The organism is Bradyrhizobium sp., assembly GCF_035935975.1.
GTDB lineage: Bacteria > Pseudomonadota > Alphaproteobacteria > Rhizobiales > Xanthobacteraceae > Bradyrhizobium.
The window spans coordinates 56,565-155,398 of record NZ_DASYWN010000053.1; the positions used below are offsets into that span (position 1 = coordinate 56,565).

The window sequence follows — 98,834 nt, forward strand, 5'->3', positions numbered from 1 at the left end:
CTGAGGATCGGTGAGCTAGCGCTCGCCGAAATCGGGCACCTCGGGCAGATAGTTCGAGCCTTCCGAGCCGAGAAAATCGAACATCGCCTGCGCCGGCGGCAGCAGCACCTTGTCGCTGCGGCGGATCACGTACCATTGCCGGACGATCGGCAGGCCCGCGACATCGAGCACGATGAGGCGGCCTTCGGCGAGCTCATGCGCCACCGTGTGGGCCGAGATGAAGGCGATGCCGAGGCCTGCGATCACCGCCTGCTTGATGGTCTCGTTGCTGCTCATCTCCATGCCGATGATCGGCTCGAGGTCCGACCTCTGGAACATCCCCTCCATCAGCGTCCGCGTGCCCGACCCGGGCTCGCGGGTGAGGAAGGTCTCGTGCACGAGATCGGTCAGGCTGAGACCGGAATCCTTCTCGAGCCAGTGTCCCTTGCGCGCGACGATGATGTGCGGATTGCGCCCGAGCTGACGCACGTCGACGCTGACATCGGCCGGCGGCCGACCCATCACCGCAAAGTCGAGCTCGTAGCCGTGCATGGCCTCGCGGATCTCCTCGCGATTGCCGATGGTCAGCTTGATCTCGATCTTCGGGTGCCGCTTCGAGAACGCCGCGATCGCATGCGGCACGAAATATTTCGCGGTCGACACCGCGCCGAGCTGCACCGTGCCGCCGGTCCGCCCCGCGAGCAGGTCGAGCGCGCCCTGGCAGTCCGTGATCGCGGCTTCGACGCGCTCGGCGAGCGCCAGGACCTCGCGGCCGGCCTCCGTCAGCAGCATGCCGTCGCCGGTCCGCTGCACCAAGGGCAGGCCGGCGAGGTCCTGAAGCTGGCGAAGCTGCTGCGTGACCGCCGGCTGCGTCAGCCCGAGATGGCCCGAGGCCGCGGTGACGCTGCCCTTGGCCGACAGCGCGGCAAGCGATCGCAACTGCCGGATCGTCAGATGCCGGAGCTGTGCAGCTGCATGGCCGGGGCCATTATAAGAAAATTCTTTGGCAACCATTATGAATAGAAATTTTCCTTATTAAGCCGCCCCTGTCAATCTCCTCGTGCTGGGACTGACCGCTCCGACCTCCAGAGGGGAGGGAACTGGATGCGGCACCCGCAAGGGGATGGACGCAGATGACCGGGCAACTCAGGCTGGACGACCACCTTCAACGGTATTCCGAGACGGCGCCGCATGCGCTGGCGGTTGCGGCCGCAGTCGATGCCATCGCATCGGCGGCGATCGAGATCGCCGACCTCATCGCGACAGGCGATCTCGCCGACGCCTCCGGCCTGACCACCGGTCGCAACAGCGACGGCGACGTCCAGCGCGATCTCGACGTCCAGGCCGATGCGATCCTGCGCCGCTGCCTGAGCAAGCTGCCGATCGCGGCGCTGGCGTCGGAGGAGATGCGCGAGCCGCAGATCGGCGACCGCGAAGGCCGTGTCTGCGTCGCGATCGATCCGCTCGACGGCTCGTCCAACATCGACATCAACATGACAGTCGGCACGATCTTTTCGATCCTGCCCGCGCCCGATGATCTCGCGCTGGCCTTCCATCAGCGCGGCTCGGCACAGCTCGCGGCCGGGTTTGTCACTTACGGACCGCAGACCTCGCTGGTGCTGACGCTTGGCGACGGCGTCGACATCTTCACGCTCGACCGTAAGTCAGGCTGCTTCCGCCTCGCGCGCAGCGGCGTTCAGATCGCCGAGGCGTGCGAGGAGTTCGCGATCAACGCCTCCAACCGCCGGCACTGGGATCCGCCGGTGCGCGCCTTCGTCGACGAATGCCTGGCCGGCGTCGAAGGACCCGCCAACCACGATTTCAACATGCGCTGGGTCGGCTCGCTGGTCGCGGAAGCCTATCGCATCCTGACCCGGGGTGGCGTGTTCCTCTATCCCTCCGACGCGCGCCCCGGCTATGGCGACGGCCGCCTGCGCCTCACCTATGAGGCGCATCCGATGGCAATGATCATCGAGCAGGCCGGCGGCTCGGCCTCGACCGGGCGCGAGCGCATCCTCGATCTCGCGGCACAGGGCCTGCATCAGCGCGTGCCGCTGATCATGGGCTCGAGCAACGAAGTGCGGCGGCTCGAGGAGCTGCATTGCGATCCACTGCTCGTCGCCAGCGTTTCCGCGCCGTTGTTCGCGCGGCGCGGCTTCTTCCGGCTCTGAGGGAGGCATCCGATGTCCAGGAAGCATCCGATCATCTCGATCACCGGCTCGTCCGGCGCCGGCACCACTTCGGTCAAGAAGACCTTCGAGCAGATCTTCTTCCGCGAGAAGGTCAACGCCGTCTACATCGAGGGCGACGCCTTCCATCGCTACGACCGTGCCGAGATGCGCACGCAGATGGCGCAGGAGGCCGAGCGCGGCAACAAGCATTTCAGCCATTTCAGCCCGGAGACCAATCTGTTCGAGGAGCTGGAACGGGCCTTCCGCGACTATGGCGAGACCGGCACGGCGACGACGCGGCACTATGTGCACGATGCGGAAGAATCCGCGCTGCATGGCGCGGCGCCCGGCACCTTCACCGAATGGGAGCGGCTGCCGGAGAATTCGGACCTGCTGTTCTACGAGGGACTGCACGGCGCTGTCGTCACCGACAAGGTGAACGTCGCACGCTATGCCGACCTCAAGATCGGCGTCGTGCCGGTGATCAATCTCGAATGGATCCAGAAGCTGCACCGCGACCGCAGCGCGCGCGGCTATTCGACCGAGGCCGTCACCGACACCATCCTGCGGCGGATGCCGGATTACATCCACTACATCTGCCCGCAATTCACCGAGACCGACATCAACTTCCAGCGCGTGCCGACGGTGGACACCTCCAATCCGTTTATCGCGCGCTGGATCCCGACGCCGGACGAATCGATGGTCGTGATCCGCTTCAAGAATCCGCGCGGCATCGACTTTCCCTATCTGCTCTCGATGCTGCCGCACAGCTGGATGTCGCGCGCGAATTCGATCGTGTGTCCCGGCGCGAAGCTCGATCTCGCCATGCAGCTCATCCTGACGCCGCTGATCATGCAGCTCATCGAGCGCAAGCGCAGCTTGAAGTGAAAAGGAGGATCCGATGAATATCTCGGTTCATGCCGAAGCCGACATCACGGCAGTCAGCCACAGCGATCTCGCCAATGCCGTCCGCTTCCTCGCGGTCGATGCCATCGAGACCTCGCAGTCCGGCCATCCCGGTCTGCCCATGGGCATGGCCGACGTCGCGACCGTGCTGTTCTCGCGCTTCCTCAAATTCGACTCCGCGCACCCGAACTGGCCGGATCGCGACCGCTTCGTGCTCTCGGCCGGCCATGGCTCGATGCTGCTCTATGCACTGCTGCACCTGACCGGCGGCGATGTCAGCCTCGACGACATCAAGGCGTTCCGGCAATGGGGCTCGAAGACGCCGGGTCATCCCGAATATGGCCACACCCCTGGTGTCGAGACCACGACCGGTCCGCTGGGGCAGGGCATCGCGACCGCGGCCGGCATGGCACTCGCCGAGCGCATGGCCAATGCGCGGCATGGCGACGGTCTCGTCGATCACTTCACCTATGTGATCGCGGGCGACGGCTGTCTGATGGAAGGCATCAGCCAGGAGGCGATCTCGCTCGCCGGGCATCTCCAACTCGGCCGCCTGATCGTGCTGTTCGACGACAACGGCATTTCCATCGATGGACCGACGTCGCTTGCGACCTCGGACGATCAACTCGCACGCTTCGCCGCCTCCGGCTGGTCGGTGCGCCGAGTCGACGGGCACGATCCCGAAGCCGTTGCGCAGGCGATCGCGGAAGAGCGCGAAGCCGCAAAGCCGTCGCTGATCGCCTGCCGCACCATCATCGGCTACGGCGCGCCGGACCGGCAAGGTACCGAGAAGGCGCATGGCGCGCCGCTCGGCACCGAGCAGACCGCGGCAGCGCGACGAGCGCTTGGCTGGGACTATCAGCCCTTCGTGGTGCCGATTCCCATCGCGAAGGCGTGGCGGATGATCGGGCAGCGCGGGCAGGTCGAGCGTCTCGCCTGGCTCGATCGCTATGAAGATGCGACGCCGGAGCAGCGGGAGCTCTTTATCGAGGGCAAGCCGGTTGCCCTGCCGAACGCCTATGCCCAGGCCTCGGCGAAATTGCGCGAGCGCTTTGCCACCGAGCGTCCGAAGCTTGCGACGCGGCAGGCCTCGCAGCAGGTGCTCGACGGCATCGCGGGGACCATTCCCGGCCTGGTCGGCGGCTCCGCGGACCTGACGCATTCGAACCTGACGCACGCCAAGGCGCAGGCCCCGGTCAAGAGTGGCGCGTTCGCCGGCGACTACATCCATTACGGTATCCGCGAGCACGGCATGGCGGCGGCGATGAACGGTCTCGCGCTGCATGGCGGCTTCATTCCCTATGGCGGCACGTTCCTCGCCTTCTCCGACTACAGCCGGCCGGCGATCCGCCTTGCGGCCCTGATGCGGCTGCGCGTCATTCACGTGATGACGCACGACTCCATCGGCCTTGGCGAAGATGGCCCGACGCATCAGCCGGTCGAGCATCTCGCGGCGCTGCGCGTCATTCCGAATCTGCTGGTGTTCCGCCCCGCAGATGCGGTCGAGACGCTGGAAGCCTGGGACTGTGCGCTCGAAGCGGAAGACCGGCCCTCCGTGCTGTGCCTGTCACGGCAGGCTCTGCCGACGTTCCGCAGCGATGTACGCGGCAAAAACCGCGTCGCGCGTGGCGCCTATCTGATCGTCTCGCCCGATGGCGGCCGTGACGTGACCTTGATGGCGACCGGCTCGGAAGTCTCGATCGCGCTGGAAGCCGCCCGCCTGCTTGCGACCGAGCATGTCCGTGCGGCCGTGGTTTCCGCGCCGTGCTTCGCGCTGTTCGAGGAGCAGCCGGACGACTATCGCGCGGCCGTTCTCGGCATCGCGCCGCGCGTCGGCATCGAGGCGGCGGTCGCCGGCGACTGGCATCGCTGGATCGGTAGCGATGGCGAATTCGTCGGCATGCGCGGCTTCGGCGCCTCGGCACCGGCGCCGGTGCTCTACCGCGAATTCGGCATCACGCCGCAAAGCATTGCGGAAGCCGCACGCCGGGCGATCGCCCGTGTTCGCAAGCCATAACAGGAGGATTCTTCGTGGCCCGTATCACCCTTCGCCAACTGCTCGATCACGCCGCCAGCCACGGCTACGCGGTGCCGGCGTTCAACATCAACAACATGGAGCAGGGCATCGCGATCATGCAGGCGGCGGCCGAGGTCGATGCGCCCGTCATCATCCAGGCCTCCCGCGGCGCGCGCAGCTATGCCGGCGATCTCATGCTGTCGCACATGATCGACGCGCTGGAGCGGACCTATCCGGACATTCCGCTCTGCATGCACCAGGACCACGGCAACGACGAGGCGACCTGTGCCTCCGCCATCGCCCATGGCTTCACCTCGGTGATGATGGATGGCTCGCTCAAGGCCGATGCCAAGACGGCCGCCGACTACGACTACAATGTCGCGATCACGCGCCGCGTCGTCGATCTCGCCCATTGGACCGGTGCCTCTGTCGAAGGCGAGCTCGGCGTGCTCGGCTCGCTCGAACACGGCGGCGGCGAGCAGGAGGACGGTCACGGCGTCGAGGGCAAGGTCAGCCACGACCAGCTTCTGACCGATCCCGACCAGGCGGTGGATTTCGTCCGCGCCACCAAGGTGGATGCGCTCGCGATAGCGATGGGCACCTCGCACGGCGCCTACAAGTTCAGCCGCAAGCCGGATGGCGACATCCTGGCGATGCGGGTGGTCGAGGAGATCCACCGCCGGCTGCCGAACACGCATCTCGTCATGCACGGCTCGTCCTCGGTGCCGCAGCCGCTGCAGGACATGTTCAACCAGTTCGGCGGCGAGATGCCCCAGACCTGGGGCGTGCCGGTGGAGGAGATCGTCCGCGGCATCAAGAGCGGTGTTCGCAAGGTCAACATCGATACCGACTGCCGCCTCGCGATGACCGCCGTGTTCCGGAAAGTAGCCGCGCAAACGCGTTCCGAATTCGACCCGCGCAAATTCCTCAAGCCCGCCATGGACGCGATGCGCGAGCTTTGCCGCGACCGTTTCGAGCAGTTCGGCACCGCGGGCCACGCCAGCAAGATCAAGGTCGTTCCCTTGAGCGAGATGGCGCGGCGTTACCGCGCCGGCGAGCTCGATCCGCGCATCGGCGCCCGCGAGCCGGTTGCCGCCTAATCATTCAGAGAGAGAGAAGAGCAGGAGAGAGCCATGAATGCACATGCAGGAACCGTCAGGGGCAAAGAACGCTATCGCTCGGGCGTGATGGAATACAAGCGCATGGGCTATTGGGAGCCCGAATACACGCCGAAGGACACCGATGTCATCGCGCTGTTCCGCGTGACACCGCAGGACGGCGTGGATCCGATCGAGGCCTCCGCCGCGGTCGCCGGCGAATCCTCGACCGCGACCTGGACGGTGGTGTGGACCGATCGCCTGACCGCCGCCGAAAAGTATCGCGCGAAGTGTTATCGCGTCGATCCGGTGCCGGGCACGCCGGGCTCGTATTTCGCCTACATCGCCTACGACCTCGACCTGTTCGAGCCCGGTTCAATCGCCAACCTTTCGGCCTCGATCATCGGCAACGTGTTCGGCTTCAAGCCGCTCAAGGCGCTGCGCCTGGAAGACATGCGCTTCCCTGTTGCCTATGTGAAGACGTTCCAGGGACCCGCGACCGGCATCGTGGTCGAGCGCGAACGGCTCGACAAGTTCGGCCGGCCGCTGCTGGGCGCCACCGTGAAGCCGAAGCTCGGGCTTTCGGGGCGCAACTACGGCCGCGTGGTCTACGAGGCACTGAAGGGCGGGCTCGACTTCACCAAGGACGACGAGAACATCAACTCGCAGCCCTTCATGCACTGGCGCGACCGCTTCCTCTATTGCATGGAGGCGGTGAACCGTGCGCAGGCGGCCTCGGGCGAGGTGAAGGGCACGTACCTGAACGTCACCGCGGGCACGATGGAGGACATGTACGAGCGCGCGGAGTTCGCCAAGGAGCTCGGCTCGTGCATCGTCATGATCGATCTCGTGATCGGCTACACCGCGATCCAGTCCATGGCCAAATGGGCGCGCCGCAACGACATGATCCTGCATCTGCACCGCGCCGGTCACTCGACCTATACGCGGCAGAAGAGCCACGGCGTGTCGTTCCGCGTCATCGCGAAGTGGATGCGGCTCGCGGGTGTCGACCACATCCATGCCGGCACGGTGGTCGGCAAGCTCGAAGGCGATCCCAACACCACGCGCGGCTATTACGACGTCTGCCGCGAGGAGTTCAATCCGACCAGGCTCGAGCACGGCATCTTCTTCGACCAGTCCTGGGCGAGCCTGAACAAGATGATGCCGGTCGCATCCGGCGGCATCCATGCCGGCCAGATGCATCAGCTGCTCGATCTGCTCGGCGAGGATGTCGTGCTGCAGTTCGGCGGCGGCACCATCGGCCATCCCATGGGCATTGCGGCCGGCGCGATCGCCAACCGCGTGGCGCTGGAGGCCATGATCCTCGCCCGCAACGAGGGCCGCGACTACGTCCACGAGGGTCCGGAGATCCTCGCCAAGGCGGCGCAGACCTGCACGCCGCTGAAGTCGGCGCTCGATGTCTGGAAGGACGTCACCTTCAACTATCAATCCACCGACACGCCGGACTTCGTGCCGACGGCGCTGGAAACCGTCTGAGGAGATTTGAGATGAAACTGACCCAGGGTTGCTTCTCGTTCCTGCCCGATCTGACCGACGACCAGATCACCAAGCAGGTGCAATACTGCCTCGCCAATGGCTGGGCGGTGAACATCGAGTTCACCGAGGATCCGCATCCCCGCAACACCTATTGGGAGATGTGGGGCCTGCCGATGTTCGATCTCCAGGACGCCGCCGGCGTCATGATGGAGCTCGCCGAATGCCGCCGGGTGTACGGCGACCGCTACATTCGCATCAGCGGCTTCGACGCCAGTCATGGTTGGGAATCGGTGCGGATCTCGTTCATCGTCAACCGTCCGCCGCAGGAAGCCGAGTTCGAACTGGTGCGGCAGGAGGTCGGCGGCCGCGCCATCCGCTACACCACCGTGCGCCGGCAGGTTGCGCACGCCTCGCCTTAAGCCGTTCTCCTCCGCGCGGAGCACTCCCTGCTCCGTTTCCTTGGCGGACCACTGCTTCGCCGCTCCCCCCGCGGCGAAGCTCTTTTCTTCGAGGTACCCATGCTGGATGTCCCGCACGCAACGACCACTGAAGCCGGCGAGACCAGCTTCGATCTCCGCAAGGAGGCCGAAGCGGCCGGGATCACCGACACGCTGCAGCAGCTCGAGCAGGAACTGATCGGGCTCAAGCCGGTGAAAAACCGCGTGCGCCAGATCGCGTCACTCCTCTTGATCGAGCGCATTCGCCAGCGTGTGGGCCTGGCCGCCACGCCGCCGACGCTGCACATGTCGTTCACCGGAAACCCCGGCACCGGCAAGACCACGGTGGCGCTGCGCATGGCCAAGATCCTGCATGGGCTCGGATTCGTGCGGCGCGGGCAGGTAATCTCGGTGACGCGTGACGATCTCGTCGGGCAATATATCGGCCACACCGCGCCGAAGACGAAAGAGATATTGAAGAAAGCGATGGGCGGCGTGCTCTTCATCGACGAGGCCTATTATTTGCACCGGCCCGACAACGAGCGCGACTACGGCCAGGAGGCGATCGAGATCCTGCTCCAGGTGATGGAGAACCAGCGCGAGGACCTCGTCGTGATCCTCGCCGGCTATGGCGAGCGCATGACGAAGTTCTTCGGCTCGAATCCCGGCTTCCGCTCGCGGATCGCCCATCACATCGAATTTCCCGATTATGCTGAAGCCGAGCTGCTCTTTATCGCCGAGCTGATGCTGAAGGAGCGCGGTTATCGCTTCTCGGCGGCGGCACGGGAAGCTTTCGAGAAATACGTCGCGCTGCGCCGGACCCAGCCGTTCTTCTCCAACGCGCGCTCGATCCGCAACGCGGTCGACCGCATCCGCCTGCGGCAGGCCGATCGGCTGGTGTCCGATCTCAACCGCATGCTCGATGTTGCGGACTTGGAGACGATCGACCCGGCGGACGTTCTGGCGAGCCGTGTCTTCACCGGCGGCGCCGATGCGCGGAGTGCAAAGTCATGACCAAGGAGATCATCATCGCGCCGTCGATCCTTGCGGCTGATTTCGCGCGGCTCGGCGAGGAGATCGCGGCTATTGACGCGGCCGGTGCCGACTGGATCCATTGCGACGTCATGGACGGGCACTTCGTCCCGAACATCAGCTTCGGCGCGGACGTCATCAAGGCGATCCGGCCGGTGACGTCGAAGATCTTCGACGTTCATCTGATGATCGCGCCGACCGATCTGTATCTTGAGGCGTTCGCAAAGGCAGGCGCGGATATCATCACCGTTCATGCTGAAGCGGGTCCGCATCTCGATCGCTCGCTCCAGGCAATCCGCGCACTCGGCAAGAAGGCCGGCGTCAGCCTGTGCCCGTCAACACCCGAGAGCGTGATCGAATATGTGCTCGATCGCCTCGACCTTATCTTGGTCATGACGGTCAATCCCGGCTTCGGCGGCCAGTCGTTCCTCGACTCCCAACTCGAGAAGATCAGGCGCATCCGCAGCATGATCGGCGAGCGGCCGATCCGGCTCGAGGTCGATGGTGGTGTCACGCGCGACAATGCCGCTGCTGTCGCCGCGGCGGGCGCCGATACGCTGGTCGCGGGATCGGCGGTGTTCCGCGGCAGGAGCAGCGCCGACTATGCCGCCAATATCGCGGCCATCCGCGTCGCTGCGGAGGCGGCGCGGGTTCCAAAACTGCAGGATAATTCCGTTCAGTCGATGCGGACCGGAGAGAGTGCCTCGATCCGGTAGACTACGGGTGACGCAGGTGATGCCGCCGTCGCAGTTGCGATTGTACCAAGGCGTGCCACATTTTTCCGGAGTTCTACGGAGGATGCTGCACAAACCGATCAAATAGTTTCAGGCCGGGGTAACCAACGCGCCTGAGACGAAAATTCGATTAACACCCACGCAATGCTAAGCGCCGCAATCTGCGGTTCAGGAACGCGAGAGAGCGTGGGAATGCTGATCCAGGATATCTGCAGGCATGAGGCCTGCACGCGGCGCGAGGCGAAGGCATGAGCATGCATCGCCTGTTCGCCGAGCAGCTTCGCTGCGCCACGGACGCGACCGGACAGGTCGACGTCGTCAAGCTGGGCGAGCTCGTCAGCGCGGCCTACGAGGCAAGCGATCGCGACCGGCAGCGCATGATCGATGCACGCGCGCATACGCATGATGAGGTCGCGCAGGATCTGCTGCGGACCCAGGAGTTCCTCGATACCGTCGTCGAGAACATTCCGATCGCCGTGTTCGCGAAGTGCGCGAAGGACTCGCGCTACATCCTGCTCAATCGCGCTGGAGAAGACTATTACGGCGTGCCGCGCGAGCAGATGCTCGGCAGGACGCCCGAGGAGATTTTCCCGGCTGACGTCGCCCGCATGGTCAACGAGCAGGACCGCCGGGTGGTCGCCAGCGGCATGCCGATGTTCCTCGAGGAGCACCTCCTCGAGGTCGGCGTCAAGGGCCACGACCGCGTCGTCAATTCGCGCAAGATGCTGATCACGGATGACGCCGGCGATCCGCAATATCTGGTCGGCGTGATCGAGGACGTCACCGAGCGCGTCAATACGCAGGAACGGATCAGCCATCTCGCCCATCATGATGCACTCACCGACCTTCCGAACCGCAGCGCCTTCAATGCGGCGCTGGATGAACGGCTGCAGCGCGCGCAGCAGGCGTCCACCAGCTTCGCGGTGCTCAGCCTCGATCTCGACCGCTTCAAGGAGGTCAACGACGTCTTCGGCCATCCCGTCGGCGACATGCTGATGCGGGCGGCGGCCGATCGCCTCGCCGCGGAAGCCGACGGCGCCTTCGTCGCCCGCATCGGCGGCGATGAGTTCATGATCCTGATGCCCGATGACGCGTGCCGCGAGGACGTGCTGGCGCTCGCAGAGCGCCTGGTCGAGGTGATCGGCAAGGAGCTCGAGGTCGACGACTATCTCTCCCAGGTCGGTGTCAGCGTCGGCATCGCCGTCTATCCCGATGACGGCGTCGATGCCGCGACGCTGCTCGCCAATGCCGATTCCGCGCTCTATCGCGCAAAGCGCGAGGGCAGGGGGCGAGTCCGCTTCTTCGAATCCGAGATGGACCAGGAGCTGCGCGACCGCAGGCTGCTGCATCACGATCTGCGCCATGCGCTGGAGCAGAACCAGCTTCTCGTCTACTTCCAGCCGCAGGCGCGGATGGACGGCGAGATCATCGGCTTCGAGGCACTGCTGCGCTGGAATCATCCGACGCGGGGCTTTGTGCCGCCGGACCAGTTCATTCCGCTCGCGGAGGAGAACGGGCTGATCGTCCAGATCGGCGAATGGGTGTTGCGCGAGGCCTGCCGCGAGGCGGCCTCCTGGCCGCGACCGTTGCAGGTCGCGGTCAATCTGTCGCCAGTCCAGTTCCAGGCCGGCGATCTCGAACGCACGATCCACCAGATCCTGCTGGAGACGGGGCTTGCGCCGACGCGGCTCGAGGTCGAGATCACCGAGGGCGTGCTGATCGGCGATTTCACCCGCGCGCTCAATCTGCTGCGGCGGCTGAAGGCACTCGGCATCCGCATCGCGATGGATGATTTCGGCACCGGCTATTCCTCGCTGTCCTATCTGCAGTCGTTCCCGTTCGACAAGATCAAGATCGATCGCAGCTTCATCTCCAATCTCGAGGCAACGCCGCAATCGGCCGAGATCGTCCGCGCGGTGCTGAGTCTTGCGCACGCGCTGAACATCCCGGTCGTCGCCGAAGGGGTGGAGACCGAGGCCCAGCGGGACTTCCTGGAACGCGAGGCCTGCGAGGAGATGCAGGGCTATCTCGTCGGCCAGCCCGACCTGATCGAGCGCTATCTTGATCTGGTCGGCGTTGCCGTGGAGCGGCGGCTCTACGCCTAGGTCTCCGGCCGGCCTGGTTCCACGTGCAGACCTGCGCGTTTGGAACTAAAGTGCGCACGCGCATTTCTCAAAAGTTAACTGCGATCAGCCCGGCTGTGCACGCAAAAAATGTTTTGCACAACCGCCATCGGCGTGACGTAAATCAGGGCAATAAGCCGTGTGAATGCGAGGGAGGGTCTCATGGAGAACGTACGTCGCTACCGTGCGCTGGCGTCCCTCTGTCGCCAGCAGGCGGCCTACCGGCCGCTGCAGAACTGGGAACTCCTCGGTCAGGCCGAGCATTTCGAACATTTGGCGGAAGTCGAACTCAAGGCGCATTTTGACGCGTGCAATGCGCAACGCGAAGAAGACGCCGTGGCCGCCGCGGCATGGGAGGCCCCCGCCGCGGCGTAAGCGGGTCTCGCCCAAAGGCGATCAAAGCAGGCCGCGGCTTTCGGCGCTGTCGAGCTCGTCCATGAGTGTCTTGTTTTCGTAGCGTGCGAGCGAGAGAACGTCCGCGAAGGCCGGCGAGGGCGCGCCGACCACGGCCCGTGCGCAGAGATCGCCGGCCGCACAGGCCGACATCGTTCCGTAACCCGACAGCGCAGCCGTCAGGAACACGCCCGGCGTCCTGGCCGCGCCGATCAGCGGCCAGTTTTCCTTCGTCATCGGATAGAAGCCGCCGTAATGGATCCGGTCGCGCGGCAGGGCGCCGAGATATTGCGCGAGCGCGGGCTGGAGCCGGCTGGCGGCGCGGAGCACGATTTCCGGAAAGTACGGATTGAGTTCGGGCTCGCGGGTGGGCTCGGACGGTTCCGAGTTGAACGCCCAGCCGAGCTTGATCCACTGGCCTTGGTCGCCGCCATCGGGGCGGCAATGGATGCTGCCCGGCATCGGCTCCAGCAACCGGGCCAGTTCCGGTGCTGCCGCCAACGCCTCGCGCTCTTCGGGGGACCAGGCCAGCGTCTGGCCGTCGAGGTCGATCGCGAAGGGCATCTTGCGGTCGACCGTCCGATTGCGGTCGACGAAGGCAATCTTCTGCTGAAGCACGTTGTGCATCGGCAGCTTCTCGCCATGCAGCACGGCGATGTGCGCCGCAAACGGACCCGCCGCATTGACGATGATGTCGGCCTTGATGCTCTGGCGCTCGCCGCCAGCGATGACGTCAACAATGAACCGGTCGGCCTTGGCGATGCCGACCACGCGCGCCTGCTGGAACTGCGCGCCCAGCGGCCGCATCGTCTCCAGCATGTACTGGCCGAGCTGCTGGCCGCTGATGTCGCCGGCCCGGCGGATATGAAGCGCGGTCGCGACCTCCTTGTCGAAGGCCGGATAATAGCGCTGGATCAGGTCGCGGCTGCGCAGCACATCGACGCCGTCGGGCGCGGTCTGCCAGTCCGCCGAGAGCGGCGGCGAATAGCTTTGGCTGGTGCCTTCATGCTGACGGATCAGCTTCGCGGCCGAGGCGCCGTAGCCGGCATGCAATTGCCGCAGCAGCTCGTCCGGCCGGTCGTCGCGCGTCACCAGCAGATAGCCGCGCCGCGTCATGTGGATGCGGTTGTCGGTGCGGCGTGCGATGTCCTCCATCAGATCGGCGCTGTGGTCGGTGAACGCCGCCATGGTCGGATGCGGCCACCAGTTGCGATAATTCTCGCCGGATTGTGCCGAGGTCAGCGCCATCGGCTGGCCTTCGTCGACGATCAACAGGCGCGAGCGCTTGTGCTCGACGGCGAGATAATAGGCCGTTGCGAGGCCGGCCATGCCGGCCCCAATGACCAGGATTTCGACGTCGTTCGTCTTCAAGCGTAGTCTCCTTTGGCTCCTGGCATGATCGGTTTCCCGATCAGTCGGTCCCGTCCCGCGATGCCTGGCGCTGGGCCGATCGCAGCGTCTTCTGCGTCTGCACGATGTGCTCGCGCAAAAGGCGCACGGCCTTCTCGACCTCACCGTCGCGGCAATGTTCGAGCAGCAGATAGTGCTCGCGCTGCGGCCGGTCCTTGCCGGTCGCGCGCGACACCAGGGCGCGGGTGAAGCGGCTGACGTGGCCGTAATTGGCCTCGATCATCGCCAGCAGGCGCGGGCTGTTGCAGGGCGCATAGAGCGCCTTGTGGAAGCGCCAGTTGAACGCGCCCCATTTTTCCGGATCGGGCTCGCCGTCATAGGAGCGCAGAATCGCTTTCGCGTCGTCGAGATCGATATCGCCCATCGCGGGGATGGCGAGGCGCAACGCGTGGCATTCGAGCGCGATGCGGATCTCGAGCAGCTCCACGACCTCGTCGATGGAGAGATCGGAGACGACGGCGCCGCGATTGGGCAGGAACGTCACGAAGCCTTCCGCCTCCAACTGCCGCAGCGCTTCCCTGACCGGAATGCGGCTGGTCCCGAACTTCTCGGCGAGTTCGTCCTGACGAAGCTGGATGCCGGGCGCCAGTTCGCCCGCGCTGATCGCGCGCCGCAGCGCCTCGCGAACGGCGTCGGGCGTCGAGCCGTGACTGCCGCTGCTGCGTTGCTTTGCCAATGCTCCCGATTTCATCCGGCATCCCGTCGCGGTTGGGTCAATGCAGATTGTATAAAATCAGTTTGTAGATTATGCAATGCCGTGTATAAAATCTCTCGAGATTGTATCCATTTTGGGACTAGGGCCATGAAGAGGATGTTGTATTCGCTCGTGTTTTTGGCGGCGGTTGCCGCAACTGCGCAGGCCCAAACGCCGGGCGGGACGCTGGCCAAGATCAAGGATGTCGGGGAGATCCGGCTCGGCCATCGCGACGTCTCGGTCCCGTTCTCCTATCTCGACGACAACCAGAAGCCGGTCGGCTTCGCGATGGACCTGTGCGCCCGGATCGTCGATGCGGTGAAGGACGAGCTGAAGCTCCCGGCGCTTCAGACCAGGCTGCAACCGATCCAGCTCAGCACGCAGATCCCGCTGATCGAGAACGGCACCATCGATATCGTCTGCGGTCCCGCCACCAACACGCTGGAGCGCCAGAAGGTGGTCGCGTTCAGCAACACCATTTTCGTGTCGAGCATTCGCGCCGTAGTCCGCAAAGACGCCCCGATCAAGACCTTCGAGGATTTGAAAGACAAGCCGGTCGCGCTGACCGCCGGCTCGACGTCGATCGCGCTGCTGCTGGCACGCAGCCAGGAGAAGAAGTTCGAGGTCAAGCAGGTCCTGTCGCCGGACCACGCCGCGTCGTTCCTCGCGCTCACGACTGGCCGCAGCGACGCTTTCGTCATGGACGACATCCTGCTCGCGGGACTCATCGCGGGCAGCCAGACACCGGACAATTGGCGGATTATCGACGACAGCCTGCGCACCGAGCCCTACGGGCTGATCATCCGCAAGGGCGATCCGGAGTTCAAGGCGCTGGTCGACAAGACGCTGGGTGCGATGATGAAGAACGGCCAGTTCGCAGAACTCTACGCGAAATGGTTCACGAAACCGATTCCGCCGAAGAATGTGAACCTGAACTTCCCGATGCCGGCGCCGCTCAAGGACGCGGTCGCCAATCCCAACGACAAGGGAGTTTGACCGGTCCGCGACCGGTCATCTCCCGATCAATGCGACATCAGCGTCGGGACCGTCATGGCCTCCAGCATCGCGAGAGTGACGCCGCCGAGCAGGCGTTCCTGCCAGCGCGAATGACCGTAGCCGCCCATGACCAGGACATCGAGGTTCTCGTCGGCTGCGAGCGACAGGATGGTCGGCTGAATATCGGCGCGCGCGGCCGACAGGCTGACGGTGCGGGTCGACAGTCCGCGCCGGCCGAGATGTCTTGCCAGATTGCTCGCGGACACCTCCTCCGGAACGGAATCGGCTTCGTTGATCGTGATGATCACGATCCCCTCGGCGCGTGCCAGGAAGGGAGCTGCGTCGCGCATCGCGCGGGCCGCGAGACGGCTGCCGTCCCAGCAGAGGCCGATCCGCTTGGCCTTGAAAGTGCCGCGGAAAGTGTGGGGCAGGAACAGCACCGGGCCGCCCGACTGAAACAGGATCTCGCCGGGCACGTCATTGTCGAACGAGGTTTGTGACGGATCGGGCTGCAGCACGATGCTGAGATCGTGCAGCCGCGCCATCTCGCCGAGCGAGACGGCTGCATCGACCGGGATCTCACCGAGCGGATGGCAGGTGCAGGAAATCCCGGCGCTCGTCGCTCCGCTCCTGAACACCTCGAGCGCCGCCTCGGCCCGTTCCAGCGCGCGCTCGCGTTCCATCTCGAACACGGCCGCAACGGCAGCACCGCCCTCCATGATGTAAGCTGCGCTGCTTGCGACATAGCCGACAGCGACCGCATCGATGTGCGCGTTGAGCTTGGCGGCGAGCGAGATCGAGCCGTCGATCAGGGCGCGTATCGGTCGCTCGGTCGGGATGTGGACGAGAATGTCTTTGTACATGGCGCGTCTCCGGTGGACATCATCCAGTGGCGGCAGTCTTTCACTGCGCAGAGGGCGCGCGTTGAGCTGTATCAAACGAGCAGCCGCGATTTTGAGCCGGGCCGCCGACACCTTTGCCAAGATTTAATCGGACGGACGGGACGCCGTAAGGTGACGGTCGCCATGTTGGGTGCAAGGCGACTTACCAACATGGACATTTCGACATGAACGACCGCGTCAATTCCGACCCCACGACCCGTAGGATCCTGAAGCCGCGCCGTCTGGCGCTGCTCGGCACCGTGGCCGCGCTTGGCGTGGCCGTGCTCGCTGCCTCGCCCGGCACTTCGCCGTTCGGCGTGGCCCACTTCATCGCGCCGGCCCAGGCCGCGGAATCAGCCGCGACGCCGCAGGGCTTCGGCGACCTCGTCAGCAAGGTCAAACCTGCTGTCATTTCCGTGCGGGTCAAGATCGACCAGGACAACGACAAGAGCGCGATGCTCCGACAGAACCGGATGGATCAGGACGAGGATTCGCAGTTCGACCAGTTCTCGCGGCAGTTCGGCTTCCGTGGCCCCGGCATGAACGGCATGCCGCGCCAGCGCCACCAGGTGATCACGGGTGAAGGCTCCGGCTTCTTCATCTCCGCCGACGGCTATGCCGTGACCAACAACCATGTCGTCGATCACGCCGAATCCGTGCAGGTCACGATGGATGACGGCACGATCTACACCGCGAAGGTGGTCGGCACCGATCCGAAGACCGATCTCGCGCTGATCAAGGTCGACGGCAAGAAGGACTTTCCGTTCGTGAAGTTCTCCGACCAGAAGCCGCGGATCGGCGACTGGGTGGTCGCGGTCGGTAATCCCTTCGGCCTCGGCGGCACCGTGACCGCCGGTATCGTCTCGGCCAGCGGCCGCGACATCGGCAACGGCCCCTATGACGACTTCATCCAGATCGACGCCCCCATCAACAAGGGCAATTCCGGCGGCCCGGCCTTCGACATGAGCGGCAACGTGATCGGCGTGAACACCGCGATCTTCTCGCCCTCCGGCGGCTCGGTCGGCATCGGCTTCGACATCCCGGCCTCGACCGCAAAGCTCGTCGTCGCGCAGTTGAAGGACAAGGGTGCGGTGACCCGCGGCTGGCTCGGCGTCCAGGTGCAGCCGGTGACGGCTGAGATCGCGGACAGCCTCGGCCTTAAGGAGGCGCGCGGCGCGATCGTCGACAATCCGCAGGACGGCAGCCCCGCGGCGAAGGCCGGCATCACGGCAGGTGACGTCATCACGGCCGTCAACGGCACTGCGATCAAGGACTCCCGCGATCTCGCCCGCACCATCGCGACGCTGGCGCCGGGTACGTCCGTGAAGCTCGACGTCTTCCGCAAGGGCGACAGCAAGACGGTGACGCTCGCGCTCGGCGAATTGCCGAACGAGCGGCAGGCCAAGGCCGACGGCGGCAAGTCGCAGTCGAACGCCGGCACGCCGCGCCTCGGTCTCGCTCTGGCGCCGGCAGGCGATGTCCAGGGCGCCGGTCAGCAGGGCGTCGTCGTCACCGAGGTCGATCCGGAGGGGCCTGCGGCACAGCGCGGCATCCAGACCGGCGACGTCATCCTCAATGTCGGCGGCAAGGCCGTCTCCAGCGTTGGCGACGTCCGCTCCGAACTGGCGCAGGCCAAATCGTCGGGCAAGAACAGCGTGCTGCTGCAGGTGAAGAACGCGCAGGCGACCCGATTCGTCGCGGTGCCGCTCGCATAAGTTGCTCGCTTTCGATGGCAAATACAAAAGGCGGCCCTAAGGGCCGCCTTTTTCGTGCGCGGCTGGAAGATACCCACAGGCCGCCGATAACATTCTCGTTAACGGCAGCCATGATGACGGGTTCGTCCGAAAAAGCCGCGTTCGCTGGTCACAGTTTGGAATAACGTGTTGCACCTTGGCGCCAATGACGCCGTCCGGGTGAATTGCAGGAGTGGAACTTCGAACGCCCGGCCATCATATGGAGCCTGACGTTCGCATTTGATCGGTGCCGCCATGGATCGATTGAAGCTCTCGCTGAGATGTGCGCTGCTCGTGGCGCCATTCGTGCTGACGACCGGAAGCGCCCTGGGGCGCGACGATGGCCGTTATGCCAACTCACCCTTGAAACCCTGGTTCGACAGTCTGCGCAGCCATCTCGGGCCGTGTTGCTCCGATGCGGATGGCTTTGCCGTCTCCGATCCCGATTGGGAATCGCACGATGGGCACTATCGCGTGCGGCTTGATGGTCAGTGGGTGGACGTGCCCGACGAGGCCGTCATCACCGAGCCGAACCGGGCCGGCCGCACCATGGTCTGGCCGGTGAAGACCGCATTCGGAGTTGCGATTCGCTGCTTTATGCCCGGCAGCATGATCTGACGCCGGCCGGCGTCACCGCTTGCTGGATTTGCGCTTCGAGGTTTTCTTCGTCTTGCTGGTCTTCCTGGAGGTCTTCTTCTTGGAGGACTTGCGCTTCGACGCCTTCTTCGGGACCTTCTTGCCCTTCGCGCGCGCCTCCGACAGGCCGATTGCGATCGCTTGCTTACGGCTCTTCACGCGTCCGCCACGACCGCCGGGCCCGCTCTTCGCGGTGCCCTTCTTGTAACGGCGCATCTCGCGCGCGACATCATCGCCGGCGCTGCGCGAGTAGCGGCGCTTCTTTGCCTTGCGTGCCATCTGGCCTCTCCCTTGGCTCGGGGAAAGAACCGTATTGCGGACTCAACGTTCCAGGCGCGAAGGCGCGCGTCAGAACGAGTTCGCCAGCTCGATCTCGGCTTCCAGCACCTGGATGCGCCGCGCGGCCTCGCTGAAGGACAGAGCGCGATCGTATTGCGCGGGCTGATAGGCCTCCTCGCTCAAGCGCTTCAGCTTCAGGCCTTGCGCCCGCGTCATCTGTTCGCTGAGGAAAACCTTGGCGTCGCGAAAAGCCTTAGCGTCGCGAAAAGCCTTGGCGTCGTATTTACCTTGAACCTGCATCTGGCCTCTCCGTTCTGAAATCCTGGCTTGACTATATGTTCTTATTTTGTTCTAACAAGCCATGGACAATAGAATTAATGAAATTCGACGTAAAATCAGCGCCTTGAGGCTGGAGATGGCCGATATGGAGGCGTCGGTGCGCGACCTCGTCAATCGCGACCGCGACTGCACGGAAAAGGCCCTCGCGCAGATGGGTCTGCGCCGGAAAATCAATCTGCTGATCGGCGAATGGAAGGCGGCCGGCGGCGGCGACGTCTTGCCGGATGTTCGCGACCGGGTGCGCCTTCGCCCCGTCAAGACGTCAACCAATCCTGTGCGCGCGATCGCGCGCTGCTGAGACATTTGGGAGCGTGCGGTGGAGGACGACCCGGACACGTACCGGATCCTGAGACTGCGCGCCGAGATTCTCGAACTGGGCTCAGCCATCAGGCAATTGCAGCGCGAGGGCCTCGACGATGCCGCGGCCCAGCTCCTGATCACCCGCAAGCGGGCGCAGCTCGACCATCTCGTGAAGAGCAATTCGGCGGGCGACCACCTTAACATCCCCGACATCCGACGCAGCTAAAGCGAACGCGCAACGCGACACACGGGAGCTTGCCCATGTCTGATGCGGACGCGGCTGCCTTGCTGCGGGCGGCTGTCGAATCTTGTTGAGACACTCAGTGAAAGGCCCCGCGCATGCGGGGCCTTCGCGAACTGCAGCGAGCTTACTTGGTGTTGCTCATGCCGCTCTTGTTGTTGGTCATGGTGCCGCCCTGGTCGGAGCCGGGACCGGAGCCGCCCTGGCCGGAGGGATCGGCGCCCTTGGAGGATTTTGTGTTGGCGCCCGTGGTCTGTGACGACGTCGTCGCGGACTCATGCTTGGCCTTGTGCGATTTGGCCTGCGCGGTGAACGGAGCGGCGGCGAGGCCGGTTGCCAGCATGACGGCGAGAGCGAGCTTCGTGGTCTTCATGCGCGGGAACTCCCTGAGTTGAATTGACGCAGGCAGCCAACCGCCGTTTGCCGCAGGAGTTCCTGACAAAGCAACCCGCGCGCTTCACAGGCGCGTCAAGATTCCTTGTCTTCCGCGATGATGAACACGAGGCCGGTCAGGGTTGCTCCGATCGCGAACGTCGTCACCAATGTGAGCATGAAGACGAGAACGGCCTGGTGTCCGCCGTGATTGAGCAGGTTGGCGACCGCCGGATTGGAGAGCATGAGCGCGAGGCCGAATGCGAGTCCGAGAGCTGCGCCCATCATTGCATGCGTCACGAGCTTGATGGCGCCGGCGGGAGAGATCAGGCTCGCTGGTTTCCTGGGCGGCCTCTTCGTACGCATGGAACCGACCCTCGATTCCGCATGCAAACGCGCGTGATGAGGATGGGTTCCATCCGCGTGAAGGAATTGTCATCCGCCGCTTCATCCGACGTTCATGCCGGGCTTGCGAGGATGGACGCCATCAACACGGGAACCTTGGATATGGGTAAGGTCGTTTTTCTTTACCGTTCGCTGGCCTATCGCAACGCCGCCGCTGACATGCTGCGCAAGGCACGCAAGCTGCCGCGCGGTGCGGAGCGCAGCGCGGCACGCCGCTACGCGAGAGCGCTGCATGATCTCGCCCGAACGGAAGCCTGGCTCGAAGGGCGGCTCGCGAACGAGCCGCGTCCGGCGCAACACATCACGACGGCCGCCTCCGGTTAACCGGAGGCGCGTTGCAACTCGGCGGAGTTGCCGGCGTCAAATTGACCGGCTGCGGCCGTTGCCGCAGACTTGCGGGTCAACGGCACCTCAAGGTGGCACAACAGGCCCTCGGCACGCCAATCGAATTGTGCCTGTCCGCCGAGCTGGGACTCGACACTCGCAAGCAGGCTTCGCGTGCCGAAGCCGCGTGATAGCGGCGTTCTCACCAGCGGACCGCCGGATTCCTCCCAGGTCAGCGTGAGGTGGTCGTCCTCGACCTTCCATCCGATCGCGAGCCGGCCCGACCGCGTCGAGAGCGCGCCATATTTGGCCGAGTTGGTGAAGAGCTCGTGCAGCGCCAGCGCCAGCGTCTGGGCTGTCGCCGGCACCAGCTGAACCTCGGGACCGGCCAATCTGATCTGGCCGCCGAGCGAGTAGGGCGCAAGCTCCTCCTCGATCAGCTTTGAAAGCTCCGCGCCCTGCCAACTCGACAGCGACAGGATCGTGTGCACGCGCGCCAGCGCATTGATGCGCCCCTCGACGGCGTTGACATAGGCCTTGACCTCGTCGGCACGGGTGAGACGCACGATCGATTGCGCCAGCGCCAGCGCGTTCTTGGCGCGATGATCGACCTCGCGCGCCAGCAGGTTTTGCCGCTCCTCGGCGCGTTTGCGTTCGGTGATATCTACGGTGACGCCGCTCACGCGCACCACGCGGCCGCTGTTGTCGGCCGTGGCGGCGGCCGTGCCGACGCACCAGCGCACGTCGCCGTCGGGCCGCACGATGCGGAACTCGGTCTCATAGGCGCGCGTGCCCTTGTTGAACTCGGCGACGGCCTTGCGCAGCTGATCGACGTCTTCGGGATGCAGCAGGGCCTGGACGTTGGCCGGATTCACCTCGAAGCTTTCGGGTGTCACGCCGAAGATGCGATACTGCCCATCGTCCCACATCCAGTCGCCGGTGATCCAGTCCCAGTCCCAGGAGCCCATCTTGCCGGCGGCGATCGCCATGCTGCGCCGCTCTTCGCTCTCGCGCAGCTTTGCGGTGGAATTTTCCAGCTCGGCGGTGCGCGCCCGCACGCGGTCTTCGAGATCCTGGTTCAGTCTTTCGAGCTCGCGGGTCTTGCGGTAGAGCTCGGCAAACACCTTGACCTTGGCGCGCAGCACCTCCGGCACAACAGGCACCGGCACGTAATCGACCGCGCCCATCTCGTAGCCGCGCAAGCGATCGATGTCGCTGACCTGGATCGCGGAGATGAAGATCATCGCGGTCTTCTGGAAACGCGGATGCTCGCGGATCATCGCGGCGAGCTCGAAGCCGTCGAGCTCGGGCATGCAGACGTCGACCAGGATCACGGCGATCTCGGTCTTGAGCAGAACCTCCAGCGCCTCGCGGCCCGACGAGGCGATCACGAGGTTCTCGCCGAGATCCTTCAATATCACCTCATAGGCGAGCAGCTTGGCCGGCTGGTCGTCGACGAGGAGGATGTTGACCTTTTCGTGGTCCATTCGCGGATCCAGCTCAGCGATGCAGCCACATGCGGATCGCAAGCAGCAGTTGATCGGTGTTGACGGGTTTGGCGAGGTAGTCGGACGCGCCGGCTTCCAGGCATTTCTCGCGGTCGCCCTTCATCGCCTTGGCGGTCAGCGCGATGATCGGCAGGCGCGCGAAGGCCGGGTTCTCGCGGATCACTCCGATGGTCTGATAGCCATCCATCTGAGGCATCATGATGTCCATCAGCACGATGGCGATTTCCGGATTGGACTCGACCAGCGTCACGGCCTCGCGGCCGGTGGTCGCCGTCAGCACCTTCATGCCGCGCCGTTCCAGGACGCTCGACAGCGCGAAGATGTTGCGGGCGTCGTCATCGACGAGCAGGGCGGTCTTGCCGATCAGATCCTCGTCGGAACTGTTCAGCTTCTCCAGCATGCGCTGCTTCTCGACCGGAAGTTCCGTGATCACGCGGTGCAGGAACAAGGCGGTCTCGTCGAGAAGGCGTTCCGGCGATTCCACGCCCTTGACCACGATGCTGCGCGCCATGGTGTGAAGTTCCGCATCCTCCTCCGCCGAAAGCTCGCGGCCGGTGAACACCACGACGGGAACATTGGACAGTGCCTCGTCGTTGCGGATCTGATCCAGCACCTCGAAGCCGCTCATGTCGGGCAGGCGGAGGTCGAGCACCACGCAATCGCAAGGCGCCTCGCGCAGCGTCGAGAGCGCGCCGGCGCCGGTGTCGGTCGTGACGATCTCGATGTCATCGTGATGCAGCAGTTCGCGGATCGAGAGCTGCTCGGCCTCGTTATCCTCGACGATCAGGAGCCGCTTGCGCCTGGGACGCGCATATTCCTTGATCTGCGTCAGCGCCGCGGCGACGCCTTCAGTCGTCGTCGGCTTGTTGACGAAGGAGAAGGCGCCGCGCGCCAGCGCATGCTGGCGGTCCTCGTCGAGCGTGATGATCTGCACTGGGATGTGGCGGGTCAGCGGGTTGTGCTTGAGTTGGCTCAGCACGGTCCAGCCGAGCATGTCAGGCAGGAACACGTCGAGCGAGACTGCCCGCGGCTGATACTGCTTGGCAAGCTCGAGCGCTTCGGCACCGCGCGCGGCGACCAGCACCTTGAAGCCCTTGTCGCGCGCAAGGTCGACCAGGATGCGCGCATAATGCGGATCGTCCTCGACGATCAGCAGGATGCTGTCGCCGGGTTCGAGATTGAGCCGGTCGTCGGGCAGTTGCTCGATGACGCGCTGCTGTTCCGGCGCGGCCGGCTGGAGCGCCGGGGGCTGGTTGTGTTGTTGGGGTGTGGGCGCGCGGGGCGCCAGCGTCGGGCCGGAATATTTCAGCGGCAGATAGATTGTGAAGGACGAACCCTTGCCGGGGGCGCTGCGCAGGTGGATTTCGCCGCCGAGCAGGCTGGCGAGTTCGCGGCTGATGGCAAGGCCAAGACCGGTGCCGCCATATTTGCGGCTGGTGCCGGCGTCGGCTTGCTGGAACGCCTCGAAGATCAGCTTCTGCTTCTCCAGGGGAATGCCGATGCCGGTATCGGAGACTTCGAACGCGATCACGGCCGGCGCGGAGTTCAGCACCGGGTGATCGGTGCCCCAGCCGCCGACTGCGGCGCCGACCTTCAGGCGCACCTCGCCTTCGGCGGTGAACTTGAACGCGTTGGACAGCAGGTTCTTGAGAACCTGCTGCAGGCGCTTGGAGTCGGTGACGATGCTGCGCGCAAGGTTCGGGTCGACGTCGATCTTGAACGACAGGCCGCGGTTTTCCGCCTCGTGCCGGAACGGGCGCCCGACGGTCTCCAGCAGGTTCGCGGTCAGGATTTCCTCGGCGTCGACCGTCACCGTGCCGGACTCGATCTTGGAGAGATCGAGAATGTCGCTGATGAGGTTGAGCAGGTCGGTGCCGGCGCCGTGGATGGTGCGGGCGAACTCGACCTGCTTGGCCGAGAGGTTGCCGTCCGGGTTGTCGGTGAGCTGCTGCCCCAGGATCAGGATCGAGTTCAGTGGCGTGCGCAGCTCGTGGCTCATATTAGCGAGGAATTCGGACTTGTACTTCGAGGTCAGCGCGAGCTCGGTCGCCTTTTCCTCGAGCGCGCGGCGGGCCTGCTCGATTTCCTGGTTCTTGCGCTCGACCTCGACGTTGCGCTCGGCGAGCTGTTGCGCCTTCTGCTCGAGCTGGTCGTTGGTCTGCTGCAATTCGCGCTGCTGGGTCTGAAGCTCGCCGGCGAGCTGCTGCGACTGCTTGAGCAGGCCTTCGGTTTGCATCGTCGCCTCGATCGAGTTGAGCACGATGCCGATGGAGTCGGTAAGCTGCTCCAGGAAGGTCATCTGCGAGGTCGTGAAGGAGGTGAGGGAGGCGAGCTCGATCACGGCCTTGACCTGGCCCTCGAACAGCACCGGCAGCACCACGAGGTTCTTCGGCGCGACGCGGAACAAGGCCGAATTGATCGGCACAACGTCGGCAGGAATGTCCGCGACCACGCGCGGCCGCCTGTCGAGCGCACATTGGCCGATCAGGCCATCGCCGAACGGCAGCACGCGCTGATAGGGATAGACGCCGTCGCCTGCATAGGAGGCGAGCAGCAGCAGCTGCGGATTGTCCTCGTTCTCGACCTGGTAGATCACGCCGGTATGCGCGTTGACCAGCGGCGACAGCTCGGTCAGCAGCAGCCGGCCGACGGTGGCGAGATCGCGCTGGCCCTGCAGCATGTTGGTGAACTTGGCGAGGTTGGTCTTCAGCCAATCCTGCTCGGTGTTCAGCTCCGTCGTGAGACGGAGGTTCGTGATCATCGTGTTGATGTTGTCCTTGAGCTCGGCGAGCTCGCCGCGGGCATCGACCTGGATCGACGGGGTGAGGTCGCCCTTGGTCACGGCGGTCGCGACCTCCGCGATCGCGCGCACCTGCGAGGTAAGGTTGGCCGCGAGCAGGTTGACGTTGCCGGTGAGGTCCTTCCACGTGCCGGCCGCGCCGGGCACGTCGGCCTGACCGCCCAGCCGTCCTTCGACACCGACCTCGCGCGCCACCGACGACACCTGATCGGCGAAGGTCGCGAGCGTCTCGGTCATGTTGTTGATGGTGTCGGCAAGCGCGGCGACTTCGCCCTTCGATTTCACGGTGAGGTTCTGCTTGAGGTCGCCGTTCGCAACCGCGGTCACCACCTTGACGATGCCGCGGACCTGCTCGGTGAGGTTCGCCGCCATGAAGTTGACGGTGTCGGTGAGGTCCTTCCAGGTGCCGGCCACACCGGGCACCTGGGCCTGACCGCCGAGCTCGCCTTCGGTGCCGACTTCGCGCGCGACGCGGGTGACTTCGCCGGCGAACGCGTTGAGCTGGTCCACCATGGTGTTGATAGTGTTTTTCAGCTCGAGGATTTCGCCCTTCACGTCCACGGTGATCTTGCGCGACAGGTCGCCGCGCGCCACGGCCGTGGTGACTTCGGCGATGTTGCGGACCTGCGTGGTGAGGTTTGCGGCGAGCAGGTTGACGTTGTCGGTGAGGTCCTTCCAGGTGCCGCCGACACCGGGCACGACGGCCTGACCGCCGAGCCGGCCTTCGGTGCCGACCTCGCGCGCCACGCGCGTCACTTCGGCGGCGAAGGAACGGAGCTGCTCCACCATCGTGTTGAGGGTGTCCTTGAGCAGCAGGATCTCGCCGCGCACGTCCACCGTGATCTTCTTCGAGAGATCGCCGCCGGCGATCGCGGTCGCGACCTCGGCGATGTTGCGGACCTGGGCCGTCAGGTTCGAGGCCATGAAGTTGACGTTGTCGGTGAGGTCTTTCCAGGTGCCGGCGACACCGGGCACCTCGGCCTGGCCGCCGAGCTTGCCTTCGGTGCCGACCTCGCGGGCCACGCGCGTGACTTCGCCGGCAAAGCCGTTGAGCTGGTCCACCATGGTGTTGATGGTGTTTTTCAGCTCGAGGATTTCGCCCTTCACGTCCACGGTGATCTTGCGGGACAAGTCGCCGCGCGCCACGGCCGTGGTCACTTCGGCGATGTTGCGGACCTGGGCGGTGAGATTGCCCGCCATCGAGTTGACGCTGTCGGTCAGGTCCTTCCAGGTGCCGGCGACGCCGGGCACGTTGGCCTGGCCGCCGAGGCGGCCTTCGGTGCCGACCTCGCGCGCGACGCGCGTCACCTCGCCCGCGAAGCGGTTGAGCTGGTCGACCATCGTGTTCAGCGTATCCTTGAGCTGAAGGATCTCGCCGCGGACGTCCACCGTGATCTTGCGCGAGAGGTCGCCGCCGGCGATGGCGGTTGCGACCTCGGCGATGTTGCGGACCTGGGCGGTCAGGTTGCCCGCCATCGAGTTGACGTTGTCGGTGAGATCCTTCCAGGTGCCGGCGACGCCGGTCACCTGGGCCTGACCGCCGAGCTTGCCTTCCGTGCCGACCTCGCGCGCGACGCGCGTCACTTCGCCGGCGAAGGCGTTGAGCTGGTCCACCATCGTGTTGAGCGTTTCCTTCAGCTGAAGGATTTCGCCCGACACGTTCACGGTGATCTTCTTGGACAGGTCGCCCTTGGCGACGGCGGTGGCGACCTCGGCGATGTTGCGGACCTGGCCGGTCAGGTTCGAGGCCATCGAGTTGACCGAGTCCGTCAGATCCTTCCACGTGCCGGCGACGCCGCGCACCTGGGCCTGACCGCCGAGCTTGCCTTCGGTGCCGACCTCGCGCGCGACGCGCGTGACTTCGCCGGCGAAGGCGTTGAGCTGGTCCACCATGGTGTTGATGGTGTCTTTCAGCTCCAGAATTTCGCCGCGCACGTCCACGGTGATCTTCTTGGACAAGTCGCCGCCGGCGACAGCCGTCGTCACCTCGGCGATGTTGCGGACCTGTGCGGTCAGGTTCGACGCCATCGAGTTGACGCTTTCGGTGAGGTCCTTCCAGGTGCCGGCGACGCCGAGCACGTTGGCCTGGCCGCCGAGCCTTCCTTCGGTGCCGACCTCGCGCGCGACGCGCGTGACTTCGCCGGCGAAGGCGTTGAGCTGGTCGACCATCGTGTTGAGCGTTTCCTTCAGCTGAAGGATCTCGCCCGACACGTTCACCGTGATCTTCTTCGACAAATCGCCGCCGGCGATGGCGGTGGCGACGTCGGCGATGTTGCGGACCTGTGCGGTCAGGTTCGACGCCATGAAGTTGACGTTGTCGGTGAGATCCTTCCAGGTGCCGGCAACGCCCGGCACCTGGGCCTGGCCGCCGAGCTTGCCTTCGGTGCCGACCTCGCGCGCCACGCGCGTCACTTCGGAAGCGAAGGAGTTGAGCTGGTCCACCATGGTGTTGATGGTGTCCTTCAGCTCGAGGATTTCACCGCGCACGTCCACGGTGATCTTGCGCGAGAGGTCGCCGCGCGCCACGGCGGTCGTCACGTTGGCGATGTTGCGGACCTGTGCGGTGAGGTTGCCGCACATGGCGTTCACGGAGTCGGTCAGATCCTTCCAGGTGCCGGCGACGCCGGGCACGATGGCCTGGCCGCCGAGCTTGCCGTCGGTGCCGACCTCGCGGGCCACGCGCGTCACTTCGGAGGCGAAGGAACGCAGCTGGTCCACCATCGTGTTGATGGCTTCCTTGAGCTGAAGGATCTCGCCGCGGACGTCGACGGTGATCTTCTTGGACAAGTCGCCGTTAGCGACCGCGATCGTCACCTCGGCGATGTTGCGAACCTGGTTGGTCAGGTTGTTCGCCATCGAGTTGACGCTCTCGGTCAGATCCTTCCAGACGCCGGTCACCTCGGGCACCTGGGCCTGGCCGCCGAGCTTGCCCTCGGTGCCGACCTCGCGCGCGACGCGCGTCACCTCGGAGGTGAACACGCCGAGCTGCTTGATCATGGTGTTGACGATGGTCGCTGACTGCAGGAATTCGCCGCGCAGCGGGCGGCCGTCGACGTCGAGCTTGACGGTCTGGAGCAGGTCGCCTTGCGCCACCGCCGCGACGGCGCGCGTCACTTCGCGCGTCGGCCAGAGCAGATCGTCGATCAGCGTGTTGACGGAGCCTTCCATGTCGGCCCAGGAGCCCGAGGCGAGGCCGAACTTCACGCGCTGGCGGGTCTTGCCCTCGCGTCCCACGACCTGGCCGACCAGCTCGAGCTGCTGCGCCATGCGCTGGTTAGCGGCGATGATTTCGTTAAAAGTGTCGGCAATCTTGCCGTCGATGCCGAGATAATCGCCACTCATCCGCACGGAAAAGTCGCCGCTGCGCATGGCCTGCAGCGCGAGCAGCAATTCCTGGCGGGAATCCGGCTCCGACATTCCGTTGGTTTTTGGCTTTGGGACGCGACGACCGGACCGTGATGCAGCTCCAGGATCGAGGTCGCTCATACTGATTCCCCCGCAAGCGTCGTCCGAATCCACGGCGCGGCGCAATTGATCAAACTAGAGCGTCAGCCAAATTCGAAATCAAGCGCCAAGGTTGCGACGCGTCGAATTGGAACCTGCTCTGCTCAGCCCGGCCAAATTAACCGGGACAAAGCCTATTGGTTCCATGGGGTTCCAAAGTTTTTGGATCGGATTTGCTGTCTTTTGCGCCACCTCGCGGGCTACTTGTCCGCCATCGTTCGCTCCGCATCCTTCACCTGCGCGCGCAGCACCGGCAGTTGGTCGCGGGCAAAAGCGGCAAGCGCGGCGTTGTCGGGCGCTTTCAGATAGCGCTCCAGCAGGCTGATGGCGGATTCATATTCGGGGATCTGCGCGGCGTAAAAACTTTTGACGTAGGTCGGACCGTCGGAGTTTTCGGGCTCGACTAGGCTTGCACTCACCGACGTCGTCTTGCCGGCGTGCGGCTCGGCACCGATCGCGTCCTGAATCTGCTTCAGCGCCTTGTCGCGCTTGGCAGCTTCTTCGGCGCGCAAGGCGGCGAGGTTCTTCACCTCCGCATTGCCCTTCAGGTCAGTGCTCTCCAGCAGGCCCTGCTGGAAGCGGCTGAATGTGTAGAGGCCGGTGATGACATCGGTTGCGGTCGGCGCGCGTTCGCCCGGCGTCCGCTCGCCGGTGCTGTCGGCAAGCGCCGCGGTGCTGATGAAGACCAAGACTATCGCGACAAGAACTCGCATGGATAGTCAATGACCGGCGGCGCGCGAAGTTCCCTGAACGTTACGATCCGGTAAGGGCGGTTGCGATGCAGGAGTTCCGTCCCCACGTCTTGTGCATGAAACAGTCTGACATCTTCAGGGACAACGCCGAAAACTGTCTGCAACTCGCCGAGCGCGCGGAAGGGAAACCCGCCTACAAGCGCTATTCGCGCATGGCGGACGCCTGGACGGCGCTCGCGATCGAGCAGGACTGGCTCGACGGCGAAATCCCGCCCGTCAGGGTCAGCGTCATCCGGGACGCGCGACCGCTCCCACGTTCGTCAATCCGCGTGTGAGACCGCTCACGGAATGAGCTCGACCAATCAAGGATCATCCAGGAATAGTCGATCGCGTTGATTTTCCAGAAGGAGGTTTTGCGATGGCTCCACGTCTGGCACTGCTCTCACTCATTCTTGCCTTCGGCGTCTCGGTGGCGTTCGCGACCGTGACGACGGTGCGGCAGGTGCATCTGGAAAATGCGTCGGCCGCAATCCACGCGGCGCATAGTTAGCATCCCTCTTGCGTGCTGGAACATTCATTGGTCCAGCGCGTAACCGCTTCAACACATCAGGAGAGGCGAGAGGACATCATGGCGCATTCCGACCACGGTATCGTCAAGGACAAACGCGCGGAGGACCAGCCGCGCGACAAGCAGCGTGCGCAGACCGCACACAAGACAGATCAGAAGGGTTCGCCGACGCGTGAGGCGACGCGCGATCCCAAGCTCAGCGACAACGCCAAGACGCCGGGCTCCGGTGTGATGCCGGACGACTCCGGCGGCGCGCCAACAGGATAATTTTCGCGAGGAACGAATCCCTTCGCGACGAGTCGACAGGTTGCTTTCGGCTGTCATGCCCCCGGTGCGCCGGAAGCAATCTCCAAGGACGACCCTGGCACCCCATCGTGCCGGGGTCGTTTTGCTTTGCGGGCTGGTTTGAATCAGTCTTCGGTGCCGCCTTCGGGATCACCCTGCGTATGGCCGTCAGGCCCGCGGCCGAACACGCCGAAATTGCTCGACTTCACTCCGGCGGCGGCGTCGACGCCCGCTGCGGCCAGTCCGAACTTGAGGAGTTCGCGGACCGCTGCGGCGCGCGTCGGCATGCGATGCCTGAAGCGGAAATCATCAACTGCGGCCAGCTCTTCCGGCGAGAGCATGACCTGAAGGCGCTCGGCGCGAAGGTCATTCATGGTCGATCACGCAAAATGAGTAAGTTGAGTAGCCTGCTAAACGAACCAATTTGGCTGGGGTTCCACAGGAGTCCAAAAAAACGTCAGTTTAGCAATATATTCAAGTAAAATCAATAAGTTATGATTGAAACGATTCCCTCGGAGATGCATTTTTTAAGGGAAAGGGAGACGCACCATGACGGACAAGGTCAGGTTACCCCGCAAGCTCTCCGAGGAACCGGAGGCACCGCAGCCGGTGCGTCCGAGCCATCAGAAGGTGATCGAGCAAGTCGAGCGCTGGGCCAACAGCCCGGGCCTGCAACCGCCGAGGACAGATGATGCGAAGACGATCTGAACCCCACACATTCGAACAGCGTCTCGGCGCGCAAAGGCTGCGGCTCGAGCAGGAGCTCGCGAGCCTGCCGGTCGGCGTTCAGCGCGATGGCGTCGCCGCCCGCATCGAGCAGCTCCAGACCGCCGCCGAGATGTTTGAATTCCTGTCACCGCGACAAGCGGCGATATCGCCGCACTAGTTTCACCTCGCCGCGCGGCACTTCATCTCTCGACGCGTTTTGGAACGAACATCTCCAGGCCCGGTTGGCCTTGTACATTGGCTGAATGGAGACTGGAGATGTTGAATCAAGGTGAAATGGACCGAACCGAGATGGGCCGCTTGATCGGTAGCGACAAGGTCGAGGGAACATCGGTCTATGGTGCCGATCGCAACAAGATCGGTTCGATCGAACGAGTGATGATCGACAAGGTCAGCGGCAAGGTGTCCTACGCCGTGCTCGGCTTCGGCGGCTTTCTGGGTCTCGGCAACGATCACTATCCGTTGCCCTGGCAGTCGCTGAAATACGACACCGATCTCGGCGGCTATGTCACCGGAATCACCGCGAAGTCGCTCGAGGGCGCGCCGAAATACGGCGAGCGCAGCGATTGGAATTGGGGCGATGACGCCGCGATGCGCGGCATCAACGCCCATTACGGTGTTCCCTTCGCGTAAGGTTTCACAAGGGAGAGTTCGATGAGCAAGGAGCGGCCAACCGACGATCCCCGGCATCAGAATGACTGGGGATCGCACGCCCAGACGGACAAGCCCTGGAAGGGCAATCCGGAGAAGGAGCAGAAGTCGGGCGCAACGAAGCCCGACCTCGAGAAGTGGCAAAAGACCAAGACGCACTGAGCAAAGGGCGCAGAAGACGACAATCGAGGTGAGCGCGGCACGCACAAGTGTCGCGCTCTTTTTCTGAACGCGCCTGGATGACCTACCCCACTGCTTCCTTCCATCCCGGCCCCGCATGCACATGCACCTGTTTCGCATCCAGCGGCTCGCCGCATTCCGAGCACACCATCACCGGATCGAACAGCTTGCCGCAGTTTTTGACAGTTCTGTTTCAGACCAATAGCCTTCCCTCCAATCACACCACTCACCGGAGGAGGCGACCTTGCCCAAGCGAAACGCGACTGCTGCCGTGATCGGGGCCGGCGATTTCATCGGCTCAGAGATCGCCAAGAAATTCGCAGCTGAAGGATTCACGGTCTTCGCCGGCCGCCGCAACGGCGACAAGCTGGCACCGCTGGTGACGGACATCGAGGCCGCCGGCGGCGAGATCCATGCGCGCTCGCTCGATGCGCGGATGGAGGAGGAGGTCATCTCCTTCCTCAACGACGCCGACAAGCACGCGCCGCTGGAGGTCTGCATCTTCAACGTCGGCGCCAACGTCAACTTCCCGGTCCTCGACACCACCGAGCGCGTCTTCCGCAAGGTGTGGGAGATGGCCTGCTATTCGGGCTTCCTCGCGGGACGCGAGGCGGCGCGGCTGATGCTACCGCGCGGCGGCGGCAACATCTTCTTCACCGGCGCGACTGCGTCGTTGCGCGGCGGCAGCGGCTTTGCCGCTTTTGCCAGCGCCAAGTTCGGCCTCCGCGCCGTGGCGCAGGCGATGGCGCGCGAGCTCGGACCGAAGAACATCCACGTCGCCCATCTCATCATCGATTCCGGCGTCGACACCGAATGGGTGCGGCAGCGCCGGCTCGAGGCGCTCGGCCCGAATGCGCTGGACAACCCGGATCTCCTGATGCCGCCGTCGGCTGTCGCTGATTCCTATTGGCAGCTCTATCAGCAGCCCAAGAGCGCGTGGACCTTCGAGATGGAAATCCGGCCGTTCGGAGAGAAATGGTGACCGCGGCGCAAAAGTCCGGCTAGACTGATTCCGAGCTCAAGCAAAATTCCGGGAGGAGAACTTACGTGAAGACCGCGATCACCGAACTGTTCGGCATCGAGCACCCCATCATCCAGGGCGGCATGCATTTCGTCGGCTTTGCCGAGCTGGCAGCCGCCGTCTCCAATGCCGGCGGGCTCGGCATCATCACCGGTCTTACGCAGAAGACGCCGGAATTGCTCGCGAAGGAAATCGCGCGCTGCCGCGACATGACCGACAAGCCGTTCGGTGTGAACCTCACCTTTCTGCCGACCTTCTCGGCGCCGCCTTATCCCGAGTACATCGCGGCCATCGTCGAGGGCGGCATCAAGGCGGTGGAGACCGCGGGCCGCAGCCCCGAACAATATATGCCTGCGCTGAAGGCGGCCGGCATCAAGGTGATCCACAAGTGCACCTCGGTCCGACACTCGCTGAAGGCCGAGCGCATCGGCTGCGACGCGGTCAGCGTCGATGGCTTCGAGTGCGGGGGCCATCCCGGCGAGGACGACATTCCGAACATGATCCTGCTGCCGCGTGCGGCGGAAGAGTTGAAGATCCCGTTCGTCGCCTCCGGCGGCATGGCCGACGGGCGCAGCCTCGTCGCGGCGCTGTCGCTGGGCGCGGCCGGCATGAACATGGGCACGCGCTTCATCGCCACCAAGGAAGCACCGGTGCATCAGAACGTGAAGAACGCGCTGGTCGCGGCGACCGAGCTCGACACCCGCCTGATCATGCGTGCCTTGCGCAACACCGAGCGCGTGCTCAAGAATGCCAATGTCGATCGCCTGATCGAGATCGAGCGCGCGAAGGGCGACAAGCTGACCATCGACGACATCCACGACCAGGTCGCGGGCGTCTATCCCAAGATCATGCTGGACGGGCAGATGGACGCGGGCGCCTGGAGCTGCGGGATGGTCGCCGGCCTGATCCACGACATCCCCTCCTGCAAGGAGCTCATCGATCGCATCATGGCCGAGGCGGATACCATCATCCGTAGCCGCCTGATGGGGTTCCTGGACGGTACGGCTGAAGCACGAAAGGTCGCCTGAAACCGCCAAACTTCTTAACCACAGCGGCAGCCGGCCGCTGGAATTGCGCGTGACGCCTCCTAAATAGGGTAGAATACCCCTTTAATAATCAATTTCAGGAGGCGTCCGTGGTCCTGAAAAGCGTTCCTTTTGCAGTTGCCGTCGCCCTTGCGATCGCATGGGGCGGGATTGCACGCGCTGACGACTACAAGCCTGACGAATATCTCGGTCTCGATCTCTCCAAGGCCGTCCTGTCGCCGAAGCGGCTCGGGCCGGAGACGCAGTTCGCGCCGGTCGCGCTGGAAGCGAAGGGCGGCAACGAGGCGCAGGCCCGCGCCGAGCCCCTCGACGTGCCGAAGAAGGTCGCGGCCGAACGCGTGCATGTGGCCGAGCCGAAGGTCGCCCACACGAAGAGCACGCCGCCGCGCGGCTCAGCCCGTACCAAGCTTGCGCATCGTCGCGGCAATCCGCTCGACGCTCAGGCAATGGACACCCGCATCCAGACCTGGCCGTGCCGCTCCGGCGGCATCTGCAACTGGAAGCGCTGAGCGTAGCTGGTCGGACCTAGATCGAGTGGCGATCTCGCTTCACCTCGCCCCGCTTGCGGGGCAAGGGGGGCGCACCTGCACCGTGGCTGCGTTCTCGATGCACCGTCATCCCCGCGTCGCAAAACCGTCGGCGTGGAGTCAAGAAACCGTCAGGGTAGGAGTCAAGGAGCGCAGGCACCTTCCGTCGCGATTCGACGAAGGTTTCCTGAATGGCATCGCTCCGCGCCTCGCGCGCATGGACCCGGCGGCAATTCCTGGTCCGCTCCACTTCAAGCCTCGCTGTCGCCGCGCTCGCAAAGCCATCCATCAGCCGCGCCGCCGACCGCCCGCAGATCGCAGGCGGCATTCAATCCGGCGATGTCTCGGACGGCTCCGCAATGGTCTGGGCGCGCGCCGACCGGCCCGCGCGGATGCAGGTGGACTATTCGACCGTCGAGAGTTTCAGGACCATCCTTGCGTCGGACTCGCGCGACGCCCTGCAGAATACGGATTTCACCGCGAAGCTGCTGCTGAACGATCTGCCGCCCGGGCAGGACATCTTCTACCGCATTCGCTTCGACGACATCGCGACCGGTATTGCCGGCGAAAGCCGGGTCGGCCATTTCCGCACCGCGCCGGCAGCGGGCCAGTCGATCTCGTTCGTGTGGTCGGGCGACGTGGCGGGGCAGGGCTGGGGCATCGACATCGCGCGCGGCGGCTATCGCAGCTATCGCACCATGCTCGACAACCGTCCGGACTTCTTCATCCATTCCGGCGACCACATCTACGCCGACTGCACGATTCCGTCCGAACAGAAACTGCCGAACGGTGAGACCTGGCGCAATCTGGTGACCGAGGAGAAGGCCGGGGTCGCGCACACGCTGGCGCAGTTCCGCGGCAACTATAAATACAATCACCTCGATGAGCATTTTCGTGCCTTCCATGCGGAGGTGCCGATGTTCGCGCAATGGGACGACCACGAGGTCACCAATGACTGGTCGCCCACCGGCAGCTACGACGAAGCCGGGTATGAGGATGACGGCACGCCGCGCCTGGTTACGCGCGCCCGCCGTGCCTTCTTCGACTTCATGCCGATCCGCGACATCGGCGCGCGGCAGGGGTGGGTCTATCGCAAGATCGCCTACGGTCCGCTGCTCGACGTCTTCATGATCGACATGCGCAGCTATCGCGACGAGACCTGGAACAAGGGCGACGATCATCGCGGCTGGATTCTCGGTGCCGAGCAGCTGGCCTGGCTGAAGCGCGAGCTCGCGGCGTCGCGCGCGACCTGGAAGGTGATCGCCGCCGACCTGCCGATCGGCCTCGTCAGTCTCGATGCGGTCGCGCTCGGCAATGGCGCACCTGACAGGCGCGAGCACGAGATCGCCGATCTGCTGGCCTCCATCAAGCGCGCCGGCGTGCGCAACATCGTCTGGCTCACCGCCGACATGCACTACACGGCCGCGCATTACTACGATCCGAATAAGGCGCAATTCCAGGATTTCGACCCGTTCTGGGAGTTCGTCTCCGGTCCGCTGCACGCCGGCACCTGGAGCCCGGGCGAGCTCGATAACACCTTTGGTCCCGTCGCGATGTACCAGCACGGCTGCAGCGAGGCCCAGGGCGAGAACCTGGCGCCGTGCTTCGGCCTGCAGTTCTTCGGCCGTGTCGACATTGACGGCGCGACCGGCGTGATGACCGTGACCTTGAAGGACGTCGACAACCGCGACCTCTGGTCGGTCGATATCGTGCCGCAGCCGCAGGCCCGTCCGGCCGTGGTGGCGCAGCATTCCTAGGCCCCTAACCCGATCTTGATTGGCCGCCTTGCGCCGACCGCGCTATACTAATCACTCCCGCCACCTCTTTTCCATCACCAAAGAGTCTGTCCCCTCGCGGTCCCACCGCGTGTCTGGCGGGATGAATGACGTCAGGAGCCTTTTCATGGATAATCTGAAGACACAGGGCATCAGCATGCCCAAGCTCGGCCTCGGCACCTTCCGCATGCAGGGCGATGCCTGCCGCGCCGCGGTCGAGAGTGCGCTGTCGATCGGCTATCGCCACATCGACACCGCCGAGATGTATGCCAACGAAGAACCGATCGGCGCTGCGCTGGCTGCTGCCCGTGTGCCGCGTACGGAGTTGCATGTCACGACCAAGGTCTGGCACGAGAACCTCAGCCCCGATGCGATCCGCCGCGCCTTCGATGCCAGCCTGCAGAAGCTGAGGCTCGACCATGTCGACCTCTATCTCGTGCACTGGCCGTCGAAGTCGGCGAACTGGGGCGCGGTGTTCGAGACCCTGATGAAGCTGAAGGAGGAGGGGCGCACGCGGGCCATTGGCGTTGCCAATTTCACCACGGCGCTGCTCAAGATCGCCGTCGAGGACATCAAGGCGCCGATCGCCTGCAACCAGATCGAATATCACGCGATGCTCGATCAATCGAAGGTGCTGGCCTATCTCAACGCCAAGTCGATACCGCTGGTCGCCTACTGCCCGCTCGCGCAGGGGCGCATTGCCTCCGATCCGGTGCTGGCCGAGATCGGCGCCAAGCACAACGCGACCGCAGCCCAGGTCGCGCTGAAATGGCTGCTCGACCAGGACGGTGTCGCCGCGATCCCGAAGGCTTCGCGCCGCGAGAGCCAGCAGTCCAATCTCGACGCGCTGAAGATCACGCTCGACGATGCCGACCGCAACAAGATCGCCGCGCTGCCCAAGGACAGGCGCTGCGTTAATCCGGCCTTTGCGCCGGCGTGGGATTGATCTCGCCTGACGTTTCAAACGCACAAAGAAATGGCCCCGTGAGGGGCCATTTCCTCATTGCGTTGCGCATTAGTCCCAGTGGTGGTGATGGCCGCGCTTGATCACGACGACCTTGTCGCGATGGTGCCAGCCGCGATGCCAGCCGTGGTCGCGATGCTCGCGGAATTCGGCACGAGCGCCGTACGGGCCGTGATGATGGCCGTTCCTGATCACCACCGTCTCGGCACTCGCCAGGGTTGGTGCCGCAACCGCGAGCGCGCCGAGAGCGGCAACGACATAACCAAGCTTCTTCATGATGTCCTTCCTCCAATCGAATGCAAATCTAAACCGCGCATTCGCGTGAACGTTCCGGAGGAAAGCGAAGAGAATTCTGAATGGATATTCAGGATCAACGATATCGTTAATCGCAGCGTTGCTGCTGCGGCGTCGGCGCACCGGTGGCAACGTATTTGCCGTCCTTGATCGTGTACACGCCGCGATCGCTGCGATTGTAGATCGCGCGCAGGCTGCCTTGCTCCGAGAGCTGCAGGCCGAACTCACGCGTCTGCTGCAGCGAGGGGAAGTACACCATCACGTTGATCAGGCCTTCGGCGTTGACCGTGGCGGACACGACCTCGTTCTCGTCCTTGGCATCGCCGAAATTGCGCCGGTACATCACCCGGCCGTCTTTCCGGATTTCGTAAGTCAGCAGCGCACCCTTGTCGCGGTCGGGCCGGGCCGCGCAGTCGACCGCCCACGAGCCGAGCAGTCCCCATTGCTCGACGGTCGCCGCAAGCGGCTCGGCGCGCGCGAGGGGCATGCAGATCGACCACAGCACCGCAGCCGCGACCCAGCGGCCCAAACAACGCATCATGTCCTGAAAAGCCCCGCTTCGAAGTATTCCAAATTCTAGCATCCCGCACGCGGTCGTCCACGGTGCCGGCCATTCGCGCGCGAATTTGATCCGCGTCAATGAGGCGGGTCGCATCGGGGGTAGGATGGCGCTCCCGAAGGCGAACGTGGATAGACCGATGCTGAATCAAGTCATGGATTTCGCGGGCGAGGTGCTGCCGGGTAGCTGTGCCGTGCCGCCTTATTCCGAGACCGCGTTTCTGGCCGAGCTGGGCGAGCGCCTGAGATCGTCACGCGCCCGCTGCGAGCTGTCGCGCCGGGAGCTGGCCCGCAGGTCCGGGATTTCCGAGCGCTACATCGCCCAGATCGAGGCCGGCAAGGGCAACGTCTCGATCGTGCTGCTGCTCCGACTGGCCGCCGCGATCCACGGCAGCCAGCCGCAAGTGGCCTGATAGAGCGGCTTAGATAAACGACTAGGCCCGTTTCTCCACATTGGCGCTGCGGGCCGGCACGCCGAATTCCTTGCGGCAGACCTCGGCGAGCAGGGCGACGCCCTCGCGGATCTGCTGGTGCGAAGGGCTCGCAAAGCACAGCCGCAGTCGCGAGCTGGAATGGCCCTTGTTGGTCGACCATTCCGGTCCCGGGTTGATCGAGACGCCGGCGGCGAGCGCGGCCTGATACAGCTTAAGCGTATCGACCTGGTCGGGCAGCTTCACCCAGAGGAAAATGCCGCCCTTGGGCTCCTCGAACTCCGCCGCCGTCCCGAACTGCTCGTTGAGGGCTTCCATCAGCGTATCGAGCTTGGTGCGCAGCGCCTTGGTCAGCGCCGGCACGTGGCTCGAGAAGTGCGGCTTGCAATAGGTTGCGAGAACCATCTGCTCCAGCGCGCCGGAGCCGGCATCCGTCTTCAGCGACAGCATCCGCGACATCACATCCCAGGGCGCAACGATGAAGCCGACGCGTAGCGCCGGCGCGATCGATTTCGAGAACGAGCCGATATGGATGACGCCGCCGTTCGGGCTCATGGCGTGGATCGCGGGCGGCCGCTGTCCGGACCAGACGAGATCGGCATAGCAATCGTCCTCGAAGATAGGCACGCCATATTCGGTCGCGAGCCGCACCAGCTCGGCGCGGCGGCTTTCCGGCATGATGCTGCCGGTCGGGTTCTGCACCGTCGGAATGGTGTAGATGTATTTCGGACGGATGCGGCGGCTCTTGAGGTCGGCCAGCGTCGAGGCCAGCACGTCCATGCGCATGCCGTCTTTGTCGAGGGGGATGCCGACCACGTTGACGCCGAGCCGCGCCAGACGGGTCAGGGAGCCCTGATAGCTCTCCTGCTCGAAGATCACGGTGTCGCCGCGCGTCAGCAGCGTCGCGTTGACGAGGTCGAGCGCCTGCAGCGAGCCCGAGACGATCATGAGATCATCGACCGTGCAGTTGATGCCGGCATCGCGCTTGAGTTTTGTCACCAGGAATTCGCGCAGGGGCAGATAGCCCTGCGGTCCGTGCGCCAGCCCGTAAGTGGCGAGCGAGCGGCCCTCGCGCCGCAGCACCGCGTTGGTTGATTCGATCAGCTCATCGAGCGGCACCTGCTCGGAATCGTTGTTGCCGCCGACAAAGCTGTATTTGGCAAGGCCCGTCCAGCGCGCAGAAGGGGCCGGCAGCCCTGCGGGAAACAGGGGTGCGAAATCGAAGCTGGACGTCATGGGAGCGTTCCTCGTTTTGTTCTTGTTGAGCAGCCGGCGTTGCGCCGGCCTGCCTTACTTCTTACCGGCCGTCCTAGTCGGACGGCCCTGGCTGATGAAAGCGTAATGCGCATTGGCGACGCCGCCAACCATCAAGGCCTCGACCACCGGCTCGGCGATCTCGCCCGTGGCCGCCCAGTCGACGAGGAAATTGGCGCCTGTCCCGCCGCGCACGTCGTCGGTCGGAACGAAGATCGAGATCGTGGCGAGCGGCTTCAGGGCCACCTGCCCCTTCAGGTAGGTCTCGACCTGCTTGCCCGCGGTGTCGAAATAGGCGATGCGTTTGACCACCAGCGGCTGGGTCTCGGAGGCGTTGTGCACGCTCAGCGTCACCGAGAAGTCGACACGCAACTTTCCCTGGCTCATCGCGACGCTGGAATAGGCGGGCACGTAGAACCCGCCGGAGACGGCAAGTTCCTCCTTCGGCAGTGCGGTGAGCGAATCGGCAAAGTTTTGTTCGATATTGACCTTGGATTGCGCGGCGGCGGGCGCGGCGCAGGCGAGAGGGCATAGCAGCATTGCTGCGAAAAGCCCGTTTTGCATGTGACGAATTGCTCGCTTGCCGCGCCGCAACCCGTCTCTAGGGTGCGGCAAAACGGACCAATTTGGTATGCACGAGCTCATTCGCGACATCACTCTCTGTATTCTGTTTGCCTGGATGCTGGGCCTGCTCGCCCATTTCTCCCGGCAGCCGTTGATCCTGGCCTACCTTATCGCCGGCTTTTGCATAGGTCCATTCGGCGCCGGCTGGGTCCAGTCGCAGGAATCGATCAGCGTCATCTCCGAGCTCGGCCTGATCTTCATGCTGTTCATGATCGGCCTCGAGATCGACCTGAAGAAGATCGTGCGGGCGGGCAAGGTGATCCTGTTTGCGGCGGGCGGCCAGCTGCTCGGCGGGTGCCTGCTCGGGGTGCTGTTCTTCGTCGGCATCGGCCTGTCGCTCGGAGGCGGGCACTTCGACGCCGTCTATCTCTGCGTCGCCTGCGCGCTGTCGAGCACCGTCATCATCGTCAAGGTGCTCTACGAGAAGCGCGAGCTCGACACGCTGCCCGGCCGGATCACGCTCGGCGTCCTGGTGTTGCAGGATATCTTCGCCATCCTGTTCCTGGCGGTGCAGCCGAGCCTCGCCAATCTTGAGGTCAGCGTCATCCTGCTCTCGATCGGCCGCGTCGCGGTGCTGGTCGCCGCTGCGCTGCTGGTCAGCCGCTATGTGCTGCCGCGCCTGTTCCACCAGATCGCCCGCCGTCCCGAGCTGATCCTGCTCGGCGCGCTCGCCTGGTGCTTTCTTGTCGCCGAGACCGCCGAGCGGCTGTCGCTGTCGCGCGAGATGGGCGCCCTGATCGCCGGCGTCTCGCTCTCGACCTTTCCTTACGCGCTCGACGTCACCGCCAAGGTCACCACGCTGCGGGACTTCTTCATCACGCTGTTCTTCGTCGCGCTCGGCATGACCATTCCCGTGCCCGGCCTCTCCGTGATCGGGCTCGCGTTGATGATCGCGGCATTCACGGTGGTGAGCCGCCTCGTCACCACCTTCACCCCGCTTTATCTGATGAAGCAGGGCCTGCGCGCCAGCCTGTTGCCGGCGCTCAATCTCGCGCAAATCTCCGAGTTCTCGCTTGTTGTGATCCAGACCGGCGTTGCCGACCACCACATCGCCGCCGAGACCGCCAATGCGGCCTCGTTCGCCTTCGTGGTGCTCGCCGTACTCTCGACCTTCGCGATGAGCCGCAGCGACGAGATCACCCGCTGGGCGATCGGCCCTCTGAAGCGGATCGGTCTGCGCGATCTCGACCATGGCAACGGCCATGCCGAGGAGGGCCATGAGGGCGGCCATGGCGAGGCCCGCCGTATCGTGATCCTCGGCTTTTTCCGTGCGGCGAGCGCGCTGCTGGCCGAGATCGAACGGCAGGCCCCGGTGCTACTCGAGCAGATCACCGTGGTCGACTTCAACCCCAATGTGTACCAGACCTTGGTGTCACGCGGCCTGCACGTGATCTATGGCGACATCAGCAGCGCCGATACGCTGCTCCATGCCGGCGTCGGCAAGTCCGAGATGATCATCCTCAGCGTGCCGGACGCGCTTCTGAAGGGCGCCAGTAACGAGAAGCTGGTCCGCCACGTCCGCACCCTCAACCCGACCGCCATGATCGTTGCCACGGCCGATCTCTTGTCGGATGTCGGCGAGCTCTATGCGGCCGGCGCCAGCTACGTCACCGTGACCCGGCTCAGCGATGCTCATGAGCTGTTTACCGTGATCGAAGCCGCCCAGGCCGGCCTATTGGCCGACAAGCGCGCCGAGCTCGATGTGCGGCTGGGCGAACGGCGCGAAGTGCTGCCCTGACGATCTCCTGCCGCCTTCCTTCCGGGCCCCGCGCGCCTATATCCTTGGTATGTTCGGTGCAAGCCTGAAACCTGCTGGCAGGCCTGCCGTCAGGCATATGTGGTTGCGCCGGGGACACTAGCGCCCCGGCCCAAGTCCGGCTAAGCCTCCCGGCCATAACCGATAGAGATTGGGAAATGCCCGATAGCGTCCAGGAAGTCTTGCAGGCCTTTGCCCGGGGTGAGCTCGTCGTCGTGACCGACGACGAAGACCGCGAGGGCGAGGGCGATCTGATCGTCGCCGCCTCGCTCTGTACCGCGGAGAAGATGGCGTTCATCATCCGCCACACCTCCGGCATCGTCTGCGCGCCCGTCACCACCGAGGACGCGCGCCGGCTGCGGCTCGATCCGATGGTCGCCCACAACGATTCCGCGCACACCACCGCGTTCACGGTCTCGATCGACTACAAGCCCGACGGCGGCACCGGCATCTCGGCCGAGGAGCGCGCCTCGTGCTGCCGCGCGCTGTCCAACCCCAATGTCGGCGCCAACGATTTCGCCCGCCCGGGCCACATCTTCCCGCTGATCGCCAAGGACGGCGGCGTGCTGCTGCGCTCCGGCCATACCGAGGCCGCGGTGGACCTCTGCAAGCTGTCCGGCCTGCCGCCGGTCGGTGTCATCAGCGAGCTGATGAACGACGACGGCAGCGTGATGAAGGGCGAGCAGGTCGCGCAGTTCGCGGCCAGGCACAAGCTCAAGCACGTCACCATTGCCGACATGATCGCCTACCGCCAGGCGCGCGAAAAGCTGATCGAGCGGGTCTCGACCTTCGTCACCGAAAGCCCGATCGGGCCGCTGCAGGGCTATGCCTACCGCTCGCCGTTCGACTCCATCGCCCACGTCGCCTTCGTCTACAACGGCGTCGGTGACGGCAAGAACGTGCTGACGCGCTTCCACAAGCCGAACATCGTCAAGGACATCTTCACCGGCCACAAGCGCATGGCGGCGGTGCTCGAGCACTTCAAGAAATCCGGCCGTGGCGTGCTGGTCTATTTGCGCGACGGCGCGGCCGGCGTCCCCGTGGCGGCGCTTCCCGACGAGAGCGCGACCGAGGCCGACCGCAACCGCCAGTGGCGCGAAGTCGGTGTCGGCGCGCAGATCCTGCGCGACCTCGGCGTCACCTCGATCCGCCATCTCACTTCCTCGGTGCACGACTACAAGGGCCTGTCGGGCTTCGGCATCGAGATCGTCGCCAACGAGCAGCTCGAGAGTTGACACGCAGTGTCATTCCGGGATGGCGCCGAAAGCGCCAGACCCGGAATCTCGAAGCTGCTGGCAAAGAGATTCCGGGTTCGATGCTTCGCATCGCCCCGGAATGACCGAAACCAGGATGCAATTGCACTTGTTGCCGCGGCGCTTTAATTTGTCGGGTAATTTCTAGACGGAACCAGATGCGAAAGGACGTTTCATGAGCGTGCGCCCTCAGACCAAGGACAAGCCGGCTGCGGCTTCTTTCCAGTGGGACGATCCGTTCCTGCTCGACGAGCAACTGACCGAAGACGAGCGCATGGTGCGCGACACTGCCCGCGCCTACGCCCAGGACAAGCTGCTGCCGCGCGTCACCAAGGCCTATCTGGAAGAGAAGACCGACCGCGAGATCTTCAACGAGATGGGCGAACTCGGCCTGATCGGCATCACGCTGCCGGAAGAGTATGGCTGCGCCAATGCGAGCTACGTGGCCTATGGGCTCGTGGCCCGCGAGATCGAGCGGGTCGATTCCGGCTACCGCTCGATGAACTCGGTGCAGTCCTCGCTGGTGATGTATCCGATCTACGCCTATGGCGACGAGAACCAGCGCAAGAAGTACCTGCCCAAGCTCGCCAGCGGCGAGTGGGTCGGCTGCTTCGGCCTGACCGAGCCCGACGCCGGCTCCGACCCGGCCGGCATGAAGACCCGCGCCGAGAAGGTCTCGGACGGCTACCGCCTGACCGGCAGCAAGATGTGGATCTCGAACGCGCCGATCGCCGACGTGTTCGTGATCTGGGCCAAGTCGGCCGAGCACGACAACCAGATCCGCGGCTTCGTGCTGGAGAAGGGCATGAAGGGCCTGTCTGCGCCGAAGATCGGCAGCAAGCTGTCGCTTCGCGCCTCGATCACCGGTGAGGTCGTGATGGACGGCGTCGTGGTGCCCGAAAGCGCGCTGCTGCCCAACGTCTCCGGCCTCAAGGGCCCGTTCGGCTGCCTCAACCGCGCCCGCTACGGCATCTCCTGGGGCGCGCTCGGCGCCGCCGAGGACTGCATGCATCGCGCCCGTCAGTACACGCTCGACCGCAAGCAGTTCGGCAAGCCGCTGGCTGCGACCCAGCTGGTGCAGAAGAAGCTCGCCGACATGGAGACCGAGATCGCGCTCGGCCTGCAGGGCTCGCTGCGTGTCGGCCGCCTGATGGACGAAGGCAAGTTCGCCCCCGAGATGATCTCGATCATGAAGCGCAACAATTGCGGCAAGGCCCTCGACATCGCCCGCGTCGCCCGCGACATGCACGGCGGTAACGGCATCTCGGCCGAATTCCACGTGATGCGTCACGTCCATAACCTTGAGACGGTCAACACCTACGAAGGTACCCACGACGTCCACGCCCTGATCCTGGGCCGTGCGATCACGGGCATTCAGGCGTTCTTCTGAGACCCCGCGGTTAGGGTACTAGGCAAGAGAACTCTCCAACTCCGTCATGGCCGGGCTTGTCCCGGCCATCCACGTCTTAGCTCAAGCGAGGAACGTGGATGCCCGGCACAAGGCCGGGCATGACGAAGTCAGCAAGGAATGAGCAAGCCATGTCCGACAACGACGACGTCCCGTTCAACCGCAATTTTCCGCTTCAGCCCGGCGTCGTCGAGGAAGTCCGCCCCGGCGTACGGCGGGTGCTCTGTAACAATCCGAGCCCGTTCACCTTCACCGGCACGGTCAGCTACATCGTCGGCACCGGCAAGGTCGCGATCATCGATCCCGGCCCGGACGATGCGGCCCATGCGGCGGCGCTGCTCGATGCCGTGCGCGGCGAGACGGTGAGCCACATCTTCGTCACCCACACCCACCGCGACCATTCGCCGAACACCGGGCGGATCAAGCAGGCGACCGGCGCGCCGGTTTATGCCGAGGGCCCGCACCGCGCCTCGCGCCCGCGCTTCGAGAGCGAGAAGCACAATCCGGAATCCGGCTCGGATCGCGATTTCGTGCCCGATATCAGGATCGCCCATGGCGACGTCGTCGAAGGCGGCGGCTGGCGTCTGGAGGCCGTGGCGACGCCTGGCCACACTGCCAACCATCTCGCCTTCGCCTGGCCGGAGCGGAAGTTCAATTTCGTCGGCGACCACGTGATGGGCTGGTCGACCTCGATCGTGGCGCCGCCCGACGGCTCGATGATTGACTACATGGAATCGCTGGACCGGCTCGCCGCGCGCGAGGAGGATCTCTATTTCTCCGGCCACGGCCCGGAGATCCCCGAGGGCCAGCGTTTCGTGCGCTTCCTGATCCGCCACCGCAAGGCGCGCGAGGCCTCGATCCTGCACCGCCTCGCCAAGGGCGAGACCGACATCCCGACCATGGTGCGCGCGATCTATATCGGCATCGACCCGCGCTTGACGACCGCTGCCGGCTATTCCGTGCTGGCGCATCTGGAAGATCTGGTCGCGCGCGGCGTAGTCGCGACGGATGGCGATCCCGTGATCGGCGGGACGTACCGGATGGCCAACGCCTAGCGCGCCGACGTCACGACGCGTTACTTCTTCACCGTCTTCGCCGGCGCCTTGGGCGGTGCGACCGGCGTCTTCTTCACCGGCTTGAGCGCGTCGGCGTCGGCCGCGGTGTTGAGATCGTCGATGAATTTTGTCACGCGCGCGGCGTTGCTGCCGAGGTCGCTGTCGAAATAGCGCGAGGACGAGCGGATATCGACGCGGGAATCGTCGCCGTCGGGCACGACCCTGATCGAAACGTCCTCACGGAAACCCATGATCGGCGTGCGCGCCACCGCCTCGATGCGGCCGATGCGGCGCGGCGGCTGCGGCGAGCGCTCGTCGATCACCAGCCATTTGCGCTTGTTGACGAGCTGGAGCGCGATCGCATAGGCGCGGTCGACCGGGATCTCGAGCTCGATCGGCTCGATTTCAGGATAGAACTGGCGCTGCTGCTCGGCCGAATAGAGGCCGGCGTAGACTGCGGTGTTGGCGCCGTCGACGGAACGCAGGCGCGCCAGCGCGTCGAAGCGGGGCGGGTCGATCGGGTCGGTGGTGATGTCGTGGATCGCCGGCAGCTTGCGGTATTGCAGGGCGAGATAGGCGGGGTAGGCGAGGATCGCCCCGTTGATCAGGAAGGCGATCAGGATGCGCCCCATGCCGCGCGAGCCGTTCTGCCAGATCGCGGCAAAGCCGGCGAGGCCGAACAGGATGGAGACCACGGCGATCGCAAGGCCGCCGAAGAAGGTGACGACCGCCGGCTTCGGCTCCAGAAAGCCGAAGCGCACGACGATGATCGACACCACCACCGCCACCACCGCGAACACCGCCAGATTGCGTGCCCAGCTCGCAAGGCTGGACACGGGCTCCGTCTGATAGGGAGCGGAAAACCTGCGGGCCATCGGAAGAGCTCTGCCGGGGTGTTGAAGGCGGTGCCGGCCGTTTGGCACGACGATAGGCCGTTGAGACCACGGCCCGGGGGCAAATTCAAGGGAGACCGGACTGTTACTGCCCGTCATTCCGGGGCGCCCGAAGGGCGAACCCGGAATCTCGAGATTCCGGGTGCGATGCCGTTGGCATCGCCCCGGAATGACGTCTGAGCCCGTTACGCCGCCGCGTTCGGGAAGCGGTAATCCTTGAACTGGTCGCGCAGCGCCGTCTTCAGGATCTTGCCGGTGGCGGTGTGGGGGATGCCTTCGACGAAGGCGACGTCATCGGGCATCCACCATTTCGCGATCTTGCCATCCATGTATTTCAGGATGTCCTCGCGGCTGGCCTGCTGGCCCTGCTTGAGCTGCACGATCAGCAGCGGCCGCTCGTCCCATTTCGGGTGGAATACGCCGATCACGGCGGCTTCCGCCACGGCCGGATGGCCGACCGCGAGGTTCTCGAGGTCGATCGAGGAGATCCACTCGCCGCCGGACTTGATCACGTCCTTGGACCGGTCGGTGATCCGCATGTAGCCGGCCTCGTCGATGGTCGAGACGTCGCCGGTGTCGAAGAAGCCGTCCTCGTCGAGGATGTTGGCGTCGACGCGGTAATAGGCCTTGGCGACGGCGGGACCGGAGACCTTGAGGCGACCAAACGTCTTGCCGTCCCAGGGCAGCTCCTTGCCGGCATCGTCGGTGATCTTCATCTCGACCGCGAAGGGCGCATAGCCCTGCATCTGCAGCACGTCGAGCTTGGCATCGCCGGTCGCGTTCTGGAACGGCGGCTTGAGCGCCGCGACGCTGCCGATCGGGCTCATCTCGGTCATGCCCCAGGCGTGGCGCACGTTCGAGCCCATGTCGAGGAAGGCCTTGATCATCGAGCGCGGCATCGCCGAGCCGCCGCAGATCACCATCTTCAGGTCGGGCAGCTTCAGATTGTTGGCCGCCATGTGCTGGAGCAGCATCAGCCACACCGTCGGCACGCCGGCGGTGTGCGTCACCTTCTCGGTCGAGAGCAGCTCATAGACCGAGGCGCCGTCGAGCTTGGCGCCGGGCATCACCAGCTTGGTGCCCTGCGACGGCGCGGAGAAGGCGATGCCCCAGCTGTTGGCGTGGAACAGCGGGACCACCGGCAGCATTGTCTCGGAGGCGCTGGTGCCGAGGGCGTCGACATTGTTGGCCATCAGCGCGTGCAGCACGTTGGAGCGATGCGAATACAGCACACCCTTCGGATCGCCGGTCGTACCCGACGTGTAGCACATCGCGGCTGCCGTGTTCTCGTCAAACTCCTTCCATTTGAATTTGCCGTCGGCCTCCGCGATCCAGTCCTCGTAGGCGACGACGTTCTTCAGCGTGGTCTGCGGCAGATGCGCCTTGTCGGTGAGAACGACGTAGCGCTCCACGCTCGGAAGCTTGTCGGCGATCTTCTCAAGGACCGGAACGAAGGTGAGGTCGGTCATCACGATGCGATCCTGCGCATGGTTGATGATCCAGGCGATCTGTTCGGGGAAAAGGCGGGGATTGACGGTATGGCAGATGGCGCCGATCCCCATGATGCCGTACCAGACTTCGAGATGGCGCCAGGTGTTCCAGGCGATCGTTGCGACACGGTCGCCGAGCTTGATGCCGTCGCGCTCCAGCATCTGGGAGACCTTGAGCGCGCGCTTGTGGATTTCGCCGTAGGTGGTGCGATGGATCGGTCCCTCGACCGATCGCGTGACGACCTCCTGGTTGCCATGAATCCTGGCGGCGTGTTCGATGATCCGGTGGCAGAGCAGGGGCCAATCTTGCATCAAACCAAGCATTCCGTCGTTCCTCCGAGAATTCGCTGGGCGGGTTGTCGCTCTCAGCGCAGGGCCAAAGAATTGTCATGAGTTTTAGCCTGCCGGACTTTCGCCGCAAATGGTCTTGTCGCGGCTATATGTCCACCGGCGCGGCCATGGTTACCGCTGCGCTCGGGCTGACGCTCATGCTTGCCGATCGGGCAGAGGCGCGGAAATATGCTGCGCCGCTCGATATCTTCGGTCTTGGTACACCACGGCCGCGTCCGGCGGTGCACGCCACCAAGATACCGCTACCAAAGCCTCGCCCGGAGGGGGCCCCCAAAGCAGCGGACGAGGCCGCGCCGGAGACCGAAGGAAAACCTTCTCCCGATAAGCCGAACGGCAGCAAACCCGCCGAGGCCGCGCCGCTGCCGGAGAAGCAGCTCTCGGCCTGCCGCCTTGCGCTGACCGAGGAGATCGCGATTGCACCGTCGCTTCCGGATATCCGCGGTCCCGGCGCCTGCGGCGGCGAGGATCTGGTGCGGCTGGAGGCCATCGTGCTGCCGGACAAGCGCAAGGTCGCGGTCAAGCCGGCGGCGATCCTCCGCTGCACCATGGCGTCCGCGATCGCCGACTGGGTGCGCAAGGACATGGTGCCGGTGGCCACCAGCCTCGGCTCGACCATCAGCGATCTCGACAATTTCGACAGCTTCGAGTGCCGCGGTCGCAACCGCATCGCAGGCGCGATGCTGTCCGAGCACGGCAAGGCCAACGCGCTCGACGTCCGCGCCATCAAGCTCGCCAACGGGCAGTCGATCGGCCTCACCGACCGCACCATGTCGCGCGACGTGCGCGAGCGCGTGCTGCGTTCGGTGTGTTCGCGCTTCTCCACCGTGCTTGGCCCGGGATCGGACTGGTACCACGAGGACCACATCCATCTCGATCTGGCGCAGCGGCGCAACGACTACCGGATCTGCCAGTGGAACGTCTGGGATCCCCTGCCGCAGGTCGCCCCGCTGCTGCCGGCGGAACGTCCCGAGGAGGCGCCGCCGCGCGAGGTCGCGGCCAAATCCGAGACCAAGCCTGAGGCAAAGGAGGGCGCTGACGACGAGGCGACGGAGAAATCTCCCGCGCCTGCGGACAAGCCAGTGGCCGCTGGCAACAAGGCCCAGTCGCACAAGCCGGCAACAAAAAAGCGCCGGTGAAACCGGCGCTTTTTAAGTCTCAGAGATCAGAAGGCGATCAGTAGCTGCCCGCCTGGCCCGTTCCGCCGGCGCCGAGCGCCAGACGCGAATTGTAGGGCGAGTCGCCGTGCTTCGGCTCGAGCACCACGACGATGGTGCCGACCTTGACGCGGCCATAGAGGTCGATCGCGTCCTCGTTGGTCAGGCGGATGCAGCCCGACGAGATCGAGGCGCCGATATATTCCGGCTGGTTGGTGCCGTGGATGCGGAACAGCGTGTCCTTGCCGCCCGAGTAGAGATACATCGCGCGGGAACCCATCGGATTATCCGGACCGGGCGCGACATAGGTCGGAACGCCCAGGCGCGAGATCTCGCCCGGGGTCGGATGCCAGGCCGGCCACTCGGTCATGCTGCCGACCTTGGCGATGCCCGACCAGGCCATGGCTTCTTCGCCGACGGTGATGCCGTAACGGATCGCCTTGCCGCCATCGAGCACGTAGTAGAGATAGTGGTTGTCGGAATCGACCACGATCGAGCCCGGCGATTCCTTGCGGTGGTATTCGACGATGGCGCGACGGAACGGCTCGGCGACCGGGGTGTTCTCATACCGCACCTTGGCGAGCAGTTCCTTGTCCTTCGGCTTGAAGGCTTTGGTGTCGGTCGCCTCAAAGTGCGTGGCCTGCATGCAGCCCGACAGCATCAGGCCAGCGGCCAAAACACCCAGCATAACTTTCAGCGACGACATGATTCGGTTCCAATCGACATCAACAAACTTTCGCGGAGCTTGAGCCAAGGCCCAAAACCACGACTCCGTTGGTCCCTATTATCGTTGAAATCTGCCACAATTCCAGCGTTTCGGACCTTTTCCCGCACTGCGAGACCGAACCTGTGGCTTTTTTGCCGCAATTTTTGCGACGTTGCGCGGTTTTTGGGGCCAAAGATGCCGAACTGTCGATTCCGTGCCACGGTTGGGCCACGCCGCCGCCATAAATGCAAACGCTCCGTTAATGTGCTTGTCATCTTGAACTTGTCAGAATCGCGCTAAGGGCTGTCAGTCTGTCGCAGGCCCCTGCTGGAGTTGTGCATGTTTTCTGTGTTCGTTCCCTCCGAGGGCAGCCTCAAGAAGGCCGTGGTCGAGGATCTGGCTGTCGTGCCGGATCACGCGGTGTGGGTCGATCTGGTCAACCCGACTGGAGCCGAGGACAAGGCTGTGGAGCGGCTCCTGGGCATCGCGATCCCGACCCGGGAGGACATGCAGGAGATCGAGATCTCCAGCCGCCTCTATATCGAGAACAGCGCGCGCTACATGACCGCGACGCTGATGTGCCACTCCGATACCGACATGCCCCGGACCACGGCGGTGACCTTCATCCTCGGCGACCATCGCCTGGTGACGGTGCGCTACGATCAGCCAAAACCCTTCGCGCTGGTCGAGGCCAAGCTCGCCCGCTCCTGCACGCCTTCCATCTCCGGCGAGATGGTGCTGATGGAACTGCTGGACGCCGTGATTGATCGCTGCGCCGACATTCTGGAGCGCTGCGGCGCCGAGATCGACCAGGTCTCGCACGACATCTTCGAGCCCGAGAGCGAGCGTCACGGCCACGCCAAGCAATATTCCCAGATCCTGATCTCGATCGGCCGCAAGGGCGATTTGACCTCGAAGGTGCGTGAGAGCCTGGTCTCGATCGGCCGTGTCGTGACGTTCCTGTCCGCGGTGGTCGAAGGCGTGAAATGGTCCAAGGACATGCGCGAGCAGCTCAAGACCATGCAGCGCGACGTGTCGTCGCTGACCGATCACGCCTCCTATCTCTCCAGCAAGATCACCTTCGTGCTGGACGCCATGCTCGGCGTCGTCAATCTCGAGCAGAACAACATCATCAAGCTGTTTTCGGTCATGGCTGTTGTCCTGATGCCGCCGACGCTGATCGCTTCGGTCTACGGCATGAACTTCAAGTCGATGCCGGAGCTCGAATGGGCGCACGGCTATCCGATGGCGATCGTGATGATGCTGTTCGCGGCCATTGTTCCGTACTGGATCTTCAAGTGGAAGAAGTGGCTGTAAGCGCGATCCGGAACTGGCTTGCCGCGAGATCATGCCAAGAACGACAGCCTGACGTTCGTATCGCTACTCCGGCAAAGATACCTACCGATATCTTACGCCGTTCGTAGAGACACGGCGGTTGGTGTCGCAGAATAGAGCGGGATTGCGGCCATGCAGTGATGTGTGCGCGCCGCCCCAATTCCTCCGGTAAAATTTGAGCAGTGGGCTGAACGTTTGCGCGAAACTTGTCTGCGATAAGCAGCGGGTTAGCCGCGAGGAACAGCCATGGTTGAAAAACACATAACGACGCCCCGCAACGTCATCGATCTGACGAGCTATCGTCAGGCCGTGGCGAGCGGCAAGGCGCCGTCGTTGTCGGCACGCATGTGCCGGCACTGTGGTGCTCCGCTGCTCGATGGCGAGAACGATGACGATTGCTCGACTGCATTCAACGCTGCCGCTACTCCAAATGCTGCAACGTTGAGGCTGCGCGAACGGTCACGTCGGATTCGACTCGATTGAGGAGTGGAAGGAAGGGCAGGCGATCCAGTCTTGCGGCGGCGTTGTCTGGATCGCCTAGCTTCCGCCCTTCGTGTCAAATCACTTGGCGCTTTATGATCTCAGCCGTCGAGACGATGGTCTCGGCGATGGCGCCATCGCGGCCGAACGAGGTCAGATGGCTCTCGACGTCGCGCAGTGCGGCCTCGACGTTGTCGCCCAACGCTTCGGGCGACGATGAGGAGTAGGTCAGCACGCGTTGCGTCAGGTCCTGCACGCTGATCATGTGGCTGGTTTCGACCTTGACGAGCTCGGTAGGAGCAAAGGCGCTGCCGCGAAAGAACGCCGGCAAGTCGCGATGGGTGCGCGTGCCCCGGCCGGCTTCCTCCCAGAGCTTGGCCGGTGACCAGCGGCGGCGGATCTCGTTGTAGCCCTCGAGCCACGGATTGCTGCCGTCGGTCGCCGAGAACGAGGCGCAGACGGCAATTGCACCGCCCGGCGCAACCAGCCCGTCGAGCCGTGCCAGCGTCGGCTCACGATCCATCCAGTGCAGCGCACGGCCGATCGTCACGACATCGAAGCTGCCCATGTCGGCGGCAAGCGTTTCGGTCTTTCCCTCGATCAGCGTGAGCGCGTGGCCTGCGCTCGCAGCAGCGCGTCGCGCCGCATCCAGCATTGCGGGCTCCGGGTCGACACCGACGACGCGGCCGGCATAGGGCGCGAAGCCGAGCGCCAGCAGGCCGGGTCCGGTGCCGAGATCGATCAGGCTGCTCTGTCTGGAGAGGCCGAGCTTTTGCGCAACGCTGCGAAAGAATTCGCCCGGATAGGGCGGGCGCAAATGCTCGTAGAGTGACGCCGTGCTTGCGAACCGACCCATGCTTCCACCGTTTGACTTACACGTTGCCCCTTAGCTCGGGTGAATTGAGCCGCGAGATCGAGAAGGCGTGTCTGCGACCGTAGAATGGGTAGAGCGAAGCGAAACCCATCATGTTTCCGCGAGGAGGATGCGCGATGGGTTTCGCTTCGCTCTGCCCATCCTACGAGTGCACGCGGAGACCCGTGATGTTGCCCACACACTCCGTCATTGCGAGCGCAGCGACTTGTCCGCCGAAGCCTTTGGCGAAGGCGGAAGCAATCCAGAGTCTTTCCACGGAGGGATTCTGGATTGCTTCGTCGCTCCGCTCCTCGCAATGACGAGGGGGCAAGAGCGCGCACCACGCTCCGCTCTCGTGCATTGCCGCGCAACGACGCGTGCGGATCACACGTGCTGCCCGCCGTTGATGTGGATCTCGGCGCCGTTGACGTAGGAGCTGGTGTCCGTGCACAGCACGTAGATGATCTTGGCGACCTCGTCAGGGGTGCCGAGGCGGTGCATCGGGATCTGCTGCTCGACGATCTTCTCGGTGCCCGGCGACAGGATCGAGGTGTCGATCTCGCCCGGCGCGATCGCGTTGACGCGGACGCCGACGCGGCCGAAGTCGGAGGCCATCTCGCGCGTCAGGGATGCGAGCGCGGCCTTCGAGGTGGCATAGGCGGCGCCCGCGAAGGGATGCACGCGCGAGCCCGCGATCGAGGTGACGTTCACGACCGAGCCCTTGGCCGCCTTCAGCTCCTCGATCAGGCCGCGCGCAATCATGATCGGCGCGAAGAAGTTGACGTGGAAGACGTGCGTCCAGGTGTCGAGATCGGTATCGACCGAGCCGAGCCGGGAGCCGCCCGGGCCCTTCGGCGAGATCGCGGCGTTGTTGACGAGCGCATGCAGCACGCCGCCTTCGAGCCGATTGCGGATTTCGGAGATCGCACGCGCGGTGTCGTGGGGATCGCCGAGGTCGACCTGGATGTGATCCTCTGGCCCTGCGTCCCACGGGCAATCCTCGGGGAAGGCATGCCGCGAGCAGGTGATGACACGCCAGCCCGCCGACGAGAAGCGGATCACGGTGGCGTGGCCGATGCCGCGGCTGGCTCCAGTCAGGAGCAGCGTGCGGCGCGGCGCATTGGACGAATGCGGCATGGACATCTTTCAGGTCGGCCTAAGCTCTAGGGATACATCCGCGTCTTGGACCATGGTTGGCCGGCCGCGTCACGGCGAAATTCGATGCGGTCGTGCAGGCGGAATGGGCGGTCGTGCCAGAACTCGATCCGTGAAGGGATGATGCGCCAGCCGCTCCAGCCCGGCGGCCGAGGCACCTCGCCGATGACGTGCCTGGCCGCGACTTTGGCGATCGCCTGCTCGAAGGCGAAGCGGCTCTCCAGCTCTTGCGACTGCTTGCTGGCCCAGGCGCCGATCTGCGCCTGCTTCGGCCGCGTCGCGAAATAGGCGTCGGCCTCGGCGTCGGTCACCGGCGTCACGTTGCCGCGGATGCGGACCTGACGGCGCAGCGACTTCCAGTGAAAAAGTAACGCGGCCTTAGGATTTGCGGCGAGTTCGCGGCCCTTCTGGCTGGCGATGTGGCTGTAGAAGACAAAACCTTCGGTGTCGAAGCCCTTCATCAGCACCATGCGCACGTCAGGCAGCCCGTCGGGATCGACGGTTGCGAGCGCCATGGCGTTCGGATCGTTCGGCTCGCTCTTGATGGCTTCGTTCAGCCAGGCCTCGAACAGCGCAAAAGGCTCGTCGGCGGCGGTGAAATCACCGGATGTTAAGGGTGTCTGGTGTTTCATCGAGGTCGTGTCGGTCATGTCTGGAGTCCGAGTTGCGTCCCGCGGCCCAAAACGCGTTGTTGTCCGCTACCGCCCTATATAGGGCATGGGGACGCGTTGGCCTATCGGCGATGCGGCCGTCCGGCCTTGTCGTGACGATGATTGTGATCGGGCTCGGCACCGGCGGCTGCAGCTTTTCCCGCGGTGACAAGACGGCCTACGCCAAGGCCGAGGACAGCGACCTCACCGGCTCGATCGCGATGCTGGCGAAGGACACCGCTCCGACCGAGACCGATCTTGCCTTCGCCCGTAACGCCGCCTCCGATGTGCTGAGCAAGGGCGACAAGGATTCCAGCCAGCACTGGGAAAATCCGGAAACCGGGGCGCGCGGCTCGGTAACGCCGATCGCCCAGTCCTATGCGGCCGAGGACGGCCGCAAGTGCCGCGATTTCCTCGCGAGCTATGTCAACGGGGCGACCGAAAGCTGGCTCCAGGGTGCCGGATGCCAAAGCAGCCGTGGCCGTTGGGAGATTCATACGCTAAAGCCGTGGCGTAGCTAGGAATCGCGCCGGAAGACTAGTTGCAAAAATGCCACTTGCCCCCCACATGAGGCTCAGGTGGGGGCGGGGAGCCCCTTTTAACATTTCGATTTCCCAAGAGGAGACGTGACGGATGCGCGACCCCTATGAGGTCTTGGGGGTGCCGCGGAGCGCCAACGCTGCCGCGATCAAGAGCGCCTATCGCAAGCTGGCCAAGAAGCATCATCCCGACAGCAACAAGGATGACCCGAAGGCCGCCGAGCGCTTCTCCGAGATCAATTCGGCCAACGAGATCATCGGCGACGAGGACAAGCGCAAGCAGTTCGACCGCGGCGAGATCGACGCCGAGGGCAAGCCGCGCTTCCAGGGCTTTCCGGGCGGCGGCGGCCCGCGCGGTCGCGCCGGTCCTGGCGGGTTCGAGAGCTACAGCTTCCGTAGCGGCGGCGCAGGCCCGGGCCAGGGCGCGGGCGCGTTCGAAGACATCCTCAACAGCATGTTCGGCGGCGGGATGCGCGGTGCGCGGCCCGGGGCCGGCAGCGCCGGCCAGTTCGAATTCGACACCGGCGGGATCGGGCTCGATCTCGACGTCAATGTCGCCATGTCCGTCTCGCTCGAAGAATCGGTCAAGGGTGGCGAGAAGCGCGTGCGGTTGCCGAATGGCAAGGAGCTCAACGTCAAGATTCCGGCCGGTGTCGTCGAGGGCCAGCAGATTCGTTTGCGGGGGCAGGGCGAGAGCGCCCAGGGCCATCCGCCGGGCGATCTGCTGATCACCATCAGCGTCACGCCGCACCCGCACTTCAAGGTCGAGGGCGCCGACTTGCGAATCGACCTGCCGGTCACGCTCTACGAGGCGGTGCTCGGCGGCAAGGTCCGGGTGCCCACCCTTGGCAATGCGGTCGAGCTCTCGGTCCCCAAAAACACCTCCAGCGGCCGGACCTTCCGACTCAAAGGTAAGGGCTTGCCGAAATCTGCTGGAACCGGGGATCTCTTCGTCACTATCAGGATTATGCTACCGGACGGGAACGACGCCGAGCTTGAAGCATTGATGGAGAAGTGGCGGGACCAACACCCCTACAATCCACGTAGCGGGCTTGGCTGAAGCATGATCCGGAAAAGTGCGCAGCGGTTTTCCGGAAAGATCATGCGCAAAAAAAGCTGAGCGCGAGCGATCGCGCTTTGCGGCGAGAGACCGGAACTGAAGGGGTTCTCCTAAAAGCCTAGAGCATCTCCCCGCAGGATGATGCTCATCATATGCCTGAGGCGTGGTAGCGCTTCATGTATCGGCGCGTCGGCTGTCCGGCGGGGCAGCCGATAAATAGGTGCGGCCTCGAGAGGGGGACCAGCGCGGTACCAAAAACCCCAATCGAGGCCGCCCGCGTCGATCGGCGGATCGAACGCTACTCATATTCGCGTGAACACCCGGTGCGATAATGAGACGCACGCATGTCTTGATTCCAAATTTTCGATGACGGAATCGAGGCACTGCGCGGTTTGAAGGACGCCCAAGCCAAGCTTGGGCTATGGCGGGTTGTCTAACCGCCGTTTTTCTCTGCCTGGTCGTACACGGCTTGCGCCACCTTGGTCAGCCGGTCGCGATCTGCACCGCCGCCGCTGACGACGTAGCCGACGCCACGCTCGGCCCAGAACAGCGCGCCGTCCTTGTCCGTCTTCGCGTATCGCATTTGCGTCGCACCATTCTCGGTCTTGGCGGTGTAGATCGTGTAGCGCTCGCCCGAAGCTCCCTCATACATCAGGAAGGACGCCGGCCCGCTCGGCCCCGGCAGCAGCCGGCCGCCGACCAGCTTCAGTCCGCTCGCTTCCAGATTCGGAGCGAACACGGTCCAGCCGCAGCGCCGGGTCAGCCAGGCCTGGAGGTGGTCGCGCTCGTTGCCGCCGACCTCGACGGGATGGCGGACCTCGACGACATAGAGGCGGTGGGCGTCGAGCGCGTCCGCCGTGAAGCTTTGGAAGGTCGAGGGTGCGTTGGCGGCGCCATGCGCGACCCAGCCGGCCGTGCCGCCGGCGACGAAGGCCACCAGCACGGCGGCGGCAGCTCGATAGAGCCATTGCCGCGGACGGCGCTCCAGCCGTTCGAGCTCCAGCCGGGCCGGCACCGGCTCCTGCACGACGGCATCGTAGCGGGCGTGCAGCATCTCGGCCATGGCGCGCCATGACTGCACCCGCTCGGCATCATCAGGGTGGGCGGCGAGCCAGGCCTCGACGTCGGCACGACGCTCGGCCGGCAGCTCGCCGTCGACATAGGCGTGCAGCTCGTCCTCGGTAACGGGAATATTGCGGTCGTTCATATCAGTCGTCTCTGGCTCTGCGGCCCAAAAAATCCTACGCGGTTCAACTGCGCTGCTTCTCTCTCCGTGCAGGGAAGGCGGCATGCGCGATGCATCAATCCTGCCATCATTTCACCCGCCTGAGCGCCGGGCGCTCACCTTCCAGCGACGCTTTAACGTGTGCGCGGGCGCGCGCCAGGCGGGACATTACGGTGCCGATCGGCACGCCCTGGATATCGGCGACCTCGCGGTAGCTCATGCCCTCCAGCATCACCAGCAGCAGTACCGAGCGCTGCTCCTCCACCAGCGTTGCGAGCGCCTTCTCGATGTCGCGTCCCTCGGCTTCGGTCCCGCTGGCATCGGGATTGTTCTCCGTCAGCTGCATGAATTGCGGCCGCCTCGCCAGCGAGCGCCGCCGGTTCTTGTTGAGGTTGGTCAGGATCGTATAGAGCCAGCTCCTGACGTCGCCTCCGAGAAACAAGCGCTCCGAACGGAGCGCACGCACCAACGTATCCTGCACCAGATCGTCGGCTGCATCCGCATCGCGCGTCAGCGCGCGGGCGTAGCGGCGCAACGCCGGGATCATGGCTTCCACACTCTGGCGAAACGCACTCATGCCGTGTTTGATGTCCTGCCGTTCGGCGCAAAGGCCACAATCATCATAACACCCGAATGGAACGGCTATTCCGGCGCTCGAAACAGCGTTAACGCCGCGTATTAGGGCTGTACCGCAAGGGAGGGCTGGTGTACCTCCAGACCTCAACGAGAGCTCGACGGGACGTTAGCGAAATGGCGCAGAATTCAGGTCTGATGCAGGGCAAGCGCGGGGTGATCCTCGGCCTTGCCAACAACCGCTCGATCGCATGGGGCATCGCCAAGGCATGCCACGCCGCAGGCGCCGAGCTCGCCTTCACCTATCAGGGCGATGCGCTGAAGAAGCGCGTCGAGCCGCTCGCCGCCGAGATCGGTGGCCTCGTGCTCGGCCATTGCGACGTCACCGACGCTGCGACCATCGACGCGGCCTTCGCGGTGCTGCATGAGAAATGGGGCAAGATCGACTTCCTGGTGCATGCGATCGCCTATGGCGAGCAACTCGACGGCCGCTACGTCGACACCACGCCGGAGAACTTTTCCAAGTCGATGCTGATCTCCTGCTATTCGTTCACGGCGGTGGCGCAGCGCGCCGAGAAACTGATGACCGATGGCGGCTCGCTGATCACGCTCAGCTATTACGGCGCCGAGAAGTGGATGCCGCATTACAACGTGATGGGCGTGGCGAAGGCTGCGCTCGAAGCCAGCGTGCGATACCTCGCCGCCGACCTCGGTGAGAAGAACATCCGCGTCAACGCGATCTCGGCAGGACCGATCAAGACGCTTGCGGCATCCGGCATCGGCGACTTCCGCTATATCCTGAAGTGGAACGAGAATAACGCGCCGATGCGGCGCAATGTCTCCACCGAAGACGTCGGCGGCAGTGCGCTGTATTTGCTCTCCGACCTGTCGCGGGGCGTCACCGGCGAGGTGCATCACGTCGATTCCGGCTACCACGTGCTGGGCATGAAGCGACCCGACGCGCCGGACATCTCGTTCGGCAGCAAGGACTAGCCCTTAGATTCTGGAATGCCCGTGCCTACGATCTATTACCTTCGCCACGGCGAGACCGAGTGGAATGCGCTCGGCAGGCTTCAGGGCACCCAGGACATTCCGCTGAACGCGCGCGGGCGCGGCCAGGCCGCGCAGGCCGGCGGCGTTCTCGCCGATCTCTTCAAGCGCGACGGCCGCGACAAGGCCGCGTTGCCCTATGTGTCGAGCCCGCTCGGCCGGGCGCGCCAGACCATGGAACTCGCGCGCGGTAAGCTCGAGCTGCCGGTGGCGGACTACACGCTGGACGATCGCCTGCGCGAGATCGGTTATGGCGCCTGGGAGGGGCTGACGCTGGCCGAGAGCGAGGCGAAAGATCCCGACATCTATGCAAGGCGCCTCGCCGACAAATGGACCGTTGGGCCCGTGGGCGGGGAGACCTACGCCGATGTGCAGGTCCGCGTCCGCGCCTGGTATGACGAGCTTCGGACCGACATCGTTGCGGTCGCCCATGGCGGCACCTGCCGGGCCCTGATGGTCTCGCTCGGCCTTGAGACCCCCGCCAGCGCCGCCGAACTCTATATCGAGCAGGGCACCGTCTACGTGTTCCGCGACGGCCGGCTGGACAGGTATAGTTAAGCAACCCCGCCGTCATTCCGGGGCGCCCGAAGGGCGAACCCGGAATGACGGGAACGGGGTTGAACGCGGTGTTCCCGGGCGCTACCACACGTCAGCGCTGACTTACGAGCTAGAGACGGATGTCCTTCAACACCTTCGGCCATATGTTCCGTGTCACCACCTTCGGCGAGAGCCATGGGGTGGCGATCGGCTGCGTGGTTGACGGCTGCCCGCCGATGATCCCGCTCACCGAGGCCGACATCCAGAAGGACCTCGACCGCCGCCGGCCGGGCCAGTCGCGCTTCACGACCCAGCGCCAGGAGCCGGACCAGGTGAAAATCCTGTCCGGCGTGATGGCGCATCCGGAGTCCGGCGTGCAGGTGACGACGGGCACGCCGATCGGGCTGCTGATCGAGAACACCGACCAGCGCTCCAAGGACTATTCGGAGATCAAGGACAAGTTTCGCCCGGGGCATGCCGACTTCACCTATGAGGCGAAGTACGGCCTGCGCGACTATCGCGGCGGCGGCCGTTCATCCGCGCGCGAGACCGCGATGCGCGTCGCCGCCGGCGCGATCGCACGAAAGGTGCTGCCCGACGTGAAGGTGCGCGGCGCGCTGGTGCAGATCGGCCCGCACAAGATCGACCGCGACAAATGGGACTGGGACGAGATTGCCAAGAATCCGTTCTTCTGTCCGGACAAGGACAAGGCCGCGTTCTTCGAGACCTATCTCGACGGCATCCGCAAGAGCGGCTCCTCGATCGGCGCGGTGCTCGAGATCGTTGCCGAGGGCGTGCCGGCGGGCCTGGGCGCGCCGATCTATGCCAAGCTCGATTCCGATCTCGCGGGCGCGATGATGACCATCAACGCCGTGAAGGGCGTCGAGATCGGCGCCGGCTTTGGCGCGGCGGAGCTCACCGGCGAGGAGAACGCCGACGAGATGCGCACCGGCAATGACGGCACGCGTTTCCTGTCCAACCATGCCGGCGGCGTCCTGGGCGGCATCTCCACGGGACAGCCGATCGTGGTGCGCTTCGCGGTGAAGCCGACCTCGTCGATCCTCCAGCCGCGTCTCACCGTCGACCGCCACGGCGCCGATACCGAGATCTTCACCAAGGGCCGTCACGACCCCTGCGTCGGCATCCGCGCCGTCCCGGTCGGCGAAGCCATGATGGCCTGCGTGCTGGCCGACCACTTCCTGCGCGATCGCGGGCAGGTGGGGCGCTAGCGCAAGGTCTTCATCTTGCGGTGCTGGCCCACCGCGTAGCTTGACGATCGCACAACTTCGTCCGCAAATGGCGCATGGAAAATTCCGAGCTCCAGCGCATCACCAACTGGCTGATCGACGGCGCGAGGTCGTCGGCGACCCCTTCCGAGATGATCGCCGAGGTCTGCGAGCATCTGGTCGCCGCCGGCCTGCCGCTGTCGCGGTTCGGCATCTTCATCCGCACGCTGCATCCGGAGATATTCGGCCGTAACTTCATCTGGCGAGAGGGCCAGAAGGTCGAGATCGGCACCGTCGATTTCGAGATCCTGGAGACGCCCGAATTCGCCAAGAGTCCGCTGCGGATCGTGTTCGAGGAGGGGTTGGAAGTCCGGGGACGGATGGACGATCCGGACAGCAGGCGATTTCCGTTCCTCGACGACATGCGCGCCGAAGGCGTGACCGACTACCTCGCGATGCCGATGCACTATCTCGACGGCTCGATCCACGCGACGAGCTGGATCACGCGGCGTCCGGGCGGTTTCAGCGACGACCACATCGCGGCGATCCGCACGATCGTGACGCCGCTCGCGCGCGTCAGCGAGATCATCAGCCTCCGCCGCACCGCCGAGATGCTGCTCGACACCTATGTCGGCAACCGCGCCGGCGCGCGCATCCTCGGCGGCCAGATCCGCCGCGGCCACAACGACACCATGCAGGCCGCGATCTGGCTCTCGGATCTGCGCGGCTTCACTGCGCTGTCGGACCGCCTGCCGGCCGAAACCGTGGTCGAGATCCTCAACCAGTATTTCGACTGCCAGGTCACTGCGATCCGCGGCCATGGCGGCGAGGTGCTGAAATTCATGGGCGACGGCCTGCTCGCGGTGTTTCCGATCGACGAATATGTCGGCGATGCCGCGCATGTCTGTGCGCGCGTGCTGGAGGCCGCGCGCGAATCCCGCGCCAGTGTCGAGGCGCTCGCCTTTCCGGTCGGCGACATCGTCGAGCGCTTCCGCTTCGGCGTCGCGCTGCATGTCGGCAACATCCTCTACGGCAATATCGGCGGCGGCAACCGGCTCGACTTCACCTGCATCGGGCCCGCCGTCAATCTCGCGGCACGGTTGGAGAAGATCGCCGGCCGGCTCGGCCGCACCGTCGTGGTGTCGGAAGTCTTTGCCAATGCCTGCCGCCACGACTGGCGCGCGCTCGGCGAATTTCCGATCGCGGGGTTTTCCAAGGCACAGCGCGTCTACGGGCTCGGGGAGGAGACGCCGGTGGTGATGGCGTGAAGCAACGGGCTCGCTCATGACCGTCGAATTCCGCCAGATCGAGGTCGCCGATACCGATGCCTTTCGAGCCGCTGTCGATACCGTCGCCCGTGAACGCAAATACATTGCGCTGGTGGAGGCACCGCCGATCGAGCAGGTCCGCGCCTTCGTCGCGCGCAATGTCGAGCGCGGCTATCCACAGATCGTCGCCGTCGCCGACGGCGCTGTCGTCGGATGGTGCAACGTGCCGCCGGCCAGCCGCGCCGTCTCGGCGCATGTCGGCGATCTCTTCATGGGGCTCGTACCAGACTTCCGCGGCAAAGGCTTTGGCGAAAGGCTGCTGCGGCAGGCCGTTCGGGCCGCGGACCAATTTGGCTTCCGCCGCATTGAGCTCGGCGTGTTCGCGACCAACACCGCGGCAGCCGCCCTCTATCGCAAGGTTGGGTTTGTCGAGGAGGGCATCAAGCGGATGGCGATCCTGGTCGACGGCACCTATCACGACGAAATCATCATGGCGCGCCTCAAGAGTTAGCGCCTCACTCCTCCGGCTCCGTCGTGAACAGCAGCGGATAGCCCTTGGCGCGGCCGGCGTCGGTGGCGCGCGTCGCCTTGGTTTCGGCCACGTCCTTGGTGAACACGGCAACCACGCAGGCGCCCAGCTTGTGCGCGGTGATCATCACCTTGTAGGCCTGATCCTCCGTCATGCGGAACTCGGCCTTCAGCACCATGGTGACGAACTCGCGCGGCGTGAAGTCGTCGTTGATCAGGATGACCTTGTGCAGCTTGGGCCGCTCGACCTTGGTCCTGGTCCTGGTTTTCGGCTTGGTGACGGTGTCGTTCATTCCGCCTCCCGGACTCGGCGGGCTGGGGTTTCCGCCGCGGCGATCAGCTTGCGGCTTTCGCACCATATTGCAGAACCTGTACCTTCTCCAAGGTGATGAGGCCGCTCGACATCATGCCATCCAGGATGGGCAGGAATGCGTTGATGTTGTCCTCGCTGTCGACGATCTCGATCAGCAGCGGCAGGTCCTCCGAGAGCCGCAGGATTTTCGAGGTGTGCAGCCGGCTCGACTTGCCGAAGCCCATCGGGCCGCGCAAGACGGTTGCCCCCGCAAGATGCCGCTCGCGTGCCGTCATCACGATTGCTTCATAGAGCGGCTTGCCGTCGTAATGGTCGCTCTCGCCGATGAAGATCCGCAGCAAAACGGCCTGATTGGGAATTTGCATGATCAGCTCCTTTTCAAGCGGTTGATGCGGGTTGCCATCATATGCCCCGCCCATACCGACACCAGCCAGCAGACGACGGAGGCCGCGATATAGGCCAGCGCGGTGTATTTCATGCCGCCGTGGAACAGGCGGAAGGTCTCGAGGCTGAAGGTCGAGAAGGTGGTGTAGCCGCCGCAGAACCCGGTCATGACGAACTGCCGGTGCTCGGGCCGCGCCAGCATGCGACCGTCCGGGCCGGTCAGTGTCGCATAGAAGCCGATGATCAGCGAGCCTGTGGCGTTGATGAACAGCGTCGCGACGGGGAAGCCCGGCCCGGTGTCGAGCGCGATCCCGACCAGATAACGCGTCAGCCCGCCGACGATGCTGCCGGCGGCAACCCAGGCATAGAGCACCGCAGTACGCCAGCGCTCAGTGGAGGAGGGGAAGTTCATCGGTCGCTATCCCCCAAGACTGTCAGCGAGGAGGAAGCCGCAACTGACGGCGGCAAGGCACAGCCCGACCGAGAACACGACATTGCCGAGCGCGTGCATCGGCTCGCCGGCACGGGCGAGCGTCAGCGTCTGCAGGCTGAACGAGGACACCGTGGTGTAGCAGCCGAGGAACCCGGTTACCGCGAACAGCCAGGGATTGGGCGAGGCGAACAACGAGCCGGGATGGGTCGCCAGCGCGCCGAAGATGCCGATCAGGAAGGCGCCGGTGACGTTGATGGTCATGGTGCCCCAGGGAAAGGTCTCGCCCATCCGCCGCGCGATCGCGCCGGAGACGAAATAGCGCGCGCAGCCGCCCAGCACGCTGCCGACCACGATTGCGATCACTCCGCTCAACACGATGAATCATCCCCCGCTGTCATTTGTTCTCCGTAGCCAGCCCATTGCCGACGGCGAGCAGCCCCACCAGCGAGACCAGCGCGAAGCCGAGCCCGGCGAGAAACGTGCCGGCCGGGCCATAGGCGTCCCACAGCGCGCCGGCGATCACGCTCGCGGCCAGCAGAGCAAGGCCGGTGAACAGGTTGAAATAGCCGAAGGCGGTGCCGCGCAGGCTTGGCGGCGCAGCGTCCGCGACCAGCGCCGAGAGCAGGCCTTGCGTCAGCCCCATATGCAGCCCCCACAGCACGACGCCGAGCGCCAGGCCGCCAAGGCTCGGGAGTAGTGCGAGCGCGAGATCGGCGCCGGCGAGAAAGACGAGGCCGAGCGCGAGCAGGCCGGTGCGGTTGATCCGGTCCGACAGCACGCCGGCCGGGTAGGCGGAGAGCGCGTAAGCGACGTTCATCAGCACCAGCACCGCCGGCACCCACATCACATTGAGCCCGATGTTCTGCGCGCGCAGGATCAGAAAGGCTTCGCTGAAGCGCGCCAGCGTGAAGACGACGCCGATCGCCACGACGCGCCAGTACACCGCCCCAAGCTGCCGCATCGCGGCGAGATTGAGCGGGTTCTTCGCGCGCTCCCGGCTCGGGTCCGGCTCCGGCTCGTCCACCGCGAACGCGATCAGTCCGAACGACAGGAAGGCCGGCAGCACGGCGACCCAGAACACGAGGGCAAAATTATCCGCGGTCCACCACATCAGGCCGATCGCCGCGAGCGGCCCGACGAAGGCGCCGACGGTATCGAGCGATTGGCGCAGGCCGAAGCTCGCGCCGCGCAGGCCTGCGGGCGCGATATCGGCAATCAGCGCATCGCGCGGCGCGCCGCGGATGCCCTTGCCGACACGGTCGATGAAGCGCGCGGCCACCAGCCATCCGACACTGGGGGCGAGCGGGAACAGCGGCTTTGTCAGCGCGGCGAGCCCATAGCCGAGGGCCGCGAGCAGCTTGCGGCGGCCAAGCCAGTCCGACAGCGCGCCGGAGAAGATCTTCGTGATCGAGGCCGTGGCCTCCGCGATACCCTCGATGAAGCCGACGGTGAGCGTGGAGGCGCCAAGCACGGTGACCAGATAGACCGGCAGCAGCGCGTGGATCATCTCCGAGGAGACGTCCATCAGCATCGAGACGAAGCCGAGCACCCAGATCCCCCTGGGCAGCCCGGCGCGCGCAGCCTCCTTCGGTGTCGTCGCCGTCACGCCTTCTCCTTCTCCTGGCCCATCTGGCCCTCGCGTTCAGGCAACAAAAAACCCGCCATCGGCGGGTTTGTCCATGCTCCCGCCAAAGGCAGAGGCTCAAAGATCGCCCCACCTCAAGCAGGAGTCATCAGCCCACTACGGTCACAAGCCGCCGGGCGGTTATCGGGGGACTCCATCCCCATCTATATGCTGAGCCTAGCATGGAAATCGTGCACGACAAGTGGGCGGGGGAGTGTCTCCACATGGCGCCCGTCATTCCGGAGCGACGTGCCGCATCGATGACGGTGGGAGCCATCGCGCCTGTTCCAGCGGCGCAAGCGCAGCAATGCGGCGGCAGCTTTGTGCAAGCGCGCAAATTCCTAACTCGAATGTGAAGCGCAAGCGATCTTCGCGCTTTGCGGCAAGCCGTTTGCATGTCACCATCGCGTCATACGACGGGAGACTGCGATGCGCTTGCTGTTCTCGATCGGGGCTGTGCTGGTGGCCGGCGTTCTCGCCGGGGGGGATGTCGCGGGCATCGCGGCACCAGGGCCCAAGCTTGAGCCGCCAAAAAATCAGCCGCAGCGGCTCGCAGCCGACAAGGATACGCAGTCGGTCGACGTCGAGCTGATCCTCGCGGTCGATGTCTCCTACTCCATGGACATGGACGAGCTTGCCATCCAGCGCGAGGGCTATGCGCAGGCGATCCAGTCGAAGGAATTCCTGCAGGCGCTGAAGCTCGGTCCGAACGGGCGGATCGCGGTGACCTATTTCGAATGGGCCGCCTCCACCGACCAGAAGATCATCATCCCCTGGCGTCTCGTCGACGGCCCCGAGACTGCGGATGCGGTCGCCGCCGAAATCATGAAGACGCCGATCCGGCGCGCCTCGCGGACCTCGATCTCTGGCGCGATCACCTTCGCGATGCCGCTGTTCGACGAGGATCCCTATCGCGGCTTGCGCCGTGTCATCGACATCTCCGGCGATGGTCCCAACAACAATGGCGGCCCGGTCACGGTGGCGCGCGATGCAGCGCTCGAGAAGGGCATCGTCATCAACGGCCTGCCGATCATGGTCAAGGAGCCGTCCTACTCGACCATGGATATCGACAATCTCGACTACTATTACGAGGACTGCGTCATTGGCGGCCCCGGCTCCTTCGTGATCTCGATCAAGGACCGCGAGAAGTTCAAGGAAGCGATCCGCACCAAACTTCTGATGGAGGTTGCTGGTCGCACCCCGGACCGCCCCGTGATGCGCGTGGCCGACAAGGAGCCGCGGGTCAATTGCATGATCGGCGAGAAGATCTGGTCGGATCGCTGGGGACGCTAGGGCGTTTTCGAGCGAAGCGGGGCTCCGGGCTCGCCTCGACCGCACCGCCTGAGCGCGGCTACGCCGATCCCTCACCAGTTCGGCGCCCGCTTCTCGACGAATGCTCTCAAGCCTTCCTGCGCCTCATCCGAGGTCGCGACGTTGCAGAAATCGTCGACGGCGCTGGCAATGCTGCGCCGGTAGTCGAGATCGATCTGGCGCATGAAGGCGGCCCGGCCCATCCGCAGCACCGCGGCCGATTTGCCGGAAAATTGCGCCGCGAGCTTCAAGGTCTCGGCCTCGAGCTCGGCATCTCCAACGACGCGGTTCACAACGCCGAGCTCGCGTGCCTCCGCAGCGCTGAAGACCCGGCCGGTGAACAACAGCTCGAAGGCGCGGTGACGTCCGACGATGCGCGGCAGATGGGCGTAGTGGATCGCGGGAATGACGCCGACGTCGATCTCGGGATAGCCGAACGTCGCGCTCTCGGATGCCAGCACGACGTCGCAGGACACCGCCATGGTCATGCCGCCGCCCCGCGCAGCGCCACCGACCGCGGCGATCGACGGTTTGCCGAGCCCATATTGGGCGTCGTAGAGGTCGATATAGAGCGCCTGCAGGAACTCGCGGATCTGCGCGCCGGATTTGCCGAGCAGGATGTCGAGATCGAGCCCCGCCGAAAAACGCTTTGCAATCGCGCTCGCCAGCACGACCACGCGTGCATCGCCATCGTCGGCGGCGCGGCGGAGCGCTGCGACCACGGCACGGATGACCTCGAGGCTCAGCGCGTTGACCGGCGGACGGCGCAGCGTGATGCGGGCGATGCCACCTGAGCGCTCATAAGTGACGGGATTGTCTGATGTCACCGGGGTCTCCATGCCTTAAGTGGTTGGAAGCTTCAACTGCAGGTCGATCTGATCGTCATTGCGAGCGCAGCGAAGCAATCCAGAGTCTTTCCGCGAAGGCAGTCTGGATTGCTTCGTCGCAAGTGCTCCTCGCAATGACGATGCTATCCAGTCCAGTGGGGCCCTCGCCCTTCGAGGGCCGCTGAAGAAGCGGCCGCCTCAGGGGGACGGCGCCAAGCGTGTTGTCGCTACTTACTGGCCAGCGGCGGCAGCGGCGGCACGCTGTCGTTCGGGGCTTCGGCCTGCATCGTGATCAGCGTCATCGAGACCAGATCGTAATAGCCGATCAGGCCGATGATATCCATGATGCCGCGCTCGCCGAACTTTTGCTGTGCCGCGCGATAGACGTCGTCGGACACTTTCTTGTCGCGATAGAGCGCCATCGCGAGGTCATAGAGCGCGGCCTCGTCGTCCTTCATCGCCTGCGGCCGCACGCCGTTCGCGACGTCCTTGGCGACCTGCGGATCGAGGCCGGCCTTCATCGCGAGCGGATAATGCGCGAACCATTCGTACTGCGCGGTCCACTGCCGCGCGGTGATCAGGATGGCGAATTCGCTGAGGCGTGCCGGCAGCGACGAATTCCAGCGCAAATAGTCCGACATCGCCGAGAGCTTTGGCGCCAGCTCGGGATTGCGGATATAGGCGCGATAGGGCGGGTTGGTGAACTTGGCATTGCGCGGCGGCACCGCGATCGCGTCCGCCCATTCCTTCTGCGGTGGGGTGAGCTCATCCGGCTTCAGCGGAACGAAGCGGGTCGGCTCGGCTGCGCGGCCCGCTCCCGAAAGCGTCACAGCAAGCAGTGCGGCCAGCGCCAGGCCAAGATATTTCATTGTCATCCTCCCATGTCGGCGGACTCGCGCCGCCTTGTTCGATCGCCAGCTTACGTTGTGGCGCGCGACAGGCAAGGATGTCGGCGCCGGGCGAGACTGCGGTGTCGGCATGGCCGTATGCCGCGTTTACGCGCCCGGCGCGATGGAGATCAGATCCGCGCCTCCAGGATCAGGTTGAACGGCGTCTCGGCGGCGCGGCGGAAGCGCGACAGGCCGCCTTCGTTCGCGACCTTGCGCAGCCTTGCCTCGCCGGCTTGCGCGCCGAGTGCGAGGCCCACCTCCTGGTCGAGCGAGGCCGGCGTGCAGATCATGGTCGACGCCGCGTAATAGACGCGCCCGACCGGGTTGAGATTGTCTTCGAGACGGTCGCCCGCGAACGGCTCGACCAGCATGCAGGTGCCGTCCTTCGCCATGCTCTCGCGCACATGCTTGATGGCGCCGACGGGGTCGCCCATGTCGTGCAGGCAATCGAAGAAGCAGACGAGATCGTAGCCTTCGGCCGGATAGGTCTTGGCCGAGTGGACCGCGAAGCTGATGCGGTCGCCGAGCTTTGCCTCGGCCGCCGCCTTTCGCGCCGCCTCGATCGAGCCCTCGTGATAGTCGAAGCCGTAGAAGCGGGAGTTGGGGAAGGCTTCCGCCATCAGCCGCGTCGAGACGCCGTGACCGCAGCCGACATCGGCGACCTTGGCACCGCGCTTGAGCTTGTCCACGACGCCGTCGAGCGCAGGCAGCCACTCCTGCACCAAGTGATGCATGTAGCCGGTTCGGAAGAAGCGGGCGGTGCCGCAGAACAGGCATTCGCTACGCCGGTTCCAGCCGACACCCTTGCCGCTCTTGAACGCATCCGTGATCTTCGGCTCGTCGAGAAACGCCGCGGCAATGACGTTACCGACGGCACCGAGGAACACGGGACTGTCCGGGTCTGCAAGCGCCATTGCTTGCTCCGGCAGCATCGAGAATTTTCCGGATGCCGAGTCATATTCGACGAAGCCGGACGCCGCCTGGCTCGAGAGCCATTCGCGGACATAGCGCTCCGTCGTTCCGGTGGCGCTCGCCAGCTCGGCGGACTTCATCGGTCCCTTGGCGGCGAGGGTGCGGTAAAGGCCGAGCTTGTCGCCCAGCAGCATCAGCGATGCGTTCATCGCCGCCCCGACCTCGGTGATCATCTTGCCCATAAAGGCATTCAACTTGTCGGTATCGACGTCCATGATAGCCTCCATCCGATGGCGGACATTTCAAGGGTCTGCGCACGCGCAGCACGGCGCGCGCAGCCTTGTAATTGGGTCCGCCTGCCACAGGTGAGGTTCAAGGCGTCAGGAAAAGGTGATCCCGGAACTGGGTAGCGTGATCCGTCGGCATCGCCTGACTGGCATTTGCACGATCCCGGGCGTATAATTTGCGAAGTTTTGACGGTTACCTGAATGCCCAGCCTCGCTCGTTCCTGCGGTCTTGCAACTCTCCTCACCGTGCTCTGCTTTGGCGGAGCGCCGGCTCATGCGCAGGTCGCGCCCGTGCAATATTGGATTCCGGGTGGGGCTTTCGGCTTTGGCGGCAGCACCGACAGCTATGGCAATTTTCCGAGCTTCAATGCCGGCGATGCCAAGGCAGGTTACGATTACAGGCCTGGCTTCGTTATGGGAAGCCAGCACGGCAGCTTCGGTCTCGGCGGGTTCAGCCAGCCCGCGACGGTCGGCAATTTCAGCGCGCTGTCCTATGACAGCACGCAGTTCGGCTACAACACCAAGACCGCGGGCGGCATGCCCGTCACGTTCTTTGCCGGTTTCAACGCGATGAAATACGGCGACGGAATCGGCAGCTCGCTTGCGCCGCTGACCTCGGGCGTCGCGCCCGGCTATGGCGCGTTCGCGGGTGTCGAGTTCAAGCCGACCTCCAACCTCAGCCTGTCGTTCGGGGCCGGGTTCACCCAGCAGGATTCGGGTCGCATGGACAGCGATATCAGATCGAATATGCTGCCCGGTGAATCGCCGGCATTGAGCGGGCTCCGGCGCTAACGCTGCATCACCTGCTCCGGCGGACGCCGCAGCGATCTCGGCATGTCCGGACCGGTTCCGAAGCGCATCACGATATCGGGGCGCCGTTCGCCGAGTCCGAGCAAGGCTGCGAATTGCGGCCGCAGTGCTGCGACCTCGACCGGTTGGTTGACGAAAGAATATTTGAGCCCCAGCGCGGTCGCCTGCAGGCCGAAGCGCTGACAGGCGCGGCCGACCGCGATCCACTGCGCCTTGTCGCTGCGATCGGCGGCCAGAACGACGACGCCCGCGGAACTGTCGAGCTGTTCGCGGTATTTTTTGTTCTCTCCGCCCTCGGTGAAGAAGACGCTCAGCAGCGGTCGCGCGATCCATGCGGCCAGGGATGGATTTCCCGAGACACGCGAGAACAGCCCGTCCATCGTCGCGAGCGCATCGGTCTCGTTGAAGCGCATCCAGCTCACGAGCTCGCGCATGAAGGCCTTGTCGCGCATCTGCGCTGAATTGCCCTCCATGACGTAGTCGGTGACTTTCCTGATCGCGGCGCGTTCGGTCATCAGGATCGCAGCGACGTTCGGCTCGCGGCAGGCGTTCTCGAGCTGGCGCAGCATCTCGGGCGCGGCCGGTTTGTTGTCGAAGACTGCACGGGTGCATTGCCTGAGGGGAATCGCACCGGCGAGCGCCGATGCCATTGGTGAAGCCTGCTCGAGTGCGATCACGATCCGGTCGCCGTCGACGACCGGGCTCGCGTGCCAGCCGAGCCCGTACGCCGCGAGAATGAGGTTTTCGGCGGCGCAGCCGAGACTGACGAAGAGGTGATGATCGTCCGGATCGACAGCCGGACAGCGGCGAGCGAAGTCGGGTGCAATCGAAATCTCGTTGCCACGGGCGGAGAAGATCCATGGCTGGGTGTTGTGGCTGTTGGCTGCAAGCGTCGCAAGGCGCACCAGCTCGCGATCCCTCGGCACGGCCTGTAGCGGGGCTCGCGACGCCTTCGCGGCCTCGTCGTAGGTCATCGTCGCCGCTTTAGCAGGGAGGTTGCCGATCGCGGCGGCAGAAAGCCCGAGCGCGGTCGCGATGAACTGTCGCCGGTCAACCACGAAAATCCGCTCCACATCCCGTTGCGCAAGGATGCTTTTAGCGTCAGCGGACGCCGGCGTGATTGACCGGAATCAAGGATGGATGTTGCCGGCGGCCTATCGCGTAAATCGAGCGACGAGCTCGACATGCGGCGTGTGGCGGAATTGGTCGACCGGAACGACGCTCTCGATTTTGTAACCGCCGTCGATCAGCAGCCGCGCGTCGCGGGCGAACGTCCCGACGTTGCAGGACACGGCAACGACCACCGGCACCTTGCTCGCGGCGAGTTTCAGCGCCTGCGCCTGCGCGCCCTGACGCGGCGGATCGAACACCACGGCGTCGTAGTCGCGCAGCTCCGGCGGCACCAGCGGGCGGCGGAACAGGTCGCGCGGCTCGGCCTTGATCGGCTTCAGGCCGGGCGTGCGCGCGGCTTTCGCGAGTGCGGCGACGGCGCCGGCGTCGTTGTCATAGGCGGTGACGCGCGCCTTCTCGGCGAGCCTGAGCGCAAACGGCCCGACGCCGCAGAAGAGGTCGAGAACCTCCTTGGCCTTGCCGACGCGTTCGGCAACGAGCGCAGCCAGCGTCTCTTCGCCCGCCACCGTCGCCTGCAGGAACGAGCCCGGCGGCAGCGTCACCTCGGCGCGGCCCATCCTCACCGTCGGCGGCAGGCGTTGCAGCACCAACTCGCCGTGCCGCGTCAGCCGCGCCAGGCGATGCTGCTCGGCGACGCGCGACAGCGCCGTGACCAAAGGCGTCGGCAGCGGGCCGGAGCCGCGTACGTCGACGTCGAGGCCGTTGGCGGTCGCGGTGACCTGGATGTCAAGCGGCTTCGTCACCGGCATCTTCGACGTCAGCGGTTCGGCGAGAGCCCAGGCTGCATCGAGCGCGCCCTCGAGCGCGGGATCGAGGATCGGGCACCGATGGATCGGGATCACGTCGTGCGAGCTCGCGGCAGAGAAGCCGACCTTCAGCACGTCATGCGTGCCGAACCGGCCGTGCAGCGTGACCCGCCGGCGGCCGGCGCCATGGGCATCGACCAGCGGCGTCACCTCGCATTCGATGCCGGCCTGCGCCAGCGTCTCCACCACGATGTTGCGCTTCCAAGCATGGTATGGCTCCGTCGCCCAGTGCTGGATCGCGCAGCCGCCACAGACGCCGAAATGCGGACAGAACGGCGCGATGCGCTCGGGGCTCGCGACGTCCACCGCCAGCAGCTTGCGGCGGTCGGGATGATGGCCGGCGACGTGATCGACCTCGACGGTCTCGCCACCCAGCGTATAGGGCACATAGATCGCATCGCCCGTCGTCAGCGAGACGCCGTCGCCGCGATGGCCGATGTGATCGATCGTGACGCGCTCAACCACGGCGCGCGCCCAGGAAGAATTCGATATTGCCGTCGCCGCCCGCGATCGACGAGGGGAACACCTCGATATGGGTGCAGCCGAGCGAAGCCGCGAACGCCGCGATGTCGTCGCAGATCTCCTGATGCACGGCGGCATCGCGGATGATGCCCTTCTTGTTGTGCTTCCGATCCGCCTCGAATTGCGGCTTGATCAGCGCCAGGAGGCTCGTCGGCGCGGCCGCCAGCGACAGCGCCACGGGCAGCACGGTTTTCAGCGAGATGAAGCTGACGTCGATGACGACGACATCGGGCCGGGCCGGCAACCGCTTGCCCTCGTAGCTGCGGATGTCGGTCTCCTCCATCGACACGATTTTTGGATGACCGCGCAGCGAAGGGTGAAGCTGGCTGGTGCCGACATCGATGGCGAACACGAGGCTCGCGCCGTTCGCCAGCAGCACCTCGGTGAACCCGCCGGTGGAGGCGCCGACATCGAGGCAGACATGGTCCTCGATCTCGATCGGGTAGCGCTCCAGCGCGCCGGCGAGCTTGACGCCGCCGCGGGACACATAGGGATGCGCGGGCTCGGCCTGGATCACCGCATCCTCGGCGATCGTCTCCGACGGTTTTGAAACCTGCTTGTCGTCGGCCGTGACGAGGCCGGCCTCGATCGCCGCGCGCGCCCGCGCCCGGCTCTCGAACAGGCCGCGCTCGACCAGCAGAACATCCGCACGCTTGCGGGCAGGGGACATCGGATCTCCGAAAGACGACTGAAAAGCTTATGTAGCGATCAATCGCGCGGCTGCCATCCGGACGCAAGTCTCGAACGCGGCCAGATCGTGCCAGACGTCGACCGGCATCGTAGCCGGCGTCACCAGCGGGCAGCCGTGCAGCTCCAGCGCATGGATCATCATGAGGTTGTCGACGAGGCCGAAATCCTCGACCGTCAGCCCCTGCGCGTCGACCAGCCGCCCGTCCTCGGACGCGACGGTCGTGAAGCGCGTGACGCGGTCGGCGTAGGTTGAGGGATCGTTGCAATAGCCGAGGCAGACCTTGCGGCGGCCGGCCATGTAGCCGAGCTCGTAGACGGTGCCGGGATCGGCACCGGCACCGCGAAACGGCGTCAAATTCGCGATGATGGCATCGGCCCCGTCCATCATCGCCTCGTTGCCGCAGAAAATCTGCCGCGAGGCGTCGGGCGCGGCGAGATCGATGGCGTTGTCGAGGGGATAGAGGCCGGTGAGGCCGTGCGCGGCGCAGATCGCGACCTTCCTTCGGCCGATCTCAACCGCATCCGGCAGGAACACGTCGGGGCCTGCCAGATAGATTTTCATGGAAGTCGCGCTGCTTCGGAAGGTCGAAGCTCGCCCTTAGGCGAGCTTGACCGTCTCGGCCTTGACGTCCTTGCCGAGCGCTTCGAACACCTTGGCGACGATGCCCTTGGCGTCGAGGCCGGCGCGGGCGTACATCGCAGCCGGCGTGTCGTGGTCCTGGAACACGTCGGGCAGCACCATCGAGCGGAACTTGACCATGCCGGTGTCGAGCACGCCCTGATCGGTCAGGAACTGCGCGACATGCGAGCCGAAGCCGCCGATCGAGCCTTCCTCGACCGTGATGAGGACGTCGTGGTCGCGGGCGAGCTTGAGCACCAGCTCGGTGTCGAGCGGCTTCATGAAGCGCGCGTCGGCGATCGAGGTGGAGAGGCCGTGGGCGGCGAGCTCGTCGGCGGCCTTCTCGCATTCGGCGAGACGGGTGCCGAAGGAGAGCAGGGCGATCTTGTTGCCCTGGCGGATCATGCGGCCCTTGCCGACCTCGAGCGGAACGCCGACGTCGGGCATCTCGATGCCGCGGCCTTCGCCGCGCGGATAGCGCAGCGAGCTCGGACGATCGTCGATCGCGACCTGGGTCGCCACCATATGCACGAGCTCGGCTTCGTCCGCCGCCGCCATGATCACCATGTTGGGCAGACAGCCGAGATAGGCGTTGTCGAACGAGCCGGCATGGGTCGCGCCGTCGGCGCCGACGAGGCCGGCGCGGTCGATGGCGAAGCGGACGGGCAGGTTCTGAATCGCGACGTCATGCACGATCTGGTCGTAGCCGCGCTGCAGGAAGGTCGAGTAGATCGCGCAGAACGGCTTGTAGCCTTCGCTGGCAAGACCGGCGGCGAAGGTCACCGCGTGCTGCTCGGCGATGCCGACGTCGAAGGTGCGGTCCGGGAACGCCTTGTTGAAGATGTCGACGCCGGTGCCCGACGGCATCGCCGCGGTGATGGCGACGATCTTGTCGTCCTTCTGCGCTTCCTTGACGAGGCTCGCGCCGAACACGTTCTGGTAGGCCGGCGCATTCGGCTTGGCTTTCGCCTGCGTGCCGGTGGCGACGTCGAACTTGACGACGGCGTGATACTTGTCGGCGGACGCTTCCGCCGGGCCGTAGCCCTTGCCCTTTTGCGTGACGACGTGGACCAGGATCGGGCCCTCCTCCATGTCGCGCACGTTCTTCAGCACGGGCAGAAGGTGGTCGAGATTATGGCCGTCGATCGGGCCGACGTAATAGAAGCCGAGTTCTTCGAACAGCGTGCCGCCGTCCATCATGAAGCCGCGGGAATATTCCTCGACGCGGTTGGCGCGGTTGGCAATGATCTTGGGCAGGCGCTTGTTGATCTGCTTGGCCGCATCGCGCAGCGTGCGATAGGTCTTGCCCGAGTACAGCCGCGACAGATAGGCGCTCATGGCGCCGACCGGCGGTGCGATCGACATGTCGTTGTCGTTGAGGATCACGATCAGGCGCGAGTTCATGGCGCCGGCGTTGTTCATGGCTTCATAGGCCATGCCCGCCGACATCGCACCGTCACCGATGACTGCGATAACGTTGTTCTTGCCGCCGGAGAGGTCGCGCGCGACGGCCATGCCGAGACCGGCCGAGATCGAGGTCGAGGAATGCGCGGCGCCGAACGGATCGTAATCGCTCTCGCTGCGCTTGGTGAAGCCGGACAGGCCGCCGCCGGTGCGCAGCGTGCGGATGCGGTCGCGGCGTCCAGTGAGGATCTTGTGCGGATAAGCCTGATGGCCGACGTCCCAGATCAGCCGGTCGCGCGGCGTGTCGAAGACGTAATGGATCGCGGTGGTGAGCTCGACCACGCCGAGACCCGCGCCGAAGTGACCACCGGTCACCGAGACGGCATCGATGGTCTCCTGCCGCAGCTCGTCGGCGACCTGGCGAACCTGCTCGATCTTGAGCTTGCGCAGGTCTTCCGGCGTCCGGATGGTGTCGAGAAGCGGCGTCTTACTGTATGCGTTCACGGCGATTTCCAATTTGTCAGCGCCGGAAGATCGTTCCGGTGCGCGATGGGTTTGCACAATATCGGCGCAGCGCGAGTCCTAAAACCGTCGGAGCCACCTGCATGGGGCAGGGCCCCGTCTTCAAGCTTAGGTGAGCTTAAGTGCGCTCCGGTTCAGTCTCTGTGATCCCTGTCACTTCGATCGGCTTCGTCCGTCCCAGCCAATTTCATTAGCAGTTTGAAGCGCTTGTCGTTGGTAATCGGTGCCCACGCAAGGCTTACAAAAAGCCACACTCCGCGCAGCTTTACACCAAAGCTTGGGCCAAAGCCAACCCGCTGGGCCGATTACAGGCATACCAGTGCAACCCGCGGGCCAGAGTGGTTAACCGTGGCGCCGGGTTAAGGGTTCCAGTCTTGCCCGGTTCCTCGGCAGGATTTTGGCCGCGAGCGAGGGCTTTTTGGACGGATTCGGGAGGGCGAAGTGGCCTCGCGCCGAGTTCCCCCCAACTTTATGTCGTCCGGCCTGTCCCGTGAGCGGGAATCAGAGGCGTGCAATCATGAAAAAATGCAGGCGGGCGATGCCCGAGGCGGGGCCCTTACTGGACGTCGAGCGGCGCGGTTCCGGTGGCCTGACCGCTGGCATCGGTGGTGATCTTGTCCACACGCGCTTCGGACTGGCGCAACAGCTCCTCGCAGCGGCGCTTCAGCGCCTCGCCGCGCTCGTAGATCGTCACGGATTCCTCGAGCGGCACCTTGCCGTCCTCGAGCCGCTTCACGATCGTTTCGAGTTCCTCGATCGCGCGCTCGAAGGTGAGCCGGGAGACGTCGACTTGAGTATTTTCGGCCATATCCGTTTCCGATTGCCCGATTAGCTTCTGATCTAAACAGCAGCGTTTTGCGGGCTTAATGTGGCAGGTGGGTCAAGCGCCCATCAGGGCGCCGACATGCGCCGTAACAGATTCTTTCAATCCTTGCAGGTCATAGCCGCCTTCGAGCACGGAAACAACGCGGCCCCCGGCGGACTTGTCGGCGAGATCCATCAGCTTGCGCGTGACCCAGGTGTAGTCCTCCGCGCGCAGATTCAGCGAGGCCAGCGGATCGCGGTAATGCGCATCGAAGCCCGCGGAGATGATGAGCAGCTCGGGGCTGAATTTCTCGAGCTGCGGCAGGATGAGGTTCTCGAACGCGGAGCGGAATTCGGGGCCGCCGTCCTCGGAGGCGAGCGGCGCGTTGACGATGGTGTCGTGATCGCCGCGCTCGCCCTTGGCGCCGGTGCCCGGGAACAGTGGCATCTGATGTGTCGAGCAGTACATCACGGTCGGGTCCGACCAGAAGATGTCCTGCGTGCCGTTGCCGTGATGCACGTCGAAATCGACGATCGCGGCGCGCTTGATGCCGTATTTGCGCTGCGCGTGACGCGCGGCGATCGCGACATTGTCGAAGAAGCAGAAGCCCATCGGCTTGCCGATCTCGGCGTGATGGCCGGGCGGGCGCACCGCGACGAAGGCGTTGCGGTGTTCGCCGTTCATCACCGCTTCGGTTGCCGCGACCGCGCCACCGACGCCGCGCATCACCGCTTCCCACGTGCCGGGGGACATCGAGGTGTCGCCGTCGATATAGACTTGGCCGCTGGTCGGCGCGATGTGGCGCAGCTCGGTGACGTAATGCTCGTTGTGGCACAGCGTCACGAGATCGAGATCGCCCTCCGGCGCCTGGTCACGAACGAGGTACTGGAAACGCTCATGCGACAGCGCCTCCTCCACCGCGCGCAGGCGATCCGGCCTTTCAGGATGTCCCGGCGGCGTGACGTGGTCGAGGCAGGCCTTGTGGGAGAGGAGAAGCGTGCTCATCAGGTCGGCCTCACTGAATTCGGGCTCTTGACGTCGTTGGCGCATCCGGCGCGAAAACGCAATGCAAAACCCAATCTATGCGTTCCACATGGAATGGCAAAGGCCTGTCCCGATGCGGCCCGTTTGATCCGGATCAATTCACGCGCAGGATGCGGGTTGGCGGCAACGGGCCGATCGGCCCGTGCGCCCGGAAGAATGCGAACAGCGCGTCCGCGTCGTAGCCGCCATATTGCGGCGATGTCCCCTGCTTGGCGACGGTAAAGCCGTCGCCGCCGACCGCGAGGTAGTCGTTGACGGTGACGCGGTAGCCGCTTCCGGGCTCGATCGGCCTGCCGTTGAGCGTCATCTTGTCGAGCGCGATGCGCTCGCCGAACGGCTTTGACGCGTCCCAGCTGTAGCTGAACCCGTTCGACACTTGCAGAATTCGCGGCCGCTTCGGATCGAGCCATTGCTGCTCCAGCATGTCCTTGAGCTGGTTGCCCGTCAGCGTCATCGTGACGAGGCGGTTGCGGAACGGCTGGCTTGCGAACAACTCGCCAAAGGACACCGCGCCGTTCTCCTTCGGCACGATGTCGGTGCGGATGCCGCCGGGATTGGTGAGCGCGATGACGGCGCTACCATCCTTGGTGTCCTTGGTGGCAAAGAGCTGCGCATCCGCGATCACGTCGCCGAGAGGACTTTCGCCGGCCTCGTTCGGAATGCGCGACAGCGTCTGCGTCACCGATCCGGCGGGCCGGTTGGCGATCGGCGCGGACAGCTTGTCGTAGGCATCGATCAGCGCGGTCTGCTCGGGATCCTTCGCCAGCGAGGCATTGGCGACGATGACGTTGTCAGCCTTGGCGTCGACGATGTCGCGGGTCACAGGGTCGAGCTTGAGATCGATCGCCGTGACCAGCGTGCCGTATTTGTCGCCGCTGGTGACCAGCCGCCCGTCGATCTGACAGATGTAGGCGCGATGGGTGTGGCCGCTGACGACGACGTCGACGGCGCGATCGAATTTCTTGACGATGTCGACGATCGGCCCGGTGATGGCAGGGCATTCATTGTAGTCGCCGGAGGGCTCGCCGCCCTGGTGGATCAGCACCACGATCGCCTCGACGCCGCGCGCCTTCAATTGCGGCACCAGCGCATTCACCGTCTCGGCCTCGTCGCGGAATTCGAGCCCGGCAATTCCGGCGGGCGAAACGATGCCGGCGGTCTCCTTCAAGGTCAGTCCGATGAAGGCGACGGGAATGCCCTCGAACTCGCGGATCTCGTAAGGCGGCAACACGCTCTTGCCGGTCGCGATCTCCACGGTAGAGGCCGCGAGATAGTGGAATTTGGCGCCGGTGAAGGGATGCGGCCCCTGGCAGCCGTCGACCGGATGGCAGCCGCCGTTCTGCATCCGCAAGAGCTCGGTCTTGCCTTCGTCGAACTCGTGATTGCCGACCGAGGTGATCGCAAGTCCCATCATCGAGAGCGACTCGACCGAGGGCTCGTCGTGAAACATCGCCGACAGGAACGGGCTCGCGCCGATCAAATCGCCGGCGGCCACGAAGATCGTGTTCTTGTGGCCTTCGCGCAGCTGCTTGACCAGCGTCGCCATGTACTCGGCCCCGCCGGCCGCGACTATCACCTTCTTGGTCTTGTCCTCGGGGTCGTTGATGCGAATTCCGCCCGGCGGCGGCCGCAGATTGCCGTGGAAGTCGTTGATGGCGAGGATGCGCAGCTCGACCGGCGCGGCGGTCTGGGCCGAGGCGGGCAGGGTGAAGGCGAGCGCGAGTGCGGCAAGGATGGATCGGTATCGCATGGAACCAGACTAGTCGTTCCGCGCGAAGATTTCACGAAAGTTCTTGCTGTCATTCCGGGCTCGCGACTTCGTCGCGCCCCGGAATGACGGGCTACTTCTTCTTCCGGTTCGCGAACGCGTTGAACGCGGCAATCGCATCGTCGGACTTCAACCGCTCGCTGAACAGATGGGCCTCCTGGTCGATGCGGCGGGTGAGCTCTTCCGGCGGGGTGCGCAGCAGCTTGCGCGAGGTCGCGACCGCTTCGGCCGGCAGCCGGCAGATCTCGCGCGCCACCTTGCGCGCTTCGACCTCGGTATGTCCCGGCGAGACCACGGTGTTGACGAAGCCGGCCGCATGCGCCTCCGCGGCGGTGAAGGTCCGTCCCATGATCAGCATCGCAAAGGCGCGCTGGTAACCCATCGTGTTCGGCATCAGGAGGCTGGCGGCGCCGACCGGCACGAGTCCGAGATGGATATAGGGCGCGGAAAAGGTCGCCGCGTTCGAAGCCAGCACGTAGTCGCAATGGAACAGCATCACGGTGCCAATGCCGATCGACGCGCCGTCGACGGCGGCGATGATCGGCTTGGTGTTGAGGGCGAGCGAATAGAGAAACTTGGCGCCGTTCGACAGTGTCTCAGGGCGCGCGGTGTCGGCCTGGAGGAAATCGTCGATGTCGTCGCCGGCGGTGAACACGCCGGAGCCGCCGGTGATGATCATGCAGCGGATGTCGGGGTTGTTCTGGGCAGTGTCGATCGCGCGGCTCATCTCCCGGTACATGTCCTGCGTGATCGCGTTCTTCTTGCCGGGGCGGCGCAGGGTGATGACGCGCGTTCCACGCTCTTCGGTGACGATGATATTGCCATTCGGCATTAAAGACCCCCTGCGGTCGCCGCGACGCCTGACTTTGGCGAGTCTCGCACGCATCAGCCTACATGATCTTGCAGGCGTGCCAATCCGCCCGCTCGACCTTTTCGAAAACGTCCCCGTGAGCCACCCGCGTGGCGCCGCCGTTTTCCGATCGGGAACTGCGCTGCGCGGGATCACACTGGTTGTATCGCTTCGCACATGCAGTTGCGCATTGCAACAAATGGCTACAATGTTTAATTTGAAAAACCAATGGTTGTGGGGCACGATTGCCCCATGCCGTTCCATTTGGCCGATTGTTCGATTGATGATAGCCGCAACGGGCGTTGACGAATCCTCGCTGCGTTATCGCGGCTGGCGCGTCGTGCTGGCCTGCTTCCTGATGGCCTTCTTCATGTTCGGGTTCGGCCTCTACGGCCAGGGTGTTTACCTCGCCGAGTTGCAGCGCGCCCATGGCTGGCCGGGTACGCTGGTCTCCGCGGCCAGCACCTTCTCGTTTCTCCTGACCGCCGTCCTCGTCATCTTCACCGACGATCTGCTCGCCCGGATCGGGCTGCGATCGCTGATCCTGTGCGGCCTGACGGCACTCGGCGCCTCGACGGTGCTGCTGGCGGTGATGCAGACGCCCTGGCAGCTCTATCTCGCCTATGCGCTGATGTCGGTCGGCTGGACCGGTATGGGCACGGTGGTGATCGCGACCGTGCTGAACGCGTGGTTCGAACGGCGCCGCGGCCTCGCGCTCAGCCTCGCCTTCAACGGCGCGACCTGCGGCGGCATCATCCTCGTTCCGCTGTTGCTGTCGCTGACGGGCAGCATCGGTTTCCGGTCCGCCATGCTGGTGGCCACGATAGCGATGGTGCTGCTGGTGTTGCCCGTGGTCGTCATCTTCATCGACTGGCCGGCAAAAGTGTCGCAGGCGTCCGGCGATCGTCCGTCCGGCGCCGGCACGGCTAAGCCGCCCCATTCCCGAAGGGCGCTGCTCGCCAACGCGGCGTTCTGGACCATGGTGCTGCCGATCGCGATCGCGCTGCTGGCGCAGATGGGATTCATCATCCACCAGGTGACGTTCCTCGAGCCATTGATCGGACGCTATGCCGCAGGCCTTGCGGTCACCATCATGGCGGCCATGGCGGTGGTCGGGCGCCTGTCGCTCGGCCTGTTCGTGGACCGGCTCGACCCTCGGCTCGCCTGCGCGGCGTCGATGACGAGCCAGGCGGCGGCGCTGTTCGTGCTCTTGCAGAGCGAGAGCCCGACGGTGCTGCTGATCTGCTGCGCCGTCTACGGCTTCTCGATCGGCAACATGATCACGTTCCCGCCCTTGATCATCCAGCGCGAGATCGGCTCGACGGCCTTCGCCGCCGCGATGGGATTGGGCACGTCGATCAGCGGGGTCGTCAGCGCCTTCGGCCCGGGCATCGTCGGCCTCGTGCGCAGTTTCACCGGCAATTACACGACGGCGTTCGCGATGTGCGTCATGCTGGATGTCGTTGCGGCGGGCATCGTGCTGTGGCGGCCGGGGAAGCGCGTCGAGGTTTCGCGGGATCTGTCACCCGAGCGAGATCGTAGAGTGGGTTAGGCCCGTAGCCCGGATTGCGCGAAGCGTAATCCGGGATTCGTGCCACAAGCGACAACCGCCCCGGATTGCGCGGAGCCTGTCATCGGGCGGCGCCTCGCGCCGACCCGTTGGTTCCATCAGGGCTACGAGACCTCAACTTACCCCAGCAACACCGCATCCGCGGCGGCGACCGACGCCGCACTCTCCGTCACCGTACGCTCCAACGCACCGGCCTGCACGCTGATGTTCTCGGCGAAGAAGCGCGCGAGCGAGACGTAGCGCGATGCGTCCGTATTGCCGTCGGCCTTTGCCGCGAGCGCTTCGGAGGCCAGCATGCAGCCGCCGAGGGTCGCGCCGAACTGCTGCAGATACGGCGTCGCGCCGGCGAGCGCCTCGTTCGGCGCGGAGGTCACGCGCTCCAGCAGCCATTTGCTGGTGCGCGTCAGTGCCTCCAGCGCCTCGCGCAGTTTTGTGCCCGTTGTACCGAAGGCGGGATCGTTGGACGCCTCGACCTGCTTGACGGTAGCTGCGAGTTCGTCGATCAGCGCCCACACCGAGGCGCCGCCATTGGCCGCGAGTTTCCGCGTGACGAGGTCGATCGCCTGGATGCCGTTGGTGCCCTCATAGATCGCGGTGATGCGGGCGTCGCGATAATGCTGCGCAGCGCCGGTCTCCTCGATGAAGCCCATGCCGCCATGCACCTGCACGCCGAGATAGGCGACCTCGTTGCCGATATCGGTGGAATAGCCTTTTGCCATCGGCGTCAGCAGCGCGGCGCGTGCGGCCGCATCGGCGCGCACCTTCGGGTCCTTGGCGCGCGTCGAGACGTCGATCGCGACAGCGGTCGCATAGCAGATGGTGCGTGCGGCGGCGGTCTGCGCCCGCATCCGCATCAGCATGCGCTTGACGTCGGGATGCACGAAGATCGCATCCGAGCCGTCGCCCTTCTTGCCGATGGCACGGCCCTGCTTCCGCTCTTGCGCATAGGCCAGCGCCTGCTGATAGGCGCGGTCGGCAACGCCGACGCCCTCGAGGCCGACGCCGAGGCGGGCCTGGTTCATCATCGTGAACATGCAGCGCATGCCCTGGTTCTCTTCGCCGATCAAAAAGCCGATCGCGCCGCCATGATCGCCCATGGTCATGGTGCAGGTCGGCGAAGCATGCATGCCGAGCTTGTGCTCGACGCCGCTGGCGAAGATGTCGTTGCGCGCACCGAGCGAGCCGTCGGCGTTGACCATGAACTTCGGCACGAGGAACAGCGAGATTCCCTTGGTACCGGCGGGCGCATCGGGCAGGCGCGCCAGCACGAAATGCACGATGTTGTCGGTCATGTCGTGCTCGCCATAGGTGATGAAGATCTTCGTCCCCTTGATGCGATAGGTGCCGTCGGCCTGCTTCTCGGCGCGGGTGCGCAGCGCGCCGACGTCGGAGCCGGCCTGCGGCTCGGTGAGCTGCATCGTGCCGGTCCATTCGCCGGAGACGAGCTTTTCGAGATAGATTGTCTTCAGCTCGTCGCTGCCATGCGCGTCCAGCGCCTCGATCGCCGAGGCCGTCAGCAGCGGGCAGAGGCCGAAGGCGACGTTGGCGGCGCTCCAGATCTCGGTGCAGGCGGCGTTGATCGCGATCGGCAGGCCCTGGCCGCCGAATCCTTCCGGTCCCGACACCGCGTTCCAGCCGCCCTCGGTCCAGCGCTTGTAGGCATCCGGCCAGCCCGGCGCGGTCGTGACCTTGCCGGCGTCGAGCTTGATGCCGTGCTCGTCGCCGACCTTGTTGAGCGGCGCCAGCACGTCGGTCGCGAACTTGCCGGCCTCCTCCAGCACGGCCGCGGCAATGTCGGCGTCGAAATCGCCGTAATGGCCGGCTTCCACGGCAGCCTTCAGGCCGGCGCCATGGTTGAGCGACAGCAGCATGTCAGAAATCGGCGCGCGGTAGGTCATGGCTCACTCCCGTGGACATCATTGGCGCCGTATTCCCATGAAACGGCGGAGGTCTCAATGGGCGGGAGTGCCCCGGGAAGGGGCCGTGCCGGGACTATAATGACTATAATAGAGTATCGCGCGTCCGCCCCGAGGCCGGTGGTATTTTGCCCCTCCAGGCGGTTGAAATGCCGCGCCGCTCCCTATAGACCGGCTGCGACCGAGGGGAATCTGCGGGAGCCGGTCCCGTTCCGTCAGTCGTCTGTTGGGGCGTAGCCAAGCGGTAAGGCAGCGGATTTTGATTCCGCCATTCGGAGGTTCGATCCCTCCCGCCCCAGCCAGATCTCGCGCCCAGCCTGAAATTGCTCGCGAAACCGGCCTGGCTGGGAGCTGCTGCACAGCTCTGCGACACATCACTGCTGCACAGGGTGGTGTTCGCAATGGCTGTCGACATCTTTCGCCGGAGCGCCGTGTATTACTGGCGGCGCCGAGTGCCGCGCTCGCTTGCCAATCTTGTGGAACGTCCGCATCTTTTTCTGAGCCTGAAGACCACCAGCCGAACGGCGGCGCGTCGGCTGGCCGCTCAGCTTGACGTGATCCTGGAAGACGCCGCGATGCTCGCCGATAGCTTCGACCCGCACCTGTCAAAGTCTCAAATTGAGGCAATGCTTCGCCGCGTCGTCGACAGGCAGCTCGTGAAGCTCGACCGGCTCGCGTATGCCGCCAAGAGCTCGTCCGATTTCGATCTCGAGCGTGATCGAATGGGCGAGAAGCAGGTGGTTAATGCCTATTGAGGGTGTCGAAGGCCCGCGCGGTGGCTCATGACTGGTAGGACAACAAGTTACGTGATCGGCGCGCCGCTCAATCTGACTGTCTGCAGGAGGCGCTTGGGCGAAGCGGCCATGCGAATGCTCTCAGTAAACTTGTCGATTGACAATCTATGCGTCGTGCTTGCCTCGAAGATTTTGACGATCCAGCGCGAGCGCTAAGATGCTCACGACAATGTCCACCGGTGCGCCCGGGTTCGAAGGGCGATCGTCAGGATCGAACGCGACCCCAATGACCGCAGATTGGCCTGCCCTCGTTGTTACAGGCCAAAAGTCGAAGCGCGACGCCAGATATGGATAAATTCCAGCGCGTGCCACTAGTCCGCTCGTCGACGCTGACAACGCCGCCTCCAGGTCGGCGTCCTGAAGCTCAAGGTCGCTGACTGCCGCGGGGGATGCGACATTGCCCTCCACGAATATGATTGCGACAGGAGCTTTGAAGAGCGCGAACAGCGCCCGAGACGTGATCGCGACTATCGCCTTTGTATCATCGGCCGCGATAATATCACGGCTGTAGCCTTGAAGTACGGTCACACGTCGCTCCAGGAGTGACGCCTCGACGGCCCTGCGCCGAGACGTGAAGGCAACGCCGCTGACGATGAGGCCGATAACAAAGAGCAGCCCGATGGCCCAAATGTTTGCCGGGTCGTCAACGGCCAGTGAGTAGCGGGGCTCGGTCAGGAAGAAGTTATAGGAGAGGGCACCTAACACCGCGGAACAGAGTGATGGACCCAAGCCGAAGACGACTGCTGCGGTGATGACCGGCACCACGAATACGAGTGAAAGGTTCGGGATGCTCACCTCTCGATCGACGCCGACGGCGAGGATGGTGGCGACCGCCGTCATCATCACTGAAGCAAGATAGCCGACCACTGCCGGTGATTCAGAGACCGCAGAGTCAAGCGTCTGGTCGACTTTCGACTTGGCTTCGCCGGTCAATGGCTGGTCGAATTCATCTGCCACGGTTTGACTCCTGCCAAGTCGATGCGGTTGCGACAACTCGCCGGAGCAAGAGCAATCCACCGGAGCGGCCAGCCGCCGGAGGCCAACCAGTATACATCAACATCGGCGGAGACCAGATCGGAAATTCAGATCGTTTCCACCGCTCTTGTGGCAGAGAGTCAGTGCGTTCTCACGAAGCATTTGCGACTGCCGGCGGGGCCATCAGTCGCCAGGTGCAGAGCCGATTTTCTCGCTTGGCGAATTGCGGAAATGCCATCTGAGGCGGCGTGACCCTCCCGATATAGGAAAAGCATAAAGGCACTCAATCCGTGAGGTCTTCGCTCGATCGGGAACTAGGGCATCGGCGTCGCAGTTGATGGACTACAAGTAGTAACGGTGCCGCGACAAACGAACCTGCGGAGAGCTGAGAGCGGATTCCAGGCGCCATCTTCACCGACCAACGAGCCGGGTGTCGTGGCAGCCAGCGTCTATGCCGGCGGACACCGTGTGACCGACATCGAAATCGATGAAGCCGAAACATGGTCGAAGAAAAAAGGGCACGTGGTCTGGATCGGCCTGCATGAGCCCAGCATGGAGGTGCTCCAGCGGGTCGCGGTCCAGCTCCACCTGCATCCGTTGGCGATCGAGGACGCCTCAAACGCTCATCAGCAGCCAAAGGTCGAGCAATATGGCGATGCCCTGTTCGTCGTGGCGCGCACGGCGCAGATGGCGGAGGGCCACATTGCCTTCGGCGAGACTCATCTGTTCGTCGGCAAAGGCTACGTGGTCTCCGTGCGGCATGGCGCTTCGACCTCTTACAAGGCGGTCCGCGCCCGCTGCGAGTCCTGCCCGACCTCGCTTTCCCAGGGCGAGGACTATATTTTGTACGCCATCCTCGACTTCAGCGTCGATAATTATCGGCCAGTCATTGACTCCATTCAGATCGAGGTGGAGAGGCTCGAGGAGGACGTGCTTAAGAAGTCGCTGGCTCATCGGGACTTCGACCACGTTTACCGGCTGCGCCGCGATCTCCTGCGTTTGCGCCGCGCCGTCGGTCCGCTCATCGATGTCTGCAAGCGGCTCGATCACGTCGACCTGATCGCGATGGACGACGATATGAAGCCGCTGTTCCGCGACGTGCTCGATCATGCCAGGCGCGCCGAAGAAGACATCGATTCATTGCGCGAGATCCTCGCCTTCGTGTTCGAGGCGACGATGATGGCAGGACAAGCGCAGCAAACCGATATCGCCCGCCGCTTGGCGGCATGGGCGGCGATCCTGGCGGTGCCAACGGCGGTTGCGGGCATTTACGGAATGAATTTTGAACACATGCCAGAGCTGAAATGGGAATACGGCTACTACATGGTTCTCACAGGCATCCTCGGCGTCTGTGCCATTCTCTTCCTCCGTTTCAGGCGCAATGGCTGGCTCTAGCCATTTCGAGGAGGCCACTCTTCAAGGGAAGCCCGCTCCTTCAAAAGACATCCATTGATTCGGCATCTGTTTCGCATGTTGAAAGACTTTGGGCGACTCCGTTGGAGTGCTTAGCCATCTTCATCGCTCGTTGCGCATGTAGGGCTTCGCGCGGTCACCGATCTCAGGTCGGACGCCGTCGCGGCCGCGCTGTGGAGATCGGCCGTCTCCGACAATCGATCGATGCCTGCGTCAATCTGGAGGTCCATGAGATGAAGAATGACATGCGCAAAGGCAGCCATTGCCAGGATGAGGATCCAAAGACGTAGACCCACGAAGCTTCTCCATCCTCTGATGGTTTGCACAGATCGGACAGCTGGTTGGGATCTCGGCTTACTGAAAAAGGGAGCCCCGGACGAACCGGGGCTCAAGTTGTTGGAGGTTTGCAGAGGCGTCGGTACTTACTTCAGTATTTGGCGACGACAGGGGCGTCCCAATGGAGCTTGTAGTTCACGCCCACCAGCACGGTCTGAGCGCGCTGCTGAACGTTGAGGACCTCGCCGGCGCCGCCGCCCGCCAGGGTGAAGGCCCGTGCGCTGTCATCGAGGAACCACATGTAGTTATATTCGGCGAAGACAGACCAGTTTGGCGCGAACATCCATTCGGCGCCGATGCCGGCGGTCATGCCGGGCTGGTAGAAGCTGGCGGACTCGACGAGGGCGCCGCCTGGCGCGAACACCTGGTTGCGATTCTTGACCCACGCCTCGGATCCTGACGAACTGCTCGTTGGTGCGGGAGCGCCGCTGGCCGTCGCGTAAGCGGCCCGGCGCCAAGGCGACGTAACGCCTCAGCGGGGGCGAACGCGGCCGCCTCTGAAGAAGCCCGAATAAAGGCAGAGCAGGAAGAGCGCGAAGTGAACGACGGCCCGCGCCGCGCTGATCGACGGCGTTTCGACCAAGCCGGTGCCGAGAAGCGGCACCGAGACGTCGGCCGCGGAGAGATAGGCCAGGATTCCGGACGAGACGAAGAAGGCGCCGGCGAGGAATTTCCGGAAATCGATGCTCTGCCATGCGAGATAGAAGCTGCCGGCGGCCATCAGGATGCCGGCGATAGCGTAGGCCGCGATGATCATGGGCGTCTCCGAAAATTCGGACTCAGGCCATTCTAGGTGTTTGGACGCTCTGCGATATTGTTTGGTTACTTTGAGGGAGGCGCTCGGCCAAAGTCTCGACCTCATTATTCCGGAGCATCTGCGGGCCTCGCACCGGCGGGCTTCGAATGCGCGATGACCACTGGCGCGATGAAGCTGCAGCGCCGCGTCGTCGGCCATGTCGAGCCTCGAAGACCCCTCGGAGCGCGGGCAAAGGTCCCCGTGCATGGGGCGCCTCCATTGCTGACCGGATTGCGTTCGGCGGGCGCCGCGATCCACCATGAGGCGGCCGGGGGGAGCGAAGAGCCGCCGTGGTCGTGAGTACAAAACGCGGGACCGAAGCCCCGCGCCAATGTCTCAGTTGGGTCTCAGAAGCGCCATTCTGAAGGCCGGCAGTCATTTCCGGTCTTCCCATATAGGCAGACGATTTCAGATCCGATCAAGACTTCGCATTGGGGCCAGCAGGCGACATGCAAGGTGGGCCGCTTAGTGATAACTCGGGCGTGCTAAGCTTTCGTAAGCCGGCGAACACTCGCTTGTCATGAGCCAGTTCGGGCTATTCGTCCCGGCGAGCAGCGTACAGGAGCTACCTGTTCCGCCTGTTCGTCGGACTTACGCGGAAATCGATCACCTCGTCCCGTGGATGAACGCTTGCATCTCCTCCAGCGTAAGCTTGCCGTCTTTATTGCCGTCCATCGCCTTGAAAATTCGTTCGTGAGCCGCCTGAAACTCCTGCAGTGAGATGCTCCCATCGCCGTCGGCGTCCATCAGAGCGAACATCATACGCATCATAAAAGGTGGTCCCATGGTGCCTCCACCCGTCATGCCGCGCCCCATCATTTGTCCCATCATGCCGCCGCCCCTCATGCTTCCTTGCCCCATCGTGCCCGCGCCTTCCTGGCCCATGGGATGCGATAGCATTTGTTGCTGATCTGGTTGGGGCGTCATTTGGCTCTGTGCAAAGGCATCCACAGTGCAGTACGCCAGAATGAGAACGGATGTCGTGAGTCCCAAGATGCGACTGTACATTTGAAACCTCCTCAGAAGTGTCATAAGCCCCGCCCGAGCAATATTGATCCTATCCTTTTTTTGCCAAGGAAGGCAGCTGCGGCTTACGGCTTAAGCAATGGCTCTGGACTGGGCTCGCCTATCTCGGGGCCTTCTTCTCGACGCGCCGCTCATCCTTTCCGAGACCGGCAGGCGATGCCGGATATCCAAGCCGTCTAGATCGGGATACGCCAACTTCGAATCATTCGGCGACTTGGCGGGCAGGGCGGCTTCTGGCCGCAAAGCGGACGTCGCACTCCGGCGCTCTGTACCGGGCAGGAAGTCAATACCAAGCACGCTATCCGCTCGCCGGCAGCGCCGACAAGGCATTGCATTCATCCCGGCGGCCCTTGACGCGAGGATCTCATGAATCATCCGAATTTGATCTGAATCATGGAGTTCGGTGAGCCAACGCTTAAAGTGAAGGCAAGCCCGCCAGGCAAGGGGGCGCTTCAACGGGAAGAATCCAGGGATGACTGATGTGAGCAACCTTGCAAGGATTGAACACGATCCGAACTACCAGGAGCTCGTGCGTCGCCGTTCGTCGCTGGGCTGGATGCTGTCGCTGATCATGCTTGTCGTCTATTTCGGCTTCATCCTGCTGGTAGCCTACGCTCCCAAGTTTCTGGGTACTCCGCTGGGTAGCGGCGTGACAACGATCGGAATTCCAATCGGATTGTCCGTCATCGTGCTCGCCTTCGTGCTGACGGGCATCTACGTGCGCCAGGCGAATTCCAGCTACGACGTACTCATCCGCAAGATTGTCGAGGAGAACCGCTCATGAAGAAGTTCTCCTGGCTAGCGGTAATCCTTTTCGCAAGCATACCCACGCTCGCGCTTGCCGCAGGCACCATCGATGGCGGCTCCAAGCAGGCGACCAACTGGTCGGCGATCGGCATGTTCGTCGGGTTCGTCGCGCTCACGCTCGTCATCACCTATTGGGCCGCAAAACGGACTGCGTCGGCCGCAGATTTCTACTCAGCCGGCGGCGGAATCACCGGGTTCCAGAATGGTCTTGCGATTGCCGGCGACTACATGTCGGCAGCTTCATTCCTCGGCATCTCTGGCCTTGTCTACACCTCCGGCTATGATGGCTTGATCTATTCGGTCGGCTGGCTCGTGGGCTGGCCGATCGTCACGTTTCTGATCGCCGAGCAGCTGCGCAATCTCGGCAAGTTCACATTTGCCGACGTCACGTCGTTTCGGCTCGGGCAAACCGACATCCGTATCCTGGCGGCGTGCGGCTCGCTGGTGACCGTTGCATTCTACCTGATTGCCCAGATGGTCGGGGCTGGCAAGCTGATCCAGCTGCTGTTCGGTCTCGATTACTGGATCGCGGTCGTCCTGGTCGGCGGCCTGATGATGATCTACGTCACCTTCGGGGGAATGAAGGCGACAACTTGGGTGCAGATCATCAAGGCCGTGTTGCTGCTCTCGGGTGCAACGTTCATGGCCGGAGCCGTCCTCTACAAGTTCGGGTTCAGCCCGGAAGCACTGTTCGCCAAGGCGACCGAGGTGCACCCCAAGAAGCTCGCGATCATGGAGCCGGGCAGCCTTATTTCGAACCCGCTGTCGGCGATCTCGCTTGGCCTCGCGCTGATGTTCGGGACGGCGGGCCTGCCGCACATCCTGATGCGCTTCTTCACGGTGAAAGACGCTCAGGCGGCCCGCAAGTCGGTGTTCTATGCCACGGGCTTTATCGGATATTTCTACATCCTGACCTTCATCATCGGCTTTGGCGCGATCACGCTGGTTTCGACCGACGCGATGTTCCTGGACGGCAGCATTCTGGAAAAGACCAAGAGCGGCATCGCAGCGATCAAGGGCGGCTCCAACATGGCCGCCATCCATCTCGCGAACGCGGTCGGCGGCAACCTGTTTCTGGGCTTTATCTCGGCCGTCGCCTTCGCCACGATCCTGGCCGTTGTGTCGGGATTGGCCCTGGCCGGGGCGTCGTCCATCAGCCATGACCTCTACGGCATGGTGATCAAGGGCGGCAATGCCAATGAGCAGGACGAGATCCGTGTCTCGAAGATCGCGACACTGGTTCTCGGCCTTCTGGCGATATTCCTCGGCATCGTGTTCGAGAACCAGAATGTCGCATTCATGGTGGGCCTCGCCTTCGCCATCGCGGCGTCCTGCAATTTCCCCGTGCTGGTGATGTCGATCTTCTGGAGAGGCCTGACGACGCGGGGGGCGCTGATCGGCGGCTTCCTGGGGCTCGTCAGCGCGGTCGTTGGGGTCATTCTCTCGCCGGCGGTCTGGGAAGTCACGCTGGGCTTCGCCAAGGGATCGGCGCCCGTCAAGTTGGACAATCCGGCCTTGTTCTCGATGGCGCTCGCGTTTGCGGGCATCTGGCTGTTCTCCATCCTGGATCGCAGCAGGCGTGCCGCTCTCGACCGCGAGGGCTTTGATGCACAATACGTCCGCTCCCAGACTGGCATCGGGGCTGCCGCCGCCACGACGCACTGAAACGAGGCATGCGGGACGGCGCTTCGGCACCGGCTGGGTCACTGGACCGGCCGGTGCCATCTTTCGATGGTCAATCGTCAGATACTCGGATTGTCCGCATCTTCGGAAGACTGAAATGCCCAAGGCATTCGATATTACTAACCCTCCGTTCGATCGTCTGACGCCGCACGAGGCCGAAAAACTGCGGGCCGCGCTCGACATCGGATACTTCCGTCCGGGGGAAGTGATCATCGGTAGGGACGGTCCGGCGGATGCGCTCTATGTCGTCATCAAGGGAACAGTCGAGGAGCGGAGCGAGGCCGACTTGCTCGCGCTGCTCGGTCCCACGGACACCTTCGACAGCCGGGCACTCGTTCACGACCACAACGGGCACGAATTTCTCGCCCGCGATGAAACGCTTTGCTATATCATCCCCAAGACGGTCGCCCTCAATTTGATCAAGGCCAATCCGCGATTTGCGGCATTTTTCTACCGCGAAATCTCCCAGAAGCTGGATGAGCTTGCCAATGACGAGGAGGCGAAGCGTTACGGCTCGCTGATGCACGCCAAGGTCAGTGAGCTATTTTGGCATCCTCCATCGTTCGTGGCGGCGAGAGACACGGTTGAAGCCGCCGGTCACCTGATGCATGAGATCGACAGCAACGCGCTATTCGTTCGCGATGGCGAGCGGATCGGCATCATTACAGGCATGAACCTGTCAAAGGCGGTGGTGTTGCGGCGTCAGCCGATCCAGACGCCGGTCGGTGAGTTTGCCAATTTCGACATCGTGTCGGTCAGACCCGACGATTTCGTCTCCTCGGCCCTTCTGCTTATGACGAAATACAACAAGCGGCGTCTCGCAGTGCACGATGGCGAGCGGTTCGTGGGCATTCTCGAGGACATCGACCTTCTCGGATTCCTGGCAGGCAGCGCTCAGGTCGTCGCCGGCCGCATCGATCGCGGCTCCAGTGTGCAGGATCTGGCGATTGCTGCGCGCGAGATCGAGGCGCAAACGCGGGCGCTGCGGAGGCAAGGTGTCAAGGTGGAGGTGATTGCGGAGATCGTCTCGGACCTTAACCGCCGCCTTCTCTCCAGGCTGTTCGAAATGGTCGCGCCCGCCGAGCTGCGGACCAGTGGTTGCCTGATCGTCATGGGCAGCGAGGGGCGCGGCGAGCAGACCATGCGCACCGACCAGGACAACGGTCTTATCCTCGAGGGGCCCGCCGAAAGTGCGACGCTGGAGTTGTTCCGGAACGAGTTCTCGGGCGCGCTGGAGAGCTTCGGTTTTCCACCCTGTCCCGGCGACGTCATGGTGCGCAATCCGGTATGGTCCAAGCCGCTCTCCGACTATCTTGCGGATTTGCGTCGCTGGATCGTGCTTCCCGACGAGACCGCCCATATGAATGTGGCAATCATCTATGATGCGAAAGCGATCGCGGGCAACGAGCAACTGCTTGATAGCGCCAAGACGGCATTGATCGACATGATCCGAGGTGAGCAGGCGTTCCTGGCCCACTTCGCCCGCGCAGTTGACGCCTTCGAGACGCCGATCGGCCTCTTCAACAACCTGATCACGTCCGAGGGCACGGGAGACGCGCTCGATCTCAAGAAGGGTGGAATCTTTCCCATCGTGCACGGCGTTCGCAGCCTGGCGCTCGGGCAGGGCCTGCGCGAGACCTCAACCGACAAGCGAATCTCCCGTCTATGTGACCTGGGTGTGCTGCGACCCGACTTTGGACGCGACTTGACGCAGGCCTTCCGATTCCTGCTGATGCTCCGGCTCGACGGGCAGCTGGCCGCGTGGGCCGGGGCGTCGGGTACACTGGTGAGACCTGCGCATCTGTCCAGTATGGAGCGTCACCTGCTGCGCGACGCGCTCCAGGTGGTGAAGAAATTTCGCGAAATCGTCCGCCATCACTTCAAGCTCGGCATGTTCTAGAATGCTGCCACGTGCGATCAAGCGGCTGTTCCACCAGGCGACCCTGGGCAACCAGTCGTACCGCTTCATGTTCGGTCGAGCTCCAGACGATGAGTTCGTCGTCATCGATTGCGAGACGACCGGCCTCAATGTACGGAAGGACGACATTGTCACTATTGCCGCAATCAAGATCCGCGGCAATCGAATCCTGACCAGCGAGCACTTCGAAGCCGTAGTTCATCCCGACAGAGAGATGGAGGCGGAGGCGATCAAGATCCACGGTTTGCGCCGGTCCGATGTCGAGGCGGCGCCAATCGTCTGGAAGGTTCTGCCGAGTTTTCTGCATTTCATCGGGACGCGTCCGCTGATCGGCTACTATGTCGATTTCGACATCGCCATGCTGGATAAGTACATTCTTCCGCTGGTCGGAATCGAGCTGCCTAACGAGCGCATCGAAGTTTCGCGCCTCTATTACGAACGCAAATACGGTGATGCCCCTCCCAATACGTCGATCGACCTCTCGTTCGCCGCGATGCTCAGGGACCTCTGCATTCCTCTCCTTAGACAGCACGATGCTTTCGACGACGCGCTGATGACGGCGATGATGTTCTTGCAGTTGCGCGACCTGACCGAGCGGGGCGTGCGGATCGCACGGCAGCGCACCAGCCCCGTTTTCAATCCGACTGGGGCGTGAGCGAGGCCCAGCAAAGCGATCGCAGTGGAGCGGGACGGCATGTCTGGTCATGGTCGATTTCGTTGAAGAAGTCCGTCGGCGACCGAGGTGGCCGCAAATTGCAGCGCAACCGACCATCTCTCAGTCCGGTTTGGCTGCTGCATTGGGACCAGCTTAGATAATCAATTTCAATTAAGGTCTGACCACTTTGGGCGCCGGGATAACTAGGGCGCGATGCCCAAATGATCCGATACCGATTCGATCCCCGGCGTTGCCTCGGCCGCAACGCGAACAGCGGTCTTCTCATCCACGCTGAAGACAAATCCCCAGAGATCGGCGCAGCGGTCATTGATGATGATGTTGAAGGGTCTGCCCGCCCACGGCTGATCCTTGATGCTGTCGACGAAGCGTTGATACAGCACGCGGTCGCTTTCAACCCAAGCCTTATTGTCGTTGGCGCGGGCCAAGATTTGCAACAGGTTCGCACGGCTGACGATACCGACCACCAGTTCGTCCTGAACGATCGGCACCCGCTTGATGCTGTGCTTCTCCATCAGGTTCGCGATTTCCCACAACGGTGTTTCCGGCTGCGCCGTTATCACCTCACGCGTCATCACATCGCTTACTCGTTTGGCGTGCGACTTGACGAACTCCTTCGCCAGCGCGTCGCTTGACATGAGTGTTTCGTCCCCCCTGGAACGGCGCCGTTCGGTGCCGATCTCGACGCGCCGGATCAGATCGCCTTCCGAAACGATGCCGACCAGCTTTGCGCGGATATCGATGACCGGGAGCGCGCTGACGCAGTTACTGACCATCGCATTTGCCGCGATTTGAACGGGGATATCAGGGCCAACCGAGATAACCCCCCGAACCATCACGTCCTGCGCTTGCATGCCTGCCTCCCTTGTTCGGGGCAGAAAGTCTACCACGCGCCCCGACTTATTGCAGCCCCCGGAGGGAGCATGTCCGGTCGGGGTCAAACAGCGAATTAGCGGAAAGAGCAGCTTCTGACGCAAAGCGGACACTCGGGGCCAAACCTTGGCTCCCGAACCTTATCGGCGCAAACTGCAGCGATGGATTATGCGCACTCACCGGAATGACGCGCGAACATCACCGACTGTACGTTTCGGGTTCTGGAGGCGAGGGGGCGCCCTCGCAGGTCGATGCGCGAAGGCTCGAGCTTCGGCTCGCTGCACACCTTGCGGGAAGGAGGTCCCATGAAGCGTCGGACCCGTATTATGAAAGAGCTTGAAACGTCCGAGGTCGTGCTGGCGCGGTTGCGCGAGGAGCGCGCGCTTCTCGACGCCAGGATTGCGCAGTTGGAGGAGCGCCGCCAAGCAGATGTACTGCAGCTGATTGTGGACACGGCAACACGTTTCAATTTGGCACAGCTGCCGGCCGCGAGCATAGTCGCTGGTCTCGAACTGCTCGCGCAGAGCGCTTGCGTGGATCGTCCGGTCCTCGATCCCGGCGGGACCGATGCTAACAGCTCCGACGATCCTCAAGAGGAGCTCGTGCCGGTGATTGTCCGGCTGACGCGCAACACCTCGGCCGTCAACCGCGTGATGCTTGAAAATGCGGGCGTCCGTTGGAACGGGCGCGCTGCTGGATGGAGCGGTCGCGTCACCCCGGACGCCTTGCGGCACCTGCGCGAGATCTTCCCCGGTCGCGTCAAGGGACCTGATCTGGGCCGCTCCGACGGCCATCCGGAGGATGAAGCCGGTCCGACGGCCGAAGCCGATCGGCGGCCGGCCACGTCGCCGGATGTCCAGCCGGCCATCATGGAGGCCGACACCATCGCGCCGGCAGAGGACCGCCCCGTGAACGTGAAGGACGTGGAGACGGGGGGCGGCCATGCAGCCAGTTGTCCCCGCCGTTACGAGGCTGCCGGCGTCGCCGTACCGCTTGCCGTTGTCGCGCCCCCGGCCGCCGACCTAGCCTGGCCGTGGCGCCGCCAAAGTAGCCATCTGGCCCCGTGCTCATGGCTTGCCGGGTGCGGCACAGAGCTGCTACCCGCCTCCCGTGTCGCTCCGATTTCTAGCGTGATTTCAGGTGCCTGAGGGCGGCGACAATCTGGCTGAGTACCCTCCCGCCCCAGCCAGTTGATTTCGCTCAGCTATCCCGTCCTCTCCCTGCTCTCATTCTGAACGCTATTCAGCTCTCCATTCCGAACGGATGTCGCCGCTTCGTTCGCAAGCAGGTGCGCGCGGCGCGGACAACATGCGCGCCTCAATGCGCTTTGCATAACCGGCGTAGCTCTCTCTCGTTCGATGCACGGAGAGCGCGGCCTTGGCCCTCGGTCAACTCGGCCTCTTCGCGCTCAACGTCCAAGTCGCTTTCGTCGACACATCCTCGGTATGGTTCGTCGCCGCCGGGGCTGCATTGGTTGCATCCTTTCTGTTTCCGGCGCCAGCTAAGGATCCGCAGAGCGGCTGACAGCGAACTCATCTCTGCTCGAAGGTGAAACTGCAACTGCAGAGCTGCATCACTGAACCCGTGGCAGCTTCGAACATCCGGCCTGTCCCTGACTTGCGCTTCCGCGCCTCAGGGGGCCACGCGTAGGCCCTCAGATTTCGCAGCCGGTTGAATTCAAAGCCTTGAGCAAGCCGCCAAACGCCTTGAGCCGGCATGGCTCGGTATCGCTGGCGGCCTTTGAGGGTTGGACGATCGTCGTTCGCTTCACGACGGCTGCCTTTGCCTTTGATTTGGGGTGTGCAGCGGTGGTGACTTTCTTCGGCGAATGCCGCTGAGGAGCGACCGGCCTCGGAGGCCCCGAAGAATCCATACGGATGTCTTCCGGTGGCGCAATGCGTTCGTCGATCGAAGCAACTTGTACTGGCCTCTCGCTGCTCACGGCGGCAACTTCAAGGCGATCGGCCTTTGCCAACACGCCATGCGACTCGGAAATGCCTTCGTTTGGCGCGGCAAGGGGCTGGACGGTCTCGACTGTGCTGCGCGGTGGAGCTCTGAGCTCCATCGCCGACAGCACTCCCACACACAGCGGGATAAGCAGCCCCAACAACATCATTCTCAGCATGATGCGCCTCTAACCTCAGTTAGTGCCGCCGGGAATTCTCCCCTCCAATGAGGCAACTTGTCGGCCGCTACCGGCCTGCGCCCGGATCATTTGCAGACAGGGTTAATGTCGGCGATGCTCGCAGGCGTACCGAGACCGCTGCTGCCCCTGTCGGCTTCCAGGGGGGAGGTCGTGTCCGGGTGTAAACTGGACTTGGTTCAGGTCATGGCAGGTGATCTGCTCGTGATCCGTTGAGGTCCTGCACCGATTGAGCAGCGTAGATCGCGGCCAGGCGCTCGCCGAACGCCACAACAGATATCGACGCCGTGCAAGATCATCCTGCCATCGATGCAGGCAAACTGCGCCTGTTCCTCTTCGATCAGAGAGAGAAGGGGGCGACTGCAGTTCTGACTATCTGAGTGCGCGGGTGGAAAGGTCGATGAGCGTCTGGCTGACCAGGACGAGCAGGCTGTTCTGCTACGCGGACACGAGAGAATGGGCGGTGTGGAAAACTTTTTGAGATTTCGCTTGAAGTCACATGAGCGAGCGTCTATGTCACCGATCACTGAGCGCGGCGCCGCCGGGTCACTGACCAAGGCGAGCGGACGCGCCATTGATGCTCCTCACCTTGTTGAGTGACACAACAGCCGACACAATCGGTTGGAGTCATTCGACGTCGGTAAGGGTGTCGGAACCCTTCCTCCTGGGAAGGTTGGGGCCTCCACGGTCCCGGGCTGTTTGACAAGTGAAGATGAAGAAAGAGAAACGTGGACGGCGGAGTCCTTGCGGGTCTCGGTTCTGGAAAGCTTCGGCTTTTTGGATCGAGACCGGACGAAAGACTTCGGCGGTACACGTTTCAAAGGAAACACCATCGTTGCCCGCGATGTGAATCGCAGGCAGCACATCGGCTTTTGTCGATAATGGTGGGACCTCGTCAAACGTTGTGATCAGCCGGTTCAAAGTTCAAGTCCAACTTGAGAGTTTGATCCTGGCTCAGAGCGAACGCTGGCGGCAGGCTTAACACATGCAAGTCGAGCGGGCGTAGCAAT

At 64.2% G+C, this 98,834-nt stretch carries 101 protein-coding genes, 1 tRNA gene, 1 rRNA gene, 1 pseudogene and 1 riboswitch; of the genes and pseudogenes, 55 read left to right on the plus strand and 49 right to left on the minus strand.

Translation table 11 applies throughout. The annotated features are described in order from the left end of the window. Positions 1 to 15: 15 nt before the first annotated feature. A complete protein-coding gene (locus VGR99_RS33045) occupies positions 16 to 993 on the minus strand; it encodes a LysR family transcriptional regulator (RefSeq protein ID WP_326904141.1) in 978 nt (325 codons plus the stop codon). A gap of 119 nt (positions 994 to 1,112) precedes the next feature. Between VGR99_RS33045 and VGR99_RS33050 the strand changes: the two genes are divergently transcribed. The 10 genes from VGR99_RS33050 (at position 1,113) to VGR99_RS33095 (ending at position 12,368) form a co-directional block, all read left to right on the plus strand. Beyond that, positions 1,113 to 2,150: a class 1 fructose-bisphosphatase gene (locus tag VGR99_RS33050; RefSeq protein WP_326904142.1), complete on the plus strand. Its 1,038-nt coding sequence runs from the start codon at positions 1,113 to 1,115 to the stop codon at positions 2,148 to 2,150. Between the two features lie 12 nt (positions 2,151 to 2,162). After that, entirely contained in the window at positions 2,163 to 3,038 is an 876-nt protein-coding gene (locus VGR99_RS33055; RefSeq protein WP_326904143.1) for a phosphoribulokinase, read from the plus strand. A gap of 13 nt (positions 3,039 to 3,051) precedes the next feature. Then, positions 3,052 to 5,073, plus strand: coding sequence for a transketolase (gene tkt / locus VGR99_RS33060; protein WP_326904144.1), 2,022 nt, complete (start codon positions 3,052 to 3,054; stop codon positions 5,071 to 5,073). Positions 5,074 to 5,087: 14 nt separating this feature from the next. Further along, positions 5,088 to 6,173: a class II fructose-bisphosphate aldolase gene (gene fba, locus VGR99_RS33065; RefSeq protein ID WP_326904145.1), complete on the plus strand. Its 1,086-nt coding sequence runs from the start codon at positions 5,088 to 5,090 to the stop codon at positions 6,171 to 6,173. A 33-nt stretch (positions 6,174 to 6,206) separates the two neighbouring features. Continuing rightward, positions 6,207 to 7,667 carry a form I ribulose bisphosphate carboxylase large subunit gene (locus VGR99_RS33070; protein ID WP_326904146.1) on the plus strand — a complete coding sequence of 487 codons (1,461 nt, stop codon included), beginning with the start codon at positions 6,207 to 6,209 and terminating at the stop codon, positions 7,665 to 7,667. A gap of 11 nt (positions 7,668 to 7,678) precedes the next feature. Next, positions 7,679 to 8,086, plus strand: coding sequence for a ribulose bisphosphate carboxylase small subunit (locus VGR99_RS33075; protein WP_326904147.1), 408 nt, complete (start codon positions 7,679 to 7,681; stop codon positions 8,084 to 8,086). A 99-nt stretch (positions 8,087 to 8,185) separates the two neighbouring features. After that, positions 8,186 to 9,118: a CbbX protein gene (gene cbbX / locus VGR99_RS33080; protein WP_326904148.1), complete on the plus strand. Its 933-nt coding sequence runs from the start codon at positions 8,186 to 8,188 to the stop codon at positions 9,116 to 9,118. Next, positions 9,115 to 9,852, plus strand: a complete 738-nt coding sequence (rpe, locus tag VGR99_RS33085; RefSeq protein WP_326904149.1) for a ribulose-phosphate 3-epimerase — start codon at positions 9,115 to 9,117, stop codon at positions 9,850 to 9,852. The genes cbbX and rpe overlap by 4 nt, the downstream gene beginning before the upstream one ends. A 266-nt stretch (positions 9,853 to 10,118) precedes the next feature. Continuing rightward, positions 10,119 to 11,975 (plus strand): putative bifunctional diguanylate cyclase/phosphodiesterase, encoded by a 1,857-nt coding sequence (locus VGR99_RS33090; RefSeq protein ID WP_326904150.1) that lies wholly within the window; start codon positions 10,119 to 10,121, stop codon positions 11,973 to 11,975. A gap of 180 nt (positions 11,976 to 12,155) precedes the next feature. Then, positions 12,156 to 12,368: a hypothetical protein gene (locus tag VGR99_RS33095; RefSeq protein WP_326904151.1), complete on the plus strand. Its 213-nt coding sequence runs from the start codon at positions 12,156 to 12,158 to the stop codon at positions 12,366 to 12,368. Positions 12,369 to 12,389: 21 nt separating this feature from the next. On the opposite strand, the gene VGR99_RS33100 is transcribed toward VGR99_RS33095, so the two are convergent. Together VGR99_RS33100 and VGR99_RS33105 are read right to left on the minus strand one after the other, a co-directional pair. Beyond that, positions 12,390 to 13,757, minus strand: a complete 1,368-nt coding sequence (locus VGR99_RS33100; RefSeq protein ID WP_326904152.1) for an FAD-dependent oxidoreductase — start codon at positions 13,755 to 13,757, stop codon at positions 12,390 to 12,392. A gap of 40 nt (positions 13,758 to 13,797) precedes the next feature. Beyond that, a complete protein-coding gene (locus VGR99_RS33105; RefSeq protein WP_326904153.1) occupies positions 13,798 to 14,472 on the minus strand; it encodes a GntR family transcriptional regulator in 675 nt (224 codons plus the stop codon). 126 nt (positions 14,473 to 14,598) lie between these two features. Here VGR99_RS33105 and VGR99_RS33110 point away from each other — a divergent pair, with 126 nt between their 5' ends. Next, positions 14,599 to 15,486 carry an amino acid ABC transporter substrate-binding protein gene (locus VGR99_RS33110; RefSeq protein ID WP_326904154.1) on the plus strand — a complete coding sequence of 296 codons (888 nt, stop codon included), beginning with the start codon at positions 14,599 to 14,601 and terminating at the stop codon, positions 15,484 to 15,486. A 26-nt stretch (positions 15,487 to 15,512) separates the two neighbouring features. On the opposite strand, the gene VGR99_RS33115 is transcribed toward VGR99_RS33110, so the two are convergent. Continuing rightward, on the minus strand, positions 15,513 to 16,349 hold the full coding sequence (locus VGR99_RS33115) for a universal stress protein (protein WP_326904155.1): 837 nt from the start codon (positions 16,347 to 16,349) through the stop codon (positions 15,513 to 15,515). Between the two features lie 203 nt (positions 16,350 to 16,552). Between VGR99_RS33115 and VGR99_RS33120 the strand changes: the two genes are divergently transcribed. Both VGR99_RS33120 and VGR99_RS33125 read left to right on the plus strand, forming a co-directional pair. Next, positions 16,553 to 18,082 (plus strand): Do family serine endopeptidase, encoded by a 1,530-nt coding sequence (locus VGR99_RS33120; RefSeq protein WP_326904156.1) that lies wholly within the window; start codon positions 16,553 to 16,555, stop codon positions 18,080 to 18,082. Positions 18,083 to 18,355: 273 nt separating this feature from the next. Continuing rightward, the gene (locus VGR99_RS33125; RefSeq protein ID WP_326904233.1) at positions 18,356 to 18,718 is read left to right on the plus strand and encodes a hypothetical protein; all 363 of its coding nucleotides are present in this window, start codon (positions 18,356 to 18,358) and stop codon (positions 18,716 to 18,718) included. A 12-nt stretch (positions 18,719 to 18,730) separates the two neighbouring features. Here the strand turns inward: VGR99_RS33125 and VGR99_RS33130 are convergent, their stop codons facing one another. Continuing rightward, a complete protein-coding gene (locus VGR99_RS33130; RefSeq protein WP_326904157.1) occupies positions 18,731 to 19,015 on the minus strand; it encodes a DUF6496 domain-containing protein in 285 nt (94 codons plus the stop codon). A 69-nt stretch (positions 19,016 to 19,084) separates the two neighbouring features. Next, the gene (locus VGR99_RS33135; RefSeq protein ID WP_326904158.1) at positions 19,085 to 19,315 is read right to left on the minus strand and encodes a DUF3072 domain-containing protein; all 231 of its coding nucleotides are present in this window, start codon (positions 19,313 to 19,315) and stop codon (positions 19,085 to 19,087) included. A 115-nt stretch (positions 19,316 to 19,430) separates the two neighbouring features. Between VGR99_RS33135 and VGR99_RS33140 the strand changes: the two genes are divergently transcribed. Together VGR99_RS33140 and VGR99_RS33145 are read left to right on the plus strand one after the other, a co-directional pair. Then, complete coding sequence (locus VGR99_RS33140; protein WP_326904159.1) at positions 19,431 to 19,652, plus strand: hypothetical protein; 222 nt, start codon at positions 19,431 to 19,433, stop codon at positions 19,650 to 19,652. 18 nt (positions 19,653 to 19,670) lie between these two features. Beyond that, positions 19,671 to 19,880 carry a hypothetical protein gene (locus VGR99_RS33145; RefSeq protein WP_326904160.1) on the plus strand — a complete coding sequence of 70 codons (210 nt, stop codon included), beginning with the start codon at positions 19,671 to 19,673 and terminating at the stop codon, positions 19,878 to 19,880. 142 nt (positions 19,881 to 20,022) lie between these two features. On the opposite strand, the gene VGR99_RS33150 is transcribed toward VGR99_RS33145, so the two are convergent. Next, complete coding sequence (locus VGR99_RS33150; protein WP_326904161.1) at positions 20,023 to 20,268, minus strand: hypothetical protein; 246 nt, start codon at positions 20,266 to 20,268, stop codon at positions 20,023 to 20,025. Positions 20,269 to 20,363: 95 nt separating this feature from the next. After that, a complete protein-coding gene (locus VGR99_RS33155) occupies positions 20,364 to 20,633 on the minus strand; it encodes a hypothetical protein (RefSeq protein ID WP_326904162.1) in 270 nt (89 codons plus the stop codon). A 21-nt stretch (positions 20,634 to 20,654) separates the two neighbouring features. Between VGR99_RS33155 and VGR99_RS33160 the strand changes: the two genes are divergently transcribed. Further along, the gene (locus VGR99_RS33160; protein ID WP_326904163.1) at positions 20,655 to 20,996 is read left to right on the plus strand and encodes a hypothetical protein; all 342 of its coding nucleotides are present in this window, start codon (positions 20,655 to 20,657) and stop codon (positions 20,994 to 20,996) included. Here VGR99_RS33160 and VGR99_RS33165 read toward each other — a convergent pair. The 3 genes from VGR99_RS33165 to VGR99_RS33175 form a co-directional block, all read right to left on the minus strand. Next, positions 20,993 to 22,483 carry an HWE histidine kinase domain-containing protein gene (locus VGR99_RS33165; protein ID WP_326904164.1) on the minus strand — a complete coding sequence of 497 codons (1,491 nt, stop codon included), beginning with the start codon at positions 22,481 to 22,483 and terminating at the stop codon, positions 20,993 to 20,995. The two genes, VGR99_RS33160 and VGR99_RS33165, sit on opposite strands and share 4 nt — an antisense overlap. Before the next feature lie 13 nt (positions 22,484 to 22,496). Further along, on the minus strand, positions 22,497 to 28,790 hold the full coding sequence (locus tag VGR99_RS33170) for a HAMP domain-containing protein (RefSeq protein ID WP_326904165.1): 6,294 nt from the start codon (positions 28,788 to 28,790) through the stop codon (positions 22,497 to 22,499). Positions 28,791 to 29,008: 218 nt separating this feature from the next. Next, positions 29,009 to 29,521 carry a DUF4142 domain-containing protein gene (locus VGR99_RS33175; protein ID WP_326904166.1) on the minus strand — a complete coding sequence of 171 codons (513 nt, stop codon included), beginning with the start codon at positions 29,519 to 29,521 and terminating at the stop codon, positions 29,009 to 29,011. Positions 29,522 to 29,616: 95 nt separating this feature from the next. Between VGR99_RS33175 and VGR99_RS33180 the strand changes: the two genes are divergently transcribed. From VGR99_RS33180 to VGR99_RS33190, 3 genes are all read left to right on the plus strand, one after another. Continuing rightward, positions 29,617 to 29,835 carry a hypothetical protein gene (locus VGR99_RS33180; protein WP_326904234.1) on the plus strand — a complete coding sequence of 73 codons (219 nt, stop codon included), beginning with the start codon at positions 29,617 to 29,619 and terminating at the stop codon, positions 29,833 to 29,835. 83 nt (positions 29,836 to 29,918) lie between these two features. Then, entirely contained in the window at positions 29,919 to 30,050 is a 132-nt protein-coding gene (locus VGR99_RS33185) for a hypothetical protein (RefSeq protein WP_256570003.1), read from the plus strand. A 78-nt stretch (positions 30,051 to 30,128) separates the two neighbouring features. Beyond that, positions 30,129 to 30,335 (plus strand): hypothetical protein, encoded by a 207-nt coding sequence (locus tag VGR99_RS33190; protein ID WP_326904167.1) that lies wholly within the window; start codon positions 30,129 to 30,131, stop codon positions 30,333 to 30,335. 143 nt (positions 30,336 to 30,478) lie between these two features. On the opposite strand, the gene VGR99_RS33195 is transcribed toward VGR99_RS33190, so the two are convergent. Beyond that, complete coding sequence (locus VGR99_RS33195; protein ID WP_326904168.1) at positions 30,479 to 30,727, minus strand: hypothetical protein; 249 nt, start codon at positions 30,725 to 30,727, stop codon at positions 30,479 to 30,481. Positions 30,728 to 30,902: 175 nt separating this feature from the next. Here VGR99_RS33195 and VGR99_RS33200 point away from each other — a divergent pair, with 175 nt between their 5' ends. The 4 genes from VGR99_RS33200 to VGR99_RS33215 all read left to right on the plus strand — a co-directional run bounded on the left by VGR99_RS33200 (position 30,903) and on the right by VGR99_RS33215 (position 31,892). After that, a complete protein-coding gene (locus tag VGR99_RS33200) occupies positions 30,903 to 31,061 on the plus strand; it encodes a hypothetical protein (protein ID WP_326904169.1) in 159 nt (52 codons plus the stop codon). After that, positions 31,042 to 31,239: a hypothetical protein gene (locus VGR99_RS33205; protein WP_326904170.1), complete on the plus strand. Its 198-nt coding sequence runs from the start codon at positions 31,042 to 31,044 to the stop codon at positions 31,237 to 31,239. The genes VGR99_RS33200 and VGR99_RS33205 overlap by 20 nt, the downstream gene beginning before the upstream one ends. 98 nt (positions 31,240 to 31,337) lie before the next feature. Continuing rightward, the gene (locus tag VGR99_RS33210; RefSeq protein ID WP_326904171.1) at positions 31,338 to 31,712 is read left to right on the plus strand and encodes a PRC-barrel domain-containing protein; all 375 of its coding nucleotides are present in this window, start codon (positions 31,338 to 31,340) and stop codon (positions 31,710 to 31,712) included. 21 nt (positions 31,713 to 31,733) lie between these two features. Further along, positions 31,734 to 31,892 carry a hypothetical protein gene (locus VGR99_RS33215; RefSeq protein WP_326904172.1) on the plus strand — a complete coding sequence of 53 codons (159 nt, stop codon included), beginning with the start codon at positions 31,734 to 31,736 and terminating at the stop codon, positions 31,890 to 31,892. A gap of 82 nt (positions 31,893 to 31,974) precedes the next feature. On the opposite strand, the pseudogene VGR99_RS33220 reads toward VGR99_RS33215, so the two are convergent. Further along, positions 31,975 to 32,091: pseudogene (locus tag VGR99_RS33220) on the minus strand (transcriptional regulator); the annotation flags it as partial. Positions 32,092 to 32,154: 63 nt separating this feature from the next. On the opposite strand from VGR99_RS33220, the gene VGR99_RS33225 reads away from it, so the two are divergent. From VGR99_RS33225 to VGR99_RS33245, 5 genes are all read left to right on the plus strand, one after another. Further along, the gene (locus tag VGR99_RS33225; RefSeq protein WP_326904173.1) at positions 32,155 to 32,892 is read left to right on the plus strand and encodes an SDR family oxidoreductase; all 738 of its coding nucleotides are present in this window, start codon (positions 32,155 to 32,157) and stop codon (positions 32,890 to 32,892) included. A 65-nt stretch (positions 32,893 to 32,957) separates the two neighbouring features. Further along, positions 32,958 to 33,959, plus strand: coding sequence for a nitronate monooxygenase family protein (locus tag VGR99_RS33230; protein ID WP_326904174.1), 1,002 nt, complete (start codon positions 32,958 to 32,960; stop codon positions 33,957 to 33,959). A 107-nt stretch (positions 33,960 to 34,066) separates the two neighbouring features. Beyond that, a complete protein-coding gene (locus tag VGR99_RS33235) occupies positions 34,067 to 34,486 on the plus strand; it encodes a hypothetical protein (RefSeq protein WP_326904175.1) in 420 nt (139 codons plus the stop codon). A 209-nt stretch (positions 34,487 to 34,695) separates the two neighbouring features. Beyond that, complete coding sequence (locus VGR99_RS33240) at positions 34,696 to 36,261, plus strand: alkaline phosphatase D family protein (RefSeq protein WP_326904176.1); 1,566 nt, start codon at positions 34,696 to 34,698, stop codon at positions 36,259 to 36,261. 145 nt (positions 36,262 to 36,406) lie between these two features. After that, positions 36,407 to 37,225: an aldo/keto reductase gene (locus VGR99_RS33245; RefSeq protein WP_326904177.1), complete on the plus strand. Its 819-nt coding sequence runs from the start codon at positions 36,407 to 36,409 to the stop codon at positions 37,223 to 37,225. Between the two features lie 69 nt (positions 37,226 to 37,294). Here VGR99_RS33245 and VGR99_RS33250 read toward each other — a convergent pair whose 3' ends face one another. Both VGR99_RS33250 and VGR99_RS33255 read right to left on the minus strand, forming a co-directional pair. Continuing rightward, a complete protein-coding gene (locus VGR99_RS33250; RefSeq protein ID WP_326904178.1) occupies positions 37,295 to 37,519 on the minus strand; it encodes a hypothetical protein in 225 nt (74 codons plus the stop codon). A gap of 106 nt (positions 37,520 to 37,625) precedes the next feature. Next, positions 37,626 to 38,078, minus strand: a complete 453-nt coding sequence (locus VGR99_RS33255; RefSeq protein ID WP_326904179.1) for a hypothetical protein — start codon at positions 38,076 to 38,078, stop codon at positions 37,626 to 37,628. A gap of 157 nt (positions 38,079 to 38,235) precedes the next feature. Between VGR99_RS33255 and VGR99_RS33260 the strand changes: the two genes are divergently transcribed. Beyond that, the gene (locus VGR99_RS33260) at positions 38,236 to 38,508 is read left to right on the plus strand and encodes a helix-turn-helix domain-containing protein (RefSeq protein ID WP_326904180.1); all 273 of its coding nucleotides are present in this window, start codon (positions 38,236 to 38,238) and stop codon (positions 38,506 to 38,508) included. Positions 38,509 to 38,529: 21 nt separating this feature from the next. Here VGR99_RS33260 and VGR99_RS33265 read toward each other — a convergent pair whose 3' ends face one another. Beyond that, positions 38,530 to 39,762: a PLP-dependent aminotransferase family protein gene (locus VGR99_RS33265; RefSeq protein WP_326904181.1), complete on the minus strand. Its 1,233-nt coding sequence runs from the start codon at positions 39,760 to 39,762 to the stop codon at positions 38,530 to 38,532. A gap of 54 nt (positions 39,763 to 39,816) precedes the next feature. Beyond that, positions 39,817 to 40,344: a DUF3124 domain-containing protein gene (locus tag VGR99_RS33270; RefSeq protein WP_326904235.1), complete on the minus strand. Its 528-nt coding sequence runs from the start codon at positions 40,342 to 40,344 to the stop codon at positions 39,817 to 39,819. Between the two features lie 67 nt (positions 40,345 to 40,411). Here VGR99_RS33270 and VGR99_RS33275 point away from each other — a divergent pair, with 67 nt between their 5' ends. From VGR99_RS33275 to VGR99_RS33290, 4 genes are all read left to right on the plus strand, one after another. Beyond that, entirely contained in the window at positions 40,412 to 42,142 is a 1,731-nt protein-coding gene (locus VGR99_RS33275) for a cation:proton antiporter (protein ID WP_326904182.1), read from the plus strand. Positions 42,143 to 42,318: 176 nt separating this feature from the next. Continuing rightward, a complete protein-coding gene (gene ribB, locus VGR99_RS33280; RefSeq protein ID WP_326904183.1) occupies positions 42,319 to 43,395 on the plus strand; it encodes a 3,4-dihydroxy-2-butanone-4-phosphate synthase in 1,077 nt (358 codons plus the stop codon). 193 nt (positions 43,396 to 43,588) lie between these two features. Continuing rightward, complete coding sequence (locus tag VGR99_RS33285; protein ID WP_188100342.1) at positions 43,589 to 44,803, plus strand: acyl-CoA dehydrogenase; 1,215 nt, start codon at positions 43,589 to 43,591, stop codon at positions 44,801 to 44,803. Between the two features lie 149 nt (positions 44,804 to 44,952). Continuing rightward, positions 44,953 to 45,876, plus strand: a complete 924-nt coding sequence (locus VGR99_RS33290) for an MBL fold metallo-hydrolase (protein ID WP_326904184.1) — start codon at positions 44,953 to 44,955, stop codon at positions 45,874 to 45,876. A 20-nt stretch (positions 45,877 to 45,896) separates the two neighbouring features. Here VGR99_RS33290 and VGR99_RS33295 read toward each other — a convergent pair whose 3' ends face one another. Then, positions 45,897 to 46,751 carry a DUF1499 domain-containing protein gene (locus VGR99_RS33295; protein ID WP_326904185.1) on the minus strand — a complete coding sequence of 285 codons (855 nt, stop codon included), beginning with the start codon at positions 46,749 to 46,751 and terminating at the stop codon, positions 45,897 to 45,899. A 203-nt stretch (positions 46,752 to 46,954) separates the two neighbouring features. After that, positions 46,955 to 48,583, minus strand: coding sequence for a fatty-acid--CoA ligase (locus VGR99_RS33300; protein WP_326904186.1), 1,629 nt, complete (start codon positions 48,581 to 48,583; stop codon positions 46,955 to 46,957). A 65-nt stretch (positions 48,584 to 48,648) separates the two neighbouring features. Here VGR99_RS33300 and VGR99_RS33305 point away from each other — a divergent pair, with 65 nt between their 5' ends. After that, positions 48,649 to 49,746 carry an extensin family protein gene (locus VGR99_RS33305; protein ID WP_326904187.1) on the plus strand — a complete coding sequence of 366 codons (1,098 nt, stop codon included), beginning with the start codon at positions 48,649 to 48,651 and terminating at the stop codon, positions 49,744 to 49,746. 37 nt (positions 49,747 to 49,783) lie between these two features. On the opposite strand, the gene VGR99_RS33310 is transcribed toward VGR99_RS33305, so the two are convergent. Next, positions 49,784 to 50,470, minus strand: coding sequence for a L,D-transpeptidase (locus VGR99_RS33310; RefSeq protein WP_326904188.1), 687 nt, complete (start codon positions 50,468 to 50,470; stop codon positions 49,784 to 49,786). A gap of 339 nt (positions 50,471 to 50,809) precedes the next feature. Here VGR99_RS33310 and VGR99_RS33315 point away from each other — a divergent pair, with 339 nt between their 5' ends. Then, positions 50,810 to 51,787: a magnesium transporter CorA family protein gene (locus tag VGR99_RS33315; protein WP_326904189.1), complete on the plus strand. Its 978-nt coding sequence runs from the start codon at positions 50,810 to 50,812 to the stop codon at positions 51,785 to 51,787. Between the two features lie 264 nt (positions 51,788 to 52,051). Continuing rightward, positions 52,052 to 52,288, plus strand: a complete 237-nt coding sequence (locus tag VGR99_RS33320) for a hypothetical protein (RefSeq protein WP_326904190.1) — start codon at positions 52,052 to 52,054, stop codon at positions 52,286 to 52,288. Positions 52,289 to 52,361: 73 nt separating this feature from the next. Here VGR99_RS33320 and VGR99_RS33325 read toward each other — a convergent pair whose 3' ends face one another. The 3 genes from VGR99_RS33325 to pdxH all read right to left on the minus strand — a co-directional run bounded on the left by VGR99_RS33325 (position 52,362) and on the right by pdxH (position 54,943). Next, entirely contained in the window at positions 52,362 to 53,141 is a 780-nt protein-coding gene (locus VGR99_RS33325; protein ID WP_326904191.1) for a class I SAM-dependent methyltransferase, read from the minus strand. Between the two features lie 381 nt (positions 53,142 to 53,522). Beyond that, positions 53,523 to 54,275 carry an SDR family oxidoreductase gene (locus VGR99_RS33330; RefSeq protein ID WP_326904192.1) on the minus strand — a complete coding sequence of 251 codons (753 nt, stop codon included), beginning with the start codon at positions 54,273 to 54,275 and terminating at the stop codon, positions 53,523 to 53,525. A gap of 26 nt (positions 54,276 to 54,301) precedes the next feature. Continuing rightward, positions 54,302 to 54,943, minus strand: a complete 642-nt coding sequence (gene pdxH / locus VGR99_RS33335; protein ID WP_326904193.1) for a pyridoxamine 5'-phosphate oxidase — start codon at positions 54,941 to 54,943, stop codon at positions 54,302 to 54,304. A gap of 119 nt (positions 54,944 to 55,062) precedes the next feature. Between pdxH and VGR99_RS33340 the strand changes: the two genes are divergently transcribed. Both VGR99_RS33340 and VGR99_RS33345 read left to right on the plus strand, forming a co-directional pair. Further along, complete coding sequence (locus VGR99_RS33340) at positions 55,063 to 55,464, plus strand: RT0821/Lpp0805 family surface protein (RefSeq protein WP_326904236.1); 402 nt, start codon at positions 55,063 to 55,065, stop codon at positions 55,462 to 55,464. A 112-nt stretch (positions 55,465 to 55,576) separates the two neighbouring features. Further along, on the plus strand, positions 55,577 to 56,542 hold the full coding sequence (locus VGR99_RS33345; protein ID WP_326904194.1) for a J domain-containing protein: 966 nt from the start codon (positions 55,577 to 55,579) through the stop codon (positions 56,540 to 56,542). A gap of 433 nt (positions 56,543 to 56,975) precedes the next feature. Here VGR99_RS33345 and VGR99_RS33350 read toward each other — a convergent pair whose 3' ends face one another. Together VGR99_RS33350 and VGR99_RS33355 are read right to left on the minus strand one after the other, a co-directional pair. Beyond that, complete coding sequence (locus VGR99_RS33350; protein ID WP_326904195.1) at positions 56,976 to 57,749, minus strand: anti-sigma factor; 774 nt, start codon at positions 57,747 to 57,749, stop codon at positions 56,976 to 56,978. A 106-nt stretch (positions 57,750 to 57,855) separates the two neighbouring features. Then, positions 57,856 to 58,344 carry a sigma-70 family RNA polymerase sigma factor gene (locus VGR99_RS33355; protein ID WP_011085414.1) on the minus strand — a complete coding sequence of 163 codons (489 nt, stop codon included), beginning with the start codon at positions 58,342 to 58,344 and terminating at the stop codon, positions 57,856 to 57,858. Between the two features lie 173 nt (positions 58,345 to 58,517). Between VGR99_RS33355 and fabI the strand changes: the two genes are divergently transcribed. The 5 genes from fabI (at position 58,518) to VGR99_RS33380 (ending at position 62,932) form a co-directional block, all read left to right on the plus strand. Continuing rightward, positions 58,518 to 59,333, plus strand: a complete 816-nt coding sequence (fabI, locus tag VGR99_RS33360; RefSeq protein ID WP_326904196.1) for an enoyl-ACP reductase FabI — start codon at positions 58,518 to 58,520, stop codon at positions 59,331 to 59,333. 15 nt (positions 59,334 to 59,348) lie between these two features. Then, the gene (locus VGR99_RS33365; protein WP_326904197.1) at positions 59,349 to 59,948 is read left to right on the plus strand and encodes a histidine phosphatase family protein; all 600 of its coding nucleotides are present in this window, start codon (positions 59,349 to 59,351) and stop codon (positions 59,946 to 59,948) included. 119 nt (positions 59,949 to 60,067) lie between these two features. After that, a complete protein-coding gene (gene aroC / locus VGR99_RS33370; protein ID WP_326904198.1) occupies positions 60,068 to 61,156 on the plus strand; it encodes a chorismate synthase in 1,089 nt (362 codons plus the stop codon). A 74-nt stretch (positions 61,157 to 61,230) separates the two neighbouring features. Further along, entirely contained in the window at positions 61,231 to 62,421 is a 1,191-nt protein-coding gene (locus VGR99_RS33375) for an adenylate/guanylate cyclase domain-containing protein (RefSeq protein ID WP_326904199.1), read from the plus strand. 16 nt (positions 62,422 to 62,437) lie between these two features. Next, complete coding sequence (locus tag VGR99_RS33380) at positions 62,438 to 62,932, plus strand: GNAT family N-acetyltransferase (RefSeq protein ID WP_326904200.1); 495 nt, start codon at positions 62,438 to 62,440, stop codon at positions 62,930 to 62,932. 4 nt (positions 62,933 to 62,936) lie between these two features. On the opposite strand, the gene clpS is transcribed toward VGR99_RS33380, so the two are convergent. The 5 genes from clpS to VGR99_RS33405 are packed head-to-tail and all read right to left on the minus strand — an operon-like array spanning position 62,937 to position 65,685. Beyond that, positions 62,937 to 63,242 carry an ATP-dependent Clp protease adapter ClpS gene (clpS, locus tag VGR99_RS33385; protein WP_326904201.1) on the minus strand — a complete coding sequence of 102 codons (306 nt, stop codon included), beginning with the start codon at positions 63,240 to 63,242 and terminating at the stop codon, positions 62,937 to 62,939. Between the two features lie 43 nt (positions 63,243 to 63,285). Continuing rightward, complete coding sequence (locus tag VGR99_RS33390) at positions 63,286 to 63,627, minus strand: DUF190 domain-containing protein (RefSeq protein WP_326904202.1); 342 nt, start codon at positions 63,625 to 63,627, stop codon at positions 63,286 to 63,288. Between the two features lie 2 nt (positions 63,628 to 63,629). Continuing rightward, the gene (gene crcB, locus VGR99_RS33395; RefSeq protein WP_326904203.1) at positions 63,630 to 64,058 is read right to left on the minus strand and encodes a fluoride efflux transporter CrcB; all 429 of its coding nucleotides are present in this window, start codon (positions 64,056 to 64,058) and stop codon (positions 63,630 to 63,632) included. Between the two features lie 6 nt (positions 64,059 to 64,064). Next, a complete protein-coding gene (crcB, locus tag VGR99_RS33400; RefSeq protein ID WP_326904204.1) occupies positions 64,065 to 64,454 on the minus strand; it encodes a fluoride efflux transporter CrcB in 390 nt (129 codons plus the stop codon). Positions 64,455 to 64,473: 19 nt separating this feature from the next. Continuing rightward, a complete protein-coding gene (locus VGR99_RS33405; RefSeq protein WP_326904205.1) occupies positions 64,474 to 65,685 on the minus strand; it encodes an MFS transporter in 1,212 nt (403 codons plus the stop codon). Positions 65,686 to 65,796: 111 nt separating this feature from the next. Further along, positions 65,797 to 65,874: riboswitch (Fluoride riboswitch) on the minus strand. A gap of 258 nt (positions 65,875 to 66,132) precedes the next feature. Here VGR99_RS33405 and VGR99_RS33410 point away from each other — a divergent pair. Beyond that, positions 66,133 to 66,996 (plus strand): DUF1194 domain-containing protein, encoded by an 864-nt coding sequence (locus VGR99_RS33410; protein ID WP_326904206.1) that lies wholly within the window; start codon positions 66,133 to 66,135, stop codon positions 66,994 to 66,996. Between the two features lie 71 nt (positions 66,997 to 67,067). Here VGR99_RS33410 and VGR99_RS33415 read toward each other — a convergent pair whose 3' ends face one another. From VGR99_RS33415 to VGR99_RS33425, 3 genes are all read right to left on the minus strand, one after another. After that, positions 67,068 to 67,841: an enoyl-CoA hydratase/isomerase family protein gene (locus VGR99_RS33415; RefSeq protein ID WP_326904207.1), complete on the minus strand. Its 774-nt coding sequence runs from the start codon at positions 67,839 to 67,841 to the stop codon at positions 67,068 to 67,070. Between the two features lie 227 nt (positions 67,842 to 68,068). Next, the gene (locus VGR99_RS33420; RefSeq protein ID WP_326904208.1) at positions 68,069 to 68,710 is read right to left on the minus strand and encodes a carboxymuconolactone decarboxylase; all 642 of its coding nucleotides are present in this window, start codon (positions 68,708 to 68,710) and stop codon (positions 68,069 to 68,071) included. 149 nt (positions 68,711 to 68,859) lie between these two features. Beyond that, entirely contained in the window at positions 68,860 to 69,918 is a 1,059-nt protein-coding gene (locus tag VGR99_RS33425) for a class I SAM-dependent methyltransferase (protein ID WP_326904209.1), read from the minus strand. Positions 69,919 to 70,131: 213 nt separating this feature from the next. Here VGR99_RS33425 and VGR99_RS33430 point away from each other — a divergent pair, with 213 nt between their 5' ends. Next, positions 70,132 to 70,722, plus strand: coding sequence for a hypothetical protein (locus VGR99_RS33430; RefSeq protein WP_326904210.1), 591 nt, complete (start codon positions 70,132 to 70,134; stop codon positions 70,720 to 70,722). Here VGR99_RS33430 and VGR99_RS33435 read toward each other — a convergent pair. The 9 genes from VGR99_RS33435 to VGR99_RS33475 form a co-directional block, all read right to left on the minus strand. Then, entirely contained in the window at positions 70,719 to 71,798 is a 1,080-nt protein-coding gene (locus tag VGR99_RS33435; RefSeq protein ID WP_326904211.1) for an Acg family FMN-binding oxidoreductase, read from the minus strand. The two genes, VGR99_RS33430 and VGR99_RS33435, sit on opposite strands and share 4 nt — an antisense overlap. A 96-nt stretch (positions 71,799 to 71,894) precedes the next feature. Then, complete coding sequence (locus VGR99_RS33440) at positions 71,895 to 73,142, minus strand: class I SAM-dependent RNA methyltransferase (RefSeq protein ID WP_326904212.1); 1,248 nt, start codon at positions 73,140 to 73,142, stop codon at positions 71,895 to 71,897. Beyond that, on the minus strand, positions 73,135 to 73,869 hold the full coding sequence (locus VGR99_RS33445) for a TlyA family RNA methyltransferase (protein ID WP_326904213.1): 735 nt from the start codon (positions 73,867 to 73,869) through the stop codon (positions 73,135 to 73,137). Before VGR99_RS33445 ends, VGR99_RS33440 begins: the two co-directional genes overlap by 8 nt. Before the next feature lie 27 nt (positions 73,870 to 73,896). Then, entirely contained in the window at positions 73,897 to 74,451 is a 555-nt protein-coding gene (locus VGR99_RS33450) for a nucleoside 2-deoxyribosyltransferase (protein WP_326904214.1), read from the minus strand. 36 nt (positions 74,452 to 74,487) lie between these two features. Next, the gene (gene dxs / locus VGR99_RS33455) at positions 74,488 to 76,416 is read right to left on the minus strand and encodes a 1-deoxy-D-xylulose-5-phosphate synthase (protein ID WP_326904215.1); all 1,929 of its coding nucleotides are present in this window, start codon (positions 76,414 to 76,416) and stop codon (positions 74,488 to 74,490) included. A gap of 574 nt (positions 76,417 to 76,990) precedes the next feature. Next, complete coding sequence (locus tag VGR99_RS33460; protein WP_326904216.1) at positions 76,991 to 77,242, minus strand: exodeoxyribonuclease VII small subunit; 252 nt, start codon at positions 77,240 to 77,242, stop codon at positions 76,991 to 76,993. 72 nt (positions 77,243 to 77,314) lie between these two features. Continuing rightward, the gene (locus tag VGR99_RS33465; protein ID WP_326904217.1) at positions 77,315 to 78,244 is read right to left on the minus strand and encodes a histone deacetylase family protein; all 930 of its coding nucleotides are present in this window, start codon (positions 78,242 to 78,244) and stop codon (positions 77,315 to 77,317) included. A 133-nt stretch (positions 78,245 to 78,377) separates the two neighbouring features. Beyond that, positions 78,378 to 80,033, minus strand: a complete 1,656-nt coding sequence (locus VGR99_RS33470) for a bifunctional metallophosphatase/5'-nucleotidase (RefSeq protein WP_326904218.1) — start codon at positions 80,031 to 80,033, stop codon at positions 78,378 to 78,380. A gap of 91 nt (positions 80,034 to 80,124) precedes the next feature. After that, on the minus strand, positions 80,125 to 80,883 hold the full coding sequence (locus VGR99_RS33475) for an enoyl-CoA hydratase-related protein (RefSeq protein WP_326904219.1): 759 nt from the start codon (positions 80,881 to 80,883) through the stop codon (positions 80,125 to 80,127). A gap of 301 nt (positions 80,884 to 81,184) precedes the next feature. Between VGR99_RS33475 and VGR99_RS33480 the strand changes: the two genes are divergently transcribed. Next, positions 81,185 to 82,453 carry an MFS transporter gene (locus VGR99_RS33480; protein WP_326904220.1) on the plus strand — a complete coding sequence of 423 codons (1,269 nt, stop codon included), beginning with the start codon at positions 81,185 to 81,187 and terminating at the stop codon, positions 82,451 to 82,453. 137 nt (positions 82,454 to 82,590) lie between these two features. Here the strand turns inward: VGR99_RS33480 and VGR99_RS33485 are convergent, their stop codons facing one another. Beyond that, entirely contained in the window at positions 82,591 to 84,369 is a 1,779-nt protein-coding gene (locus tag VGR99_RS33485; RefSeq protein ID WP_326904221.1) for an acyl-CoA dehydrogenase, read from the minus strand. Between the two features lie 245 nt (positions 84,370 to 84,614). On the opposite strand from VGR99_RS33485, the gene VGR99_RS33490 reads away from it, so the two are divergent. Both VGR99_RS33490 and VGR99_RS33495 read left to right on the plus strand, forming a co-directional pair. Continuing rightward, a tRNA-Gln gene (locus VGR99_RS33490) sits at positions 84,615 to 84,689 on the plus strand. A gap of 99 nt (positions 84,690 to 84,788) precedes the next feature. Continuing rightward, the gene (locus tag VGR99_RS33495; RefSeq protein WP_326904222.1) at positions 84,789 to 85,142 is read left to right on the plus strand and encodes a DUF6538 domain-containing protein; all 354 of its coding nucleotides are present in this window, start codon (positions 84,789 to 84,791) and stop codon (positions 85,140 to 85,142) included. Between the two features lie 144 nt (positions 85,143 to 85,286). On the opposite strand, the gene VGR99_RS33500 is transcribed toward VGR99_RS33495, so the two are convergent. Further along, positions 85,287 to 86,138 carry a DUF4118 domain-containing protein gene (locus VGR99_RS33500; protein WP_326904223.1) on the minus strand — a complete coding sequence of 284 codons (852 nt, stop codon included), beginning with the start codon at positions 86,136 to 86,138 and terminating at the stop codon, positions 85,287 to 85,289. A gap of 393 nt (positions 86,139 to 86,531) precedes the next feature. On the opposite strand from VGR99_RS33500, the gene corA reads away from it, so the two are divergent. Further along, positions 86,532 to 87,551 carry a magnesium/cobalt transporter CorA gene (gene corA / locus VGR99_RS33505; protein WP_326904237.1) on the plus strand — a complete coding sequence of 340 codons (1,020 nt, stop codon included), beginning with the start codon at positions 86,532 to 86,534 and terminating at the stop codon, positions 87,549 to 87,551. 445 nt (positions 87,552 to 87,996) lie between these two features. Here corA and VGR99_RS33510 read toward each other — a convergent pair whose 3' ends face one another. The 3 genes from VGR99_RS33510 to VGR99_RS33520 form a co-directional block, all read right to left on the minus strand. Then, positions 87,997 to 88,269: a hypothetical protein gene (locus tag VGR99_RS33510; protein WP_326904224.1), complete on the minus strand. Its 273-nt coding sequence runs from the start codon at positions 88,267 to 88,269 to the stop codon at positions 87,997 to 87,999. A 108-nt stretch (positions 88,270 to 88,377) separates the two neighbouring features. After that, the gene (locus VGR99_RS33515; RefSeq protein WP_326904225.1) at positions 88,378 to 88,662 is read right to left on the minus strand and encodes a hypothetical protein; all 285 of its coding nucleotides are present in this window, start codon (positions 88,660 to 88,662) and stop codon (positions 88,378 to 88,380) included. Positions 88,663 to 89,307: 645 nt separating this feature from the next. Further along, positions 89,308 to 89,709, minus strand: coding sequence for an EF-hand domain-containing protein (locus tag VGR99_RS33520; protein ID WP_326904226.1), 402 nt, complete (start codon positions 89,707 to 89,709; stop codon positions 89,308 to 89,310). 490 nt (positions 89,710 to 90,199) lie between these two features. On the opposite strand from VGR99_RS33520, the gene VGR99_RS33525 reads away from it, so the two are divergent. The 4 genes from VGR99_RS33525 (at position 90,200) to VGR99_RS33540 (ending at position 94,790) form a co-directional block, all read left to right on the plus strand. Continuing rightward, the gene (locus VGR99_RS33525; RefSeq protein WP_349256790.1) at positions 90,200 to 90,511 is read left to right on the plus strand and encodes a DUF485 domain-containing protein; all 312 of its coding nucleotides are present in this window, start codon (positions 90,200 to 90,202) and stop codon (positions 90,509 to 90,511) included. Then, positions 90,508 to 92,199, plus strand: coding sequence for a cation acetate symporter (locus VGR99_RS33530; protein ID WP_326904227.1), 1,692 nt, complete (start codon positions 90,508 to 90,510; stop codon positions 92,197 to 92,199). Before VGR99_RS33525 ends, VGR99_RS33530 begins: the two co-directional genes overlap by 4 nt. A 115-nt stretch (positions 92,200 to 92,314) precedes the next feature. After that, a complete protein-coding gene (locus VGR99_RS33535) occupies positions 92,315 to 94,117 on the plus strand; it encodes a putative nucleotidyltransferase substrate binding domain-containing protein (RefSeq protein ID WP_326904228.1) in 1,803 nt (600 codons plus the stop codon). A 1-nt stretch (position 94,118) separates the two neighbouring features. Continuing rightward, complete coding sequence (locus VGR99_RS33540; RefSeq protein ID WP_326904229.1) at positions 94,119 to 94,790, plus strand: 3'-5' exonuclease; 672 nt, start codon at positions 94,119 to 94,121, stop codon at positions 94,788 to 94,790. A gap of 203 nt (positions 94,791 to 94,993) precedes the next feature. Here the strand turns inward: VGR99_RS33540 and VGR99_RS33545 are convergent, their stop codons facing one another. Then, positions 94,994 to 95,662, minus strand: a complete 669-nt coding sequence (locus VGR99_RS33545) for a CBS domain-containing protein (RefSeq protein ID WP_326904230.1) — start codon at positions 95,660 to 95,662, stop codon at positions 94,994 to 94,996. 324 nt (positions 95,663 to 95,986) lie between these two features. Here VGR99_RS33545 and VGR99_RS33550 point away from each other — a divergent pair, with 324 nt between their 5' ends. Then, positions 95,987 to 96,829 carry a hypothetical protein gene (locus VGR99_RS33550; protein ID WP_326904231.1) on the plus strand — a complete coding sequence of 281 codons (843 nt, stop codon included), beginning with the start codon at positions 95,987 to 95,989 and terminating at the stop codon, positions 96,827 to 96,829. Between the two features lie 506 nt (positions 96,830 to 97,335). Here VGR99_RS33550 and VGR99_RS33555 read toward each other — a convergent pair. Then, positions 97,336 to 97,806 (minus strand): hypothetical protein, encoded by a 471-nt coding sequence (locus VGR99_RS33555; protein ID WP_326904232.1) that lies wholly within the window; start codon positions 97,804 to 97,806, stop codon positions 97,336 to 97,338. 949 nt (positions 97,807 to 98,755) lie between these two features. Between VGR99_RS33555 and VGR99_RS33560 the strand changes: the two genes are divergently transcribed. Continuing rightward, positions 98,756 to 98,834: ribosomal RNA gene (locus tag VGR99_RS33560) — 16S ribosomal RNA — on the plus strand; the annotation flags it as partial.

What these genes read in the sequence shown, in the direction of transcription:
- VGR99_RS33345 (WP_326904194.1), top strand. Translation starts at nt 55,577, where the DNA reads ATGCGCGACCCCTATGAGGTCTTGGGGGTGCCGCGGAGCGCCAACGCT.
- VGR99_RS33420 (WP_326904208.1), bottom strand. Translation starts at nt 68,710, where the DNA reads ATGAAATATCTTGGCCTGGCGCTGGCCGCACTGCTTGCTGTGACGCTT.
- VGR99_RS33425 (WP_326904209.1), bottom strand. Translation starts at nt 69,918, where the DNA reads ATGGACGTCGATACCGACAAGTTGAATGCCTTTATGGGCAAGATGATC.
- VGR99_RS33195 (WP_326904168.1), bottom strand. Translation starts at nt 30,727, where the DNA reads ATGAATGACCTTCGCGCCGAGCGCCTTCAGGTCATGCTCTCGCCGGAA.
- VGR99_RS33410 (WP_326904206.1), top strand. Translation starts at nt 66,133, where the DNA reads ATGCGCTTGCTGTTCTCGATCGGGGCTGTGCTGGTGGCCGGCGTTCTC.
- VGR99_RS33305 (WP_326904187.1), top strand. Translation starts at nt 48,649, where the DNA reads ATGAGTTTTAGCCTGCCGGACTTTCGCCGCAAATGGTCTTGTCGCGGC.
- VGR99_RS33275 (WP_326904182.1), top strand. Translation starts at nt 40,412, where the DNA reads ATGCACGAGCTCATTCGCGACATCACTCTCTGTATTCTGTTTGCCTGG.
- VGR99_RS33120 (WP_326904156.1), top strand. Translation starts at nt 16,553, where the DNA reads ATGAACGACCGCGTCAATTCCGACCCCACGACCCGTAGGATCCTGAAG.
- VGR99_RS33115 (WP_326904155.1), bottom strand. Translation starts at nt 16,349, where the DNA reads ATGTACAAAGACATTCTCGTCCACATCCCGACCGAGCGACCGATACGC.
- VGR99_RS33450 (WP_326904214.1), bottom strand. Translation starts at nt 74,451, where the DNA reads ATGAAAATCTATCTGGCAGGCCCCGACGTGTTCCTGCCGGATGCGGTT.
- VGR99_RS33350 (WP_326904195.1), bottom strand. Translation starts at nt 57,749, where the DNA reads ATGAACGACCGCAATATTCCCGTTACCGAGGACGAGCTGCACGCCTAT.
- pdxH (WP_326904193.1), bottom strand. Translation starts at nt 54,943, where the DNA reads ATGACCGACACGACCTCGATGAAACACCAGACACCCTTAACATCCGGT.
- VGR99_RS33475 (WP_326904219.1), bottom strand. Translation starts at nt 80,883, where the DNA reads ATGCCGAATGGCAATATCATCGTCACCGAAGAGCGTGGAACGCGCGTC.
- VGR99_RS33340 (WP_326904236.1), top strand. Translation starts at nt 55,063, where the DNA reads ATGATTGTGATCGGGCTCGGCACCGGCGGCTGCAGCTTTTCCCGCGGT.
- VGR99_RS33315 (WP_326904189.1), top strand. Translation starts at nt 50,810, where the DNA reads ATGTTTTCTGTGTTCGTTCCCTCCGAGGGCAGCCTCAAGAAGGCCGTG.
- VGR99_RS33545 (WP_326904230.1), bottom strand. Translation starts at nt 95,662, where the DNA reads ATGCAAGCGCAGGACGTGATGGTTCGGGGGGTTATCTCGGTTGGCCCT.
- VGR99_RS33530 (WP_326904227.1), top strand. Translation starts at nt 90,508, where the DNA reads ATGAAGAAGTTCTCCTGGCTAGCGGTAATCCTTTTCGCAAGCATACCC.
- VGR99_RS33245 (WP_326904177.1), top strand. Translation starts at nt 36,407, where the DNA reads ATGGATAATCTGAAGACACAGGGCATCAGCATGCCCAAGCTCGGCCTC.
- VGR99_RS33270 (WP_326904235.1), bottom strand. Translation starts at nt 40,344, where the DNA reads ATGCAAAACGGGCTTTTCGCAGCAATGCTGCTATGCCCTCTCGCCTGC.
- VGR99_RS33140 (WP_326904159.1), top strand. Translation starts at nt 19,431, where the DNA reads ATGGCCGATATGGAGGCGTCGGTGCGCGACCTCGTCAATCGCGACCGC.
- VGR99_RS33165 (WP_326904164.1), bottom strand. Translation starts at nt 22,483, where the DNA reads ATGGACCACGAAAAGGTCAACATCCTCCTCGTCGACGACCAGCCGGCC.
- VGR99_RS33185 (WP_256570003.1), top strand. Translation starts at nt 29,919, where the DNA reads ATGGCTCCACGTCTGGCACTGCTCTCACTCATTCTTGCCTTCGGCGTC.
- VGR99_RS33295 (WP_326904185.1), bottom strand. Translation starts at nt 46,751, where the DNA reads ATGGCCCGCAGGTTTTCCGCTCCCTATCAGACGGAGCCCGTGTCCAGC.
- VGR99_RS33075 (WP_326904147.1), top strand. Translation starts at nt 7,679, where the DNA reads ATGAAACTGACCCAGGGTTGCTTCTCGTTCCTGCCCGATCTGACCGAC.
- VGR99_RS33470 (WP_326904218.1), bottom strand. Translation starts at nt 80,033, where the DNA reads ATGCGATACCGATCCATCCTTGCCGCACTCGCGCTCGCCTTCACCCTG.
- VGR99_RS33480 (WP_326904220.1), top strand. Translation starts at nt 81,185, where the DNA reads ATGATAGCCGCAACGGGCGTTGACGAATCCTCGCTGCGTTATCGCGGC.
- cbbX (WP_326904148.1), top strand. Translation starts at nt 8,186, where the DNA reads ATGCTGGATGTCCCGCACGCAACGACCACTGAAGCCGGCGAGACCAGC.
- VGR99_RS33375 (WP_326904199.1), top strand. Translation starts at nt 61,231, where the DNA reads ATGGAAAATTCCGAGCTCCAGCGCATCACCAACTGGCTGATCGACGGC.
- VGR99_RS33205 (WP_326904170.1), top strand. Translation starts at nt 31,042, where the DNA reads ATGATGCGAAGACGATCTGAACCCCACACATTCGAACAGCGTCTCGGC.
- VGR99_RS33130 (WP_326904157.1), bottom strand. Translation starts at nt 19,015, where the DNA reads ATGGCACGCAAGGCAAAGAAGCGCCGCTACTCGCGCAGCGCCGGCGAT.
- VGR99_RS33525 (WP_349256790.1), top strand. Translation starts at nt 90,200, where the DNA reads ATGACTGATGTGAGCAACCTTGCAAGGATTGAACACGATCCGAACTAC.
- VGR99_RS33310 (WP_326904188.1), bottom strand. Translation starts at nt 50,470, where the DNA reads ATGTCGTCGCTGAAAGTTATGCTGGGTGTTTTGGCCGCTGGCCTGATG.
- VGR99_RS33550 (WP_326904231.1), top strand. Translation starts at nt 95,987, where the DNA reads ATGAAGCGTCGGACCCGTATTATGAAAGAGCTTGAAACGTCCGAGGTC.
- VGR99_RS33330 (WP_326904192.1), bottom strand. Translation starts at nt 54,275, where the DNA reads ATGCCGCATTCGTCCAATGCGCCGCGCCGCACGCTGCTCCTGACTGGA.
- ribB (WP_326904183.1), top strand. Translation starts at nt 42,319, where the DNA reads ATGCCCGATAGCGTCCAGGAAGTCTTGCAGGCCTTTGCCCGGGGTGAG.
- VGR99_RS33240 (WP_326904176.1), top strand. Translation starts at nt 34,696, where the DNA reads ATGGCATCGCTCCGCGCCTCGCGCGCATGGACCCGGCGGCAATTCCTG.
- VGR99_RS33135 (WP_326904158.1), bottom strand. Translation starts at nt 19,315, where the DNA reads ATGCAGGTTCAAGGTAAATACGACGCCAAGGCTTTTCGCGACGCTAAG.
- VGR99_RS33155 (WP_326904162.1), bottom strand. Translation starts at nt 20,633, where the DNA reads ATGCGTACGAAGAGGCCGCCCAGGAAACCAGCGAGCCTGATCTCTCCC.
- VGR99_RS33325 (WP_326904191.1), bottom strand. Translation starts at nt 53,141, where the DNA reads ATGGGTCGGTTCGCAAGCACGGCGTCACTCTACGAGCATTTGCGCCCG.
- VGR99_RS33520 (WP_326904226.1), bottom strand. Translation starts at nt 89,709, where the DNA reads ATGTACAGTCGCATCTTGGGACTCACGACATCCGTTCTCATTCTGGCG.
- fabI (WP_326904196.1), top strand. Translation starts at nt 58,518, where the DNA reads ATGGCGCAGAATTCAGGTCTGATGCAGGGCAAGCGCGGGGTGATCCTC.
- VGR99_RS33170 (WP_326904165.1), bottom strand. Translation starts at nt 28,790, where the DNA reads ATGAGCGACCTCGATCCTGGAGCTGCATCACGGTCCGGTCGTCGCGTC.
- VGR99_RS33300 (WP_326904186.1), bottom strand. Translation starts at nt 48,583, where the DNA reads ATGCTTGGTTTGATGCAAGATTGGCCCCTGCTCTGCCACCGGATCATC.
- VGR99_RS33465 (WP_326904217.1), bottom strand. Translation starts at nt 78,244, where the DNA reads ATGAGCACGCTTCTCCTCTCCCACAAGGCCTGCCTCGACCACGTCACG.
- VGR99_RS33540 (WP_326904229.1), top strand. Translation starts at nt 94,119, where the DNA reads ATGCTGCCACGTGCGATCAAGCGGCTGTTCCACCAGGCGACCCTGGGC.
- clpS (WP_326904201.1), bottom strand. Translation starts at nt 63,242, where the DNA reads ATGAACGACACCGTCACCAAGCCGAAAACCAGGACCAGGACCAAGGTC.
- VGR99_RS33095 (WP_326904151.1), top strand. Translation starts at nt 12,156, where the DNA reads ATGGAGAACGTACGTCGCTACCGTGCGCTGGCGTCCCTCTGTCGCCAG.
- VGR99_RS33390 (WP_326904202.1), bottom strand. Translation starts at nt 63,627, where the DNA reads ATGCAAATTCCCAATCAGGCCGTTTTGCTGCGGATCTTCATCGGCGAG.
- crcB (WP_326904203.1), bottom strand. Translation starts at nt 64,058, where the DNA reads ATGAACTTCCCCTCCTCCACTGAGCGCTGGCGTACTGCGGTGCTCTAT.
- VGR99_RS33175 (WP_326904166.1), bottom strand. Translation starts at nt 29,521, where the DNA reads ATGCGAGTTCTTGTCGCGATAGTCTTGGTCTTCATCAGCACCGCGGCG.
- VGR99_RS33265 (WP_326904181.1), bottom strand. Translation starts at nt 39,762, where the DNA reads ATGACGTCCAGCTTCGATTTCGCACCCCTGTTTCCCGCAGGGCTGCCG.
- VGR99_RS33255 (WP_326904179.1), bottom strand. Translation starts at nt 38,078, where the DNA reads ATGATGCGTTGTTTGGGCCGCTGGGTCGCGGCTGCGGTGCTGTGGTCG.
- VGR99_RS33430 (WP_326904210.1), top strand. Translation starts at nt 70,132, where the DNA reads ATGCCCAGCCTCGCTCGTTCCTGCGGTCTTGCAACTCTCCTCACCGTG.
- aroC (WP_326904198.1), top strand. Translation starts at nt 60,068, where the DNA reads ATGTCCTTCAACACCTTCGGCCATATGTTCCGTGTCACCACCTTCGGC.
- VGR99_RS33285 (WP_188100342.1), top strand. Translation starts at nt 43,589, where the DNA reads ATGAGCGTGCGCCCTCAGACCAAGGACAAGCCGGCTGCGGCTTCTTTC.
- rpe (WP_326904149.1), top strand. Translation starts at nt 9,115, where the DNA reads ATGACCAAGGAGATCATCATCGCGCCGTCGATCCTTGCGGCTGATTTC.
- VGR99_RS33320 (WP_326904190.1), top strand. Translation starts at nt 52,052, where the DNA reads ATGGTTGAAAAACACATAACGACGCCCCGCAACGTCATCGATCTGACG.
- VGR99_RS33515 (WP_326904225.1), bottom strand. Translation starts at nt 88,662, where the DNA reads ATGATCATCGCGGCCTACGCTATCGCCGGCATCCTGATGGCCGCCGGC.
- VGR99_RS33535 (WP_326904228.1), top strand. Translation starts at nt 92,315, where the DNA reads ATGCCCAAGGCATTCGATATTACTAACCCTCCGTTCGATCGTCTGACG.
- VGR99_RS33485 (WP_326904221.1), bottom strand. Translation starts at nt 84,369, where the DNA reads ATGACCTACCGCGCGCCGATTTCTGACATGCTGCTGTCGCTCAACCAT.
- VGR99_RS33190 (WP_326904167.1), top strand. Translation starts at nt 30,129, where the DNA reads ATGGCGCATTCCGACCACGGTATCGTCAAGGACAAACGCGCGGAGGAC.
- VGR99_RS33260 (WP_326904180.1), top strand. Translation starts at nt 38,236, where the DNA reads ATGCTGAATCAAGTCATGGATTTCGCGGGCGAGGTGCTGCCGGGTAGC.
- VGR99_RS33380 (WP_326904200.1), top strand. Translation starts at nt 62,438, where the DNA reads ATGACCGTCGAATTCCGCCAGATCGAGGTCGCCGATACCGATGCCTTT.
- VGR99_RS33045 (WP_326904141.1), bottom strand. Translation starts at nt 993, where the DNA reads ATGGTTGCCAAAGAATTTTCTTATAATGGCCCCGGCCATGCAGCTGCA.
- tkt (WP_326904144.1), top strand. Translation starts at nt 3,052, where the DNA reads ATGAATATCTCGGTTCATGCCGAAGCCGACATCACGGCAGTCAGCCAC.
- VGR99_RS33460 (WP_326904216.1), bottom strand. Translation starts at nt 77,242, where the DNA reads ATGGCCGAAAATACTCAAGTCGACGTCTCCCGGCTCACCTTCGAGCGC.
- VGR99_RS33290 (WP_326904184.1), top strand. Translation starts at nt 44,953, where the DNA reads ATGTCCGACAACGACGACGTCCCGTTCAACCGCAATTTTCCGCTTCAG.
- VGR99_RS33125 (WP_326904233.1), top strand. Translation starts at nt 18,356, where the DNA reads ATGGATCGATTGAAGCTCTCGCTGAGATGTGCGCTGCTCGTGGCGCCA.
- VGR99_RS33355 (WP_011085414.1), bottom strand. Translation starts at nt 58,344, where the DNA reads ATGAGTGCGTTTCGCCAGAGTGTGGAAGCCATGATCCCGGCGTTGCGC.
- VGR99_RS33070 (WP_326904146.1), top strand. Translation starts at nt 6,207, where the DNA reads ATGAATGCACATGCAGGAACCGTCAGGGGCAAAGAACGCTATCGCTCG.
- VGR99_RS33200 (WP_326904169.1), top strand. Translation starts at nt 30,903, where the DNA reads ATGACGGACAAGGTCAGGTTACCCCGCAAGCTCTCCGAGGAACCGGAG.
- VGR99_RS33180 (WP_326904234.1), top strand. Translation starts at nt 29,617, where the DNA reads ATGAAACAGTCTGACATCTTCAGGGACAACGCCGAAAACTGTCTGCAA.
- VGR99_RS33250 (WP_326904178.1), bottom strand. Translation starts at nt 37,519, where the DNA reads ATGAAGAAGCTTGGTTATGTCGTTGCCGCTCTCGGCGCGCTCGCGGTT.
- VGR99_RS33050 (WP_326904142.1), top strand. Translation starts at nt 1,113, where the DNA reads ATGACCGGGCAACTCAGGCTGGACGACCACCTTCAACGGTATTCCGAG.
- VGR99_RS33495 (WP_326904222.1), top strand. Translation starts at nt 84,789, where the DNA reads ATGGCTGTCGACATCTTTCGCCGGAGCGCCGTGTATTACTGGCGGCGC.
- VGR99_RS33215 (WP_326904172.1), top strand. Translation starts at nt 31,734, where the DNA reads ATGAGCAAGGAGCGGCCAACCGACGATCCCCGGCATCAGAATGACTGG.
- VGR99_RS33090 (WP_326904150.1), top strand. Translation starts at nt 10,119, where the DNA reads ATGAGCATGCATCGCCTGTTCGCCGAGCAGCTTCGCTGCGCCACGGAC.
- VGR99_RS33160 (WP_326904163.1), top strand. Translation starts at nt 20,655, where the DNA reads ATGCAAACGCGCGTGATGAGGATGGGTTCCATCCGCGTGAAGGAATTG.
- VGR99_RS33055 (WP_326904143.1), top strand. Translation starts at nt 2,163, where the DNA reads ATGTCCAGGAAGCATCCGATCATCTCGATCACCGGCTCGTCCGGCGCC.
- VGR99_RS33365 (WP_326904197.1), top strand. Translation starts at nt 59,349, where the DNA reads ATGCCCGTGCCTACGATCTATTACCTTCGCCACGGCGAGACCGAGTGG.
- VGR99_RS33150 (WP_326904161.1), bottom strand. Translation starts at nt 20,268, where the DNA reads ATGAAGACCACGAAGCTCGCTCTCGCCGTCATGCTGGCAACCGGCCTC.
- VGR99_RS33210 (WP_326904171.1), top strand. Translation starts at nt 31,338, where the DNA reads ATGTTGAATCAAGGTGAAATGGACCGAACCGAGATGGGCCGCTTGATC.
- VGR99_RS33445 (WP_326904213.1), bottom strand. Translation starts at nt 73,869, where the DNA reads ATGTCCCCTGCCCGCAAGCGTGCGGATGTTCTGCTGGTCGAGCGCGGC.
- VGR99_RS33555 (WP_326904232.1), bottom strand. Translation starts at nt 97,806, where the DNA reads ATGCTGAGAATGATGTTGTTGGGGCTGCTTATCCCGCTGTGTGTGGGA.
- VGR99_RS33110 (WP_326904154.1), top strand. Translation starts at nt 14,599, where the DNA reads ATGAAGAGGATGTTGTATTCGCTCGTGTTTTTGGCGGCGGTTGCCGCA.